Annotated in this window: 106 protein-coding genes, 1 tRNA gene, 1 other RNA gene and 3 pseudogenes (2 of these 111 running past the window's edge); 35 read left to right on the plus strand and 76 right to left on the minus strand. The window is 67.6% G+C overall.

Annotation, left to right across the window (positions count from 1 at the left end):
* From OJF58_RS01760 to OJF58_RS01790, 7 genes are all read right to left on the minus strand, one after another.
* Window positions 1-14, minus strand: partial view of a hypothetical protein gene (locus OJF58_RS01760; protein ID WP_300781358.1) — the beginning only. The gene continues 541 nt to the left of window position 1, outside the view; the window shows 14 of its 555 coding nt (coding positions 1-14); the start codon lies at window positions 12-14; its stop codon lies beyond the left edge, outside the window.
* Window positions 11-946: a 16S rRNA (cytosine(1402)-N(4))-methyltransferase RsmH gene (gene rsmH, locus OJF58_RS01765; protein WP_366526809.1), complete on the minus strand. Its 936-nt coding sequence runs from the start codon at window positions 944-946 to the stop codon at window positions 11-13. Before rsmH ends, OJF58_RS01760 begins: the two co-directional genes overlap by 4 nt.
* Window positions 943-1,422, minus strand: coding sequence for a hypothetical protein (locus tag OJF58_RS01770; protein ID WP_300781359.1), 480 nt, complete (start codon window positions 1,420-1,422; stop codon window positions 943-945). Before OJF58_RS01770 ends, rsmH begins: the two co-directional genes overlap by 4 nt.
* Before the next feature lie 272 nt (window positions 1,423-1,694).
* An RNA gene (gene rnpB / locus OJF58_RS01775) (RNase P RNA component class A) lies at window positions 1,695-2,093 on the minus strand.
* A gap of 12 nt (window positions 2,094-2,105) precedes the next feature.
* The gene (locus OJF58_RS01780; RefSeq protein ID WP_300781360.1) at window positions 2,106-2,792 is read right to left on the minus strand and encodes an N-acetylmuramoyl-L-alanine amidase; all 687 of its coding nucleotides are present in this window, start codon (window positions 2,790-2,792) and stop codon (window positions 2,106-2,108) included.
* Window positions 2,793-2,879: 87 nt separating this feature from the next.
* Window positions 2,880-3,653 (minus strand): TerB family tellurite resistance protein, encoded by a 774-nt coding sequence (locus OJF58_RS01785; protein ID WP_300781361.1) that lies wholly within the window; start codon window positions 3,651-3,653, stop codon window positions 2,880-2,882.
* Between the two features lie 24 nt (window positions 3,654-3,677).
* Complete coding sequence (locus OJF58_RS01790) at window positions 3,678-4,409, minus strand: sulfite exporter TauE/SafE family protein (protein WP_300781362.1); 732 nt, start codon at window positions 4,407-4,409, stop codon at window positions 3,678-3,680.
* Window positions 4,410-4,441: 32 nt separating this feature from the next.
* On the opposite strand from OJF58_RS01790, the gene uvrB reads away from it, so the two are divergent.
* Together uvrB and OJF58_RS01800 are read left to right on the plus strand one after the other, a co-directional pair.
* Window positions 4,442-6,730 (plus strand): excinuclease ABC subunit UvrB, encoded by a 2,289-nt coding sequence (gene uvrB, locus OJF58_RS01795; protein WP_300785132.1) that lies wholly within the window; start codon window positions 4,442-4,444, stop codon window positions 6,728-6,730.
* 178 nt (window positions 6,731-6,908) lie between these two features.
* A complete protein-coding gene (locus OJF58_RS01800) occupies window positions 6,909-7,775 on the plus strand; it encodes a CocE/NonD family hydrolase (RefSeq protein WP_300781363.1) in 867 nt (288 codons plus the stop codon).
* A 36-nt stretch (window positions 7,776-7,811) separates the two neighbouring features.
* Here the strand turns inward: OJF58_RS01800 and OJF58_RS01805 are convergent, their stop codons facing one another.
* The gene (locus OJF58_RS01805; protein WP_300781364.1) at window positions 7,812-8,204 is read right to left on the minus strand and encodes a hypothetical protein; all 393 of its coding nucleotides are present in this window, start codon (window positions 8,202-8,204) and stop codon (window positions 7,812-7,814) included.
* A 186-nt stretch (window positions 8,205-8,390) separates the two neighbouring features.
* Between OJF58_RS01805 and OJF58_RS01810 the strand changes: the two genes are divergently transcribed.
* Window positions 8,391-8,960, plus strand: a complete 570-nt coding sequence (locus tag OJF58_RS01810; protein WP_300781365.1) for a hypothetical protein — start codon at window positions 8,391-8,393, stop codon at window positions 8,958-8,960.
* A gap of 16 nt (window positions 8,961-8,976) precedes the next feature.
* Here the strand turns inward: OJF58_RS01810 and OJF58_RS01815 are convergent, their stop codons facing one another.
* The gene (locus tag OJF58_RS01815) at window positions 8,977-9,753 is read right to left on the minus strand and encodes an ABC transporter permease (protein ID WP_300781366.1); all 777 of its coding nucleotides are present in this window, start codon (window positions 9,751-9,753) and stop codon (window positions 8,977-8,979) included.
* Window positions 9,754-9,818: 65 nt separating this feature from the next.
* Between OJF58_RS01815 and OJF58_RS01820 the strand changes: the two genes are divergently transcribed.
* Together OJF58_RS01820 and OJF58_RS01825 are read left to right on the plus strand one after the other, a co-directional pair.
* On the plus strand, window positions 9,819-10,109 hold the full coding sequence (locus OJF58_RS01820) for a type II toxin-antitoxin system RelE/ParE family toxin (protein WP_300781367.1): 291 nt from the start codon (window positions 9,819-9,821) through the stop codon (window positions 10,107-10,109).
* 3 nt (window positions 10,110-10,112) lie between these two features.
* A complete protein-coding gene (locus tag OJF58_RS01825; RefSeq protein ID WP_300781368.1) occupies window positions 10,113-10,412 on the plus strand; it encodes an addiction module antidote protein in 300 nt (99 codons plus the stop codon).
* A gap of 26 nt (window positions 10,413-10,438) precedes the next feature.
* On the opposite strand, the gene OJF58_RS01830 is transcribed toward OJF58_RS01825, so the two are convergent.
* The gene (locus OJF58_RS01830; RefSeq protein ID WP_300781369.1) at window positions 10,439-11,212 is read right to left on the minus strand and encodes an ABC transporter ATP-binding protein; all 774 of its coding nucleotides are present in this window, start codon (window positions 11,210-11,212) and stop codon (window positions 10,439-10,441) included.
* A gap of 150 nt (window positions 11,213-11,362) precedes the next feature.
* On the opposite strand from OJF58_RS01830, the gene OJF58_RS01835 reads away from it, so the two are divergent.
* Complete coding sequence (locus tag OJF58_RS01835; protein WP_300781370.1) at window positions 11,363-12,706, plus strand: nodulation protein NfeD; 1,344 nt, start codon at window positions 11,363-11,365, stop codon at window positions 12,704-12,706.
* An 8-nt stretch (window positions 12,707-12,714) separates the two neighbouring features.
* On the plus strand, window positions 12,715-13,542 hold the full coding sequence (locus OJF58_RS01840) for a slipin family protein (protein WP_300781371.1): 828 nt from the start codon (window positions 12,715-12,717) through the stop codon (window positions 13,540-13,542).
* A 38-nt stretch (window positions 13,543-13,580) separates the two neighbouring features.
* On the opposite strand, the gene OJF58_RS01845 is transcribed toward OJF58_RS01840, so the two are convergent.
* Together OJF58_RS01845 and OJF58_RS01850 are read right to left on the minus strand one after the other, a co-directional pair.
* The gene (locus OJF58_RS01845; RefSeq protein WP_300781372.1) at window positions 13,581-14,450 is read right to left on the minus strand and encodes a dioxygenase; all 870 of its coding nucleotides are present in this window, start codon (window positions 14,448-14,450) and stop codon (window positions 13,581-13,583) included.
* Window position 14,451: 1 nt separating this feature from the next.
* Window positions 14,452-15,021, minus strand: coding sequence for a GNAT family protein (locus OJF58_RS01850; RefSeq protein WP_300785133.1), 570 nt, complete (start codon window positions 15,019-15,021; stop codon window positions 14,452-14,454).
* A 203-nt stretch (window positions 15,022-15,224) separates the two neighbouring features.
* On the opposite strand from OJF58_RS01850, the gene OJF58_RS01855 reads away from it, so the two are divergent.
* Window positions 15,225-16,064 carry an aspartyl/asparaginyl beta-hydroxylase domain-containing protein gene (locus OJF58_RS01855; protein ID WP_300781373.1) on the plus strand — a complete coding sequence of 280 codons (840 nt, stop codon included), beginning with the start codon at window positions 15,225-15,227 and terminating at the stop codon, window positions 16,062-16,064.
* A 208-nt stretch (window positions 16,065-16,272) separates the two neighbouring features.
* Window positions 16,273-16,755, plus strand: a complete 483-nt coding sequence (locus tag OJF58_RS01860; RefSeq protein ID WP_300781374.1) for a transposase — start codon at window positions 16,273-16,275, stop codon at window positions 16,753-16,755.
* A 154-nt stretch (window positions 16,756-16,909) separates the two neighbouring features.
* On the opposite strand, the gene OJF58_RS01865 is transcribed toward OJF58_RS01860, so the two are convergent.
* The 15 genes from OJF58_RS01865 to OJF58_RS01935 all read right to left on the minus strand — a co-directional run bounded on the left by OJF58_RS01865 (window position 16,910) and on the right by OJF58_RS01935 (window position 30,889).
* On the minus strand, window positions 16,910-18,178 hold the full coding sequence (locus OJF58_RS01865) for a pitrilysin family protein (RefSeq protein WP_300781375.1): 1,269 nt from the start codon (window positions 18,176-18,178) through the stop codon (window positions 16,910-16,912).
* The gene (thrC, locus tag OJF58_RS01870; protein ID WP_300781376.1) at window positions 18,175-19,650 is read right to left on the minus strand and encodes a threonine synthase; all 1,476 of its coding nucleotides are present in this window, start codon (window positions 19,648-19,650) and stop codon (window positions 18,175-18,177) included. The genes OJF58_RS01865 and thrC overlap by 4 nt, the downstream gene beginning before the upstream one ends.
* 145 nt (window positions 19,651-19,795) lie before the next feature.
* Window positions 19,796-20,047, minus strand: a complete 252-nt coding sequence (locus OJF58_RS01875; protein ID WP_300781377.1) for a DUF1272 domain-containing protein — start codon at window positions 20,045-20,047, stop codon at window positions 19,796-19,798.
* A 63-nt stretch (window positions 20,048-20,110) separates the two neighbouring features.
* A complete protein-coding gene (locus tag OJF58_RS01880) occupies window positions 20,111-20,563 on the minus strand; it encodes a type II toxin-antitoxin system VapC family toxin (RefSeq protein WP_300781378.1) in 453 nt (150 codons plus the stop codon).
* Entirely contained in the window at window positions 20,560-20,799 is a 240-nt protein-coding gene (locus OJF58_RS01885) for a hypothetical protein (RefSeq protein WP_300781379.1), read from the minus strand. Before OJF58_RS01885 ends, OJF58_RS01880 begins: the two co-directional genes overlap by 4 nt.
* 127 nt (window positions 20,800-20,926) lie before the next feature.
* Window positions 20,927-22,429 (minus strand): carboxypeptidase M32, encoded by a 1,503-nt coding sequence (locus OJF58_RS01890; protein WP_300781380.1) that lies wholly within the window; start codon window positions 22,427-22,429, stop codon window positions 20,927-20,929.
* Entirely contained in the window at window positions 22,426-23,184 is a 759-nt protein-coding gene (locus tag OJF58_RS01895; RefSeq protein WP_300781381.1) for an SURF1 family protein, read from the minus strand. Before OJF58_RS01895 ends, OJF58_RS01890 begins: the two co-directional genes overlap by 4 nt.
* 11 nt (window positions 23,185-23,195) lie before the next feature.
* Window positions 23,196-23,558 carry a DUF983 domain-containing protein gene (locus OJF58_RS01900; protein WP_300781382.1) on the minus strand — a complete coding sequence of 121 codons (363 nt, stop codon included), beginning with the start codon at window positions 23,556-23,558 and terminating at the stop codon, window positions 23,196-23,198.
* Between the two features lie 67 nt (window positions 23,559-23,625).
* Complete coding sequence (locus OJF58_RS01905; RefSeq protein WP_300785134.1) at window positions 23,626-24,498, minus strand: cytochrome c oxidase subunit 3; 873 nt, start codon at window positions 24,496-24,498, stop codon at window positions 23,626-23,628.
* Between the two features lie 2 nt (window positions 24,499-24,500).
* A complete protein-coding gene (locus tag OJF58_RS01910; RefSeq protein ID WP_300781383.1) occupies window positions 24,501-25,091 on the minus strand; it encodes a cytochrome c oxidase assembly protein in 591 nt (196 codons plus the stop codon).
* Complete coding sequence (locus OJF58_RS01915; protein WP_300781384.1) at window positions 25,088-25,243, minus strand: hypothetical protein; 156 nt, start codon at window positions 25,241-25,243, stop codon at window positions 25,088-25,090. Before OJF58_RS01915 ends, OJF58_RS01910 begins: the two co-directional genes overlap by 4 nt.
* The gene (locus OJF58_RS01920; RefSeq protein WP_300781386.1) at window positions 25,240-26,175 is read right to left on the minus strand and encodes a heme o synthase; all 936 of its coding nucleotides are present in this window, start codon (window positions 26,173-26,175) and stop codon (window positions 25,240-25,242) included. Before OJF58_RS01920 ends, OJF58_RS01915 begins: the two co-directional genes overlap by 4 nt.
* Before the next feature lie 61 nt (window positions 26,176-26,236).
* A complete protein-coding gene (gene ctaD / locus OJF58_RS01925; protein WP_300781387.1) occupies window positions 26,237-27,856 on the minus strand; it encodes a cytochrome c oxidase subunit I in 1,620 nt (539 codons plus the stop codon).
* A gap of 25 nt (window positions 27,857-27,881) precedes the next feature.
* Window positions 27,882-28,745 carry a cytochrome c oxidase subunit II gene (coxB, locus tag OJF58_RS01930; RefSeq protein WP_300781388.1) on the minus strand — a complete coding sequence of 288 codons (864 nt, stop codon included), beginning with the start codon at window positions 28,743-28,745 and terminating at the stop codon, window positions 27,882-27,884.
* 251 nt (window positions 28,746-28,996) lie between these two features.
* Window positions 28,997-30,889, minus strand: a complete 1,893-nt coding sequence (locus OJF58_RS01935; protein ID WP_300781389.1) for an ATPase, T2SS/T4P/T4SS family — start codon at window positions 30,887-30,889, stop codon at window positions 28,997-28,999.
* 265 nt (window positions 30,890-31,154) lie between these two features.
* Here OJF58_RS01935 and OJF58_RS01940 point away from each other — a divergent pair, with 265 nt between their 5' ends.
* Together OJF58_RS01940 and OJF58_RS01945 are read left to right on the plus strand one after the other, a co-directional pair.
* Window positions 31,155-31,700, plus strand: coding sequence for a peptidylprolyl isomerase (locus OJF58_RS01940; RefSeq protein ID WP_300781390.1), 546 nt, complete (start codon window positions 31,155-31,157; stop codon window positions 31,698-31,700).
* A gap of 36 nt (window positions 31,701-31,736) precedes the next feature.
* A complete protein-coding gene (locus OJF58_RS01945) occupies window positions 31,737-32,210 on the plus strand; it encodes a peptidylprolyl isomerase (RefSeq protein ID WP_300781391.1) in 474 nt (157 codons plus the stop codon).
* A gap of 256 nt (window positions 32,211-32,466) precedes the next feature.
* On the opposite strand, the gene OJF58_RS01950 is transcribed toward OJF58_RS01945, so the two are convergent.
* From OJF58_RS01950 to OJF58_RS01975, 6 genes are all read right to left on the minus strand, one after another.
* A complete protein-coding gene (locus tag OJF58_RS01950) occupies window positions 32,467-33,171 on the minus strand; it encodes an ABC transporter ATP-binding protein (RefSeq protein WP_300785135.1) in 705 nt (234 codons plus the stop codon).
* Window positions 33,171-33,899, minus strand: a complete 729-nt coding sequence (locus tag OJF58_RS01955; RefSeq protein ID WP_300781392.1) for an ATP-binding cassette domain-containing protein — start codon at window positions 33,897-33,899, stop codon at window positions 33,171-33,173. Before OJF58_RS01955 ends, OJF58_RS01950 begins: the two co-directional genes overlap by 1 nt.
* Complete coding sequence (locus OJF58_RS01960; protein ID WP_300785137.1) at window positions 33,896-34,954, minus strand: branched-chain amino acid ABC transporter permease; 1,059 nt, start codon at window positions 34,952-34,954, stop codon at window positions 33,896-33,898. The genes OJF58_RS01955 and OJF58_RS01960 overlap by 4 nt, the downstream gene beginning before the upstream one ends.
* 74 nt (window positions 34,955-35,028) lie before the next feature.
* Window positions 35,029-35,895, minus strand: coding sequence for a branched-chain amino acid ABC transporter permease (locus OJF58_RS01965; protein ID WP_300781393.1), 867 nt, complete (start codon window positions 35,893-35,895; stop codon window positions 35,029-35,031).
* 108 nt (window positions 35,896-36,003) lie between these two features.
* The gene (locus OJF58_RS01970) at window positions 36,004-37,239 is read right to left on the minus strand and encodes a transporter substrate-binding protein (RefSeq protein ID WP_300781394.1); all 1,236 of its coding nucleotides are present in this window, start codon (window positions 37,237-37,239) and stop codon (window positions 36,004-36,006) included.
* Window positions 37,240-37,328: 89 nt separating this feature from the next.
* Window positions 37,329-38,492: a substrate-binding domain-containing protein gene (locus OJF58_RS01975; protein ID WP_300781395.1), complete on the minus strand. Its 1,164-nt coding sequence runs from the start codon at window positions 38,490-38,492 to the stop codon at window positions 37,329-37,331.
* A gap of 160 nt (window positions 38,493-38,652) precedes the next feature.
* Between OJF58_RS01975 and OJF58_RS01980 the strand changes: the two genes are divergently transcribed.
* Entirely contained in the window at window positions 38,653-39,084 is a 432-nt protein-coding gene (locus OJF58_RS01980; protein ID WP_300781396.1) for a MarR family transcriptional regulator, read from the plus strand.
* Window positions 39,085-39,292: 208 nt separating this feature from the next.
* Here the strand turns inward: OJF58_RS01980 and OJF58_RS01985 are convergent, their stop codons facing one another.
* Window positions 39,293-40,825 (minus strand): amidase, encoded by a 1,533-nt coding sequence (locus OJF58_RS01985; protein WP_300781397.1) that lies wholly within the window; start codon window positions 40,823-40,825, stop codon window positions 39,293-39,295.
* A gap of 111 nt (window positions 40,826-40,936) precedes the next feature.
* Here OJF58_RS01985 and OJF58_RS01990 point away from each other — a divergent pair, with 111 nt between their 5' ends.
* Window positions 40,937-42,451 (plus strand): amidase, encoded by a 1,515-nt coding sequence (locus OJF58_RS01990; protein WP_300781398.1) that lies wholly within the window; start codon window positions 40,937-40,939, stop codon window positions 42,449-42,451.
* A gap of 84 nt (window positions 42,452-42,535) precedes the next feature.
* On the opposite strand, the gene OJF58_RS01995 is transcribed toward OJF58_RS01990, so the two are convergent.
* Both OJF58_RS01995 and OJF58_RS02000 read right to left on the minus strand, forming a co-directional pair.
* Complete coding sequence (locus OJF58_RS01995) at window positions 42,536-42,913, minus strand: nuclear transport factor 2 family protein (RefSeq protein ID WP_300781399.1); 378 nt, start codon at window positions 42,911-42,913, stop codon at window positions 42,536-42,538.
* 21 nt (window positions 42,914-42,934) lie between these two features.
* Window positions 42,935-43,924: a zinc-dependent alcohol dehydrogenase family protein gene (locus OJF58_RS02000; RefSeq protein WP_300781400.1), complete on the minus strand. Its 990-nt coding sequence runs from the start codon at window positions 43,922-43,924 to the stop codon at window positions 42,935-42,937.
* A gap of 177 nt (window positions 43,925-44,101) precedes the next feature.
* Here OJF58_RS02000 and OJF58_RS02005 point away from each other — a divergent pair, with 177 nt between their 5' ends.
* Window positions 44,102-44,650: a hypothetical protein gene (locus OJF58_RS02005; RefSeq protein WP_300781401.1), complete on the plus strand. Its 549-nt coding sequence runs from the start codon at window positions 44,102-44,104 to the stop codon at window positions 44,648-44,650.
* Window positions 44,651-44,753: 103 nt separating this feature from the next.
* Here the strand turns inward: OJF58_RS02005 and OJF58_RS02010 are convergent, their stop codons facing one another.
* The 15 genes and pseudogenes from OJF58_RS02010 to OJF58_RS02080 all read right to left on the minus strand — a co-directional run bounded on the left by OJF58_RS02010 (window position 44,754) and on the right by OJF58_RS02080 (window position 62,361).
* Window positions 44,754-46,763 carry an N-6 DNA methylase gene (locus OJF58_RS02010; protein ID WP_300781402.1) on the minus strand — a complete coding sequence of 670 codons (2,010 nt, stop codon included), beginning with the start codon at window positions 46,761-46,763 and terminating at the stop codon, window positions 44,754-44,756.
* Between the two features lie 200 nt (window positions 46,764-46,963).
* The gene (locus tag OJF58_RS02015) at window positions 46,964-47,350 is read right to left on the minus strand and encodes a type I restriction enzyme HsdR N-terminal domain-containing protein (protein ID WP_300781403.1); all 387 of its coding nucleotides are present in this window, start codon (window positions 47,348-47,350) and stop codon (window positions 46,964-46,966) included.
* Window positions 47,351-47,467: 117 nt separating this feature from the next.
* A complete protein-coding gene (locus tag OJF58_RS02020; RefSeq protein ID WP_300781404.1) occupies window positions 47,468-48,130 on the minus strand; it encodes a recombinase family protein in 663 nt (220 codons plus the stop codon).
* A gap of 91 nt (window positions 48,131-48,221) precedes the next feature.
* Entirely contained in the window at window positions 48,222-49,313 is a 1,092-nt protein-coding gene (locus OJF58_RS02025; RefSeq protein WP_300781405.1) for a site-specific integrase, read from the minus strand.
* Entirely contained in the window at window positions 49,294-49,743 is a 450-nt protein-coding gene (locus tag OJF58_RS02030; protein WP_300781406.1) for a helix-turn-helix domain-containing protein, read from the minus strand. Before OJF58_RS02030 ends, OJF58_RS02025 begins: the two co-directional genes overlap by 20 nt.
* A gap of 85 nt (window positions 49,744-49,828) precedes the next feature.
* Window positions 49,829-51,028 (minus strand): annotated as a pseudogene (locus tag OJF58_RS02035) (IS256 family transposase).
* Window positions 51,029-51,236: 208 nt separating this feature from the next.
* On the minus strand, window positions 51,237-51,449 hold the full coding sequence (locus tag OJF58_RS02040) for an AlpA family phage regulatory protein (protein ID WP_300781408.1): 213 nt from the start codon (window positions 51,447-51,449) through the stop codon (window positions 51,237-51,239).
* A gap of 102 nt (window positions 51,450-51,551) precedes the next feature.
* Complete coding sequence (locus OJF58_RS02045; protein ID WP_300781409.1) at window positions 51,552-52,580, minus strand: hypothetical protein; 1,029 nt, start codon at window positions 52,578-52,580, stop codon at window positions 51,552-51,554.
* A 159-nt stretch (window positions 52,581-52,739) separates the two neighbouring features.
* Window positions 52,740-53,951, minus strand: a complete 1,212-nt coding sequence (locus OJF58_RS02050) for an integrase arm-type DNA-binding domain-containing protein (RefSeq protein ID WP_300781410.1) — start codon at window positions 53,949-53,951, stop codon at window positions 52,740-52,742.
* A 162-nt stretch (window positions 53,952-54,113) separates the two neighbouring features.
* Window positions 54,114-54,209, minus strand: a tRNA-Sec gene (locus tag OJF58_RS02055).
* Between the two features lie 197 nt (window positions 54,210-54,406).
* Window positions 54,407-56,320: a selenocysteine-specific translation elongation factor gene (selB, locus tag OJF58_RS02060; RefSeq protein ID WP_300781411.1), complete on the minus strand. Its 1,914-nt coding sequence runs from the start codon at window positions 56,318-56,320 to the stop codon at window positions 54,407-54,409.
* On the minus strand, window positions 56,317-57,762 hold the full coding sequence (selA, locus tag OJF58_RS02065; protein ID WP_300781412.1) for an L-seryl-tRNA(Sec) selenium transferase: 1,446 nt from the start codon (window positions 57,760-57,762) through the stop codon (window positions 56,317-56,319). Before selA ends, selB begins: the two co-directional genes overlap by 4 nt.
* Before the next feature lie 192 nt (window positions 57,763-57,954).
* Window positions 57,955-59,199, minus strand: a complete 1,245-nt coding sequence (locus OJF58_RS02070; protein ID WP_300781413.1) for a hypothetical protein — start codon at window positions 59,197-59,199, stop codon at window positions 57,955-57,957.
* 152 nt (window positions 59,200-59,351) lie between these two features.
* Window positions 59,352-61,649, minus strand: a complete 2,298-nt coding sequence (locus OJF58_RS02075; protein WP_300781415.1) for a xanthine dehydrogenase family protein molybdopterin-binding subunit — start codon at window positions 61,647-61,649, stop codon at window positions 59,352-59,354.
* A 118-nt stretch (window positions 61,650-61,767) separates the two neighbouring features.
* Window positions 61,768-62,361 (minus strand): TetR/AcrR family transcriptional regulator, encoded by a 594-nt coding sequence (locus tag OJF58_RS02080; protein ID WP_300781416.1) that lies wholly within the window; start codon window positions 62,359-62,361, stop codon window positions 61,768-61,770.
* Window positions 62,362-62,432: 71 nt separating this feature from the next.
* Between OJF58_RS02080 and OJF58_RS02085 the strand changes: the two genes are divergently transcribed.
* Both OJF58_RS02085 and OJF58_RS02090 read left to right on the plus strand, forming a co-directional pair.
* On the plus strand, window positions 62,433-63,242 hold the full coding sequence (locus tag OJF58_RS02085) for a crotonase/enoyl-CoA hydratase family protein (RefSeq protein WP_300781417.1): 810 nt from the start codon (window positions 62,433-62,435) through the stop codon (window positions 63,240-63,242).
* Window positions 63,243-63,275: 33 nt separating this feature from the next.
* Window positions 63,276-63,698 (plus strand): PaaI family thioesterase, encoded by a 423-nt coding sequence (locus OJF58_RS02090; protein ID WP_300781418.1) that lies wholly within the window; start codon window positions 63,276-63,278, stop codon window positions 63,696-63,698.
* 49 nt (window positions 63,699-63,747) lie between these two features.
* Here OJF58_RS02090 and OJF58_RS02095 read toward each other — a convergent pair whose 3' ends face one another.
* Both OJF58_RS02095 and OJF58_RS02100 read right to left on the minus strand, forming a co-directional pair.
* Entirely contained in the window at window positions 63,748-64,923 is a 1,176-nt protein-coding gene (locus OJF58_RS02095) for an amidohydrolase family protein (protein WP_300781419.1), read from the minus strand.
* A gap of 360 nt (window positions 64,924-65,283) precedes the next feature.
* Window positions 65,284-66,075 (minus strand): 5-oxoprolinase subunit PxpA, encoded by a 792-nt coding sequence (locus OJF58_RS02100; protein WP_300781420.1) that lies wholly within the window; start codon window positions 66,073-66,075, stop codon window positions 65,284-65,286.
* A 38-nt stretch (window positions 66,076-66,113) separates the two neighbouring features.
* Between OJF58_RS02100 and pxpB the strand changes: the two genes are divergently transcribed.
* A complete protein-coding gene (pxpB, locus tag OJF58_RS02105) occupies window positions 66,114-66,848 on the plus strand; it encodes a 5-oxoprolinase subunit PxpB (RefSeq protein ID WP_300781421.1) in 735 nt (244 codons plus the stop codon).
* Window positions 66,845-67,903 carry a biotin-dependent carboxyltransferase family protein gene (locus OJF58_RS02110; RefSeq protein ID WP_300781422.1) on the plus strand — a complete coding sequence of 353 codons (1,059 nt, stop codon included), beginning with the start codon at window positions 66,845-66,847 and terminating at the stop codon, window positions 67,901-67,903. Before pxpB ends, OJF58_RS02110 begins: the two co-directional genes overlap by 4 nt.
* Before the next feature lie 198 nt (window positions 67,904-68,101).
* On the opposite strand, the gene OJF58_RS02115 is transcribed toward OJF58_RS02110, so the two are convergent.
* Window positions 68,102-68,563 carry a hypothetical protein gene (locus OJF58_RS02115; protein WP_300781423.1) on the minus strand — a complete coding sequence of 154 codons (462 nt, stop codon included), beginning with the start codon at window positions 68,561-68,563 and terminating at the stop codon, window positions 68,102-68,104.
* A 26-nt stretch (window positions 68,564-68,589) separates the two neighbouring features.
* Window positions 68,590-69,423, minus strand: a complete 834-nt coding sequence (locus OJF58_RS02120; RefSeq protein ID WP_300781424.1) for a pirin family protein — start codon at window positions 69,421-69,423, stop codon at window positions 68,590-68,592.
* 165 nt (window positions 69,424-69,588) lie between these two features.
* Here OJF58_RS02120 and OJF58_RS02125 point away from each other — a divergent pair, with 165 nt between their 5' ends.
* Complete coding sequence (locus OJF58_RS02125) at window positions 69,589-71,139, plus strand: carboxyl transferase domain-containing protein (protein WP_300781425.1); 1,551 nt, start codon at window positions 69,589-69,591, stop codon at window positions 71,137-71,139.
* A gap of 3 nt (window positions 71,140-71,142) precedes the next feature.
* On the opposite strand, the gene OJF58_RS02130 is transcribed toward OJF58_RS02125, so the two are convergent.
* Both OJF58_RS02130 and OJF58_RS02135 read right to left on the minus strand, forming a co-directional pair.
* A complete protein-coding gene (locus OJF58_RS02130; protein WP_300781426.1) occupies window positions 71,143-72,507 on the minus strand; it encodes a hypothetical protein in 1,365 nt (454 codons plus the stop codon).
* Between the two features lie 48 nt (window positions 72,508-72,555).
* The gene (locus tag OJF58_RS02135; protein WP_300781427.1) at window positions 72,556-73,905 is read right to left on the minus strand and encodes a hypothetical protein; all 1,350 of its coding nucleotides are present in this window, start codon (window positions 73,903-73,905) and stop codon (window positions 72,556-72,558) included.
* A gap of 109 nt (window positions 73,906-74,014) precedes the next feature.
* Between OJF58_RS02135 and OJF58_RS02140 the strand changes: the two genes are divergently transcribed.
* Complete coding sequence (locus OJF58_RS02140) at window positions 74,015-74,824, plus strand: class I SAM-dependent methyltransferase (protein ID WP_300781428.1); 810 nt, start codon at window positions 74,015-74,017, stop codon at window positions 74,822-74,824.
* Between the two features lie 165 nt (window positions 74,825-74,989).
* Here the strand turns inward: OJF58_RS02140 and denD are convergent, their stop codons facing one another.
* Window positions 74,990-75,988 (minus strand): D-erythronate dehydrogenase, encoded by a 999-nt coding sequence (gene denD, locus OJF58_RS02145; RefSeq protein ID WP_300781429.1) that lies wholly within the window; start codon window positions 75,986-75,988, stop codon window positions 74,990-74,992.
* 75 nt (window positions 75,989-76,063) lie between these two features.
* Between denD and OJF58_RS02150 the strand changes: the two genes are divergently transcribed.
* Window positions 76,064-77,866: a cation:proton antiporter gene (locus OJF58_RS02150; protein WP_300781430.1), complete on the plus strand. Its 1,803-nt coding sequence runs from the start codon at window positions 76,064-76,066 to the stop codon at window positions 77,864-77,866.
* Window positions 77,867-77,873: 7 nt separating this feature from the next.
* Complete coding sequence (locus OJF58_RS02155) at window positions 77,874-78,551, plus strand: endonuclease/exonuclease/phosphatase family protein (protein WP_300781431.1); 678 nt, start codon at window positions 77,874-77,876, stop codon at window positions 78,549-78,551.
* A gap of 35 nt (window positions 78,552-78,586) precedes the next feature.
* Here OJF58_RS02155 and OJF58_RS02160 read toward each other — a convergent pair whose 3' ends face one another.
* From OJF58_RS02160 to OJF58_RS02180, 5 genes are all read right to left on the minus strand, one after another.
* Window positions 78,587-79,999 (minus strand): phospholipase D-like domain-containing protein, encoded by a 1,413-nt coding sequence (locus OJF58_RS02160; protein WP_300781432.1) that lies wholly within the window; start codon window positions 79,997-79,999, stop codon window positions 78,587-78,589.
* A gap of 19 nt (window positions 80,000-80,018) precedes the next feature.
* The gene (locus OJF58_RS02165) at window positions 80,019-81,347 is read right to left on the minus strand and encodes an aspartate aminotransferase family protein (RefSeq protein WP_300781433.1); all 1,329 of its coding nucleotides are present in this window, start codon (window positions 81,345-81,347) and stop codon (window positions 80,019-80,021) included.
* 106 nt (window positions 81,348-81,453) lie between these two features.
* Window positions 81,454-81,918, minus strand: coding sequence for an AAC(3)-I family aminoglycoside N-acetyltransferase (locus OJF58_RS02170; RefSeq protein ID WP_300781434.1), 465 nt, complete (start codon window positions 81,916-81,918; stop codon window positions 81,454-81,456).
* 13 nt (window positions 81,919-81,931) lie between these two features.
* Entirely contained in the window at window positions 81,932-82,924 is a 993-nt protein-coding gene (locus OJF58_RS02175) for an MDR family oxidoreductase (protein ID WP_300781435.1), read from the minus strand.
* A gap of 46 nt (window positions 82,925-82,970) precedes the next feature.
* Window positions 82,971-83,726 carry an IclR family transcriptional regulator C-terminal domain-containing protein gene (locus OJF58_RS02180; protein WP_300781436.1) on the minus strand — a complete coding sequence of 252 codons (756 nt, stop codon included), beginning with the start codon at window positions 83,724-83,726 and terminating at the stop codon, window positions 82,971-82,973.
* Between the two features lie 137 nt (window positions 83,727-83,863).
* Between OJF58_RS02180 and OJF58_RS02185 the strand changes: the two genes are divergently transcribed.
* The 7 genes from OJF58_RS02185 to OJF58_RS02215 all read left to right on the plus strand — a co-directional run bounded on the left by OJF58_RS02185 (window position 83,864) and on the right by OJF58_RS02215 (window position 91,055).
* Window positions 83,864-84,697, plus strand: coding sequence for a TauD/TfdA family dioxygenase (locus OJF58_RS02185; RefSeq protein ID WP_300781437.1), 834 nt, complete (start codon window positions 83,864-83,866; stop codon window positions 84,695-84,697).
* 59 nt (window positions 84,698-84,756) lie between these two features.
* Window positions 84,757-86,283, plus strand: coding sequence for an ABC transporter substrate-binding protein (locus OJF58_RS02190; protein WP_300781438.1), 1,527 nt, complete (start codon window positions 84,757-84,759; stop codon window positions 86,281-86,283).
* A gap of 24 nt (window positions 86,284-86,307) precedes the next feature.
* Window positions 86,308-87,357 (plus strand): oligopeptide/dipeptide ABC transporter ATP-binding protein, encoded by a 1,050-nt coding sequence (locus OJF58_RS02195; protein WP_300781439.1) that lies wholly within the window; start codon window positions 86,308-86,310, stop codon window positions 87,355-87,357.
* Window positions 87,354-88,304 carry an ABC transporter permease gene (locus tag OJF58_RS02200; RefSeq protein ID WP_300781440.1) on the plus strand — a complete coding sequence of 317 codons (951 nt, stop codon included), beginning with the start codon at window positions 87,354-87,356 and terminating at the stop codon, window positions 88,302-88,304. The genes OJF58_RS02195 and OJF58_RS02200 overlap by 4 nt, the downstream gene beginning before the upstream one ends.
* A complete protein-coding gene (locus tag OJF58_RS02205) occupies window positions 88,294-89,142 on the plus strand; it encodes an ABC transporter permease (protein ID WP_300781441.1) in 849 nt (282 codons plus the stop codon). Before OJF58_RS02200 ends, OJF58_RS02205 begins: the two co-directional genes overlap by 11 nt.
* Complete coding sequence (locus OJF58_RS02210) at window positions 89,135-90,145, plus strand: ABC transporter ATP-binding protein (protein WP_300781442.1); 1,011 nt, start codon at window positions 89,135-89,137, stop codon at window positions 90,143-90,145. Before OJF58_RS02205 ends, OJF58_RS02210 begins: the two co-directional genes overlap by 8 nt.
* Window positions 90,146-90,218: 73 nt before the next feature.
* Complete coding sequence (locus OJF58_RS02215) at window positions 90,219-91,055, plus strand: TauD/TfdA family dioxygenase (RefSeq protein ID WP_300781443.1); 837 nt, start codon at window positions 90,219-90,221, stop codon at window positions 91,053-91,055.
* Between the two features lie 57 nt (window positions 91,056-91,112).
* Here the strand turns inward: OJF58_RS02215 and OJF58_RS02220 are convergent, their stop codons facing one another.
* From OJF58_RS02220 to OJF58_RS02230, 3 genes are all read right to left on the minus strand, one after another.
* Complete coding sequence (locus tag OJF58_RS02220) at window positions 91,113-91,388, minus strand: hypothetical protein (RefSeq protein ID WP_300781444.1); 276 nt, start codon at window positions 91,386-91,388, stop codon at window positions 91,113-91,115.
* 2 nt (window positions 91,389-91,390) lie between these two features.
* The gene (locus OJF58_RS02225; RefSeq protein ID WP_300781445.1) at window positions 91,391-92,263 is read right to left on the minus strand and encodes a Ku protein; all 873 of its coding nucleotides are present in this window, start codon (window positions 92,261-92,263) and stop codon (window positions 91,391-91,393) included.
* A gap of 188 nt (window positions 92,264-92,451) precedes the next feature.
* A complete protein-coding gene (locus tag OJF58_RS02230; protein ID WP_300781446.1) occupies window positions 92,452-93,462 on the minus strand; it encodes a hypothetical protein in 1,011 nt (336 codons plus the stop codon).
* 77 nt (window positions 93,463-93,539) lie between these two features.
* On the opposite strand from OJF58_RS02230, the gene OJF58_RS02235 reads away from it, so the two are divergent.
* Window positions 93,540-94,850 (plus strand): chloride channel protein, encoded by a 1,311-nt coding sequence (locus tag OJF58_RS02235; RefSeq protein ID WP_300785139.1) that lies wholly within the window; start codon window positions 93,540-93,542, stop codon window positions 94,848-94,850.
* A 2-nt stretch (window positions 94,851-94,852) separates the two neighbouring features.
* Here OJF58_RS02235 and OJF58_RS02240 read toward each other — a convergent pair whose 3' ends face one another.
* The 4 genes from OJF58_RS02240 to OJF58_RS02255 form a co-directional block, all read right to left on the minus strand.
* Entirely contained in the window at window positions 94,853-95,290 is a 438-nt protein-coding gene (locus OJF58_RS02240) for a VOC family protein (protein ID WP_300781447.1), read from the minus strand.
* Between the two features lie 77 nt (window positions 95,291-95,367).
* Window positions 95,368-97,068 (minus strand): peptidoglycan-binding protein, encoded by a 1,701-nt coding sequence (locus OJF58_RS02245; RefSeq protein WP_300781448.1) that lies wholly within the window; start codon window positions 97,066-97,068, stop codon window positions 95,368-95,370.
* A gap of 403 nt (window positions 97,069-97,471) precedes the next feature.
* Window positions 97,472-98,773: a hypothetical protein gene (locus tag OJF58_RS02250; protein ID WP_300781449.1), complete on the minus strand. Its 1,302-nt coding sequence runs from the start codon at window positions 98,771-98,773 to the stop codon at window positions 97,472-97,474.
* Entirely contained in the window at window positions 98,770-99,795 is a 1,026-nt protein-coding gene (locus tag OJF58_RS02255; RefSeq protein ID WP_300781450.1) for an FkbM family methyltransferase, read from the minus strand. The genes OJF58_RS02250 and OJF58_RS02255 overlap by 4 nt, the downstream gene beginning before the upstream one ends.
* A 95-nt stretch (window positions 99,796-99,890) precedes the next feature.
* Between OJF58_RS02255 and OJF58_RS02260 the strand changes: the two genes are divergently transcribed.
* A complete protein-coding gene (locus OJF58_RS02260) occupies window positions 99,891-101,330 on the plus strand; it encodes a hypothetical protein (RefSeq protein ID WP_300781451.1) in 1,440 nt (479 codons plus the stop codon).
* 288 nt (window positions 101,331-101,618) lie between these two features.
* Here the strand turns inward: OJF58_RS02260 and OJF58_RS02265 are convergent.
* The 4 genes and pseudogenes from OJF58_RS02265 to OJF58_RS02285 all read right to left on the minus strand — a co-directional run bounded on the left by OJF58_RS02265 (window position 101,619) and on the right by OJF58_RS02285 (window position 105,626).
* A pseudogene (locus OJF58_RS02265) lies at window positions 101,619-102,460 on the minus strand (IS5 family transposase).
* A gap of 82 nt (window positions 102,461-102,542) precedes the next feature.
* Complete coding sequence (locus tag OJF58_RS02275; RefSeq protein WP_300781452.1) at window positions 102,543-103,826, minus strand: hypothetical protein; 1,284 nt, start codon at window positions 103,824-103,826, stop codon at window positions 102,543-102,545.
* Between the two features lie 52 nt (window positions 103,827-103,878).
* Window positions 103,879-104,598, minus strand: coding sequence for a hypothetical protein (locus OJF58_RS02280; protein ID WP_300781453.1), 720 nt, complete (start codon window positions 104,596-104,598; stop codon window positions 103,879-103,881).
* A 92-nt stretch (window positions 104,599-104,690) separates the two neighbouring features.
* The gene (locus OJF58_RS02285; protein ID WP_300781454.1) at window positions 104,691-105,626 is read right to left on the minus strand and encodes a LysR family transcriptional regulator; all 936 of its coding nucleotides are present in this window, start codon (window positions 105,624-105,626) and stop codon (window positions 104,691-104,693) included.
* A 98-nt stretch (window positions 105,627-105,724) separates the two neighbouring features.
* Between OJF58_RS02285 and ilvD the strand changes: the two genes are divergently transcribed.
* The 4 genes from ilvD to OJF58_RS02305 all read left to right on the plus strand — a co-directional run bounded on the left by ilvD (window position 105,725) and on the right by OJF58_RS02305 (window position 109,956).
* Entirely contained in the window at window positions 105,725-107,587 is a 1,863-nt protein-coding gene (gene ilvD / locus OJF58_RS02290; protein WP_300781455.1) for a dihydroxy-acid dehydratase, read from the plus strand.
* Window positions 107,588-107,634: 47 nt separating this feature from the next.
* Entirely contained in the window at window positions 107,635-107,934 is a 300-nt protein-coding gene (locus tag OJF58_RS02295) for a hypothetical protein (RefSeq protein ID WP_300785143.1), read from the plus strand.
* Window positions 107,934-108,368, plus strand: a complete 435-nt coding sequence (locus tag OJF58_RS02300) for a type II toxin-antitoxin system VapC family toxin (RefSeq protein WP_300781456.1) — start codon at window positions 107,934-107,936, stop codon at window positions 108,366-108,368. Before OJF58_RS02295 ends, OJF58_RS02300 begins: the two co-directional genes overlap by 1 nt.
* A gap of 103 nt (window positions 108,369-108,471) precedes the next feature.
* Window positions 108,472-109,956: an MFS transporter gene (locus OJF58_RS02305; RefSeq protein ID WP_300781457.1), complete on the plus strand. Its 1,485-nt coding sequence runs from the start codon at window positions 108,472-108,474 to the stop codon at window positions 109,954-109,956.
* Here OJF58_RS02305 and OJF58_RS02310 read toward each other — a convergent pair.
* Window positions 109,957-111,188: pseudogene (locus OJF58_RS02310) on the minus strand (flavin-dependent oxidoreductase).
* On the minus strand, window positions 111,185-111,723 hold the 3' end of the coding sequence (locus OJF58_RS02315) for a DJ-1/PfpI family protein (RefSeq protein WP_300781458.1). It continues 628 nt past the right edge of the window; only the last 539 of its 1,167 coding nucleotides appear in the window; its start codon lies beyond the right edge, outside the window; it ends in the stop codon at window positions 111,185-111,187. Before OJF58_RS02315 ends, OJF58_RS02310 begins: the two are co-directional and overlap by 4 nt.

A 111,723-nucleotide genomic window follows, 5' to 3' on the forward strand; every position in this document is an offset into this window, starting at 1 on the left:
CCGCGATGGATCATGCGCGGTCCCCGAGCTTCTCGGCGACGCGCAACCGGGCGGAGCGCGCGCGCGGGTTGGCGGCGATCTCGGCCGCGCCCGGCGTCACCGGCCGGCGCGTGAGGTCGCGCAGCGTCGCGCCGCGCGTCGTGGCCGCGGGCGGCGCATGGCGCGACGGGCCGGGTGTCCGCCCCGCCCGCGCCCGCACGAAATCCTTGACCGCGCGGTCCTCGAGCGAATGGAACGACACGACCGCCAGCCGGCCGCCCGGCGCCAGCACCGACTCGGCCGCGACGAGGCCGCGCTCGAGCTCGCCCAGCTCGTCGTTCACCGCGATGCGCAGCGCCTGGAAGGTGCGCGTCGCGGGATCGCTCTCGTCCTTCGCCGAGGGCCCCACCGCGCGGCGCACGATCTCGGCCAGCTCGCCGGTCGTCTCGATCCGCTTCTGCCGGCGGCGCTCGACGATGGCGCGCGCGACGCGGCGGCTGCGCCGCTCCTCGCCGTAACGCCAGAGGATGTCGGCCAGCTCCGCCTCGTCCGCCTCGTTCACGAGGTCGGCCGCCGAACGGCCGCGCTTTTCCATGCGCATGTCGAGCGGCCCGGAGGCGCGGAACGAGAAGCCGCGCTCGGCGCGATCGAACTGCATCGACGACACGCCAAGATCGAGCGCCACGCCGTCGACTTCGGCGACGCCTTCGGCCGACAGAAGATCCGCCATGTCGCCGAAGCGGCCCTCGATCAGGCGCAGCCGCGGCGTGTAGCGCTCGACCAGCGCCCGACCCGCCGCCAGCGCGTCGGGATCGCGGTCGATCGCGATCACCTGGCAGTCGGCGCGGTCGAGGATTCCCCTGGCATAGCCGCCGCCGCCGAACGTGCCGTCGACGTAGCGGCGGCCATCGCGCGGCGCGAGCGCCTCGACCACCTCCTGAACAAGCACGGGAACGTGGCCGGTCATGCCTCGCCTCCCGTCAGGCCGCGCACGAACGCGGCCATCCGTTCGCGATCGGCGTCGCGCCGTGCCTGCCAGCGCTTGGGATTCCAGAGCTGGAACTTGTCGCCCTTGCCAACCAGCATCACGCCGCCTTCGACCTCGAGCACCTCGGCGAACTCGGCCGGCAGCGTGAACCGTCCGTCGGGCTCCATCGGAACGTTGCGCGCGGTCGAGGAGAGAAAGCCCGCCGGATCGAAGGCCTCGTCGTCGAGCGCGACCTTGAGCGCGCCCTTCGGCCCCAGCGCCTCGGCGCGCAGGCGCTCGAGCATCGCATCGAAGCCGGCATGGCTGTTGCCGTTCACGACACCGGGCACGTTGGGCGAGTGATAGAGGATGAAGGCGCCGCGGTCCTCGGCCGGCAGCTCGTCGCGAAAGGCGGCGGGCATCAGAACCCGTCCCTTCTTATCGAGCTTCAACAGGATCTCGGACCGGAATGCCAACGGCCCTCTCCCCCTGGTTCCCGCGCCGCCGGTGCCCCACGCCCCTGCGTCGTCTGATACACGGGATACATTGGGATAACATGGGAAATCCCGGGACGCAACGTCAAAAAGCGATTCGACAAGGAATCCGAAGGGCTTAGATGCTACATCTATTGTCGGTATGACGGAAACAATCGCAACATTTTGTGGTGGCGCATTCCCGTCCCACAAGCCGTGTCACCGCCGAAGATCCCTCGGCTTCGTCTCGGAATGACACAGCACGGAAGAAATGAAGGGTCAGACGGCCTGTAAGCCGGGTTCTGTCCCTGCCCTGCGGCAGGGGATGGCCATTCCTCTGGGACGCCCGTCACCGAGCGCCTCGCGCGACCGACCCGGGCGGCGGCGCGGAAACCCGCTTGCCGGTCGCCCGGCGTGCCGCCCCTATTTGGTCTTGCTCCCGGTGGGGTTTGCCGTGCCGCTTCCGTTGCCGGTCGCGCGGTGGGCTCTTACCCCACCGTTTCACCCTTGCCGTCCCGATGCGCCCAGGGGGCGAACCGGGTTGGCGGTTTGTTTTCTGTGGCACTTTCCCTGGGGTCGCCCCCGCCGGCCGTTAGCCGGCACCGTGTCTCCGTGGAGCCCGGACTTTCCTCACCCGACGGTTGCCCGCCAGGCGCGGCCATCCGGCCGTCTGACCCGGCGCTTAGCTAGGCCCGCGCCCCCACCTGGTCAAGCAGGCCGCCGAGCAGCGCGCGCGTTTCCTGGTCGGCGACGCCATCCACGCGCGCCGGCCGGAAGCGGCGCTGGAACGCCTTGACGATCTCCTCCGGCGCGAGCGCGCCCGCCGGCGCGTAGCCGAAGCGCTGCAGCGCCGCCTGGATATCGCCCTCGACCGGCGCCGCATCCGGCTTTGGCCAGAGACCGATGCCCGCCTCGGCCAACGCCTTCCAGGGAAAGCGCAGGCCGGGATCGATCTTGCGCCTGGGCGCGATGTCGGAATGGCCGACGACGTTCTGCGGCACGATCGCCGGATGGCGTGCCAGGATTCCACGGCAGAGCTCAATCAGCGCAGCGATCTGCGGTCGCGGATAGTCGTGCCGGTCGCCATGCAGGTTCACGATCTCGATGCCGATCGAGCTCGCGTTCAGCGCCTCGCGGCCGCGCCAGTGCGACTGGCCGGCGTGCCAGGCGGCGCGCTCCTCCGGCACGAGGCGATAGACCGTGCCGTCCTCGGCGAGCACGTAGTGCGCGCTGACGCGGGCCGCACGCACGGGATCGGACAGGATGTCCAGCGATTCCGCGAGCGGCAGCTCGGTATAGTGCAGCACCAGTAGATCGATCGCCGCGCCGTCGGGCCGCGCCGCGTGATTGGGCGACGGCCGGTCAATCGTCATCGGAGCGCGCGCATCCTGCGCGCCTGCCCCGAGGTCATCCGAAGGGCTCATGTGCGGGCCGGAAGCCCGCGGTCCATATGAACACGATCACGCCGCCTCGAGCCCGCGCTGGCGGCGCAGGCGATCGTAGGCGTCGTTGATCAGCGCGAGCTTGCGGTTGGCGACGGCGATCGCTTCCTCGGGCAGGCCCTCGGCGATCAGGCGATCGGGATGATGGGCGCGCACCTGGCGCAGCCATGCTTCGCGGATCTGCTCGTCGGTGGCCAGCGGATCGATGCCCAGGATCACGCACGGCTCGCACTCGATCACGCCCAGCGCCGCCGCCCGCGCGCGCTCGAAGCGTTCGGCGCTGAGACCGAAGATGCTCGCCACCCGGGCCAGGTATTCGGCCTCCTCGGCAGTCACCGGACCATCGGCCCTGGCGATGTCGAACAGGCCTTCGAGCACGTTCTCGAGAATCTCGGGCGCATCGGGAAAGAGCGCCGCCACCTGGCGCGCATAGGGCTCGAAGCCCGCGGCGTCGCGCTTGGCGAGATCGAAGAAGCGCTCGACATTGCGCTCCTCGCTTGCCGGCACCTGGAAGAACGAGCGGAAGGCCTCGACCTCGGCGCGCGTCACCTCGCCGTCCACCTTGGCCATCTTGGCGCCGAGCGCAATCACGCCGATGGTGAAGGCGATCTGGCGCAGGCCGGGATGTTCCTCGGAATCGCCGCGCACCGCCGGCGCGGTCTCGTCGCTCGCCCGCTCCTCCAGCACGTAGTGGTCGACCGCGTGGCCCGCCATCACGCCGAGCAGCGCCGCGATCGGGCCGCCCAGCGCGAAGCCCGCCGTACCTCCCACGATCTTGCCCCAGATCTTCATGCCGCAATCGCTACGTGTTCCCGCTCACAGGATCAAGGCACCGATCGCCACGGCAACCAGCAGGCCGAGTGCAAGTCGGCGATAGAATCCTTCGCTGGCGAGGGGGAATAGCCGCTCGCCCAGCAGACCGCCTGCAAGCACCGCCGGCGCGAGACAGAGCCCCTCGAGTCCGGTTTCCCACCGCACCAGATCGCGCGCCACGAACGCCGACAGCGCGGCCGCGTCTACGAACACGAAATAGGTCGTGAGATTGGCGCGCACGCGCTCGACGCTGTCCTTGCCGGCCAGGTAGTAGAAGGCGATCGGCGGTCCGGCCATGCCGGAGAGGCCGTTGAGGAAGCCGCTGATCCCGCCCGCCACCAGCGTCGCCGCCGGCCGCGGCTTGCCGTGATAGCGCCAGCCGCTCGCCAGCAGCGCCACCGCCGCGAGCACGATGCCCGAGATCGCCCAGCGCATCGGCTCCGGCGCGATCCGCGTCAGGGTGACGTTGCCGACTGGCACGCCCGCCGCCGCGGCGACCAGCAGCAGCCCGATGCGGCGCCAGTCGACATGCGCCACCGCGCGCGGCAGCAGCGGCAGGGCGACGATCACCTCCAGCATCAGGCAGAGCGCCACGCCGATCCCGGGCCCGTAGAGCGCCGAGAAGACCGGCGTCATAAGCATCGCCGCCCCGAAGCCCGCGAACCCGCGCACCATGCCGGCAACGACGGCGACGGCCGCAGCGATCAGGAAGGGAAGAGAAAGAAGGTCGGGCATTCAGGGAAGGTGCTTTTGGGACCGCGCGCATCCTGCGCGCTCATGAGCGGGCTGGAAGCCCGCGGTCCATTCCGAGGGCCGCCTCCTCTAGCATTGCGGCCCCCCGAACCCCTCATCATATAATGCAGGCCATGCCCTCAAAGAATCTCGCGGTCGCGCCCCTGCCGCTCCTGATGCCGTACGTCCAGCGACGTCCGGCCAATGTCGGCGGCAAGCCCTTCAAGCTCGTGTCGGACTACACGCCGGCCGGCGACCAGCCGGAGGCGATACGGCAGCTCGTCGAGGGCGTGAACGCGGGCGAGAGAGACCAGGTGCTGCTGGGCGTCACCGGCTCGGGCAAGACCTTCACCATGGCAAACGTCATCGCCTCGCAGCTGCGGCCGGCGCTGGTGCTGGCGCCCAACAAGACGCTGGCGGCGCAGCTCTACGGCGAGATGAAGGGCTTCTTCCCGGAGAACGCGGTCGAGTACTTCGTCTCCTACTACGACTACTACCAGCCCGAAGCCTACGTGCCTCGCACCGACACCTACATCGAGAAGGATTCGTCGATCAACGAGCAGATCGACCGCATGCGCCACTCGGCGACACGCGCGCTGATGGAACGCGACGACGTGGTGATCGTGGCCTCGGTCTCCTGCATCTACGGCATCGGCCCCCTGGAGAACTACCAGGCGATGACCTTCCGCCTGCACAAGGGCCAGAAGATCGACCGCGCGAGCCTGCTGCGCCGCTTCGTCGAGCAGCAGTACAAGCGCAACGACAACGCTTTCCAGCGCGGCACCTTCCGCGTGCGCGGCGACACGATCGACCTCTTCCCCGCCCACTACGAGGACAAGGCCTGGCGCATCGAGCTGTTCGGCGACGAGATCGATTCGATCACCGAGTTCGACCCGCTGACCGGCGAAAGGTCGGCCTCGCTGTCCGACATCGTGGTCTACGCCAACAGTCACTACGTGACGCCGCGGCCGACGATGCAGCACGCCATCCAGCAGATCAAGACCGACCTGCGGCAGCGGCTGGACGAGTTCAACCGCGCCGGCCGGCTGCTGGAGGCGCAGCGGCTGGAGCAGCGCACGCTGTTCGACATCGAGATGCTGGAGACGACCGGCGCCTGCGCCGGCATCGAGAACTACTCGCGCTATCTCACCGGCCGCAAGCCGGGCGAGCCGCCGCCGACCCTGTTCGAGTACTTCCCGGAGAACTCGCTGCTGATCGTCGACGAGAGCCACGTCACGGTGCCGCAGATCGGCGGCATGTTCCGCGGCGACTTCAACCGCAAGAGCGTGCTGGCCGAGTTCGGCTTCCGCCTGCCCTCGGCGATCGACAACCGGCCGCTGAAGTTCGAGGAGTGGGAGACGCTCAGGCCGCAGACCACGTTCGTGAGCGCCACGCCCGGCCCGTGGGAGATGGAGCGCACGCAGGGCATCTTCATCGAGCAGGTGATCCGGCCGACCGGCCTGATCGATCCCACCGTCATCATCCGCCCCGTGGAGAAGCAGGTCGACGACCTGATCGCCGAGTGCAAGGACTGCGCGAAGAAGGGCCAGCGCGTGCTGGTCACCGTGCTCACCAAGCGCATGGCCGAGGACCTCGTCGAATACCTGCACGAGGCCGGCATCCGCTGCCGCTATCTTCATTCCGACATCGACACGCTGGAGCGCATCGAGATCATCCGCGACCTGAGGCTGGGCGCGTTCGACGTGCTGGTCGGCATCAACCTCCTGCGCGAGGGCCTCGACATCCCCGAGTGCGCGCTGGTCGCCATCCTCGACGCCGACAAGGAGGGCTTCCTGCGCTCGCCCACCTCGCTGGTGCAGACGATCGGCCGTGCCGCGCGCAACGTCGAGGGCCGCGTCATCCTCTACGCCGACAAGCAGACCGACTCGATCAAGTACGCGATGGCCGAGACCGAGCGCCGCCGCGCCAAGCAGATCGCCTACAACCAGGAGCACGGCATCACCCCGGCCTCGGTGAAGAAGAACATCGCCGAGATCCTGCAGTCGGTGGCCGAGCGCGACCACTACACGGTCGACACCGGCGTGTCGGGCGACGTGCACCTGATCGGGCACAACCTCAGGAGCCATATCGCCGAGCTCGAGAAGCGCATGCGCGACGCCGCCGCCAACCTCGAGTTCGAGGAGGCGGCCCGCATCCGCGACGAGATCCGGCGACTCGAGGCCAACGAGCTCGAATTGCCCGGCCAGGCGGTCGCCGCCACCGCCACCGTCAATCTCGGCAAGATGCAGAACAGCCGCGTCTTCCGCGGTGTGCGCACCGGCTCCGGCTCGCGCGGCCGCCCGGCACGGCGCAGCGGGCGGTAGCCCCGTCTTCCGGACCGCGCGCATCCTGCGCGCCTGCCCTGAGGTCATCCGAAGGGCTCATGAGGGAGCCGGCGGGTCGTGGTCCAAACGACTGCTCCCCCTCGAGCGCGCTTTCGTTTCAGAGCAGGCGGTAGTTGCCTCCTTCTCTCGTCTGCTACAACGGGCAGGCGAGGAGACCATGCGCGATTTTTCCAAGCTTCTGGTTGCCGCCGTTCTGTGCTGTGCAGCGGTTCCCGCGGTCGCGCAGTCGGCCGGTCCCCAGGGTCCTGAAGGCCAGACGATGCGCGAGCAGGAATGGCGCATTCCGGCGGCCGGCGCATCGAGGCTGATGGACGCCACGCTCTTTCGGCCACCGGGCAATGCCAGGGCGCCTCTGGTCGTCATGAACCACGGATCGCCCGCCGGTGCATCCGAGCGATCGAGCATGAAGCGTCCGCGATACACGGCCATCTCCTCGTTCTTCGTCGCGCGCGGCCATGTCGTGGTGCTGCCGCTCCGCCGCGGCTACGGGGCGACCGGCGGATACTGGGCCGAAGGCTATGGCCGCTGCGGCAATCCCGACTATGTCGATGCCGGGCTCCAGACCGCGGCCGACATCCGGGCGGCCATCGACTATATGCGTGCACAGCCCTTCGTCCTGCCGGAGCATACCATCGTGGTCGGCCAGTCGGCCGGCGGTTGGGGAGCGCTTGCCCTGTCGAGCCTCAACCCGCCCGGCGTGTCCGCGCTGGTCGATTTCGCCGGCGGACGCGGCGGCCATCAACCCGGCGTGGGCAACTGCGCGCCGGACGCGCTGGTGAAAGCGGCAGCCCGGTACGGCGCCACGGCGCGCCAGCCCCTCCTCTGGATCAATGCCGCCAACGACAGCTTCTTCGGACCCAGGCTCGTGGAAGAAATGGTCGAGGCCTATCGGAAGGCGGGCGGCCGCGTCACCCATCGCGCCGTCGGCCCATTCGGCAAGGACGGTCATCATCTCGCCAGCAGCAACAGCGGCGCCGCCATCTGGCAGCCGCTGGTCGCCGACTTCCTGAGCCACGTCGACTGACTCGCTTCGGCTGCACCTGCCCTCCCGCGATGGCGACTACGCCTTCGCGCTGAAGACACGCCGACACACGGATGTGGCGAAATCGCTGGATATGCCGCCTGCACCGCCCGACAGCCTGGCCGCGCCGATCAGCCCGCCGCCGGCAGTGATCTCCTGGACATAATATTCCCCGGCGACGTCCCGGGTGGCGGGATCGACCATCTTGACGTTGGCCGAGATCTCGTGCTGATCCCCGATCAGGAGCACCGCCGCATAGTTGGCGAGCTTGTAGTTGTCGACCGAGACTTGCATCTCGTACCTGGTCGGCCCCTTCGCGCATTCGGCCAGCCGCTTCTCCAGCGCCGATTTCAGGATGCCGAGATTTTGTTCGGTTGCGTTGGTCGAACGATTGACGATCGTCACTGTGCCGATCGATGCGGCTGCCGCCATCTGCGGACTCCAGGCGTGGATCGGTTTGACCGGATCGGCACAAGCCGCAAGCATGCCGGCCGAAAGGACCAGCAGCAACACTCTACACAACATACTCTTCCCCCAAATTTGTCTCCGCCCCTTGGGCGGACAACTGATACGCGTATGCCCCGAACAGACTGTATTGAAAGTTGAAGGACAGTTGCAATGCAATCCGCGGGGCGCACATTTGTTTGGCTCGTGTTCTTTTTGTTGCCGGCGTGCGCCGCGTCCGACGTTCATGCCCCCTTCACGGCTGCGGCGACGAGCGCCGGCGACAAATCCAATGCCATTCAGATCGTCGCCATAGATCGGCTCCACCAGACGGTTCCTGTCGTCTCGACGTACTGTGAGGCCACGAAGTACGAAACCGATCGAAGAGCGGCGGCTTCGGCGGCGATAAACCGCTCCCTGAAAGATGCAGCCTCGCGCCTGGCTGGTGGTTTGCGCTTCGAGATCCGATCCCTGGAAGGGCGCATGCGATGCCACGCCGACGGCTTCGCAGGCGTCAAAAGCTTCTGTGCTTCGGACGCCGCGATAGCAGTCCACGTGTCCGGCAGAGATCGCCTTGGACGGGAGATCAGCCTGCAAAGTTCCAGGGAAGCGACGGAAAAGGTGGAAGCCTTGAGCTGCTACACCGGAATGGCGGCCATCACGAAGTCGGTGGATCGAGCCCTGCAGATGGTCCTGGACGACGTCAGGCGCCGGGCTGTCGACGTCCAGGGTCGGACCGACTGACGGTCGGCCTTGTCGCCTACTCTCGCGCCGCCAGAGCCGACTCGTGCCAGCGGCGCAGCAGCAGGTGCGAGAGCAGCGTGAGGGCGAGGAAGATCGCGATACCGGTGGCCGAGATCAGCGCCAGGGCGGCGAACATGCGCGGGACCTTGAGCTGGTAGCCCGCTTCCAGGATGCGCCAGGCGAGGCCCGAGGCGCTGCCGCCGGTGCCGGCCACGAACTCGGCCACCACCGCGCCGATCAAGGCCAGCCCGCCCGAGATGCGCAGCCCGCCCAGGAAGTACGGCAGCGCCGCCGGCAGGCGCAGATGGACGAGCGTGCGCCAGCGACCGGCGCCGTGCAGCTCGAACAGGTCGAGCAAGTTGCGATCGACCGAACGCAGGCCGAGGATGGTGTTGGACAGGATCGGAAAGAACGCCACCAGCCAGGCACAGATCAGCAGCGAGAGATCGACGTTGTTGGCCCAGATGATGATGAGCGGCGCGATCGCCACGATCGGCGTCACCTGAAGGATGATGGCATAGGGAAAGAGCGACAGCTCGACCCAGCGCGACAGCGAGAACAGCACCGCGAGCAAACCGCCGACCACGACGGCGGCCGCCAGCGCCTCCAGCGTGATGGCGAGCGTCACCCCGAGCGACGGCGCGAGCAGGCTCCAGTCGGCGACCAGCGTCTTAGCGATCAGCACCGGTCCCGGCAGGATGTAGGACGGGAGGGCGAGCAGCCGCACCGCCCCCTCCCACAGACTGAGGATCAGCACACCCAGCACCAGCGGCGCAACCGCCTTCGCCGTCATGGTTTCCAACCCAACGGCCGAACTGTACACTTTACAATACGTATAAAATAAGAGACAGATCGGCAGTGTACACGATCCTCACCACCGAGGCGTTCGACGACTGGTTCGCCCGACTGCACGATCGGGCAGCACAACGGCGCATTCAGGCTCGAATCGACCGGATGGAGGATGGCAATCTGGGCGACTGGAAAGCGATTGGCGGCGGTGTGGCCGAAGCGCGATTGGCATTTGGACCAGGCTATCGCGCGCGCCGCGGTCTGGAGATCATCGTGCTGCTCTGCGGCGGCGACAAGTCCAGCCAGAGGCACGATATCCGCACCGCTCTCGAGCTGGCGGCAGCGCTGAGGAAGGAGTGAGGCATGGCGAAGAAGATCAAGCTCAGGAAGTGGGACTCGGCCGAGCATTTGAAGACGGACGAGGATTGCAGGGCCTACCTGAAGGCTTGCTTCGAGGAAGCCGGCGACGATGCAGCCTTCATTGCCAAGGCATTGGGCACCATCGCCCGCGCGCGCGGCATGACGCAGCTTGCGCGAGAGACGGGCTTGGGGCGTGAAAGCCTGTACAAGGCTCTCTCCGGCGAAGGGAATCCGAGCTTCGGAACGATCCTGAAAGTGATGCATGCCATGGGCATGGAGCTTTCGCTGCGACCATCCCGTTGACGGTCTCACCATGTTGGCCGTGTGCTTCATGCCGCCTCGGCATCTGCCGCCATCGCCTCGCCGAGCCGCCGCGAGACCTGGCGACAGAGGGCGGCGTAGTCGGCGGAGGTGCGGAACGCCTCGTCGCGCGGATAGGCGACGGGAATTGCCAGCTCCGCCGCGATGCGGCCCGGCCGCGCGCTCATGATCGCGACGCGCTGCGACAGGAACACCGATTCGAACACCGAATGCGTGACGAACACCGCCGTGAAGCGCTCGCGCCGCCACAGCGTCAGGAGGTCGATGTTGAGCTTGTGGCGCGTGATCTCGTCGAGCGCGGCGAACGGCTCGTCCATCAGCAGGAGCCGCGGCCGCGTGACGAGCGCACGGGCGATCGACACGCGCATCTTCATGCCGCCGGACAGCTCGCGCGGATAGCTCTTCTCGAAGCCCGCGAGCCCCACGCCGGCCAGCGCCTCCCTGGCCCGCGCGAGACGGCCGGCCCGCGCCACCCCCGCGAGCCTGAGCGGCAGCGCGACATTGGCGAGCGCCGTCGCCCACGGCATCAGGGTCGGCTCCTGGAAGACGAAGCCGGTCTCGTTGCGGCCGGCCGGCCGCTCGACGCTGCCGCCGTTCGGCTCGGCCAGCCTCGCGATCACGCGCAGCAGGGTGGTCTTGCCGCAGCCCGACGGTCCCAGCACGCTCAGAAACTCGCCCTCGCCCACGTCCAGCGACACGTCGGCCAGCGCCGCCACGCCATTTGCGAAGGCTTTCGAGACGCCGCGGACTCGCACGAGGGGCATGGGGCCGGAGACGGACATCAGTTTTGATCGGTTTCGTCTTTCAACTTTGATGTAGCATAGCGGGACGGACTGGCGAGAAGCGAAAAGGGCGGTCGCAGGAAGCCGTGTCATGACACCGCCTTCCGTGACCGGAAGTTTTGCCAGGTGCGATAGCCGGGGAGGCAGTCCATGCGGTTGGGCCTCGCGAAGACAGCAGCGCTGCTGGCGGCCGCCGTGCTCTCCCTGCTGGCCGCGTCAGCGGGCGCCGACGGCCGCCGCGCGGTGGTGCTGGAGATCGATGGCGCGATCGGGCCTGCCGTCGCCGACTATGTCGTGCGTGGCCTGAAGGCGCTCGATCCCACCGACACCGGTCTCGTCGTGCTGCGCATGGACACGCCGGGCGGCCTCGGCAGCTCGATGCGCGAGATCATCCGCGCCATGCTCGCCTCGTCGGTGCCGGTCGCGGTCTACGTCGCGCCGTCCGGGGCGCGGGCGGCGAGCGCGGGCACCTACATCGCCTACGCCGCCGGCATCGCCGCCATGGCGCCGGGCACCAATCTCGGCGCCGCGACGCCGATCCAGATCGGCGGCCTGTCGCCCTTTCCGGGCGGCAAGCCGAAGGACGACGAAGCCGAGCGCAAGCCGGCGCCTGACGATACCGAATCGCGCAAGATCCTGAACGACGCGGTCGCCTTCATCCGCAGCCTCGCCGACCTGCACGGCCGCAACGCCGACTGGGCGGCCGATGCGGTGCGCAACGCCGTGAGCCTGCCCGCGAACGAGGCGCTGAAGCAGCACGTCGTCGACGTGATCGCCGACGACCTGCCCGACCTCCTGCGCAAGATCGACGGCCGCACCGCGCTCGTCGGAGGCAAGCCCGAGCAGTTGCAGACCGCGGGGCTCGAGATCGTCACCCTGGCGCCGGACTGGCGGGTGCGGCTCCTCTCCGTGATCGCCGACCCCAATGTCGCCTATCTCTTCATGCTGCTGGGCATCTATGGCCTCATCTTCGAGCTCGCCAACCCCGGCGTGATCCTGCCCGGGCTGATCGGCGGCATCAGCCTCCTGATCGCGCTCTTCGCCTTCAACCTGCTGCCCGTCGACTATGCCGGCGCGGGCCTCGTGATCCTGGGCGTGGGCCTGATGGTGGCGGAGGCCTTCATCGGCTCGTTCGGCGCCATCGGCCTCGCCGGAATCGCGGCCTTCGCAGTGGGCTCGATCATCATGTTCCGCGGCGCCGGGCCGACCTTCGGGCTCTCGCTCTCCGTCGTGATCGCCGCCACGATCGTGACCGGCGCTTTCTTCCTGCTGGGGCTCGCCCTGCTGCTGCGCTCGCGCCGCCGCCGCGTCGTCACCGGCAGCGAGGCGATGATCGGCGCCGAGGGCGAGGCGCTGGAGTGGCAGGGCGCGAGCGGCCGCATCCGCGTCCATGGCGAGATCTGGCAGGCCCGCGCCGCCCAGCCGCTCGAGCCCGGCGCCCGCATCCGGGTCACCGGCCGCAAGGACCTCGTTCTCACCGTCGAGCCGATGTGAGGAAGGACATGCTTTTCACCGGTACAATCGTCGTCATCGTCGTCCTGGCGCTGGTCGCCCTGTTCGTCGCGGCCGTGCGCATCCTGTTCGAGTACGAGCGTGGCGTCGTGTTCACGCTCGGCCGCTACACCGGCACCAAGGGGCCGGGCTTCGTGCTGCTGGTGCCGTTCGTGCAGCAGATGGTGCGCGTCGACCTGCGCATCATCGTCGAGGAGGTGCCGAGCCAGGACGTGATCTCGCGCGACAACGTCTCGGTGAAGGTGAGCGCGGTGATCTATTTCCGGGTGGTCGACGCCGAGCGCGCGGTGATCCAGGTCAAGGCCTTCCGCGACGCCACCAGCCAGCTCGCCCAGACGACGCTGCGCTCGATCCTGGGCAAGCACGATCTCGACCAGATGCTGACCGAGCGCGACAAACTCAGCGCCGACATCCAGGACGTGCTCGACACCCAGACCGATGCCTGGGGCATCAAGGTCTCCAATGTCGAGATCAAGCGCATCGACCTCGACGACAGCATGATCCGCGCCATCGCCCGCCAGGCCGAGGCCGAGCGCAGCCGCCGCGCCAAGATCATCAACGCCGAGGGCGAGCAGCAGGCGGCGCAGAAGATGCTGGAGGCGGCGCAGATCCTGGCCCCGGTGCCGCAGGCCATGCAGCTCCGCTATCTCGCGACGCTGTTCGAGATCGCGGGCGAGCGCAGCTCCACCATCGTCTTCCCCTTCCCGCTCGAGATGATCCAGGGCTGGATGGCGTCGCCCCCTCGCCCGACCTCTCCCCCTATCGGGGGAGAGGAGAAAGAAAACGAGAGCACCTCTCATGCTCCTCTCCCCCGATAGGGGGAGAGGTCGGGTGAGGGGGACGCGAAGGCCCGCGCCTAAGCCGCCGGCAGGGTCACGTCGATGGTCGCGGTCCAGACCGGCAGCGGCAGCGACTCGCGGGCGGCGAGGTTGGCTGGCAGCGCCGAACGGTCGGCCGTGCGCTTGAAGGGAAGGACCAGGCCGGCGCGCACGCCGAATACGGCGTCGCGATCGAGATACTTGTCGTCCTCGGGGAAGAACTCGGTGATCAAGGGCTTGCGGCCCGGCGCCTGGACGATCATGTGCAGATGCGCCGGCCGCCACGCTTCGCGGCCGAGCGCGCGCAGCATGTCGCCGGCCGGGCCGTCGTCCGGCACCGTGTAGGAGAGCGGCCGCACGGTCGAGAAGGCGAAGGTGCCGTCGGGCGCCACCTTCAGGCGCGCGTGGTAGTTGGTCGGGTTCTGCCCGGGATCCTGCTGCGCATAGAGGCCGTTGCCGGCGTTCTGCCAGAGCGCCAGCACCGTGCCGGCGGCCGGCGCGCCCTTGTCGTCGACCACTCGGCCGCTCACCACCAGCGGCTCGCCGACCTGCCCCTTCCAGAGATCGCCGCCGTTCGGCAGCTCGGGCGCGTTCTCGATATGGAACGGGCCCAGCACCGAGGACGGCGTGCCCCCGGTCGAGGCGTTGACCATGTCGACCAGCGAGGAGACGCCCAGCAGGTCGGAGAACAGGATGTACTCGTTGCGCTTGTCGTCGGTGAACGCGACGGCGCGTGTCAGGGCCGCGATGGCGGCGCCCCACTCCGCTTCGGTCACCTTGTTGTCGCGCACGAAGCGGTGCAGGTGGCCGGCGAGGCTCACCAGCAGCTCGCGCGTGCGGGCCGAGGGCGCGCCCTTCGCATAGTCGGCGAACGCCTGCGTGATGGTGTCCGGGGTGAGGTTGCGCATGTCAGCGCTCCGCCCGCAGCAACGAATCGTAGTCGGCGCGCAGCAGGGCGAACAGGAGATGGTCGGCCCAGTGGCCGTTGATCCTGAGGTACTGCCGCGCCAGCCCCTCCTCATGGAAGCCGACCTTGGCCAGCACCGCCTTGGAGGGCTCGTTGTGCGGCAGGCAGGCCGCTTCCAGCCGGTGCAGCCTGAGATCGTCGAACACGAATGGCAGCACCGCGCGCAGCGCATCGGTCATCAGCCCCTGCCCGGCATAGGGCTGGCCCATCCAGTAGCCGACCGAGGCGGTCTGGGCGACGCCGCGGCGGACATTGCTGAGATTGATGCCGCCCACCAGCTTGCGGCCCTCGGACAGGAAGACGAACAGCCCGTAGGCCTCCCCCGCCCGCCATTCGCGCACCTGCTGGCGCAGGCGGCGGCGATAGTGGTCCCGGCCCAGCGAATCGTCGGGCCAGGTCGGCTCCCACGGGGTGAGGAAGGCCCGGCTGCGGGCCCTGAGCTCGGCCCATTCCGGCCAGTCCTCCATGCTCGGGGCGCGCAGATAGACGCGCCTTCCCGTGATCCGGGTCATTCCCGACAGCGACAGGGGAACGTCGGCGAAGCGGAACATTTGCCTGTCATAGTAGGCCGGCCCGGTGAATTGTTCCATGATTTCCGGGGTTTGCCGCACGAGCCCGGCCGTCCGGTTGTTCACGTCCGCGTCAATTCAATATCTTGAAAAAGCGCGCGGGCAGGATGAAGTTGCGTCCAAACAAGGAGACCGGACCCCCCGCCATGGAAACCGACGAGCATTCCAAGGTCGGCCAGAAAGGCCGCTTCTATCTGACCAAGCACATCTGGGTGCCGCAGGAGCCGATCGAGAACTTCAATCTCAAGATGTCGGACATGATCCTGCGCCGCATGCCCAAGCTGCCGCTGGGCGGCGAGGATGCGATCAAGGTCTTCCCGGTGCTGGCCGAGCTCAAGAAGAGCCACGACAAGATCAAGGCCGACCTGCAGTACCTGCTGAGCCACCACGACGAGATCCCGGCGCTGCACGAGGTTCATCCGCGCGACCTCTATGTCGCCGGCCGCGCCTGGCGCACCTTCCTGCTGAAGATCTGGGGCCACGAGGTGAAGGAGAACACCGCCGCGGTGCCCGACACCTATGAGGCCATCTCGCGCATCCCGGGCGTGCATACCGCCCTCTTCAGCATCCTGGCCGGCGGCGCGGAGATCGTTCCCCATCGCGGCTCGGCGGCGGGCGTGATCCGCTTCCACTATCCGCTGATCGTGCCCAAGGAGCCGGAGAAGTGCTGGATCGAGATCGGCGGTCACCACTTCTTCTGGCAGGAGGGCGTGCCGCTTGTGTTCGACGACACGCGCGAGCACTGGGTCAAGAACCAGACCGAGGAAACGCGCGTGGTGCTGATCATCGACTTCAACGCCAACATGCCGTTCCCGGTCAACCTCTACACCGCGCTGCGCTACAACCTCATCCGACATTCGAGCGAGGTGAAGGCCGTCCACGACCGTGCCGCCATCGGCGTCCCGCCGCGCAACAAGCCGGCAGTCGCGACCGACGGCCTGATCAGCGGCGCCCGCAGCACGACGGTCCCCGCCGAGCGGCGATAGCTCGGAGGGGCGCGCCACTCCAGTGGCGCAATCTTCTTTGCTTCGATACGCCATGAGCGCGATCGGAGTCGCGCGCTCCTATGATTAAGAAGGCGACTCATGGGAGCGCGCCACTCCAGTGGCGCTCATGAATCATAAGGGCTGGCACTCGCGCGGGTATCTGCCGCACTTCGATTCGGCCGAGACGATCCAATTCCTGACCTTCCGATTGGCCGACAGTCTGCCTGCCGAGGCGATAGAGAAAATGAAGCTCATGACGGCGCCGCTTCCCGACGCCGATCGCGATGCTCTTCTCGACGCGGGCCACGGCGACTGCTTGCTCAAGGAGCCGGCGATTGCCCGCATCGTCGAGAATGCCCTGCTCCACTTCGATGGCATGCGTTATCGGCTATTCGCCTGGACGATCATGCCGAACCATGTTCATGTCCTGGTCGAGCCCAGGCCCGACCGGACGGTGGGAAGCATCGTGAGTTCCTGGAAGCGGTTTTCGGCGCGGGCAGCCAATCGCCTTCTGCAACGCTTCGGCCCGTTCTGGCAAGACGACTACTGGGACACCTACATCCGCAACGAGCGGCACTTCGAATCGACCGTCAGCTACATCGAGAACAACGCCGTGAAGGCTGGTCTCATGGACAAAGCGGCACACTGGCCCTGGTGCCACGCGCGCTTCCGCTTTGATAAACCGTCATAGGAGCGCGGCCACTCCAGTGGCACAATCTTCCCTGTCCCGACACCCCATGAGCGCAACTGGAGTTGCGCGCTCCCATGAGCGCTCGGGGGAGCGCGCCACTCCAGTGGCGCAATCTTGCTGTTTCGACATCGCGTGAGTGACGCGCTCTGATGACTCAGGCCGCGAGGCGGGCGGCGATCCTGTCCAGGGGCTCGAGCGGGGCGATGGGGCCGAGGGCGGCCAGCGTGAGGCTGCCTTGCAGGAAGCGGCGGGCGACGCGGCGCACCGCTTCCTGGTCGACCGCCTCGATGCGGGCCACGATCTCGGCGTAGGGAATCGACCGGTCGTGGATAAGCAGATGCCGCGCCGCCTGCTCGCAGCGCGCGCCGCTCGACTCGAGCGCCATCAGCGTGCCGGCCTTGATCTGGGCGCGGGCGCGCGCGAGCTCCGCCTCGGTGACCGTGTCGGCGACACCCGCGAACTCCTCGCACACCGCCGGCACCAGCTCGGCGAGATCGTCCTCGCCGGTGCCGGCATAGATGCCGAACAGCCCGCCGTCGGCATAGGCCGAGTTGAAGCAGTGGATGCCGTAGACCAGCCCGCGCTCCTCGCGGATGCGCTGGAACAGGCGCGAGGACATGCCGCCGCCGAACAATGTCGAGTAGACGACGCTGGCGTAATAGTCGGGATCGCGGTAGCCGATGCCCTCGCAACCCAGCACCAGATGCGCCTGCTCGAGCGGCCGCGGCTCGCGGTTCTCGCCGCCGACATAGGCGAGCGGCTGCAGCGGCGGCGCGTTGGCGGCCGTGCGCGGCACCGTGCCGAAGTGCTTCTCCGCCAGCTCGACGATCCGCCCGTGCTCGACCCGCCCCGCCGCCGCCAGCACCATGTTCGACGCGGTGTAGTGGCGCGCGAGGAAGGCGAAGAGATGGTCGCGGCCGATCGCCTCGACCGAATCGGCCGTGCCCAGCACCGGCCGGCCGAGCGGCTGGTCGGGCAGCGCGATCTCCTGGAACTGGTCGAAGATCAGGTCGTCGGGCGTGTCGAGCGCCTGGCCGATCTCCTGCAGGATGACGCCGCGCTCGCGCTGCAGCTCGTCGGGATCGAACACCGAGTTGCGCAGGATGTCGGCCACCAGCTCGACGCCGAGCGCCACGTCCTCCTTCAGCACCGAGGCGTGGTAGGCGGTGATCTCGCGGCCGGTGTAGGCGTTGAGGCTGCCGCCGACGGTCTCGATCTCCTCGGCGATCGCGCGGGCGCTGCGCGTTTTCGTGCCCTTGAACGCCATGTGCTCCAGCATGTGCGCCATGCCGTTGAGTTCCGCGCTCTCGTGGCGTGTGCCGCAGGCGACCCAGACGCCGAGCGAGGCCGATTCGACCTCGGGCATGGCGTCGGTCGCCACGCGCAGCCCGTTGGCGAGCGTCGTGACCTCGACCTCGCTCATGTCCGCACCTTCGGCCGCGCGGCGCGCGAGGTTCGTCCCTTCTGCTCCCGGGCCGACATGCGCTCGTCGATCAGCGCCTTCAGCGCCTCGGCGTCGTTCGGCAGCCGGTCGGCGCGCTCGGTGCGGTCCATGAGATCGTCGATGCGTGACGGCAGCGGCGGACGCACGCCGGTCGCCTTCTGCACGGCGTCAGGGAACTTGGCGGGATGGGCGGTCGCGAGCACGATCATCGGCACCTTCGGATCACGGCGATGCTGTTGCGCCACGGCATAGCCGATGGCGGTATGGGGATCGAGCGTCTCGCCGAAGCGGCGGCTGGCGTCGGCGATCGCCTGCAGCGTGCCCGGGTCGTCGAGGCGGCCGGCGTCGAACAGCGCCCGCACGCCGCCCAAGGCGTTGGCGCCGACGGCCAGCGTGCCGGTCCTGCGGAACGCCGCCATGGCCTCGGCCAGCACCTTGCCGTCGCGGCCGTAGAGGTCGAACAGCAGGCGCTCGAAGTTGCTCGAGATCTGGATGTCCATCGAGGGGCTGAGCGTGGGCACCACGCCGGCCAGAGTCATCGCCCCCTGCTCGAAGAAGCGCGGCAGGATGTCGTTGGCGTTGGCGGCGACCACGAAGTGCGACACCGGCAGGCCCATCTGGCGCGCGGCGTAGCCGGCATAGACGTTGCCGAAATTGCCGGTCGGCACGGCGAAGGCGACCGGCCGCTCGGGCGCGCCAAGCTTCAGCGCCGCCCAGAAGTAATAGACGATCTGCGCCATCACGCGCGCGAAGTTGATCGAGTTCACCGCCGTCAGTGCATGGCGGTCGCGGAAGGCGAGATCGTTGAAGCAGGCCTTGGCGAGATCCTGGCAGTCGTCGAACGTGCCCTGGACCGCGATGTTGTGCACGTTGGGCGCCAGCACCGTGGTCATCTGGCGGCGCTGCACCTCGCTCACCCGTCCGCGCGGATGGAGCATGAAGATGTCGATGGTCCGGCGGTCGCGCACCGCCTCGATCGCGGCCGAGCCGGTGTCGCCCGAGGTCGCGCCGACGATGGTGGCGTGCTGGCCGTGGTTCTGCAGCGTGTGGTCGAGCAGGCGGCCGAGGAGCTGCAGCGCCACGTCCTTGAAGGCGAGCGTGGGGCCGTGGAACAGCTCGAGCAGGTGCAGCCCGGCGTCCGTCCGGGTGGGCCGGCCCAGCGGCCTGAGCGGCGCGACGTCGGGCGTGTCGAAGGTCGCATAGGCCTCGCCGATCAGGCGGCGGAAGGTCGGTTCGCCGAAGGAGTCGCCGACGAACGGCTCCATGACCCGGAACGCCACCTCGGCATAGGGCTTGTCGCGCAGCGCCGCGATCTCGGCCTTCGAGAACTGCGGCCAGCTCTCGGGCAGATAGAGCCCGCCGTCGCGCGCCAGCCCCGCCAGCATGACGTCTTGGAACGACAGCGGCGCGGGATTGCCCTGCAAGCCATGGCGGGTGCTGATGTAACGCATGCGACTCGTCACTCTGGTTCAGGCGCCGCGAAGGATCCCTCGCCTCCGGCCCGGGATGACACGGTCAAAAGCAGTATGATCCCAGGCTCGAAGGCGATGTCATCCCGAGCGCCGCGAGGGATCTTTACTACCCTGCGCAGCGAGTTCACGCCACCTGGCGGCAGGGCGCGTGGTCCTTGCGCACGCGTTCGGTCGAGGGCGGATACTTGGCCAGCATCCGCTCCGGCCGCGTCGGCCGCTTCACGAGGTCGCCGCCGCAGTTGGGACAGACCCCGCCCAGCCGGGTGCGCGCGCAGTCGGCGCAGAAGGTGCATTCGAAGGTGCAGATCAGCGCATCCGGCGCGCCGTTCGGCAGGTCCTTGTCGCAGCATTCGCAGTTGGGGCGCAGGTCGAGCATGGCCCCTCTTACGCCGGGGGACCGGAAACGTCAAAAGCCGGGGAGTGGTGAAATTCTTCGAGGTCAAGGCGGCAGCCGGCCGACAAGCCCGGCCGCCTTTGTCAACGATATCGCCCTTCCGCGGAGGAGCCGCGGCCTGCGCTGATCGAGCTTGCGCAGGAGTCGCTCGTCGGCGGTAACGAATGGGCAGCCGTTCTCGGCCGCCAGGGTTAAATAGAGGCAGTCATAAGCTGGATGATCGAGCCCGATCGCGATGCGCGTTGCCGCTTCCAGCAGCGAGCGCGTGGGCAACAGTTCGACGTCTGCTGCCTGCAGAAGCCGGGCCGCGAGAAGGGCTTCGTCGTTGGAAAGCTCGTTTCGCCGGACCTTCTTCCAAAGAATGTTCGCGCACTCGGCGACCAGGAGTTCGGGTGCGATCAGCTTCGCTCGGCCGCGAAGTGCCAGGGCCTGTGGCGTCCCCTCCTCCTCGATCACCCATTTGACGACGATGCTGGCGTCGACGACGAGCGTGATCACCGCTCGTTGCGCCCTTCACGGAGCAGAATCTCCGAGGGGGTCTGCTTGCGCCGCCTCGTCAGCTTGCGCAACTCGGCCGCCAGCTTGTCGAAGGAAGGCTCGTCCTCGCCGGCAAGAGCCTGTCGCAGGATTTCCCGATGCTCGGCCTCGGCCGAGCGGCCGTGCCGGGCGGCGCGCCGTTTCAGCCTGGCGATCAACTCGTCGTCAAGATTGCGCACATGCAAATTGCCGGCCATCGGGCGTCGCCGCTTTGGGATCATTGATCTCAATGGTCTCAAATTGGGCGATGCCGGTCAAACAACGATTTCGGCGCGATGGCACGTTTTGCCGAAACACCGCATGGGCGCAACTGGAGTGGCGCAATCACGGCGCCAGATAGCGGCTCTCCAGATGCGCCTTGAAGGCGGCGGTGCCGAGCGGCGCGCCGGTGGCTTCTGTGAGCAGCGTGTCGGTGTCGGCGAGCGAGCCCTTGCTGTGGACGTTGGCGCGCAGCCAAGCCAGCAGCGGCGCGAAGTCGCCCTGCCCGATCGCCTCCAGCAGGCCGGGATTGGCCTTGCGGGCGGCGGCGAAGAGCTGGGCGGCGGCGAGCGCGCCGAGCGTATAGGTCGGGAAATAGCCCCAGGCGCCGTCGGGCCAGTGGATGTCCTGCAGGCAGCCCACCGCGTCGTCCGGCGGCACGATGCCGAGCAGCTCCTTCATGCCCGCGTTCCAGGCCGAAGGCAGATCTGCCAGCGCGAGGTCGCCGCCCAGGATCGCGCGCTCCAGCCGGTAGCGCAGCAAGATGTGCAGCGGATAGGTGACCTCGTCGGCATCGACGCGGATGAAGCCGGGCGCCACGCGCGTGTAGAGGCGATGGATGTTGGCCGCCTCCCAGGCCCGGCCGCTTCGGCCGAAGGCCGCGCGCATCAGGGGCGCGGCGAAGGCGATGAAGGCGTCGCTGCGGCAGGCCTGCATCTCCATCAGCAGCGACTGGCTCTCGTGCAGCACCATGCCGCGCGCATTGCCGACCGGCTGGCGCCGCCAGTCGCGCGGCAGGCCGAGCTCGTAGAGCGCGTGGCCGCACTCGTGCAGCACGCCCATCAGCGCACGGGCGAAATCGGCCTCGTCGTAGCGCGTGGTGATGCGCACGTCGTCGGGCGTGCCGCCGGTGAAGGGATGGGCCGAGACGTCGAGCCGGCCGTGCGTGAAGTCGAAGCCGATGGTGCGGATCAGCTTCTCGCCCAGCGCACGCTGGGCCTCGACCGGGAAGGGCCCCTCGAGCGGCAGCGGTTGGCCCATCCGCTTCTGCCGCTCCGTGACCTCGCCCAGCAGGCCCGGCACGAAGGTTTCGAGCTCGCCGAACAGCGTGTCGATGCGGGCGGCGCGACCGCCGGGCTCGTACTCGTCGAGCAGCGCATCGTAGAACGGCAGCCCGAGCGCGGCCGCCTTGGCCTCGCCGACGCGGCGCGTCAGCGTCACCACCTCGCCGAGGGTCGGCAGCAGGCGGGTGAAGTCGGCCGCCTTCCGCGCCTCGCGCCAGACCATCTCGCAGGCCGAGGTCGCGCGTGTGCGCGCCTCGACGAGGTCGGCCGGCAGGGCGTTGGCGTGCGTCCAGGCGTGCCGCATCTCGCGCAGGTTGGCGGCCTGCCAGGCACCGAGCGCGCCCCTCCCCTCCTCCGCCCGCGAAAGCAGCTCGGCCATGTCGGGCGCCACCATGATCTCGTGCCCGAGCACGCTGAGCGTCGCGAGCTGGTCGGCGCGATCGGCGCTCGCGCCCTCCGGCATCATGGTCGAGCGATCCCAGTTCAGGATCGCAGCCGAACGGCCGATCGCGCTCAGCCGGGCGAAGCGGCGCTCCAGCTCGGCGTAGGGGTCGTTGGCGATCATGCGGGATCCCCGCCCTTCGCCTTGGTGCGGCCGTTCACGGCGAGCCGGCCGTTCTCCCAGTGATAGGCGAGATAGACGCCGATCAGGGCGAGCCCGATCAGGAACCAGGTGATGGCGTACTGCAGATGGTCGTTGGGAATGTCGAGATGGGTCTGGCCGCCGATCGGCAGGCCGCCGGGATTGGGCGTGGCGTCGGCGTCGAGGAAGAAGCTGTCGAGCCTGGGATCGGGCGCGCCGCCTGCGATCCTGCGCATCGCCGGCACGTCGACGGTGAACCAGAAGTTATTCTCCGGATGGTTGTCGGGCGTGAAGTAGTGCTGCACCTGGGTCCGCCGCACGACGCCCACGAGGTCGACATGGCCCGCGATCTCGCCCGCCGCGCGCGTGGCCGGATCCTTCTTCGCCGACGGGATCCAGCCACGGTCGAACAGCACGATCCGCCCTTCGTCGGTGCGCACCGGCGTGATCACGTGCATGCCGACCTGGTCCTTGAGCGAGCGGGCGGCGAGATAGAACTCGTGGTCGTTCAGGAACGTGCCGGAGATCTTGACCCGGCCGTATTCATGGGCGAGCGGATCGCCCGCCAGCAGCTCGTCGAGCGTGATCGGCGCCGCCGCCTGATTGGCGGCGATGCGGTCGAGGATGCCCCACTTCCACTCCCGCCGCTCGAGCTGCCACACCGCGAGCGCCATGCAGAGGATGAAGATGGGCACCGAGATCACGGTGGGCCAGAACGCCGGCCTCAGCTTGAACATCGCGTTACCCTCTACTCCTCGAGCGCGGTCGAGCGGTGCGTGTATTGCTGGGCGACCAGCCACGCCTTCAGGAGCCGCAGCATCCATACCGCGGCAAAGAAGGTGAGCGGCACCCAGAGCAGCACGTGCACCCACCACGGCGGCTCGAAGCGGAACTCGACCCAGAACACCAGCAGCATCACGATGGCGCCGAGGCCCAGGATCACCAGCACGGCCGGCCCGTCGCCCGCGTCGTGGCCCCTGAGATCGAGGCCGCATTCGGCGCAGCGATCGGCGATGCCGAGCAGGCCGCGGAACATCCGGCCCTGTCCGCAGCGCGGGCAGCGGCCCCGCAGCACGATGTCGACTGTCGAAGGGCGCGGCCATTGGCTCATGGGCGATCTCCAAAGACAAACCGCCGGGGACGGCCCGGCGGTTCCGATCATAGACGCTCGCCGCGCCTCAGTGGTGCGCGACCGGGGCGTGGCCGGAGCCCCACCAGTAGATGCAGAAGAACAGGAACAGCCAGACCACGTCGACGAAATGCCAGTACCAGGCGGCGGCCTCGAAGCCGAAATGCTGGTTGGGCTTGAACTGGCCCTTCATGGCGCGGATCAGGCAGACGAACAGGAAGGTCGTGCCGACCATCACGTGGAAGCCGTGGAAGCCGGTCGCCATGTAGAAGGTCGACGAGTAGATGTTGTCGCGGAAGGCGAACGGCGCGTGCATGTACTCGTAGGCCTGGATGCCGGTGAAGCAGAGGCCGAGGATCACCGTCAGCAGCAGCCCGCGCACGGCGTCGCGCTTGTTGTTCTCGAGGATGGCGTGATGCGCCCAGGTCACCGTCGTTCCCGAGAGCAGCAGGATCAGGGTGTTCATGAACGGCAGATCGAACGGCGCGATCACCGTCACGCCCTTGGGCGGCCACATGGCGCCCAGCGCCTCGGTGCGGCCCGGCACCTCGGGCGAGTTGGGGTAGAGCGAGGAATCGAAGAACGCCCAGAAGAAGGCGGCGAAGAACAGCACCTCCGAGGCGATGAACAGGATCATGCCGTAGCGCAGGCCGATCTGGACGACGGCGGTGTGGAACGTGCGCGACTCGACGACCACGTCGCTCCACCACCAGTACATCGTGGCGAGGACGATCAGCAGGCCGGGCGCCAGGACCCACCAGTTGACGACCTTCATGACGCTCTCGACGCCGGGGCCCAGCAGGCCGGGGTGCATGCCGAGCGTGAAGCCGAACATCAGGATGAACGCCCCCAGCGCGCCGAGCGCCGGCCACGGGCTCGGATCGACGAGATGGTATGGGTGCTTAGGCGCGCCGTCGGACATAGTCATCCACCCTTTCCGGTATGCTCCGCCTTCAGGCTGCCGAGCAAGGTCTTCGCCCGCTCCGTCTTGGACTCGTAGAAGGTGTACGAGAGCGTGACGGTATGGACGTCATCGTAGCGCCGATCCTTGTCCATGTCGGGATCGACGAAGAACAGCACCGGCATGTCGACCGTCTGGCCGGGCTTCAGGAGCTGCTCGGTGAAGCAGAAGCACTGGATCTTGTTGAACCACTTGGCCGAGGCTTCCGGCGTGATGTTGTAGGTCGCCGTGCCGACGATCGGCCGGTCTGACAGGTTGGTGGCGCGGAAGTAGACGAGCTTCTGCTCGCCGAGATGGACCGTCACCTTGCGCTGGTCGGGCTCGAAGCGCCACGGCAGACCGGGATCGGTGTTGCTGTCGAAGCGCACCACCATCGTGCGCGCGATCACCGGATGGTCGTCCGACTGCGCGACCAGCGGCGTGCCGCCGAAGCCGGTGGCCCTGCAGAACGCCTCGTAGAGCGGCACCGCGGCATAGGAGAGGCCGAGCATCCCGCCCACGATCAGCACCATGGTCCAGGCCAGCCGCGTGTTGCGGTCGATCGGCTTCTTCACAGCTTGCCCCCCATGCGCACCATAGTGAGGATGAAGAAGAGCACGACCACCGCCAGCAGCACGGCCAGCATGAACAGGTTCTTGCCCCGCTGGCGGCGATGCATGTCGCTGTCGCCGGGGCGGCGATCGTCGTCGGCCATGGCGATCGTCATCCGGCCAGCATCCGGCCCGCCACCAGGTCGAGCGGCAGCGCCGCGAACAGGATGGCCAGGTAGAGCAGCGAGAAGTGGAACATGCGGCGCGCCGGCCGATGGCCGGTCTCGTCGTCGGGCGCGCGCCACACGCGGACGGCGTGGCCGACGAAGGCGAGGCTCATCGCGGCCGCGACCGCGCCGTAAAGCCAGCCGACGGCGCCCAGCAGCGTCGGCGCCAGCGCCACCGGCACGAGCAGCAGGGTATAGACCAGCATCTGGCGCTTGGTCTCGCGCGCGCCCGCCACCACCGGCAGCATCGGCACGCCGGCGCGGCGATAGTCGTCGCTGCGGTAGAGCGCCAGCGCCCAGAAGTGCGGCGGCGTCCACAGGAAGATCAGCAGGAAGAGCGCGATGCCGACGGCGGACACGTCGCCCGTCACGGCGGCCCAGCCGATCATCGGCGGGAAGGCGCCGGCGGCGCCGCCGATCACGATGTTCTGCGGCGTGCGCCGCTTCAGCCAGATCGTGTAGATGAAGACGTAGAACAGGATCGCCGCCGCAAGCAGCGCCGCGGCCGCGTAGTTGGCGGCAAGCGACATCAGCAGCAGCGAGAAGATCGCGAGCAGCACGCCGAGGCCGAGCGCATCGTCCGGCTCGACGCGACCCTGGGGCAGCGGCCGGTTGCGCGTGCGGGCCATCAGCGCGTCGAGATCACGCTCGTACCACATGTTGATGGCGCCGGCCGCGCCGGAGCCCAGCGCGATCGCCAGCACCGCCAGCGCCGCCGCGAACGGATGCAGGCGGCCGGGCGCGATCACGATGCCGATCAGGCCGGTGAAGACGACGAGCGACATCACGCGCGGCTTCAGGAGCTCGATATAGTCGCGCACGCGGACGGACTTCGCCTGCTCGCCCGTGCCCGTCAGAAAACCGTGTGTCGTGTCGCTCATGTCCTAATGGCGAGGGCGCCGCCCGTGCGAAGGCTGCGGCGGCGTCCCCGCTCCTCGTCCCTCAGTGATGCGCCGCGGGAGAGATGTGCGGCAGCTCCTCGAAGGTGTGGAACGGCGGCGGCGAGGCCACCGTCCATTCCAGGGTCGTCGCGCCCTCGCCCCAGTAGTTGGCGCCCACGCGGCGGCCGGCCAGGAAGGTGCCGAACACCACGAAGATCAGCCAGAAGATGGTCGAGGCGAAGGAGATGAAGGCGCCGATCGAGGAGATGAAGTTCCAGTCCCACATCGCATCGGGATAGTCGATGTAGTGGCGCGGCATGCCGGCGAGCCCGAGGAAGTGCATCGGGAAGAAGGTCAGGTTCACGCCGATGAAGAAGGTCCAGAAGTGCACCTGGGCCGCCCACTCCGGATACTGCCGGCCGGTCATCTTCCCGAACCAGTAGTAGAAGCCGGCGAAGATGCCGAACACCGCGCCGAGCGACAGCACATAGTGGAAGTGCGCGATCACGTAGTAGGTATTGTGCATCGAGTAGTCGACGCCGGCATTGGCCAGGACGACGCCGGTGACGCCGCCGATGGTGAACAGGAAGATGAAGCCGATCGCCCACAGCATCGGCACCTCGAGGCGGATCGAGCCGCCCCACATCGTGGCGATCCAGGAGAAGATCTTCACGCCCGTCGGCACCGCGATCACCATGGTCGCGGCCACGAAGTAGGCGCGCGTGTCGACGTCCATGCCGACCGTGAACATGTGGTGCGCCCACACGACGAAGCCCACGACGCCGATCGCCACCATCGCATAGGCCATGCCGAGGTAGCCGAAGATCGGCTTCTTCGAGAAGGTCGAGACGATGTGGCTCACCATGCCGAAGGCCGGCAGGATCATGATGTACACCTCGGGATGGCCGAAGAACCAGAAGAGGTGCAGGAACAGCATCGGATCGCCGCCGCCGGCCGGGTCGAAGAAGTGCGTGCCGAAGTTGCGGTCGGTCAGCAGCATGGTGATGGCGCCCGCCAGCACCGGCAGGGCGAGCAGCAGCAGGAACGCCGTCACCAGGATCGACCAGGCGAACAGCGGCATGCGGTGCAGGGTCATGCCGGGCGCGCGCATGTTGAAGATCGTGGTGATGAAGTTGATGGCGCCCAGGATCGAGGATGCACCGGCGAGGTGCAGCATGAAGATCACCATGTCCATGCCCGGGCCCTGCTGCACGGTGAGCGGCGGGTAGATCGTCCAGCCGGTGCCCACGCCGCCGCCGATGATCGGGGACAGCAGCAGCAGCAGGAAGGCCGGCGGCAGCAGCCAGAAGCTGATGTTGTTCATGCGCGGGAAGGCCATGTCGGGGGCGCCGATCATGAGCGGCACGAACCAGTTGCCGAACCCGCCGATCAGCGCCGGCATGACCACGAAGAACACCATGGTGAGGCCATGCGCCGTGACGATGGTCTGGAACAGGTGACCTTCGGGCGTGCCGTCGGCGGCCTTGAAGAACTGGACGCCGGGCTCCAGCAGCTCGAGCCGGATCGCGATCGAGAAGGCCGCACCGATGAACGCGGCGACGGCCGCGAACACCAGGTACATCGTGCCGATGTCCTTGTGGTTCGTGCTGAACAGCCACCGCTTGATGCCGGTGGGATGATGGTCGTCGTGATGGGCGGCGGCGCCGTGCGCGATGGACATTTACGATCTCCTGCGGAGGAGCACTCTAGCGGTTGACGGGAATGGTGGCGGCGGCGAGGCCGGTCGGCCGGGTCAGGCCGGCGGCCTTCTTCTGTTGCGCGACCCATTTGTCGAACTCGGGCTTGGAGACCACGCGCACGGCGATCGGCATGTACGTGTGGTTCTCGCCGCAGATCTGCGAGCACTCGCCGAAATAGTAGCCCTCGTGCTCGACGTTGATCCAGCCCTCGTTGAGCCGGCCGGGGATCACCGTCTTCTTGATGCCGAAGCCCGGCACCGTCCAGGCGTGCATGACGTCGGCGCCGGTGCCGATGATGCGGATGGTCGTGTTCACCGGAATCACCATCTCGTTGTCGACCGCCAGCAGCCGCGGGACCTGCGGCTTCTCCTTGATGCGGTCCGCTTCGGCAAGAATGCGGCTGTCGATCGAGAAGTTGCCCTGGTCGGGATACTCGTACTGCCAGTACCACTGGTGCCCGGTGACCTTGACCGTCATGGCCGCATCCGGCGCCTTGTCGCTGTAGTAGAGCAGCCGGAACGACGGGATGGCGATCACCACCAGGATCAGGATCGGGACGATCGTCCAGGCGATCTCCAGCACCGTGTTGTGGGTCACCGTGCTGGGCGTCGGGTTGCGCGAGACGTGGAAGCGGAACACCACGTAGATCAGGAGCGCCAGCACGAACAGCGAGATCAGCGTGATGATGACCAGGAGGAGGTTGTGCAGGGACTCCACCTTGTCCATGACCGTGGTGTAGGACGGCGGAAAGGACATCTGCCATTCGTGCGGGATGCCGACGATTTCCTGCGCCCGGGCGCTGCCCGCGAGGCTTATGCCTGCGACTGCCGATAGAACCCCGAGAAAGCCCAACACGCGCTTGCCGACCATGCGACCGTCCCTTCAGCAGACCGTCCCCCGACGAGGTTCCGGCCCGCAAAATCCCCCGCAATTCAAAGCGGTTAGTACCAGATATAGGAGAAGGTCGTAACGGGTTTTCGATGATGGCCGGTATGTGGCGGCCAGTCGCAGTCCTATCGCAGCAACGTGGTTATCCAGCGTGATTCGTTGGACCGCGCGCATCTTGCGCGCTCTCAGGCGGGCTGGCTCTTCGACAAGCTCCGAGCCGGCGCCTGCGGTTTCTACCGCAAGAGCGTCGCCAGATGCTCGGCGAAGCCGGCGGCCTGGATCTTCGGCGCGAAGGCCGGATGGCGGGCGCGGCAGACGAAACGGCCGTCCTCATGGACGAAGACGGCCGCACCCGCCGCGTCTTCCATCGAAACGGCGCGATAGAGGCCGTCGCGGCCGCGGGCGAGCCGGACGAGGAGATCGATGGAGCGCGTGAGGTCGGTAGCGGCGACGCCGGGCTCGCAGGCCGCGACAACGCCGCGCGGATTGCGCGAGGCGAGCAGGCCGAGCGCCTCGGTCTCCGAGCGCTGCAGCGAGTCGAGCATCAGGATCTCGGGGCGCAGCCGCTCGGCCGCGGCCAGCAGCACCGGATAGGGAGTCTCCGGCGAGGCAACGAGCTCGACCTTGGTCGCGACCGGCCAGCGGAACTGGCGATGGCGCGCCACGGTGACGAGCCGCATCGCGGCCTCGAGATCGCGGCCCATCGCCGCCAGCATCGCCGTCTTGCCGGCGCCGGCCGGACCCAGGATCAGGATATTGAGTCGCGCCCGCACCGCCACGCGCAGCAGCGCGGCCGTCCTCTGGTCGAGCATCTCCGACGCGATCAGCCGCGCGAAGGTGGCGGTGCCAGGTTCGGCGCGTCGCAGCGTCAGCACCGGCCCCTCGGGCGCGGCCGGCGGGAAGATCACCGTCGCGGTCGCGCCATCGCGAAGCTGCACGTCGGCCACCGCACTGGCCGGCTTCTCGGCCAGGCGATTGACGAGCTCGAGGAGATGCTCGTGATCGCGGAAGGTCTCGGCGGCCGGCGTCAGATTGCCGTCCTCGCGTTCGACGAAGACGGCGTGCGGACCGTTGACGAAGACGGCGCGAACGGTGTGGTCGGCCCACAGGCGATCGACGAGGCCGAGCCCCGAGACCTCGCTCAGCGCCACCAGCACCAGATGCTGGCGGACCTCCGGCGCCAGCGGCGGCAGGCGCTCGGTGCGGACGACCTCGTCGAGCGCCGCGTCGATGGCGCGCAGCGCCTCGTCGCGGCCGATGCGGCCGCCCGCCGGCATGGCCAGCCGCGGCTTGACGAGCTCCAGCGTGCGCGACAGCAGCCGCTCCACGCCCAGCGCTTCGCGATCGGCCACCGTCACCAGGGGAGAGGTCGGCGGCTCGAAGGCACGTTCAGGGACAGGCGGAATGGCAGGTTCGGGCGGCGGCGGCTCGTCGTCGCTCCACGGCGTCGGCTGCGGTGCTGCCGTGCCGGGAAAGGTGACGAGACCCTCGGATCCGGAGTCCCGGGACGGGGGCTCGCGCCTTTCGGCAACGGGCGCGCGCGGCGGCTCGGGAGGCGTCGGCTCTTCTTCGGAGGGGGTTTCAAACGGGGGAGGTGCCGGCTCGGGCGGGCGCTCGGACTCCGGCGCTTCCGGCGCCGGGGCGGCAGCCGCCGGCGGCTCGGCTGGCGGCTCTTCGGGCGACGGCACGGGCTCCTCGTCGGTCGGCGGCGGTTCGGGCTCGGCGGCCGGCGCGGCTTGGGGCGCCGCCGGTGCGGGCGGCGGCACGCGGCTCGCCGGCTCCAGCAGCTCGGCCACCAGCCGGCGCAGCTCGTGGCTGGTGAGGGTGATGCCGCGCGGCCGGAAGTAGGTGTGGACCAGCTCGCCCAGCTGATAGGCGATCTCCGGCGGCGTGCGGCCGCTGGCGAGCGCCGCGCGCACCATGTCGTAGCGCTCGAGGCAGAAGGCGTGCCACGTCGCCTGCATGTCGCGGGCTCGCGCGGGATCGCCGCGCTCGGGCAGGATCTCGTCGAGTGTCCGCGGCTCGGCGCTCGACCCGTTGCCGGCGGCGCCCGCGCGCTCTCGCAATGATCGCAGGGGTGACCGCTCCTCCTCCGGAGGCCGATCTCCACCGCTTGCGGCGGTCATCGATCAATCCACAAAATAAGTTCCCACACCGCGCGACCAGACCGGCATCGCTGCCGGCTCCCAACCGATCGCTCCATCTTTTTGCCATCGTGACCGGCGGCGCGCCACGGCAAAAGATGTGTAGCGCCCGGGCGATTACTGTGGCCGGCGCGGGCCAAACCTGTGACCGGTCGCAGGCGCACTTGGCCTTGTCTTTCGATCGCCGGCCGGTATGGTCGCGCCGCCGTCCCGCACGAGGGCGGAGCCGAGCCCGGGAGTACCACCAATGCGTCTGGTTTCGATCGCGGCGTGCGCCGCCCTCGTCCTGCTTTCGGCCGTCTCGACCCGGGCGGCGGACCTCGAGAACACCCTCTATATCGACCTCAAGGACGGTCGCGTCGTGATCGAGATGTATCCCGAGCTGGCGCCCCGGCACGTGGCGCGCATCAAGGAGCTGGCCCGCGCCCACAAGTACGACGGCATCGTCTTCCATCGCGTGATCGCGGGCTTCATGGCCCAGACCGGCGATCCGACCGGCACCGGGTCGGGCGGCATGGGCGATCCGCTGCCGGCCGAGTTCAACGACCAGCCGCATACCCGCGGCGCCGTCTCGATGGCGCGCACCCAGGACCCCAACAGCGCACGCAGCCAGTTCTTCATCGTGCTCAAGGACTCGCGCTACCTCGACCACCAGTACACGGTGTGGGGCCGCGTCGTGTCGGGCATGGAGTTCGTCGACAAGATCAAGAAGGGCGACCCGCAGTCGGGCCTCGTGCCGCCGCCTCAGGACAGGATGCTCAAGGTGCGCGTCGCCGCCGACGAGAAGCCCTGACCCCTTCCCTCCAACCATTTTCTGAAGGAGCCGCCTATGGACAAGGAGAATACCCTCTACATCGACCTCAAGGACGGCCGCGTCGTGATCGAGATGCGCCCCGACCTTGCGCCCAGGCACGTGGCGCAGATCAAGAAGCTCGCGCGCGAGGGCAAGTACGACGGCGTGGTCTTCCATCGCGTGATCGATGGCTTCATGGCGCAGACCGGCGATCCGACGGGCACCGGCACGGGCGGCATGGGCGAGACGCTCGCCGCCGAGTTCAGCAAGGAACCGCACACCCGCGGCGCCGTCTCGATGGCACGCACCAGCGATCCCAACAGCGCGCGCAGCCAGTTCTTCATCGTCTTCAAGGACTCGAATTTCCTCGACGGCCAGTACACGGTGTGGGGCCGCGTCACCTCCGGCATGGAGTTCGTCGACAGGATCAAGAAAGGCGCCGGCCAGTCCGGCAGCGTTTCCGCGCCGGACAGGATGGTCAAGGTCCAGGTGGCCGCCGACGCGGGCTAGGAACTAAAGATCCCTCGGCGTCGCCTCGGGATGACGCGGCTCTTTGTTCGCAGACCGTGTCATCCCGAGCGGAGCGAGGGATCTTTGGTTGGCGCCGATCAAGGATCCTCGCTTGCGCTCGGGATGACACCCGCCTTGCGGCAGGCAGCGCAGTTTCACTCCCGAGGGTCCGCACCTGGCTGGTGACGAACTCCCGTGGCGCTCATGACTGCGCCACTGGAGTGGCGCGCTCCTTTGAACTTTGAACAAGCCGGCGCTACCGCTCGACGCCGACGAACTCGCCGATCAGGTCGGGGTCCTGCAGGTGGCCGGGCGACACCTCGCGGGTGATGCGGCCCTTCTGGATCAGGAGGATGCGGTCGGACAGCGCCGCGATGAAGTCGAGGTTCTGCTCGACCAGCACCACGGTCAGCCGGCGGCTGCGCCGCAGCCGCGTCAGAAGCTCGATGATCTCGTCGATGATCGAGGGCTGGATGCCCTCGGTCGGCTCGTCCAGCAGGAGCAGCGCCGGCTTGCCGCAGAGACAGCGGGCGATGGCCAGAAGCTGCTGCTCACCGCCCGACAGCGCGCCGCCCAGCCGGTCGAGCAGCCGCCTGAGCCGCGGGAAATCGGCCAGCACCGAGTCTATCACCGGCCGGTCGCTGCCGGCTTCCTTGGCGCAACCCATGCGCAGATTGTCGAGCACCGACAGGTTGGGAAAGATGTCCCTGCCCTGCGGCACGTAGCCGATGCCGGCCCGCGCCCGCCGGTAGGGCGGCCAGTCGGTGATGTCGGCCTGGTCGAGCACCACCGCGCCGCCGGTCAGCGGCAGGAACCCCATGAGCGCCCGCAGGAGGCTCGTCTTGCCCATGCCGTTGTGGCCGAGCACGCCGACCGACTGGCCTTCGGCCACGGCGAAGGTGACGCCGTGCAGGATCGGGATGCGCCCGTAGGCGGCGTGCAGGTCGCGCACCTCGAGCATCACGCGGCGACCCGCTTGCCGAGATAGACGTCGCGCACCGTGGGATGGCGCAGGATGTTCTCCATCGAATCCTCGACCAGCACCCGCCCGCGGTCGAGCACCGTCACCTTCGACGCGATCATGCGGATGAACTGCATGTCGTGCTCGACCACGATCAGCGATCGGGTCCGGTTGATCTCGCGGATCAGCTCGGCGGTGCGCGCCACCTCCTCGTGCGTCATGCCTGCCGCGGGCTCGTCGAGCAGGATGAGCTCGGGCTCGGCGGCCAGCACGATCCCGAGCTCGAGCCACTGCCGCTGGCCGTGCGCGAGCTGGCCGACCGGGCGGCCGGCCACGCCCGTCAGCGCGATCCGCGCCAGGATCTCGTCCACCATCGCGTTGGCGCGCCGCGTGGGCCGGCCGCGACTGGCCGCGATCCACAGGTTCTCGCGCACCGAGAGCCCGTCGAACACGCTCGGCACCTGGGTCTTGATGCCGATGCCGAGCCGCGCGATCTCGTGCGTCTCGGCGCCGGCGATGTCGCGGCCGCGATAGAGCACCTTGCCACTGGTCGGCGGCAACTGTCCGGTGAGCAGCTTGAAGAACGTGCTCTTGCCGGCGCCGTTGGGGCCGATCAGGCAACGCAGCTCGCCCTCGGTCAGGCGGAAGTCGACGCCGCTCACCGCCTCGACGCCGCCGAAGCGCCGGCCGAGACCGATCGTCTCGAGCAGGACGGCGGGCTCCTTCATGTCGTGCCCTCCGCCTTGTCCGGCATCAGCTCGGTCGCTGGCGGCCGGCGACGGCCGACGGTGGCGCGGGCGAGGTCGAGCAGCGTCGGCATCACGCCCTTCGGCACCAGCAGCACGAAGGCCAGCAGGACGGCGCCGAGCACCAGGTTCGTGTTGCTGAAGTCGGCGATGCCGAAGACGGAGGAGAGCGCCTTCGCAATGGTCGGACCGAGGACGTGCTCGAGCGACGCCTTCGAGAGCTGGGCACTGCCGAGGAAGGCGGTCAGCCACTGGATGGCGATGCAGCCCACCACCGGCCCGATCAGCGTGCCGCGCCCGCCGACGATCACCCAGATGATGATCTGCGCCGACTGGCCGAGGCCGAAGATGGTCGGGCTGACGAAGGCGCCCCAGTTCGCGAACAGGCAGCCGGCGAGGCCCGCGAGCGCGCCGCCCAGCGTGAAGGTCCCGAGCTTGTAGAGCCGCGCGTCGTAGCCCAGGAAGCCCGCGCGCTGCTCGTTCTCGCGGATCGCCACCATGACGCGGCCGAAGCGGCTCACCAGCAGCCCGCGCAACCCGAAATAGACCGCGAGCAGCAGCACGATCGAGACGTAGAAGAGATCCTCCAGATCGAGCGCGCTGTCGGGAAAGCCCGGCCAGTTGAGCGGCGGGATCGAGGGGATGCCGTTGAAGCCGCCGAGCCGGGCCTCGCCGATATGATATTCGGGGCCGGCGGTCGAGTTCACGGCGTTGAACAGGATCAGCGTCACGGTGAGCGTGATCACCCCCAGATAGACGTCGCTGATGCGGCCGTAGAACATGAAATAGCCGAGCAGCGCCGCGAACGCCGCCGGCAGCGCGATCGCCAGCACGAACGGGATCGTGCTCTCGCCGATGTTGAACATCGCGATGGCGTAGGCGTAGGCGCCGAGGCCGAAGAAGGCCGACTGCCCGAAGCAGAGGATGCCGCCGTAGCCCCAGACCAGCGCGAGGCTCAGCGCCAGGATGGCGAGGATCAGGTAGACCGTGACGTCGAGCAGGGCGCTGAGCTCGAGCAGCAGCGGCAGGCCGATCATGGCGCCGAGGCCGACCACGCCGACCGCGATCAGGCCGGCGATATTCCAGCCTCGTGCATCCGGCGCGCCTGCGGTCACAGCCACCTCTTGAGGAAGCGGCCGGTGATGCCCTGCGGCAGGAGGCGGATCAGCACGATCGCCGCGGCGAGCGTGATCACGACGCCGAACACCGGCGTCGTGAAGTAGGTCGCCACTTCCTGGATGGCGCCGAACAGCGCCGCGGCGGTGACGGTGCCGCTCAGGATCGCCGCTCCGCCCCCGATCACGGTGATGAAGGCCTTGGCGATGTAGGCGATGCCGATGGTCGGGAAGACGCCCGAGATCGGCGCGATCAGCGCGCCCGCCAGGCCCGACAGCGCCGCCCCGACGCCGAACGTCACGGCATAGACCCGGGGCGGGCTGAGCCCCAGCGCCGCCGCCATGTTCGGGTTCTGCATGGTGCCGCGCGCGAACAGGCCGAGCCGCGTATGGCGCAGCACGAGGTAGATCGCGACCAGCAGCACCACCGTGATCGCGATCACCACCAGGCCGTAGATGCTGGTGCGGTAGTTGCCGATCGCCATGCCGCCCAAGGGCGCGGAGATGCCGACCGTGGTGTTGCCGAAGATGCCGGTGACGAGCCCGATCAGGAACAGGCTCAGCCCCCAGGTGGCGAGCATGGTGTCGATCATCCGGCCGTAGAGGAAGCGGATCAGCGTGCGCTCGACCAGCACGCCGATCGCGCCCACCACGATCGGCGCCACCACCAGCATCGCGATCCAGAGATTGACGCCGTGCTGGTTGGCGACGATGGCGCTGTAGCCGCCCAGCATCAGGAACTCGCCGTGCGCGAGGTTGATCACCCGCATCATGCCGAAAATGACGGCGAGCCCGACGCTGATCAGCGCAAGGCTCGCCATGGCAAACAGCACCTGGATGACCAGGACGAGGACCAGATCCACCTGCCTACCCTCGATCAGCGCCGTGTCATCCCGAGCGCAGCAAGGGATCTTTCCGCGGCATTCGAACCAAGGATCCCTCGCTGCGCGCGGGACGACACGGGCAAGGCCTCACGCCTTGATGACGTACTGCTTCTTGTCGTTCGGGTTCTTCTTGAGATTGCACACCGCGGCCGTGTCGGCCGGCGGCTGCTGGCTGAAATCCTCCAGCACGTTCAGCTTCTTGTCCCGCACCTCGGCGATATGGACGTCGAGAATGCAGTGATGGGTCTGCGGATCGATCGTGACCTTGCCGCTCGGAGCGTCGATGCCGATCGGCGTCTCCAGTGCCTCGATCACCTTCATGCGGTCGATGCTGCCCGCCTTCTTCACCGCCTCGGCCCACAGCTGGAAGCCCTGCCAGGTGCCCATGGCGAGCTCGGTGATGTTGGGATAGTCGGCGCCGAAGCGCTTGTGGAAGCGCTCGACGAACGCCGTGTTCTGCGGGTTCTTGAGGTCCTGGAAATAGTTGTAGCAGATCAGCATGCCGTTGCACTCGTCGGGCGACAGCACGATGTGCTCGTTGCCGACGGCGAAGGTCGTCGAGGCCATCGGGATCTTCTTGTTCATGCCGGCGGCGGCCCACTGACGGTAGAACGAGATGTGCGCGCCGCCGACCAGCGCCGACCACACGAAATCCGGGCCGGCCGCCTGGATCTTGGCGATCGAGGGCCCGAAGTTGGTGACATCGAGCGGGAAGAACTCGGTCGCCAGCGTCTCGCCGCCGTTCTCCTTCACGTACTTCTTCACCCACTCCGAGGTGATCTGGCCGTAGTTGTAGTCGGCGGCGACGATATAGACCTTCTTGCCCCACTTCTTCATCGAGTAGGGAACGAGCTTCTGGACCGTCTGCGCCGGCGTCACGCCGGTGTCGAACTGGTTGCGGTCGCACACGCCGCCTTCGTACTGCGTGTTGTAGAAGTAGAGCGTCTTGAAGCGGTCGAGCACCGGCCGGATCACCTCGCGCGACGCCGATGTGATGCCGCCATGGACCACCGCGACCTTTTCCTTGAGCGCGGCGTCCTGGGCATACTGCGTATAGAGCTGCATGTTCGACTGCGGATCGTAGCTGATGAGCTTGATCTGCCGACCGATCAGGCCGCCCGCGGCATTGGTCTCCTCGACCGCGAGCGTCAGGGCATCGACCATCGGCTTGCCGTAGATGTCGAGCCCGCCCGAGAGATCGTGGATGCTCGCGACCTTGATCGGATCGGCGGCCCGGCCGCGCGAGCTCAGAACGGCGCTGGCGGAAAAGGCGGCGGCCGTCGCGGCCGATGTCTGCAGCAGCTTCCTGCGGGCTATCTTCATGCTTGGCTCCCTGCCCGTCCCGTGACGGCGCGGCATTAGACGGCAAGTTATTTTACTTTTCAAGCAACACCCCGGGCAACCCCGGGCGATCAGGCGGGAAAGTGCTGGACGACGCGGAACTCGAGACCGTCCGCCTGGGCGAGATAGATGTCGGTGTGCAAATGGCGCGCCAGCATGTGCGACCGGCCGCGCGCGCCGACGTAGCAGAAATCCTGGGACGCCCGGCCGAGCGTCTCGACATCGAGCGCCCTGGCGCGGCGCGCGAGCTCGGCGTAGAAGCGCACGCCCTCGTAGCACGACTCGCCGATCGTGTTGGGCACCGGCGCCTCGCGGCCGAAGGCGCCGTGATAGCGATCGAGGAAGGCGAGATTGGCGTCGGTCTCGAGACCGGCGAGATAGCCGGCGGCGAAGAACAGGTTGATCGCGTTCTCCGCGCCGATGCCGAGCAGCGTGTTCTCCTCGCTGGCCGCCGACAGGCGCAGGATGTGCCGGTCGAGGCCGGCATCGGCGAAGGCGCGGTTGAAGGTGACGCAATCGCTGCCCACCATCGAAACCAGGACGGCGTCGGGCCGCGCCTTGCGGATGCGGTCGAGGCAGGCCTCGTAGGCCTCGCAGCCGAAGGGCACGTAGCTCTCGCCCACCACCTCGCCGCCGTTCGCGGCCACATAGCGCCGCGCGGCGCGATGGGAGACGCGCGGCCAGACATAGTCGTTGCCCATCAGGTACCAGCGGCGCGCCCCATGCCGCGTGGCCAGCCATCCGATCGAGGGCCTCACCTGCAGGGCCGGCGTCTCGCCGACCATGAACACGCCGGGCGCCTTCTCGCCGCCCTCGTAGACCGGCGTGTAGACATAGGGCACGCGGCCCCTGAGCGCGCGCACCAGGGCCTGGCGCACGGCGCTGATATGCATGCCGATCACCGCCTCGGCGCCGCCCTCGACGATCAGGTCGAGCGTCTCGTCGGTCACCGTCTCGGGGTCGCGCCCGGCATCGATGAAGGTGAGGTCGAGCTCGCGCCCCAGCAGGCCGCCGCTTTCATTGACCTCGTGCGCCGCCAGCAGGGCGCTGGTCTGGCACGACGGTCCCCACAGACCGGCCGGCCCGCTGAACGGGGCGAGCAACGCGATGCAGAGGCGATCGCGCCGGCGGCGCGAACGGCAGGGCACCGCATCGGCGATCGCCTCGCCGAGCAGGACCGCTCCCGCTGAGGGCGCGCGCGCCGCGATCGGCGATGCGGAGGCTGCAGCGACCATGTCGTGTCGTCCCCATCCCGGAACGGCCGCGGCCCGTTGCGACCGATTCAGCCGATCGCTGTTCCCCTGCCACGGTCCCTTCCGATCTTGCCAACCGACCGTAGCACCCGTATCAATCCTTGAAAAGTCAAACTCTTCCGCATTCGCGCAGACTCGGGAAATGGCCAATACACGTCCGATCAACGAATATCTTTCCTACCTGCTGGCCCAGGCCGAGCGGCAGCTCAACCGCCAGCTCGACCAGGAGTTCCGCGCCGAGGGCGTGCCGGTCGAGCAGTGGCGCATCCTGAAGCTGCTGGCCGAGAAGAACGGCCGCTCGATGGGCGACCTCGCCGAGGCCGCCCTGCTCAACCATCCGACGCTCACCAAGACCGTCGACCGCATGGTCTCGGCCGCGCTGGTCTATCGCCGCGCCGACAAGGCCGACGGCCGCCGCGTCCTGATCTTCATCGCCGAACGCGGCCGCGCCGTGATCCAGCGCCTCAACAAGCTGGCCAACTCGCACCAGGCCGAGATCGTCGAAAGCTACGGCAACCGCCAGGCCGAGGCGCTCAAACGCCTGATCGAGGGTCTGATCCAGCGCACGGCCTAGTCCTATCGCTCGCCCCGCATGAGCGCCACCGGAGTTCGCCACCGGCCGTGCGACCCTCGGGAGTAAACTGTGCTGCCTGCCGCAAAGTGGGTGACACGACACTGGTTGGCGCCTGATCTTGCTTCTTGTTGGCGGCGCGCTCCGATGAGCGCTCAAGGGAGCGCGCCACTCCAGTGGCGCTCATGGGATGCCGCCCACGGCGGCGGTCTCAATATTCCCGCCAATCGCCCAGCCGCTCGAAGGCATGGCCCGCGCGGATCAGGGTCGCCTCGTCGAAGTGCTTGCCGACCAGCATCAGGCCGATCGGCAGGCCGCCCACCTTGCCGCAGGGCACCGTGAAGGCGGGATGGCCGCTGGCGTCGAACGGGCAGGTGTTCTGCTGCATGTCGAGCGCGCGCTCGACATACTCCTCGCGGCTGCAGCCCGGCTCGGGAAGCCGCGTCGCCGGGAACGGCAGCGTCGGCATGGCGATGGCGTCGTAGCGCGCCAGCACCTCGTCGTAGGCGCGGCGCAGCACGACGCGCAGGTTCTGCGCCTTGGCGTGGTAGCGGTTGTGATAGTTGCGGTGCATGTACTCGCCCAGCAGCAGCACGAGCTTCACCGTCTCCGATACGTCGTCCGGCCGCGACCGCCAGCCGCGCGCGAAAGCCTCCTGCAGCGAGGTCGTGTAGTAGCCCGGCCAGTTGTTCCCCATGGCATAGCCCTTGATCATCATCTCGGCTGCGCCCTCGAGGATGATGCCGGCCCAGATGTGCGGGCCGTCGAGATGCATGGGGATCGACACCTCCTCGACGATGGCGCCGGCGTCCTCGAGCCTGCCGAGCGCGAGCCGCACCTTCTTGCTGGTGTCCGGCGTCAGAGGATTGCCGGTCTCGTGGCCGAAGCCCTCCTTCAGCGCGGCAATGCGCAGGCCCTTCGCCGGCTGGCCGAGCGCGCCCGGATAGTCGCCCACTCGCGCGTTGGCGGTACGCGGATCGTGCGGATCGGGGCCGGCGATGACGGCGAGCAGCCGCGCCACGTTCTCGACGCTGTCGCAGATCGGCCCGCAGTGGTCGACCGAATAGGAGATCGGCATGCCGCCGGTCATCGGCACGAGGCCCCAGGTGGGCTTCAGCCCGCAGACGCCGCACCAGCCCGAGGGCGTGCGGATCGAGCCGCCCTGGTCGCCGCCCAGCGCCATCTCCACCTCGCCCGCCGCCACCAGCGCCGCGCTGCCGCCCGACGAGCCGCCGGCGGAACGAAGCGGATCGTGCGGATTGCGGATCGGGCCGGTGGCGCAGGTATGGCTGCCGGCGGAGAAGCAGAGATCCTCGCACGCCGCCTTGCCCACGATCGTGCCGCCGGCATCGAGGATGCGCGCGACCACCGTCGCATCGACGTCGGGCACATAGCCTTCGAGCACGCGCGAGCCGTTCATCATGGGCACGCCGGCGACGCAGATATTGTCCTTCACCGCGACCCGCTTGCCCGCCAGCGGCCCCGTCGCGGCGCCACGGACCTCGCACTTCCAGTACCAGGCGTTCAGCGGGTTGTCCCGCGGCTCCGGCCGATAGCCGGGTGTACGCGGATAGCGCACCGCGAGCTTGGGCTCGGCGAGCTCGTCGAGGCGCGCGTAGGAGGCCATCGATCCCGCCATAAGCCCCCGGAAAGAGTGCGCATCGGCTTCGCTCAGCGTCATGCCGAAGCCCCGCGCGAGCTCCAGGATCTCGGCCGCGGTCGGCAGCCTGGGCGCCGTGGTCATTCGATTGCTCCTCCCGTTTGGTGGACGCAGTCTAGGGCGGCGTTATTTTACTTTTCAAGCAAACTTTGGCCGTCGCATACTCCGTGCCGCGACCGAAGCAAGGAGGAGCCCATGACCGTGAAGCGCGCCACGCTGGCCGAGCTCAAGGCGATCGCCGACGACCTCGCGATCCCCCTCACCGACGAGCGGGCGGCGGAGTTCCTGGCGCTGATGCAGGGGAACTTCGACGCCTACGATCTCCTGGAGGCGATGCCCGACTACAAGCCGGCGGTGAAGTATCCGCGCACGCCGGGCTATCGGCCCGAAGGCGAGGAGAACAAATACAATGCCTGGTATGTGAAGACGACCGTCAAGGGCGCCTCGTCGGGCAAGCTCGCCGGCAAGACGGCGGCGCTCAAGGACAATGTCTGCCTCGCCGGCGTGCCGATGATGAACGGCGCCTCGACGCTCGAGGGCTATGTGCCGGACATCGACGCCACCATCGTCACCCGCATGCTGGATGCCGGCGCCACGATCATGGGCAAGGCGCATTGCGAGTTCTTCTGTCTCTCGGGCGGCAGCCACACCAATGCGCTGGGCCCGGTGCACAATCCGCACAAGCCGGGCTACTCGGCCGGCGGCTCGTCGTCGGGCAGCGGCGCCTTGGTGGCGGCGGGCGAGGTCGACATGGCGATCGGCGGCGACCAGGGCGGCTCGATCCGCATCCCCGGCTCGTTCTGCGGCATCTACGGCATGAAAGCAACGCACGGGCTGGTGCCCTACACCGGCGTGATGCCGATCGAATCGACCATCGACCATGCCGGCCCGATGACCGCGACGGTGAGCGACAACGCGCTGCTGCTCGAGGTGCTGGCCGGCGCCGACGGCCTCGATCCGCGCCAGTATGCGCCGCGGACCGCCCGCTATACCGAGGCGCTGGGCCAGTCGGCCAGGGGCCTGCGCATCGCCGTCGTCAGGGAAGGCTTCGGCCATGCCAACTCCGAGAAGGACGTGGACGAGTGCGTGCGCGCGGGCGCCGAGCGCTTCGCGCGCATGGGCGCGACGGTGGACGAGGTCAGCATCCCCCTGCACCTCATGGGGCCGGTGATCTGGACGCCGATCGCGCTCGAAGGCCTGCAGGCGCAGATGATGCGCGGCAACGGCATGGGCTTCAACTGGAAGGGCCTCTATACGCTCGGCCTGCTCGACGCCCATGCCGGCTGGCGCGCCCGGGCCAACGAGCTCTCCGACAGCCTCAAGATCTCGATGTTCGTCGGCGAGTACTTCCTCAAGCACTATCGCGGCCGCTACTACGCCAAGGCCCAGAACCTCGCCCGCAAGCTCGAGGCTGCCTACGATTCGGTGCTGGGCAAGTACGACATGCTGCTGATGCCGACCCTGCCGATGAAGGCCACGCCCATCCCGCCGCCGAACGCGCCGCTGCCGCTCTATATCCAGCGTGCCTTCGAGATGGTGGGCAACACCGCGCCGTTCGATGTCACCGGCCATCCGGCGATGACGCTGCCCTGCGGCATGCGCGACGGGCTGCCGGTCGGGCTCATGCTGATCGGCAAGGACTACGACGAGGCCACCCTCTACCGCGCCGCCCACGCCTTCGAGCAGGACGGCGACTGGAGGAAGATGTAGAGGGAAACAAAGATCCCTGGCCGACGCTCGGGATGACACAAATGCCGGTGTCATCCCGAAGCGAAGCCGAGGGATCCTTCCAGCTTACTCCTTCGTCACCACATGGAAGGCCTTGGAGATCACCTGCCAGCGGCCATCGGCCTTCAGGAGCGTGAGGTAGTCGGTGAAATAGCGTGGCGGGAGCTGGCACTCGACCTTGGCGAAGGCGGTGGCCGGGCCGGAGAAGTCGATCGACACGATGCGGTCGCGCCGCTCGCTGCCCCTGGCCTTGCCCGAGGGCCGGCTCTCCACGCTCTTGAACCAGTCGGCGCGCGGCAGGTCGGCCGCCTTGCCGTCGGCGCCGGCGCTGTAGAGATGCGCGGCGGGATGGAAGGCCTGGCCGAGCTTCCTGGTGTCTCCCTCGTACAGGCCGTCGAAATAGACCTGCAGCACCTTCTCGATTTCGGCGACGTCGGAACTCATTTCGCTTTCCTCCTCGGGTTGTCAGATCGCCCCGCCGGGGCTGACCAGGATCTTGCCGTTGCGCCCGCCCTTGTCGGCATGCGCCAGCGCCTCCCTGATCTTGTCGATCGGATAGACGGTGTCCACCGGCGCGGAGAGCTTGCCCTCGAGGACCTGCTGCGCAAGCCCCGCATAGATCTCGCGGATCTTCTCCGGCCTGCGGCGGGCGAGGAAGCGGCCGAGCATGAAGCCGGTGAGCCGCACGCCGCGATAGATGAAGTTGGAGCGGTCGACGTCGGGATTCTCGCCGCTCATCGAGCCGTAGTGGACCAGCGTGCCGTCGCTGGCGAGGCAGTCGGCGATGCGGCCCGTCGCCTTGCCGCCGATCGCCTCCAGCCCCAGCCGGATCGAAGCGCCGCCGGTCTCGCGCGCGACGCGCTCGGCGAGATCGTCGCCATCGACCAGCACCAGGTCGGCGCCGAGCGGTTTCAACTCCGCCGCAAGCTCGGCTCGGCGCACGACGTTCACCGTGCGCAGGCCGCGCTCGTGCGCCAGCACGATGGCCAGCCGCCCGACCGCCGAGTTGGCGACGTTCTGGATCACCCATTCGCCGCCCCCGAGGTCGACGAAGTCCGACAGCATCAGCTCGGCGGTCGGCGGGTTGATGCGCACCATCGCCGCCTGTTTCAGGTCGATGCCGGCCGGCAGCGGGATCGCATCCTCGCCCTTGACCTTGCGCTTCTCGGCCCAGTTCTCGCGCTGCAGGTTGATGACGAGGTCGCCCGGCTTCACGTGCCTCACGTTCGCGCCGACGGCGGTGACGCGACCGACGCACTCGGCGCCCGGCGTCGCCGGCAGCGGCGGCTTGAGGCGATAGCTGCCGCGGCAGAACCACATGTCGGCGGGATTGATCGGGAAGGCGAGCACGTCGAACACCACCTCGTCGGCCGCCGGCGCGCCGACGTCCGGCACCTCGGCGCAGCGCGCCACTTCCCACGGCGTGCCGTAGCGCTCGATCAGCACCTGCTTCATGGCGTTCCCCTCTGGCCGCCTATATAGAGCGTCCTCGCAGGAGCGCGCCACCAACAAGAAACGGGCCTCACCCCGAGGAGCATCGCGCAGCGATGCGTCTCGAAGGACGGCAACGAGCACCCTGCCGCCTCATCCGCGACGCGATCGAGCGCACCTGTCCACGACTTCAACAAGCGCATGTTCCGGCCCGGCGGCGTCCACCGGCCGCAGGCCGCGCGCGAGCGCAAGTGGCACACCGAGACCGGCAAGGCGAACTTCATCGTGCCCGAGGGGCTGTCGGCCGATCCGGACGTCGAGCGCGACGACCCGCAGGTGCTGCGCCCCTTCACCCTGCGCAGCAACGGCCAGTTCAACACCACCGTCTACAGCCACGACGACCGCTTCCGCGGCATCTACGGCACGCGGCGGTTGATCCTGCTCAATCGCGACGACATGCAGCGCCTGGGCCTGGCCGAAGGCGACAGGGTGACCGCGACCTGCGCCGCCGCGCGCGACGGCGAGGCGCCGCGCCGGGTGCCGGGGCTGCGCGTCACGCCCTACGACGTGCCCATGGGCGCCTGCGCCGGCTACTATCCGGAGTGCAATCCCCTGGTGCCGCTGTGGCACCACGCCAAGGGAAGCAAGGTGCCCGCCGTCAAATCGATCCCTGTGCGGCTGAGAAGGAAGAATGACGGTGGTGGAACTGGCGGAGAGAGTGGAAGGCACATTTGCCAGCGAAATAATTGATAAACCTGTGTTCTCGAAATCTGAAGTCCGCACTTACCCCTAAAGTTACCCCTGCCGGCTTATTGTGAGGCCGGCAGCTACCCGGTCTACGTCTATGGCTTCGTCATCCCTCGACCGCCCCTGAGTCTTCACCTGTCAAGCTAGTTAAAAGGCTCTTCGTTTCTGCCATCAGACTCGAAAAGGACTTCTCGAACGTTTCCCGGGCTTTAACTGCAGCCCGTGTAGCTTCGACAATGCCACTCACGCCGGCCCAATCGGGCGGAACTGGAATCAAAATCCCTGCGATGTGCTTAGGTTCAAGATGTTGTTGAACAGAGCCGTATTCGTTTCGCAGCATCTGATTGTAGCCAGCATAAGACTGCAAGTAAGCATACACGTAGAACCGAATCGTCTCGTCCTTGATCCTGACCCGGATCATGTCGTCCGAGACGATGGCCCCAACTAACCGCGGCGTGACATATGCGACCCGCCCGATCGTGCCGGATCTAGTGACCAGAAGGTCACCCTCTTGGACCCGAAGTATTTTGATGGTGTGCAGTTGCCTTTTCGAAGCCTTCCCAAGGTCGGGAAGCTTCGCACTCTCCGCCTTCTCTTGAAGCACGGCCATTGGAGGAAAGTATCGTTCCACGCTCGCGCCGAGTTCGTCTACGATGAGATTCTCGGTCTTAATCCGGGGGCCCTTAAAGATGCCGATATCCTTTGAAAGCTGACCCACCGCCGACACTGTCCAGCCATTCTTGCCATCCAGCTTTTCAATGTCCTTGATCGTCTTGTTCAGGTTCGGCAAGTAAAATTGGGGATTGATGCAGAGCGGCTCTGCGATTTCGGATCGCTTTACAATGAAGCGATACTCCGAACTCGTAAGGCTGTTGTTCTGGGCGGCCCGATAGTCGTCCAATATCTCATCCAGATCGTGATCAACCTCTTCGGTCGGCTGGTTTCGGTCATCACGCTTAAAGATAGGAATGCCTTCGCTGTCCTGACCAACCTTCCGGGACACAGCCATGAAAATGTCGTAGTCCTCCGGGATTACCTCGCCAATCTTCGGACGATAGACAAACACTAGACAGGTTCGCACTCCAGTGTGCGGCTGAAAGGTGTTCTTGTGGCAGTTAACAACAGCCAAGAGCACGTAGTCGGACATCAACTGGCGACGGACCGCATAGTAAGTTTGCGTGTCCAAAAAACTCTTTGGCATAACGATGCCGATTTTCCCACCGGGCGCGATCCAGCTTAGACATCTCTCAAAGAACAACATCTCGGGCGGTACGCCCTCGTCGTTAACTTCGTTCGTCTTTTCGTACTTGCCGTCGCGCTCAGTCCATTTCATGCCGCAGGCGTAGTTATCCAGGATACGCCTATCCGTGATTTTTCCTTCGCCTACCCCTCCAAAGGGCGGATTAGTCAGGATGACAGTTGGCTTACCCTCTCCGGCACGGCTCTTCACGTGATCATCGAGGGCGTCATATGAAGCCAAGCTATCGCCCCGTGTCATGCCAGCGTGACCGTCGCCATTCAAAATCATCGCAGTCTTGGCGATTTTGACGAGTCGCTTGCTCTGCTCGACCATGAACAAATTTGTGCGATGCCGGTCGAGCTGTCTCTCCTTGGAGATAGTCGTTCCACCGCCGGCAAGGATCTTGCGGCGTATGAACCGCATTGCGCCGGTGAGGAATCCACCTGAACCTCCTGCGGGGTCCAAGATGATGTCCTGGTAGGAGGGATCAATCATGGCTACCATCAGGTCCACAACTAGGCGGTTCGTAAAGAATTGGCCCTGCTGCCGCTTCAGATAGGTGGCCGTGTACTGCTCGTAGGCATGCCCCATCACGTCCCAATCATGCGATTCATGCAGATTGCTTAGCATTCGGTATGGCTGAAGCTCATTGACCACATCACAAACAGCCCGGGCTCCTACTGTTATCTTCTCCTCTGCCGCAAAGACGGTGGGATTCTGAGCGACCACTTCCCTGAATAAGGACTGAACGCGCTGCGCGACAACCTTTTGGCCCTCGGCAGATCGATACTCCTCCGGGGTGCAATAAAACTCAGGCAAAGGCGGCGTCTTCTCCTCATCGATGGCCTTTGCAAGAATGAGGCGCACCATATCCATAGTGAGGTCCTCTTCCTCGCCATCGATACCTCGGCCATGCAGCTTGTTGTGACAGCGCCGTAGTAGTCCTTTGATATCTCTAGGCCGGACGAGGTCCTCTTTCTTTCGACGCCCTAAAGCGTCCCATGCTTCTCCACGACGAGGTATTCCGGTCCAATCAATGAGTTGGTTGGAAGGACTGCTAAGGCGACGGAAGTACCTTACGTTGCCGTTAAACCATACTGCACCGTCAGCACTGGTGTTGAAGACGTAAGAGACGAGCTGATTGTACCGTCTGTTTCGGTCGGTGCCTTGCACTCGACTATCAGATCGATCTTGCCCTGGTCGCGCTGCGCGCATGCAACCGGATTGGAGTAGACAACGATATCTGCTCGGACTGGTCTGCCCTCTCGGTCCACCATGGCTTTTCGGCCGTAATAGATCGGCACTTCCCGCGCCAGCACGGTCTTTGGATACTGGTACTCGAAGTGAAGGGTCCTCAAATACCGCTGTCGCACGAATTCTTCGGGGGTGGGCTCTAAGCGGTCGTCGCTCAAGAAGTCGCCTATTTTGCCGTCTTCTCCGACTTCAATTTCAAACTGATCCATTGTTACCAGACGCTTCCTCGTTGTCCTCGAACTTTACACCATGTGCTGCTCGTAGCGACAACGTAGCTATGTGCAATCCTCCTAGAACAAGCCAGCCCTACGCTGCAACCCGCGGCGTTAGGCTGCCAGCAGTCGCGACACTTGAACGGGCTGCCATTGGCTGTGCCCTGCAGGGGTTCTTACGCCTCTGGCCTCAAGAGTGCGCGCGATACCAGCCAAAGAGGTAACACCACTTTTTTGCACGTCTCGGATCACAGCCACGGTGGTGGCGTTGGCCTTTGCCGCGTAGGCGGAGCGGGCAGCCCGGGCCTTGGCAACTGTCTCAGCGGCGATCGGGCTGCCGAGCTTCCGCCCCCGCGCCTTGGCAGCCTGTAGTGCCGCCTTGGTCCGCTCGCTAATTCGGCGCGCTTCATCCTCTGCAACAGCCGCCAGAATGTGGAGAGTTAGGCGCGATGCGAAGGGCTGATCGCAGGCCAGGAACTCAACGTCAGCGTCCATCAGGTTGGCGATGAACGCTACGTTACGCGCCAAGCGGTCCAGCTTGGCAATAAGGAGAGTCGCCTTCGCCTTCCGAGCCGCGCACAGTGCCTTGGCCAGCTCGGGACGATCCGCCCGCTTCCCCGTCTCGACCTCGACAAAAGATGCGACGATGGTCGCTCCATGCTGCCGGGCGAACGCCTCGACCGCCGCCCGCTGGGCTTGCAGCCCAAGGCCGCTCTCCCCCTGCCGGACGGTGCTGACTCGAAGGTAGGCAACAAAGGCGGTCGGCTTCTTGGTCATGGCTGGACTTTACATTGTGAAACGGACGTTTCAGAATGTAAAGGGCCAAGATTGGACTGTCAACCAGTGCTTGTGACCTAGGGCAGCCGGGCTAATCGACCCGCCGCAGGTCTTCCATGGCACCCGCCAAGAGGTTCAACACCTCCTCCCTGCTCTTCCTAGGTCGGCCCAGCCCGCGAATGATCTCCGCTTGCCTCCCCTGTGTCAGATCACCGTAGCTGGTGAAAGTCGTCAGCACGTCGCTGTGCCCCAGATTCTGGCTCCAAGCCTTGAACTGCTCTGGTGACTGGCACAGGCGTTGTCCCAACAGAACGATCGTGTCCCGCAGCCGATGGGGCGGAAAGTACGACAGGCCGGCGGTGGTAAAGGCGCGTCGGAAAATCTGACGGATAGGATCGGCCGAAGACCAGTGCCGGCGCTCCAGCCCAACCGCCCGGAAGGTCCGGTCCATACCGCCCTCAACCAGTGTCGCCGGGAAAAGTGGATCGTCCGGCCCCCAAAGCAATTCCACCGTCAGATATTCGGCCCATTCCTCAACAATTCTCTGAACATCGGCGCCAACCGGGAAGAAGCTGGTGGTGAACGTCTTTCCAAACTTGGTCGCCACCTCGCGCGCATCCTGGACGACGCACCCGAGCGCCAGATTCAAATGCTTGAGCTTGAGCGACGCCACCGCGCCATCTCGCGCGCCTGTCAGCAGAATAAAGGCCACCAAAGCGCGGTCCCTCCGCTGGATCGCATCGTTCGTGGGCATGGTCCCAATTACGTGACGCACCTGCTCCAGTGACGGTGCCGGTTTGTCTCGTCGCGTCCGGGCTATGCGTGCATCGCGGTCCGATAGGTTGAAGTAGTCAGCATCGGAGTATGACAGCCGCGATCGGTAACTTGGCTGCCCAGCCAGCCAGACAAAGAATGCCTTGAGCGCCGCGAGCGTCGAGTGGATTGTCGCCTTGGCAAGTGGCTTGCCAGTGCGGGCGTTGGTTTGCTCGGCAAGATGGCGCTTGAACGCGACTGCTTGCTCCGGATGGAACGTCTTGAAGGAGCGGAAGCGCGTATCCAACTCGAAACTGCTGAGCGCCTTGGCGGCGGCATCCACCGATGGCTCGCCCCGGCGTTTCGCCTCCTTCAAGTAGGCGAAGTATTGGCGTTTGATCCGCTCGTTTTCAGGATTGTGCGTCGGCATGGGCAAAGGATCGGGTTGCGGAGTCATCGTTTAGGGAGGGTTCGTTGCGCTGCCTTAGGCGCGAGTCCACCTCCCTGATCGTCACGTCGAGACCGTCGCAGACAACCTCCAGCGTGGAGCGGTTGACGCGCCGGTAAAGAAGCGTGTCGCAGTCTGGGCAGATGCCTTGCAGGTCGCCGCTGGTGGCTGTGCGCGGCAGGTAATCGGCGATGTCGCCGGCCGGTCGGCGCGGCTCGCGACAGCGCAGGCAATAGATCATGCCGGATGGGGTCGGTCGCTTCCGTTTGGCACTGCGCTCACCGAGAAAGCGGCGCAGTTCGCTACCGAGAATCAGGGTCGGCCGGGCGCCGTCGATGGTCTTCAATCCGGCCCGCAGCCAAGCCCGCACCGTATTGCGGTGGGTACCGAAGAGCCGCGCGGCCTCCTCCACCGAATAGTTCCGATGGATCGTGCCCCGAGACGTGGTGTAGCTGGCGCTGAGTCAGCACAGCGATCTTCGGCGTGAGCCGGATCGATCAGGCAGCCACAGCAGGCAGCCCGACGAGAGGATCATCGCTTACGGGGGCGATGCTTTCCAGCGTGATGTAGCGGGAGCGCTGGACGGCCCACTCGTCGTTCTGCTCGAGCAGGATGGCCCCGACGAGTCGAACGATGGCCGCTTCATTGGGGAAGATGCCGACGACCTCGGTGCGGCGCTTGATCTCGCCGTTGAGGCGCTCCAGGGGGTTGATCGAGTGCAGCTTGACCCGGTGCTGTGCCGGGAAGCTCATGTAGGCGAGCACATCGGGCTCTGCCTCGTCCATCAGGGTAGCCAGCTTGGGGACCTTGGGTCGGAGCTGATCGGCGACACGCCGCCACTGCGCACGCGCCTGCTCGGCATCGTCCTGGGCGAAGGCGGTGGCGATGAAGGCCGAGACCACGCGGCGTCCGCTTCGGCCGGCATGCGCCAAGGCGTTGCGCATGAAGTGGACGCGGCAGCGCTGCCAGGTGGCGGTGAGGATCTTGGAGATCGCTGCCTTGATACCTTCATGGGCGTCGGAGATGACCAGCTTGACGCCGCGCAAGCCGCGGCGCGTCAGCTTCCTGAGGAACGCCGTCCAGAAGGTCTCGGCTTCGGACGGGCCGATATCCATGCCCAGCACCTCGCGCCGGCCGTCGGCGTTGACGCCGACGGCGACGATGACGGCGACCGAGACGATGCGGCCGGCCTGGCGCACCTTCACGTAGGTGGCGTCGATCCACAGATAGGGTCAGTCGCCCTCGATCGGCCGGTCGAGGAAGGCCTTCACCCGCTGGTCGATCTCCTCGCACAGCCGGCTGACCTGGCTCTTGGAGATGCCGCTCATGCCCAAGGCCTTGACCAGGTCGTCGACCGATCGGGTGGAGACGCCTTGGATGTAGGCCTCCTGGATCACCGCGGTCAGGGCCTTCTCGGCCATGCGGCGCGGCTCGAGGAAGCTGGGGAAGTAGCTGCCGCGGCGCAGCTTGGGGATGCGCAGCTCCACCGTGCCGGCCCGCGTCTCCCAATCCCGGTCGCGATAGCCGTTGCGCTGGGCCAGTCGCGTGGCGCTCTTCTCGCCATGGGCGGCGCCGGTCAGCGCACCGACCTCGATCTCCATCAGGCGCTCGGCAGCAAAGGCGATCATCTCGCGCAGAACGTCAGCGTCAGGGGCCTTCTCGACAAGCGAACGCAGGTCCATCATCTCTTCGGTCATCGGTGGTTCCTCGCGTGCAGGTTGGAGCTCGCAACCAAACCCTAACCGGAAATCGCCGGTGACCCCCGCAAGGCCGCTCCCTCGCTACGGCGCCATCAAACAGCGCGCTCGCTCGCGGCCTTGCTCTCCCCAGCTACACCACCATCCGGGACACGACCTTCCGATGGACCTTGGCCCGGCGCGGATCGATGCGCCGGCGCTTCACGGCCTAACCGTTCAGGCGCTCGATCAGGGCGCGGATGTCCTCGGCGCGCCAAGCCGTGGTACGTGGCCCCAGCTTCACCGGCTTGGGGAAGCGGCCGGACTTCACGCCGGCCCACCAGGTCGAGCGGCCGACGGGGATCGGGCCAATGGGAGCGAGAATTGCCGGAAGCCGGACGAAACCGGTCGCTGGTAGCGAGTATTGGTTGGCTTGCTTCATGCCAAGATGATGCAGGACGCTACCGATGGACGGCGAGCAGAGACGGGACAGAAATGCGGGCGTTCCGGTCAGATATGCACGGCTACAAATGTCAGAAAATGGCTACAGTGCATTTTCCGACTGTCGCAGGAAGGCGGAATAGTAGGGCTGGATCTTGAGGAGAAGAGTGCTTCTGCCGACCGGCCGCTTCCAAACGCGCGCGCACCAACTTTGCATATCTGCAATCAGGGCTTCCTGCTTCTGTGGCAGACTTCCTGCCTTCACGCGCTTCGCCATTTCTATATGGAAGGCGTCCCAGTCGAGTGACGGTCGGCCTCTCTTCCCAGGCCGTGCGGCACTTGATTCATCATCAAGTCGGTAGCAATCACCAATCCTGACAGCCTGTCCCGCGGGCTCCAGCGTGGGTGGGAAAGCTGCCATCAACTGCTCCGTGGAAACCATGACCAACGTATAGGACGCGTGTCGCCCACTGGCTTTACAGCCAACCCAGTCGATTTCGCCGGACAGCCAATTGCCGGACGGTATCTGTTGCCAGGGTTCCGCTACCCAACGATCCCATTCATCGCCTTCCAATCGCTCCGGAAATGACTTGTCAGCACGTGCAGGGATGCGCTTGCCGGCACTGAGGATTTTGCCCTCACGTAATGCAATGAACAGACGACACTTTGGCAGCTCCAAGAACTCTTCAAATCGCTGATCCCATGCATCTACCGCCTCATAATGCTGTCGTGAGGCCTCAAGATCAGCTAAGAGCCTTGCCCGGTCGGGTGGCTCCAAATCCAATCGGAGAAGCCTTTCGATGTCCTCGGGCCGCGAGTGGTAGTCACCCTCGATGAACGCGGCATACTCGGGGTTAGGTGGAAGACCAATCCTTTGACACTCTTCGTCGCTGATCGGTTCAAATTCCAACCGCGGTTCCGCGTTGTCCATGTCGTCGGTGCTAATCCGCCGATCTATTCCGTCATCCCACGGAACCGCCATCGGGATTCTCTGCAGCGCGACCCACAGCAACGCTTCGAAAAGATAGCAGTAAGCTGCGGCGGGCGTTGGTACCAACACGACTAGCTCGCGGTCTGACTCAGGAAAATCAAAGCAAAGGTCGGTCTTCGGACCCTTTGGCTCGGCAATCAACTACGCCTCCGCACTGGCCGACGAGCCCGACCCGTGTGACTAAGTGCCAGAGGCTTGCGGCTTCACAATCGGTCGCGCTCTTGTCCCACATAGGATTGCACGGAACGACCGTGGACAACCAAGTCTTGATACCTTGGATACAATTCCAGTTGAGGCGATTCACGGGCGAGCGCGCTTGAAGGCGACCACTTTGGTTTCGCTGTCCTTTTGGGTATCCAAGAAGTCTGCCCACGCTTGCATCATTGCCGTCCGCTCTTCGAGATACTGGCTCCGATGGTAGGCGGCCCGCACTGCGTTCTTTTCGATGTGCGCCAACTGCCGCTCGATCACGTCCGGCCGGAAGCCCAGTTCATTAAGCGCCGTTGACGCCAGCGCGCGGAAGCCGTGGCCGGTCATGCGGGAGTGATAGCCAAGGCGGTACAAGGCGAACAAAACGGTATTCTTGCTCATCGGCTTGCTAGGCGCGCGGCCGGGAAACACCCACGGCCACTTGCCGCTAAGTTCCCGAAGCTGGCGGAAGGCCACGACCGCCTGCCGCGACAGCGGAACGTGATGCGGCGCCCCGGTCTTCATCCGCTCCGCCGGGATCGTCCACTCCGCCTTGTCGAGGTCAATTTCCGGCCAAGTTGCGCTGCGCAGTTCGTTCGTCCGCACGAAGGTCAGCGCCAACAATCGCAACGCTAGCTTGGTTTGCAACTCGCCGTCGTACTGGTCGATCTTGTGCAGGAAGTCTGGCAGCTCGGACGCCGGAAGGGCCGCCATATGCTTCGGCTTGGGGCGGGCCTTGAGCGCGCCTCTCAGGTCGGCCGCCGGATTGCGCTCGCAGCGACCGGTGGCAATGCCATACCGGAACACCTGCCCGCAGGCCCGCGCCACTTTGTGCGCCGTCTCCACGGTGCCCCGCTTCTCAATCTTGCGCAGCACTGCCAAAAGTTCCGGTGCGGTCACGGCCGCGATGGGAGTCCGGCCAATGTCGGGGAAGACGTAACTTTCAAAGCGCGCGGTGGTGTCGTGGTGGTAGATGGCGGCCCATTTCGGCTTCACGTTGTCCAGCCATTCGCGCGCCACGGTGGTGAAAGTGTTGGCGGCAGCCTCCTGCGTCGCTCGCTTTTCCTCCCGGCGCACGGCGGAAGGATCAATCCCCTTTGCCACCAGCTTGCGGGCATCGTCCCGCGCGTCCCGCGCAGCTTTCAACGACACATCCGGATAGGTGCCGAGCGACAGGAGTTTTTCCTTGCCGGCGAAGTTGTAGCGAAACCGCCACCAGCGCCCGCCTGAAGGCGCGAGCAATAGGAATAGGCCACGCCCATCCATCATCTTCGTTGGCTTCGCAGGCTTCTTGGTTTTCCGGATCAGCGTGTCAGTGAGCACTGGGGTAACTCTCGCGGGGCTGAAAAAGTTACCCCGAAACTTACCCCGCAAAGTGGGGTAACTTCCAGTGGACAGCCATGGACGACGCGGGAACACACACAACAGAAAATCTCAGAGAATACGGGCTTTCTCGGCTTTCTTTAGACGGTATCGGATGAGAATTGGCGGAAGAGAGTGGGAGTCGAACCCACTAAGAGCCGTCTGGCGACCCTCTCTGGCTTTGAAGGCCAGCCGCCCCACCGGGAGCGCTTCCCCTCCGTCGCGGATATTTGCGCAAGGGCGGGGTGTTTGGAAGAGGGACAAGAAAGGTTGCTTCGGCACGCGGCATGAGGCGCGCCACGGCACGGGCCAAGTAGTGCACGCTTTCAGCCGAATCGAATGGGGAAAGATCCCTCGCTTGCGCTCGGGATGACACGGGGTTGTCCTGCGCGTCGCCCCTCTCCCGCCTCTCCCCCTCACGGGGGCGAGGAGCCTGACGAAGGCGGCGGGCCGTATTGCTGGAGCTTCTGCGGGACGGTGCGGCGCAGGTCGCCGCGGCGCAGCGTGATGCCGTGGCGGTCGAAGAATTCGAGGATCTGGATCGCGACCTTGCGGCCGTTGTCGAGGCGGTCGCGGAACTGCGCGGCGGTGAAGTCGGGGCCGAGCGCATGGGCGATCGCGATCATCTCGGCCACGACGGGCCGCAGGAAGAACTGGTCGGGCGCCACCTCGACCACGCGGCCGAGCCGGGCCATCTGGCGCAGCAGCTTGCGCACCTGGGGCTCGGCCTCGCCGTAGGCCTGCGCGAAGTCGCGCACGCGCGGCGGCCGGAAGCGCTCGCGCTCGAGCTCGGCCGCGATCTTCCTCCACAGCGCCTCCTCGCGCGGCGCGAGGGTCAGCGCATGGCCCGGCAGGTGCGCGAAGCCGCCGGCGATCGCCACCGTCTTGGCCGCCACCTCGCGCTCCAGCAGGGCGCGGAACACCGGCGCCGGCCAGCGCTGTCCGAGCGCCACGCGCAGCCGCTCGGGCTGCAGGCCGGGCGCGTCGGCATTGCTCCTGTGGAAGGCGGCGAGCGTGTCGGCGATGTCGCGCCGCGCGGCGTCGAGCGTCGCCTGCAGGAAGCCATGGCCCTGCACGCGCACGCCGCCCGCCTCCTCCAGCCGCCGCTCGATCTCGGCCGGCCGCAGGTTGTGCGCGAGGCCGAGCCGCGCGAGATCGACATGGCCGCCGTCGAGCGCCAGCAGCTTCGCGAGGAAGGCGCCATCGGGCGTGGAAAGCGCGCCGAGCTCGGCCAGCCGGCGCGCCGTGCGGCGATGGCGCGGCGGGCCGAAGGGGTCGATCACGAGGGCGCCCGCCATAGTGCGCGTGGCCGAGGGATCGCGCAGGACCGCGCGATCGCCCGCGACCGCCCCCACTTTCTCCTGCAGCACGAGCTGCGCCAGCGCCGTCTCGCCGGGCACCAGTCGATCGCCCTGCAGCAGCGCCACGCGGCCCATCACGTGCGCGGCGCCGAGATGCACATGGACCGGCGACCAGTGCTTCAGCATCTGCGGCTCCGAGCCGAGCAGCTTCAGCCGCACGTCGAGCCGGTCGGTCGGCGCATGCAGCTCGGGGCTCACCACCCAGTCGCCGCGCCGCACCGATTCGCGGGAAAGCTTCGGCCCGCTGAGATTGAGGGCGCAGCGCTCGCCGGCGCGCCCCACCTCGGCCGGCCGGTTCTGCGCATGCAGGGAGCGCACGCGCGCCTCCAGCCCCGATGGCGTGAGCAGCAGCCGGTCGTCGACCCGGATCTCGCCCGCATGGACCGTGCCGGTGACGACCACGCCCGCGCCCGCCAGCACGAAGCAGCGATCGACCGCGAGCCGCGCGAAGCCGGTCGTGCCCCTGGCGCTTTCGCCCAACGCCAGCAGCCTGGCCTTGAGCTCGTCGACGCCCCGGCCGGTGAGCGCGGAGACCGGCACGATCTCCGATCCCGCCAGCGCGGTCGTCGCCAGCAGGGCCTCGATCTCGGCCATGCGTTCGAGGAGCTGGTCGTCGTCGGCGAGATCGGCCTTGGTGAGCGCGACCAGGCCGCGGTCGAGCCCGAGCAGATCGACGATCTGCAGATGCTCCACGGTCTGCGGCTTGACGCCCTCGGCGGCCGAGACGACCAGCAGCGCGGCGTCGATGCCGGTGGCGCCGGCCAGCATGTTGTGCACGAAGCGCTCGTGGCCCGGCACGTCGACGAAGCCGAGCTGGCGGCCGTCGCCGAGGTCGGAGTAGGCATAGCCGAGATCGATCGTGATGCCGCGCGCCTTCTCCTCCTTCAGGCGGTCGGCGTCGATGCCGGTCAGCGCCTTCACCAGCGCCGTCTTGCCGTGATCGATATGGCCCGCCGTGCCGACGATCATGGCTGGGGACCGCGCGCATCCTGCGCGCTTACGAGCGAGCCGGAGGCTCGCGGTCCCGAAAGCGCCAGCTCCGAAAGCTGCGCCAGGAACGCCGCCTCGTCGTCGAGCGTGCGCAGGTCGAACAGCAGCGTGTCGTCCTCGATGCGGCCGATCACGGGAATCGGCAGGCGGCGGAAGGCGGCGGCAAGGCGATCGAGACCGCGGCCGGTGACGGCGAGCGCGACCGACGGCAGGAGATCGACCGGCAGCGCGCCCGAGCCGATCTGGCCGCGCACTTGCCCGAGACCAGCCTTCCAGCCGCCGCCCAGCGCCGCGGCGAAGGCGGGCAGGATGCGCTCGGCCTGCGCCTGGATCTCGGTCGCGGAACGCGCGAGCGCGCGGATGGTCGGCAGGCGCCGCACCAGCCGCTCGGGATCGGCATAGAGGCGCAGCGTCGCCTCGAGCGCGGCCAGCCGCACCTTGTCGAGCCGCAGCGCGCGCTTCATCGGGTTCTTCGCGATGCGCTCGATCAGGCCGCGGCGTCCCACGATCAGGCCGGCCTGCGGGCCGCCCAGAAGCTTGTCGCCGGAAAAGGTGACGACATCGATGCCGGCCGCGATCGCCTCGCGCGCGGTCGGCTCGTGCGGCAGGCCCCAGGTCTCGAGATCGACCAGCGTGCCGCTGCCCAGGTCCTCGATCACCGGCAGGCCCTTCTCGCGCGCGAGCGGCACCAGCTCGGCGGCGCCGACCGACTTCGTGAAGCCCTGCACCGCGTAGTTCGAGGGATGGACCTTCATGATCGCGGCCGTGTCCGGCCCGATGGCGGCCTGGTAGTCGCGCAGATGGGTGCGGTTGGTGGTGCCGACCTCGACCAGCCGGCAGCCCGCGCGCGCCATGATGTCGGGGATGCGGAAGGCGCCGCCGATCTCGATCAGCTCGCCGCGCGAGACGATGACCTCGTGGCCGGCCGCCAGAGCGTTCAGCGTCAGCAGCACCGCGCCGGCATTGTTGTTGGCCGCGGTCGCCGCCTCCGCGCCGGTCAGGCGGCAGAGCCAGGGGGCGATGTGATGGTCGCGCTCGCCGCGGCCGGCCCCGTCGAGATCGTATTCCAGCGTCGTGGGCGAGCGCATGGCCGCGACCGCGGCCTCGATCGCCTCTTCCGCCAGGAGCGCGCGGCCGAGATTGGTGTGCAGCACCGTGCCGGTGAGATTGAAGACCCGCCGCTGCGAGGGCTGCGCGAGAGGCGCCAGCCTCGCTTCGCACCAGCGCGCGCACGCGTCGGAATCGCCGACGTCGGGCTCGCCGCGCCTCGCCTCGGCCCAGGCGCGCAACGCTTCGACCACCAGCGGCCGGCCGACGCGCGCGACGAGTGGCGCCAACGCCGGCCAGTTGGCCATGCGGTCGATCGACGGCGGATGGGGGGCAGCGGCGGCGCCTCGGGCGCGGGGGTCGGCACGCGACACGGGTTCGGTCCCTTTTTCTGGAGGCCGGAGCCTGCCCGATTTCCCGTCCGCGCGCTACTGCGGCACGAGCGAGCGTTCGCCGTGCGCTGCACAAAGTAAAGCGGTGTCATCCCGAGGCGAAGCCGAGGGATCCTTGATCGCGAGCTGCGAAGGATCCCTCGCTACGCTCGGGATGACACCTATTTTTTGCAATCAGGGCCTGCGCTTCAGTCCCCAGGCCCGGGCAAGATCCTGGGCCACGCGCTCGGCCATGATCGTGTAGCCCGGGCTTTCGGCCTTCGGGCCGGGGTCGCGCCAGCAATGGATGCGATCGGCGTAGATGCGGCCCTTCTCGTCCTTGAAGACGTCGCCGAGGTCGAACACCGCCATGCCGCGCTGGCGCAGGTCCAGCATGCCGGCGACGATGCGCCGGTAGCGGTCGACGAGATCGAAGTCGGCGGTCCGCTTCTCGTCCTCCGTCAGCGCCTTGCCGTATCCGGGGATGGGCTGCAGGAAATAGGCGGTCCTGACGCCGTTGTCCTTCGCCACCGCCTCGATCGCGCGCTCGTATTTCTGATAGAGCGCGAGCTGGGTCTGGAACAGCTTCTCCGGGTCGTTGGCGATGTCGGGCGGCAGGGTGAACAGGCCGTTGAGCGTCGTGCGCTTGCCCGAGCCCGCGGTGTCCCGGCTTTTGGCCAGCGCCTCGATGCCGCGCACCAGCATGTAGGCGGCATGGCTGTGATCGAGCAGCGGGATGCGCGTCAGCACGCCGGCGACGCGGCCGATCACCCAGCCGATCGCGGCGTCGCCGAAATTCTCGTCGGCGACGAACGGGTTGACGTCGAGGAAGTTGCTGAGGGGCCGCTCCAGGCGCTCCTTCGTGCCGGGATAGAAGAAGTACTGCTCGTTGAAGCCGTCGAGGGTCACCACCGCGTCGACCGAGGTCGCGTAGAGCGAGAACAGGATGAAGGGCTGCGGCTCCTTCCACGCGCCGTCGCCGCCGTTCAGCACCAGGAACGGCTTGCCGTTGGGGCTCACGTAATGCCGGTTCAACTCCTCCTCGAGATAGCGCTCGGCCGGCGGCGCGCGCTCCTGCGCGAGCTGCGAGGCGACCGAGCCGCCGGTCAGCAGGATGGTGTAGCGGTCGGCGCGCTTCTCGGTCGGGAAGTCGGGGCCGAACAGGCCGACATTGTTGACCCACGGCTTGCCGCAGGGCGGGTTGGCGTGGTGGACGAAGCCGACATAGGGGTGCGGGAAGAGCGTGTCGACGTAGCGGCAGTCGGTGTGCCTCGTCATGTCGCGCACGTAGCTGTTCTGCGTGCGGTCGAAGAGCTCCGACGCGGGCGTGTAATGTCCGTCCTCGACCGTGAGCCAGAGCGTGGCCGCGACCTCGATCAGCGCAAACGCCAGCACGATCCCGATCAGAGTCGAAATCACCCCGAAGATGCGCCGCTTCATCGCCGTTGCACGAGCCTTCGCTGCCCCCTCTCCTGGCCTCTCCCCCTAGCGGGGGCGAGGAACATGAACGCGCTCCTTCTTCAAGCTCCTCTCCCCCGATCGGGGGAGAGGTCGGGTGAGGGGGTTGCGCACATCGCTTCGTTCGCCGCCTGTCACTTGCGCGCCTCCTGGATCGCGCGCCAGACGCGCTGCGGCGTCGCCGGCATCTGCAGGCGGCGCACGCCCAGCGGCCAGAGCGCGTCCATGATCGCGTTCATCACCGTCGGCGTCGAGCCCACCGTGCCCGATTCGCCCACGCCCTTGACGCCGAGCGGATTGCCTTTCGCCGGCACCGAATCGTCGAGCGTGTTGGAGAAGGTCGGGAAGGTGTCGGCGCGCGGCATGGCGTAATCCATGAACGAGCCGGTGAGGAGCTGGCCCGACTCGCGGTCGTAGACATTCTCCTCGAGCAGCGCCTGGCCGATGCCCTGCGCGCAGCCGCCGTGGATCTGGCCGAACACGATCGGCCGGTGCAACGGCCGGCCCACGTCGTCGACCGTGGTGTAGCGCCTGAGCTCGACGCGTCCGGTCTCGGGATCGATCTCGACCTCGCCGACATGCGCGCCGTTCGGCCAGGCGATGCCGTCCACCGTGTTCACGTTCTCGATGAAGATGCGCTTGTCGGGCTGGCGCGCCGCCAGCTCGCCGAGGCCGATGCCGCGGTCGGTGCCGGCGATGGTGAAGCGGCCGGCCGCATAGGCGATGTCGGCGGCGCTCGCCTCGAGCGCATCGGCGGCGAGGTCCTTGCCCTTTTCGATCAGCTTCTCGCTGCCCGACAGGACCGCCGAGCCGCCGATATAGGCCGAGCGCGAGCCCATCGAGCCCACGCCGCCCACCCGGTCGGAATCGCCCATGGCGATCTCGATCTTCGACGGGTCGATGCCGAGAAGCTCGGAGGCGAGCTGGGTGAAGCTCGTCTGCAGCCCCTGCCCCATGCCCTGCGTGCCCATCCAGATCGTGACCGTGCCGTCGGCCTTCACCTCGTAGTGCGCCATCTCGTTGAGCACATTGGCGCCGGTCCATTCGACGTAGGAGGCGAGCCCGCGGCCGTAGAGCTTGCCGCGCTTCTCGGCCTCCGCCTTGCGTGCGGCGAAGCCCTTCCAGTCCGAGATCTCGAGCGTCTTGGTGAGGAAGCGGTCGAAGTCGCCGGAGTCGTACTTCTCGCCCATCGCGGTGGTGTAAGGCATCTGCGCCGGCTTCACGAAGTTGCGGCGCCTGAGCTCCGCCGGATCCATCCCGATCTGGCGCGCCGCCGTGTCCATCACCCGCTCGATGTCGAGGATGCATTCCGGCCGGCCGGCGCCGCGATAGGCGCCGATGGTGGCGGAGTTGGTGAGCACGCAGTTGAGCCTGAGATCGACCACCGGGATGTCGTAGGTGCCGGTCATCACCTTGGGGCCCACGAACAGCGGGATCACCACGCCGGCGCGCGAGGGATAGGCACCGATATTGGCGAACGCTTCCATGCGCAGGGCCAGGATCCTTCCGTCCTTGTCGAGCGCGAGCGAGGCCTTGTGGAGCTGGTCGCGACCGGCCGTCGTCGCCTGGAACTCCTCGCTGCGCTCGGCCCGCCATTTCACCGGCCGCTTCAGCATCTTCGCCGCCCATACCGCGACCGACTCGTCGGGCTGGATGCCGACCTTCATGCCGAAGCCGCCGCCGATGTCGCGCACCAGCACGCGCACCTTGTCCTTCGGCATCCTGAGGATCACGTCGCAGAGCGTGTCGCGGGTGACCGAGGGGTTCTGGCTGCCGATATGGACCACCATGCGGTCGCCGTCCCATTCGGCCATGATGGCGCGCGGCTCCATCGCATTCACGATCAGGCGCTGGTGCACGATGTCGAGCGACACGACATGGACCGCCTTCCCGAACGCGGCATCGGCCTTGGCCTGGTCGCCGAAGCGGTTGAAGCCCGCGAGGTTGCCGGGCGCACCCGGCCAGACGAGCGGCGCGCCGGGCTTCAGCGCATCCTCGATCGCCGTGACCGAAGGCAGCGGCTCGTACTCGACCCCGACCAGATCGACCGCATCGATCGCCTGCTCGCGGGTCTCGGCGACCACGGCCGCGACCGCCTCGCCGACATGCCGCACCGTCTCGTGCGCCAGCGAGCGGCGCGGCGTCATCTCGGGCTTGCTGCCGTCGGCGTTGGGGAACATCGCGGGAAAGCCGAAATCGCCCACGCCGTCCTTCGCCATGTCGGCCCAGGTGTAGATCGCGACCACGCCCGGCGCCTTCTTCGCAGCCGACGTGTCGATTCCCGTGATCCTCGCGTGGGCATGCGGCGAGCGCGCCAGCGCCATGTGAACCTGGTTGGGCCGCGACAGATTGTCGGTGAAGCCGCCGGTGCCCGTCAGCAGCCGGTTGTCCTCGACACGCTTGATGTACTGCGCCTTACCAAACACCGCCATACGCTGCTCCTTCCGACTGGACCCGACTTGGGACCGGCGCGGACTATAGCCGCCAACGACTGCCGCACAAGGCGACGCTGCCCATCCTGCGGCAGGCCTGATCGTGCGCGCGCTGCCGTCAGTGTCCGGCCGCGCGCGTCCCGCTGTCGACGATCGCGCGGTAGGTTCGCGCGATCAGCTCGTCGACCAGCGCCGGCGGCGGCTCGCGGCGTTCGAGATGGCCCTTCACGGCGGCGACGGGGACCTCGGCGAGCACGAAGGTGGCGCGCCGCAGTTGCGCCGGCCCTGCGCGGCCGAAGGCATCCCGGGCGAACCGCGCCAGGCAGGCCTCGAACCGCTGCGCCTGATCGCGCACGCCCCGCCTCAGCGCCGCCGGCCAGTCGCCCTGCACGAAGTCGTGGCGGCTGTGGAGCAGCAGCAGGCGCGCATCGTCGGGATGCAGGCGCGACCAGGCCGGCGTATGCAGCGCCGCGGCAAGTCCGTCCCCCGCCTCGATCGCCGCCACGAACCCCTGCTGGTAGGCGAGCACGGTGGTCAGCCAAAGCTCCCCCAGCAGCACATCGCGCGAGGCAAAGCGGTGATAGAACGAGCCCTTCGGCGCCCCGAGCCTTTGTGCAACCAGATCGACGGTGACGGCGCCCGGACCGCGTTCGCAAGCCAGCGCGCGCGCCGCATCGACGAAATCCGCATTGCTGAATTGTGGCCGCCCCATGGATTTAGACTATATCGTCTAGACTCTTTGGTCAACAAGCGATATTGACTCCCGATGAGAGGAGACGTGCCATGGAAGATCGCATCCGCCTCACGATCGCCGACGGCATTGCCGATGTCCGGCTCGATCGGCCAGCGAAGATGAACGCCCTCGATCCCGCCATGTTCAGGGCGATCGCGGCGGCCGGCGCGCGGCTGAGGGACGATCGAAGCGTGCGTGCCGTCGTGCTTTCCGGCGAGGGCCGCGCCTTTTGTGCCGGCCTCGATGTCGAGAGGCTGGTCGCCGTCGCCGGCGGCGAAAGCCTCCTGCCCTTGGCCGACCTCACCAGGCGCACGCACGGCATCGCCAACTGGGCGCAGCACATCGTCTGGCTGTGGCGCGAGCTGCCGGTGCCGGTGATCGCCGCCGTGCACGGCATCGCCTTCGGCGGCGGCTTCCAGCTCGCGCTCGGCGCCGACCTGCGTTACCTGGCGCCCGATACGCGACTGGCGATCAGCGAGGCCAAATGGGGCCTGGTGCCCGACATGGCCGGCACGCAGATCATGCGCCATCTCGCCGGCGACGACGTGGTGCGCGAGCTCACCTACACCGCGCGGACCTTCTCCGCCGCAGAAGCGCTGGCCTATGGCTTCGCGACCCGGGTGGTCGAGAATCCGCGCCTCGCGGCGCTGGCGACCGCCCGCGAGATCGCCGCGCGCAGCCCCGACGCGATCCGCGCCGCCAAGCGCCTGCTCAACCAGGCGGTGACCTGCGACGTGCGCGCCGGCCTTCTCGCCGAGACGGCCGCGCAGGAGGGCCTGATCGGCGGACCGAACCAGATCGAGGCGGTCAGGGCCGGCCTCGAGAACCGGCCGCCCCGCTTCGCCGATGCCGCCGCATAGGCTCGATACGGTTTCGACTCTCCGGAGGTAATCATGTCTCGTGATTCGGTGCTGGATTTTCGCCGCCTTGTCGCGGCCAACGCCTCGGCGGCGTTCAACCGTCTCGCCGGATTCCAGGTGATCTCGGCCCAAGGCGGGACCGCGGAGATCCGCATGGAGTGGAGCGACGAGCTTACCCAATACGCCGGACATCTGCATGCCGGGGTCATCGCAGCGCTGCTCGATACCGTGTGTGGCTTCGCGGCGAGCACCGTCGCGGGACGGGTCACCGCCTCGCATTTCTCGATGAACTGCCTGAAGCCGGCGGTCGGTCGCCGCTTCATCGCCAAAGGTGTCACGTTGCGGGCAGGCCGTCGGCAGATCTTCAGCTCGGCCGAGCTCTTCGCCGAAGACGAGAACGACGAGAGGACGCTGGTCGCAACCGGCGAAACGCTGCTCGTTTCCCTGGAGGGCTGACTATGTGAGGTCTGACCCTGTGGCTGGCGACAACCAGCCGTTACACTGTTCATCCAGCCAGGTTGAAGGCTTGCCGCACGTTGCCGCCCAGCAGGCCGGCGCGCGCCGGTGCCGGAACCGATTCCACCATCTCCTCCAGCGCCTGCAGGTAGTCGCCGGTATGGTCGGGATGCGGATAGTCGGATGCCCAGAAGAAGCGATCGGCACCGTAGGTTGCCATCATCGCGGGTAGCGTCCGCTCGTCGGGATCGCCCGAGATCCAGACCTGACGCCGGAAGTAGTCGCTGGGCTTCATCTCGAGCGGCGCCCGTGCGCCGAGATAGGTCGACGTCGCCACGCCGTCGAGCCGGTCGAGCCAGTAGCCGATCCAGCCCGCGCCCGACTCGAGCAGCACGAGCTTGAGCCTCGGGAAGCGGTCGAAGGTCGCGAAGTCGAGGAAGGTGGTGAAGGCCTGCCGCACGCCGTCGCCTGCCCGCACCGAGGCGAGCATCGAGAGCCGATGTCCGTTCTCGAAACGCGGTGAGCGCAACTCGAACGGCTCGAAGGCCGGATGGATGGCAATCGGCACGTCGAGTTCGACCGCCTTGGCATAGACCGGATCGTGCACCGGATCGCCGTGCGCCTTGTGCGTCCAGGTGAAGGGCACGACGAAGGCGCCGCGGCAGCCGTCCTTGACCGCGCGCTCCAGCTCGGTTGCCGCCGCTTGCGGATCGCCGAGCGAGAGATGGGCGATGGGCACGAGCCGGCCCTTCGAGCCGCGGCAGAAATCGGCGACCCAGCGATTGTAGGCGCGGCAGTAGGCCTGGCTCAGCTCGGCATCGTCGAGCTCGGCCTCCCACAGGATGCCGAGCGTCGGATAGAGGACGGCGGCATCGAGCCCCTCGGCGTCGAGGAGCTTCAGCCGCTCGTCGGCGTCGCAGGCGCCGAACGGCATGTTGGCGGCATAGGTCTTGTCGGGATGCGGCGTGAAGGCCTCGAGATCCTTCTGGCCCATGCGGCCGAGCGTGGCCGGATAGCCCTTGCGCGTGAGCTTGCTCGGCCGGCCCGCGATCTCGAGATATTCGAGCCCGTCGGCGTCGCGCTTCATGCGCAGCGCCCGGTCGCGGTACTTCGCCTCGATATAGCGCTCCCACAGCCCCGCATCCTCGAGCAGGTGACCGTCGGCATCGACGGCGCCGCGGAACTTCAGGTGATGAACGGATTTGGGATCGAACACCGGACGCATGCCTGCTCCTCCGCCTGTTCCGAACAACGCCGGAAACTATGGAACAGGTGCGCCACCACCACAAAGGCCGTCGCTCACGAAGCGAAACTCGGGGCTGGGCATGAGCGCAACCGGGGTGGCGCGCTCCGACGACGACTCAGGGAGGCACGCCACCAACAAGAAACAAGGGCAGACGCCCAGTATCGTGTCATCCCGAGCGAATGCGAGGGATCCTTTATCGGCGCCAGTCAAAGATCCCTTGCTTCGCTCGGGATGACACAACCTCTCGGGATGACACAACCTGTTGCGATTTAAGGCACCCGTTTCATTTCCGAGGATCGACGCTGCCGGCGCCCGTGGCGCATCTGCGACTGATCGTGCCTAATTCAGGTTCGGCATCTCCGGCAGGGTGACGATCCGGATGCCGGCTGCTTCGAGGCCCTCGCGCACCGCCTTGGAGACCGGGATCGCGGTCGGGCCGTCGCCGTGCACGCAGATCGAATCGACGCGGCAGGGGATGCGCTTGCCCGAGGTCGAGTAGATCGCCTGCTCGTCGACCATGCGCCGCACATGCGCCACCGCCTGCGCCGGATCCTTGATCATCGAATTGGGCTCCTTGCGCGGCGTGAGGTGCCCCGTGTCGGTGTAGGTGCGGTCGGCGAACACCTCCTCGGCCGCGCGCAGGCCGAGCTTGCGCGCCGCCTTGCCCTGCTCGGTGTTGGCCTGGCAGAGGAAGATGAGGTCGCGATCGACGGCCTTCGCCGCGCGCGCGATCGCCTCGGACATCTCCTGGCTCTCGGCCGACATGTTGCCCATCATGCCGTGCGGCTTGATGTGCGTGACCTTGGCGCCGTGCAGCGCCGCGATCGCCTGCAGCGCGCCGAGCTGATAGGCGATGTTGCCTTCCAGCTCCTTCACCGTGAGGTTGATGGCGCGCCGGCCGAAGCCCTGCAGGTCGGCGAAGCCCGGATGCGCGCCGATCGACACGCCGTTCTGCGTGCAGAGCTTCACCGTGTCCATCATGACCACGGGATCGCTGGCGTGGAAGCCGCAGGCGACGTTGGCCGATTTCACGATCTTCAGCACCTCGGCATCGTTGCCCATCACCCACGGGCCGAAGCTCTCTCCGAGATCGGAGTTGATGTTGACCTGTCCGATGTTGCTGGCTGCCATGCGAGACTCCCTCGATCCGGGCCGCTATCCTAGCAGACGTGAGCGTACGGTACCTCTCCTGCGGCGACACGGCCTTCACGGTCGAATTCGGCAACCAGATTTCGCCCCGGATCAACGGGCAGGTCATGGCGCTGCATGCCGCGATCGGCGCCGCCCGGAAAAGCGGCGCCCTCGCGGGCGTGGTCGAGACCGTGCCGACCATGCGTTCGCTGATGGTCACCTATGATCCCATGGCGACCTCGCGCGCGGCACTGCAGCCCGAGATCGACGCCCTGATCGCGCGCGGCCTGCCGGCCGAGACCCGGACCCGCCGCGTCACCATCCCCTGCTGCTATGACGATCCCGAGTTCGCGCCCGACCTCGCGGAGGTCGCCGAGCGCACGAAGAGAACGCCGGAGCAAGTGATCGAGGGCCATCTGAAATCCGCCTTCACGGTCTATGTGCTGGGCTTCATGCCCGGCCTCGCCTATATCGCGGGTCTCGACCCCGCCCTCTTCCTGCCGCGTCGGGCCGAGCCGCGCGTGCGCGTGCCGCGCTCCTCAGTCGCCATCGCTATGGACATGACGACGATCTATCCGTTCGAGACCCCCGGCGGCTGGCACCTGATCGGCCGCACGCCGCTCTGGATGTTCGACCAGCGCCGCGAGCAGCCGGTGTTCCTGGCGCCGGGCGATCGTCTTTCCTTCGAGCGCATCGACCGCAAGGCCTTCGACCGCATCGCCGCCGACGTCGAGGCCGGCTCGCTCGACTGGGCCACGCTGGTGGCGGTATGAGCGCCGTCCTGAAAGTCGTCCGTGCCGGTCTGTTCGACACGCTGCAGGACAAAGGCCGCATCGGCTATCTCGCGCTCGGCATGCCCAGCGCCGGCGCGATGGACCGCATCGGGCTGGCGCTGGCCAATGCGCTGGCCGGCAATCCGGCCGGCATCGCAGGGCTCGAGATCGGCGTCATGGGACCCGACCTTCTGGTCGAGGCGGAGTCGGTGCGTTTCGCCCTCGCCGGCCCACTCTCGCCGTCGCTGATCGAAGGGCCGGATGCACCGCCCAGGCCCCTCGAGTCCAACCGCTCGCATCTTCTGAAGCGCGGGCAGATCCTGCGCGTGGGCATGGTCGAAGGGTCGAGCACCGCCTATCTCGCCGTGGCCGGCGGCTTCGCCCTGCCGGCCGTCATGGGCAGCCTTTCGACTTATACCCGTGCCGCCATCGGCGGCCTGGAAGGTCGCAAGCTGCAGGCGGGCGACAGCCTGCCGCTCGGGCTCGAGCAGGCACCGGCGCGCGTGGAGCTGAAGCTCGCGGCGCCCTTTGACTATGGCAGCGGCCCGGTCCGCATCGTCTGGGGCCCGCAGGACGACTATTTCAGCGAGCGCGGCCGCGCGACCTTCGTCGGCTCCGACTATCGCGTCTCCAGGGAAGCCGATCGCATGGGCATCCGCTTCGAAGGCCCCACGATCGAGCATGCGGTGGCAGTCGACAAAGGCGGCGCCGACATCATCTCCGACGGCATCGGGCCGGGCGCGATCCAGGTGCCGGGCGCGGGCCTGCCGATCGTGCTGCTGGCCGACCGCCAGACCGTGGGCGGCTATCCCAAGATCGCCACGGTCGCCTCGGCCGACCTGCCGCGCCTCGGCCGCCTGCTGCCCGGCCAGACCGTGCGCTTCGCCGCCGTCACCGTGGAGGAAGCCGAGAAGCTGCGCCGCGACCAGGAAGCGCGTCTCGCCCGCGCCATCGCCGACCTGCAGCCCGCCCGCCCCGCCGGCGGCATCGACCTCTCGCGCCTCTACGAGGAGAACCTGATCGACGGCGTGGTCTACGCGCGGCCGCCGGCGTAACGCGCACCAGACCGCGCCGCCAAGAAGAAACAAGATCGGTATCCGACCACTTCCGTGTCATCCCGAGCCGAAGGCGAGGGATCTTTCGCAACGCCGACCAAGGATCCCTCGCTCCGCTCGGGATGACACAGCTTTGTCGTGCTCGTGCATTTCCGAGGGTCGGCTTCCGGTCGCGAAGTCCAGTGGCGCTCTGTTCGTTCAGACGAACAGCTTCTGCTTCAGCTCCATCGGGAAGTTCGGCTCCTTGGCGATGCGTGCGTGCCGGTCGACGCCGAAGGTGAAGCCGAAATTCACGTTGAGGCCGATGATCGTGTAGACGTGGTGGTGCCGTGGCCCGAGCACCTGTCCGGGCGGAAGCGGCTCGACGCGCCCGTCGGTGAAGCCGCCGCGCGCCGGCTGCTCCCAGTACCATCGCTGGAAGGCCTCGATGGCGCCGATCGTGATGCTGCCGCAAATGCCGTCGATCGCCGGCGCCGCGCCGGGCCCACCGAACTTCTTGTTGGCCTTGTCGGTCAGCTTGTTCCACAGCGCGTTCAGGAAGAACTGGACCAGCAGGACATCGTCCCTGCGGTTCAGGCTGCCGCGCCCGACGGCCGCATCGACCAGATAGACCGCCCGGATGCCGGTGCCCGGGTCTTCGCGAAGCTTCACATGCGCCATGGCCCCCCTTTCCTCCCTGATGCGTGTCAGAACGGCACGCCGTCGAGCCGGCCCATCTTGCCGGAGGAATAGTCCCGCCTGGCCTGCGTCAGATGCTCGGGCGTATCCATCACGAACGGGCCGGAGAACAGGATCGGCGTCTCTGCCGGCTGCCCGCCAATCAGAGCGACCGTGGCGGCGCTGCCATCCGCCGTAACCGCGAGCGACGGCCCGGCGCCCAGCACGGCGAGCGTGCCCGGACCGAGCGCCGGTCCGTCCGGCGTTTTCACGCTGCCTTCGAGGACATAGAGCCCGAGCTCGGCCGCGGCATCGATCGCAAGCCGTGCCGTCGCTCCGGAATCGAGACGCGCGACGGCGAAGACGGTCGGCGTCGTCATCTTCATCGGCCCCTCCGCCTCGCCGACGCGGCCGGCAATGACACGGAGGTCGACGCCCGGCGACTGCACCCTGGGAATATCGGCGGCGCGATACGACGCATAGGCCGGCTCCGCGAACTTCTGCGCCGGCGGCAGGCTGGTCCAGAGCTGCAGTCCATGGCGGCCGCCCTCGGGCTGCTCGGCATGGAGGATGCCGCGCCCGGCGCGGATCCATTGCGCGTCGCCCGGCCCCAGCCGGTCGCGGAAGCCCATGCTGTCGCGATGCTCCACCCCGCCTTCGAGCAGGTAGCTCAGCACCTCGATGCCGGCATGCGGGTGCGGCTTGTCGCCGATGCCCCGCCGGCTCCTGTGACGATAGTGATCGACGAACACGAACGGCCCGACGGAGATCCGGTCCGGCGCCGGCAGGGCGCGCCACAACAGCATGTCGCCGTCGTCGATCAGGCGCTGGCCGGGAAAAATCGAGTCGATCTTGCGGTCCATGGCATTTCCCTTCGCGCGACGGCAGCAGGCTGGCGCTACCGGCCGTTTCGTCCATCGGCCCCGGCTCCCCCATGCCGTACTTTCAATGTAGCTCGCCGCGGGCCGCGTTGGTACGAAACAAGGCCAGAAACGACTTTTTGACACGGGCATTCGAGGACGATCGCGATGGGCTGGCAACCGGAGATGGACGAGCTGCGCCGCCGCCAGGAGATGACGGCGCGCATGGGCGGCGCCGACAAGGTGAAGCGCCAGCACGCGGGCGGCCGGCTCACGGTGCGCGAGCGCATCGACCGGCTGGTCGACCAGGGCTCGTTCCGCGAGATCGGCAGCATCGCCGGCAAGGCCGAGTACGACGGCAGGAACGACCTCGTGGACCTCATGCCGTCCAACTCGGTGATGGGCCGCGCCCGGATCGACGGCCGGCCCGTCGCCGTCACGGGCGACGACTTCACCGTGCGCGGCGGCTCGGCCGACGCCACCATCAAGGCGAAGGCGATCTTCATCGAGCGCTACGCCAACCAGTACCGCGTGCCCGTCATCCGCCTGATCGAGGGCTCCGGCGGCGGCGGCTCGGTCAAGACCATCGAGACCACGGGCCGCGCCAACGTACCGGGCGTCAGCGGCTGGGAATGGACGGTGCAGAACATGGGCACCGTACCGACGGTCGGGCTGGGGCTGGGCTCGGTGGCCGGGCTCGGCGCGGCGCGGCTTGCCGCCACGCACTACTCGGTGATGGTAAAGGAGATCTCGGCGATGTTCGTCGCCGGCCCGCCCGTGGTGAACCGGCTGGGACCGAAGCAGTTCGACAAGCAGGATCTCGGCGGCTGGGAGATCCAGCTTCGCGCCGGCGCCATCGACGAGGCGGCCGACAGCGAGGACGAGGCCTTCGCGCTCGCCCGTCGCTTCCTCTCCTATCTCCCCTCCTCGGTCTACGACGTGCCAGCGCGCGGGCCGCAGACCGACGATCCCGGTCGCCGCGAGGAGTCGCTGTTCGAGGCGATTCCGCGCGACATCCGCAAGGTCTATCGCATCCGCCCGATCGTCGAGAAGATCGTCGACAAGGGCAGCTTCTTCGAGATGGGCAGGCTCTACGGCCGCTCGGTCGCGACCGGCTTCGCGCGCATCGACGGCTGGCCGGTCGCGGTGATGGCCAGCGATCCCATGTTCTATGGCGGCGGCTGGACGGCCGACGCCTGCCAAAAGGTGGCGCGCTTCGTCGACCTCGCCGAGACGTTCCATCTGCCGGTGGTCTATTTCTGCGATTGCCCCGGCTTCCTGATCGGGCTCGAGGCGGAGAAAAGCGGCGTCATCCGCCAGGGCGTGCGCGCCATGTCGGCGATGTTCCAGACCACCGTGCCGTGGTGCACCTTCATCATCCGCAACGCCTTCGGCGTGGCGGGCGCGGCGCACCAGAACGGCGCGCGGCTCAACTGGCGCTATGCCTGGCCGTCGGGCCGCTGGGGCTCGCTGCCGCTCGAGGGCGGCATCGAGGCGGCCTACCGCGCCGACATCGACGCCGCCGACGATCCCAAGGCCAAGATGGCCGAGATCGAGGAACGGCTGAACAAGCTGCGCTCACCCTTTCGCAGCGCCGAGACCTTCTGGATCGAGGAGATCATCGATCCGCGCGACACGCGGCGGATCCTGTGCGAGTTCGTCGAGCTCGCCGCCCCGGTTCGAGGCATCGGGCCCAGCAGCCACTGCATGCGGCCTTAGCGATCACCGCCAGGCGAAGCCGTCGAGCCTGGGCAGCGTCCCGCACGCCGGATCGAAGGGCGGGTTGGAGCGGTAGTCCTTGTCGAGCAGGACGATGCCCTGCCCCGGCGCCGAGTGCAGCAATGCGCTCAGCGCCGGATAGGTCCAGCTTTGCGCGAACAGGCGATAGGGCCATTCGTCCATCGGCAGCTCGTTGGCACGCACGAAGCCTGCGTGGCTGGTCACCAGGCCGCGGAAATAGCCGAGATAGCCGACCCACAGACGGCTCAGCGCCAGATCGGGCACGGCGGCGGCGAGCAGCACGACAGTGAAAGCAGCCACCAGCCGCCGGCCGACCTCGGGCTGCGCCAGCTCGACCAGCAGGCGCGGTTTTCGCCGATGCCAGCCGACATGAAGCCACATCGCGACGAGCATCGCCGCCAGCAGCCAGCCCGCCGCCGTGCGCGCGACATAGTGGCTGGGTGGAAACAGCATCGCCTGCGGATGGATCCAGCGCAGGAAAGGCGTGGCCGCCAGCAGTGCCGCCACGAACGCCAGCAGCACGACCGGCCCCCGGCCGCGCAGCCAGGCCGGCCGGGCGAGCGAGACGATCGCGAGGACCGCAAGTCCCGTGAGCGGCACGACGAACTGCAGGTTCTGCCAGAAGTCGAAGGACGCCGCGCGCACCCGCATGAAATAGGCATGATCCCAGTATTCGACGATGGCCACCGTCGCCACGAACGCCGCGGCGAGGAAGGCAAGCGCCGCCAGGAGCGCGAGAAGCTGCGCGATATCGTCCGCGGCTCCTTCCTGCTGCGCCTGCCGCCGCGCCCACAGGATGGCGGCCGCCAGCAGCGGGCCGAGATAGATCATCGCCTCGTAGGAGGCGATCGACAGCGCGCCGAGCGCGCACAGCGCGACGCCGTCGCGGCGGCGCGTCAGGCCGGTCAGCGCCACCGCCATGGTCGCCACCGCGGCCGCATAGGCGATGTTGTACTCGCCGATGATGAAGAAGGAGGTCGGGAGGTACACCGCGGCGAGGACGGCCATGACGGCGGCCAGGAGAATCGGGCGATGGCGCACGCGCGCAAGCGCGAAGTGATAGAGAATCGCCGGCCAGGCGAACAGCGAGGCCGAATAGACGATCGCGATCAGCCTCGAGTCGCGCAGTCCGAGCTCGACCAGCAGCACTGCCGGCGCCTGGGTGAGCCACGCCACATGCTCGCGCTCGCGATAGAAGTCGTGGAAGGTCCGGAAATTCAGCATGTTGGCGAGGAACGAGGCGCCGTCCCAGAACAGCCCTCGCGCGATCGCGCTGTTCAGCACCACGAGCGCCCACAGCAATAACACTGCAGCGCGATAGGGACCGCGCGCGTCCTGCGCGCTCATCGACACGAACCGGCCAAGAGCCCACGACCCCCCGCGACTCCGGTGTGCTCAATCATGCCAGACGTAGGGTCCGAGATCGGGCGGCTTGTCGGGAGGAAACGGCACCCAGGCGGTGAAGTCGCGCGGCGGGAGCACGATGGCGTCGCCGGGCTTGCCGCGCAGGATCAGGCTCTGGGTGGGCAACGTCCAGTTCTCGACCAGCAGCAGATCCGGGCGGCGGGCAAGGGGCGTGTCCTCGTAGGCGACGAGGCCTGTATGTGTCGTGACGACCTGGCGGAAGGACTGGAGGTAGGCTCGCCAGGTGAACGACAGGAAGATGTCCGACGGCAGCATGGCGACCAGCACGAGGAAGGCGAAGCCGAGCACCCGTCGGCGCACCGCCTTGTCCCGCAGCGCAATGCGCACGCGCCAGGCTTCGAGCCGTTCCGCCGCATAGCACCAGAGGAAGATCACCATCGCCGCAATGATGACGCCGCACACGGTGCGCGCCACGTACTGCGACTTCGCCAGCGGGCGCACCAGGGTCTCGCTGAGCGCCAGCAGCGGCGAGAGCGCCAGCAGCGCGGCGAAGATCCCTGCCCAGAGGTAGGGCCGCATCGTCTCGAGCTGCTGCGGCCGCACGAGAGCCCAGACCGCCACGATCGCGACGGCCACGAAGGCAAGGTCGAACTGCAGGTTCTGCCAGAAGTCCAGCGCCATGTCGTAGGTCTCGGCGAGGTGCTCCGCCGAATAGGGATGGATCACCGAGTCGATCGCCACCGCCATGCCGGCGAGGAAGCATCCGCCCGCGGCGAGGTGCAGCAGCACGGGCACGACGGGGCGCCGCGGCATGCGCCAGACCTGCCACAGCGTCATGGCGGCAAGCAGCGGCCCCAGATAGATGAACACCTCGTAGGTGCGGATCGCGAGCACCGATGCCGCCAGCAGGACCAGGCTGTCGCCGATTGCGAGCCGCTCTGCCGTGACGAGCCGCACGGCAATGAAGACGACCAGCGCATAGGCCGTGTTGTATTCGCCGACGATGAAGAACGAGGTCGTCATGAAGACGACCGCGATGGCCGCGATCACGACCGCGAGCAGCACGGGATCGTGCCGCGCGCGGACGAGCGCCAGCGTGTAGAAAATGGTCGGCAGCACGAACAGGCCGAGCGAGAGCAGCCGGCCCAGAAGATGCAGATCGGTGACCCCCAGCTTGAGTCCGGCCACGATCGGCACCTGTGCGAGAACCATGGCATAGAGCCGCGGCTGGTAGAAATCGAAGAACGATCCGTTCCGCACGATGTTCATCAGGAACGCCGAGCCGTCGACGAAGAGGCCGCGGCTGATGCAGCTGTGCCACAGCGCAAGCGCCCAGATCAGGCCGATCGTTGCTCGATATGCGAGGGTCGTGGAGGGCATCGGCAGGCGTTTTCCGGCGTCTACCCGAGGGCCGGGGGCGGCGCAAGCCATGACGACTTGCAGCGTCGATAGGGCGCTGTTAGCAAGTGGCCCGCATAAAGGAGCAGGGATGCCGAGCTGGGAGCAAATCGACGCCGTGCCGGGCTGGTTCTCGTTCCAGTCTTTCTGCGTGTGGCGCGCGTTTCTCGACGAGCAGGCCGGCGTCACGGGCGATCTGTTCGAGATCGGCGTATGGAAGGGCCGCTCGGCCTCCATGCTGGCAAGCTACCGCAAGGGCGACGAGAAGCTCTTCCTGTGCGACCGCCGGCTGGACGAATCGGTGATCCGGAACTCGATCCGCACCGTCGGGGCCGAGCCCAAGAACGTCGAGTTCGTCGAAGCCTTCTCGATCGAGCTGCCGGGGCGGCTCGACCTCAAGGCCATGCACCATACGGTGCGCTGGTGCCATATCGACGGCGAGCATACAGGCACGGCGGTCTATCGCGAGCTCGAGCTCGCCAACCGGATCGTGGCCCCGCCTGGCATCCTGGTGATCGACGACTTCTTTTCGCCGCGCTACCCCGCCAACACGACCGAGGTGGTGCGCTATCTCGAGAAGAATCCGCACCACTTCCGCCTGCTCGCGGTCGGCTTCAACAAGGCCTATCTGTGCCGGCCCGAGAGCCTGCCGCGCTACATGGATTTCCTGGCGACCGGCATGGCGCGCTCCATGAAGAAGTACGGCTGGAAGGCCACGATCTACAAGACCACCGGACCGTGGGACATGGATGCCGTCGGCATGGACGAGTTCATCGACGCCGCAGGGTTCCAAGTCGGCCCCGACGACGACCCGCATCACTGGCACATGATCCGCTCCCGCCACGTCTGGTCGCCCTGGCGCCACGTTCGCGAGTTCGTGAAGCGCACGCTGGGCGGCTGACCGAAGGCGCCGACAGGAAGATTGCGCCACTGGAGTTCGTCACCGGCCAAGTCGGCGCCGCGAAAGATCCCTCGCTCCGCTCGGGATGACACGATACTGGTCGGGCGCCTGCTCCTGTTTCTTGACAGGGACGCGTTCCCTTGAGCAACCAGGAAGCGCGTGCGCCTACTGCTTCACAAGCTTCATCTGCTCGTCGAGGTCGTCGGCGATGAAGTGGCGGACGATCTCGTCGAGATCGCGGTCGACCTCGAAGCCGAGGCGGCGCGCACGGTCGGAGTCGATGCCCTGGGGCCAGCCGTCGCAGATCTTCTGGATCGCCGGATCGTGCCGCCACACCACCTTGCCGACCGTTCGGTTGCCGGCATGCCTGGCCACCGCCTGCTCGAGCTCCTTCGCCGTCACCCTGATGCCGTTCAGCAGAAGCGTGCGGCCGGGTCCGAAGGCATCGGCCGGCGTGTCGTGCAGGCGCAGGAACGCGTCGACTGTCCTGCGCGGGCTCAGCACCACCATCACGGTCTCGGGATCCACCGGGCAGACGACATCGATGCCGGTAAGCGGCTCGCGCACCACCGAGCTCGCCCAGGTCGAGGCGGCCTTGTTGGGCAGGCCGGTGCGCACGCAGATCGTGGGCAGCCGCACCGCCGTGCCGCGCAGAAAGCCCTTGCGGGCATAGTCGCGCACCAGGAACTCGCCGATCGATTTCTGCGCGCCGTAGGAGGTCTGCGGCGTGAGCGGCGTGTCGTCGTTCACCGCCGGCGGCAGATCGCCGCCGTAGGCCGCGAGCGAGCTGGTGAAGACCACGCGCGGATTGGTGCCGAGCGCGCGGCACGCTTCCAGCACGTTGCGCGTGCCGTCGAGATTGACATGATAACCGAGGTCGAAGTCGGCCTCGGCGCCCGCGCTCACGACTGCGGCGAAATGGAACACCGTCGAGGCGCCCTGGGCGATCGACTGCACCGTCGCGGAGTTGGCGATGTCGCCGGCGACCGTCCGTACCCGTGGATCGTCGAGGCCGGGGCCGCTCGCCTTGCCGACGTCGAACAGCAACAGCTCGTTGATCGTCTGCGGCCTGCCGTCGGCGTCCTTCAGCGTGCCCTGCTGCAGGATGCGGCGGGCGAGCTTCTTGCCGAGGAAGCCGGCGCCGCCGGTGATCACCACCTTCATGTCGTTTCCGTCCGTGAAATCCGCTGTCGACGAAAGTGTGCACAGAACGGCCGGTGCCGTCTATGTTGGGCCGCGATGGCCGGCCTGGACCAAATCTACACATTCAAGGATGCGCTGATCGTGCTCGGCACGGCGGCTGTCGTGGCGCCCATCATGCCGCGCCTGAAGGTGAGCCCGGTGCTGGGCTATCTCGCCGTGGGCGTGCTGCTGGGACCCTATGGCCTCGGACGCCTGGCCGAGCGCTCCCGTCTGCTGGACTGGCTCACCGTCACGGGCGAACGGCAGATCGACTTCATCGGCGATCTCGGCGTCGTCTTCCTGCTGTTCTTCATCGGGCTCGAGCTGTCGCTGCGCCGGCTCGTCACCATGCGTCGCCTCGTGTTCGGCCTGGGCGGCCTGCAGATCGTCCTCACCACGGCGGCGGCGAGCCTGATCGCGCTGTGGCTCGGCCAGCCGCCGGCCGCCGCTCTGGTGATCGGCGCCTGCCTCGCCCTCTCCTCGACCGCCATCGTCATGGAGTTGCTGTCGGGCCAGCGCCGCATGATGTCGGGCACCGGCCGCACCAGCTTCGCCATCCTGCTGGCGCAGGATCTCGCCGTGGTGCCGCTGTTGCTGCTGATCGGCGCACTGGGTGGTCAGGAGCAGGATGGCTCGGTGTGGAAAGGCATCGGGCTGGCGCTGGGCGAAGCCGCGCTCGCGGTGGTGGCGATCGCCGTCGTCGGCCGGCTGGTGCTGCGGCCGCTGTTTCGCCTCGCCGCCGGCAGCGAGAATCCGGAATTCTTCATGGCGGCGACGCTGCTCGTGGCGGTGAGCGCGGGCGTGGTCGCCGGCGCCGCCGGCCTGTCGATGGCGCTGGGCGCCTTCATCGCGGGCCTGCTGCTGGCGGAGACGGAATATCGCCGCGCCGTCGAGGCGACGATCGACCCGTTCCGCGGTCTGCTGCTCGGCGTGTTCTTCTTCTCGGTCGGCATGCATATCGACCTCGGTGTCATCTGGCACCAGCCGCTCCTGGTGGTCGCCGGCGTCCTCGGCATGCTGCTGCTGAAGGGCGTGATCATCGCGCCGCTGTGCCGGCTGTTCGGCCTGCCCTGGGCCGCCGGTGCGGAGATCGGCTTGTTGCTGGGGCCCGGCGGCGAGTTCGCCTTCATCGGCATCGGCCTCGCGGTCGTCTACCGGCTCGTGGAGACCGACATCGCCGGCGGCACGCTGGCCGTGGTTTCCCTCACCATGGCCCTGCTGCCCCTGATCGGCATCGTCGGCCGCAGCCTTTCACGGCGGCTCGAGGCCAAGGCCAAGGGCATGGCGGACGCCGTCCTGCCGCCGGAAGACCATGTACGGCGCGTGATCGTGGTGGGCCACGGCCGGGTCGGGCAGCTCGTCTGCGGCCTGCTCGAGGAGCATGCCGTCCCCTATCTCGCGACCGACCGCGACGCCGCGCTGGTCGAGCGCTGGCGCGCGCGCGGCCGGCCGATCTACTACGGCGACGCCGGCGACTCGCACTATCTGCGGCGCTGCGGCATCGACGAGGCGGCGGGCGTCATCGTCACCCTCGACACGGCGGTGGTCGACGATGTCGTGCGGGCGGTGCGGGCACGCCGGCCCGACGTGATGATCGTGGCGCGCGCGCACGATGCCCAGCATGCCCGCCATCTCTATACGCTCAAGGTCACCGACGCGGTGCCCGAGACGATCGAGGCGAGTCTGCTGCTGGCCGAATCGGCGCTGATCGGGCTGGGCGTGCCGATGGGCGCCGTCATCGCCTCGATCCACGAGCGGCGCGAGCAGATCCGCAACGAGCTGCAGGCCGCCGCCGGAGGGCCCGCCTCGTTGCGGGCGCGGGTGCGCCGCGCACGGCGCGAACGGTCGCAGCGGACATGAGGAAGCGGTGAGGATCATCAGCTGGAACCTGCTGCGGCTCGAAGGGGCGGCGGTGCACGATGTCGCGGCGCTTCTCGAGCGCGAGCGGCCCGACCTCCTTCTGATGCAGGAGGTGACCCCGCACCTCGACGCGCTGCCCTCGCTGGTGCAGGGCCACTATCACCGCCTGCCCTGGCCCGGCCGCATCCACGGTCTCGCCGCCTGGAGCCGACACAATTTCGCGACGCCGCACGTACTCGCCCTGCCGGCCTCGCCGCTGCCCGGCCGCCTGCCGCGGCGACGCACCCAGATCGTGAAGGTGGGCGACATCACCTTCGCCAACGTCCATCTTTCGCACGGCCAGCTCCTGAACCGCCGCCAGCTGCTGCGCATCGCCGCGGCCCTGCGCGGCGGGCCGTCGGCCATCGTCGGCGACTACAACGCGGTGGGACCGACGCCGATTCCCGGCTTCAACGACGTCGGCCCACGCGAGCCGACCCATTTCGGCGGCGACGTGCTGCCCTTCCGGCTCGACCGCTGCCTGATCCACGGTCTCACCTGCACCTTCACGACGACGCTCGACTTCGGCCCGTCCGACCACAAGCCGATCGTGCTCGACCTGCAGGTCGCCCAGGCCCGCCTTCGCCGCCGCCCCATCCACCGCATGCGCCGCCGCCTCGTGAAGATCCGCGCGGCGCTGCGGTGACGGTGGCGAGCCGGAGGCTCGCGGTCCAGAAGAGATCACAGATACGGCTGCAGCAGCCTTGCGGCGCTGTTGCGCAGGCGGAGCAGCAGGGGATCGGCGTCGAGGGCGGCAAGATCGAGGCGGGCGCCGGTGTGCGTCGCTTGCGCGAGGCGCTGAGCGAACTCGGGATCCTGGATCTCGACATTGAGCTCGAAGTTCAGCCGGAAGCTGCGCGTGTCCCAGTTGGCGCTGCCGATCAGCGACCAGGTATCGTCGATCGTCATCAGCTTTGAATGGTCGAACGGCGGCGGCAGCAGCCAGATGCGGCAGCCCGCCTCGAGCAGGTTGCGCATCGGCACGCGCCGCGCCCAGTCGAGCACGATGTGATTGGACTGCTCCGGCACCACGATATCGACCGTGATGCCGCGCATGGCGGCAAGCCCCAGCGCCGTCGTCAGCACCTCGGGCGGCAGGAAATAGGGCGTGACCACACGTATAGAATGGCGGGCGCAGGAGATCGCGTGCAGCGCCACGAACTCGATCTGCTCGAGATCCTCGTCCGGCCCAGACGTGATGGCGCGCGCGACCACCTTGCCGGCCGCCTCGAGGTCGGGGAACCAGTCTTCGTTCAGGAGCTTCTCGCCGGTCGTGAACAGCCAGTCGTCGGCGAACGCCTCGGCAAGCTGCTCCACGACCGGCCCTTCGATACGAAAGTGCGTGTCGCGCACCGGATGCGGCGGCTTCGACGCCAGCAGGTTCTCGCGGCCGATATTGATGCCGCCGACGAAGGCGGAGCGGCCGTCGACCACCATGAGCTTGCGGTGGTTGCGCAGGTTCAGGAACGGCATCCGCCAGGGGAAGTAAGAGTGGAGGAAGCGCGCCACCGGCACGCCGGAGGTGCGCAGTCGCTCGTAGGCGGCGTTGTAAAAATAGCCGCTGCCGATGCCGTCCAGCAGCACGCGCACCTGCACGCCGCGATCCTTGGCGCGCGCCAGGGCATCGATGAAGGGCCGGCCGGCGAGATCGTCCCGGAAGATATAGCTGGCGAGCCCGATGCTGCGCCGCGCGCCCTCGATCGCCTGCAGCATCGCCGGATAGGTCTCGTCGCCGTTGCGCAACAGCTCGGCGCTGTTGCCCGATTCGGCGGAGAGGCCGGTGAGTCGGCCGATCGCGTATTCGAGCGGCGTCAGCGGATCGGCCGCCGGATCGCCGGGCGCGGTCTGATCGATCACGAAGAGACGCGAGCGCTCGCGCCGGAGCCGCCGGGCGCGCCGTTTCACGCGGTTCACGCCCATGGCGAAATAGAGCAGGCCGCCGATGAAGGGCGAGAGCCAGGCGATCCCCATCCAGGAGATCGCCGCGCCGACGTTGCGCTTGTAGAGCAGGACGTGGACCGTCACCCAGGCCGCGATGACGACGTGCGCCAGCGCGGCCGCTTCGGTGATGAGCCAGACCAGGTGGGCGGTCACACGTCCACCGCGAGAGAGCTCAGGCGGTCGCCTTGATGGCCTTGCCGGTGATCTCGATGATCTCGTCGATCTGGTTCTTCTCGACGATCAGCGGCGGCGACATGGCGATGCAGTCGCCGGTCTGGCGCACCATGAGGCCGAGCTCGAACGCCTTGACGAACGTGTCGTAACCCCGCGCGGCCGGCGCATCCTTGCGCGGCTCGAGGTCGATGCCGGCGGCGAGGCCGAGATTGCGGATGTCGGTGATGCCGGGCCCCTTCAGCGAATGCACGCCGTCCTCCCAGTATTTGGAGAGGTCGGCGGCGCGCTGGAACAGGCCGTCGTTCTTGTAGATGTCGAGCACCGCAGAGGCCGCCGCGCAGGCCAGCGGATGGGCCGAGTAGGTATAGCCGTGGAACAGCTCGACCGCGTTCTCCGGTCCGTTCATCAACCCGTCGTAGACGTGCTTGCGGACGAACACGCCGCCCATCGGCACGGTCGCGTTGGAGATGCCCTTGGCGACCGTCATCAGATCGGGGATGACGCCGAAATACTCGGCGGCGAAGCCGGTGCCGAGGCGTCCGAAGCCGGTGATGACCTCGTCGAAGATCAGCAGGATGCCGTGCCTGTCGCAGATCTCGCGCAGGCGCTTGAGGTAGCCCCTGGGCGGCGGCAGGTAGCCGGTCGAGCCGGCGCAGGGCTCGACGATGACGGCGGCTATGTTGGAGGCATCGTGCAGCGCCACGATGCGCTCGAGCTCGTCGGCAAGCTCGACGCCGTGCTCGGGCTCGCCGCGCGAGAAGGCGTTGCGCTTGAGATCGTGCGTATGCGGCAGGTGGTCGACCCCCGGCAGCATGGCGCCGAACCATTTGCGGTTGTTGACCATGCCGCCCACCGAGATGCCGCCGAAGCCGACCCCGTGATAGCCGCGCTCGCGGCCGATGAAGCGGGTGCGCGTGCCCTGGCCGCGCGCGCGCTGGAAGGCGAGCGCGATCTTGAGCGCGGAGTCCACGGCCTCGGAGCCGGAGTTGCAGTAGAAGGCGTGGTTCAGGTCGCCCGGCAGCATCGCGGCATGCCGCGCCGCGAGCTCGAACGACTTCGGATGCCCCATCTGGAACGAGGGCGCGTAGTCCATCTCGTCGAGCTGCTTCACGATCGCGGCCTTGATCTCCTCGCGGCCGTGGCCGGCATTGACGCACCAGAGGCCGGCCGTGCCGTCGATCACCTTGCGGCCGTCCGGCGTCCAGTAGTGCACGCCCTTGGCCTTCGCCAGAAGCCGCGGGTTCTTCTTGAACTGCCGGTTCGCGGTGAACGGCATGAAGAAGGCATCGAGGTTGTTGGCGGTGGGCTTGGTGCTGGGCGAGGGCATGATGAAACCTTTGCAGAGGATCGACCTGAATTAATCTATCACCTGTCCACGCCGGCGGCCACGCGCCGCCTTCATTCTCCTTTGAGAATTTCTGGGGCCTTGCGCGTCAATCGCGAAACGGCGGGATGTCGAAGTGCAGCACCTGCTCGCGTACGCCGAGCTTCTCGTACAAGGCCACCGCCGGATCGTCGCCATAGTCGGCCTGCACGAAGACGACCCAAGCCTGGCGCATGGTCGCGATGGTCCGCAGGCGCTCGATCAGAGCGGTGGCTATGCCGCGTCTGCGATGCGGCTCCGAAACCGCCAGGTCGTAAATGTAGATCTCGCGTCGGGCTCTTTCGAACTTGTCGAGTTCATAGGCGACCAAACCGCCCACCACCGCTCCGTCGGCCAGCGCAACAAGGGCGATGACGTGATCCTTGCCCAGCAGGTCCCGCAGGTAGGTCTCGCCCGGCGGCGCGCTGCCGTAGGTCTCCGGGTCACCGAAGGCCTCGCCGAACAAGGCGTTGAGCTCGCGAAGGCGCGGCGCTTCCGATGGCGTCAGACGGCAGATCTCGACGGGCTCGCGCATGCGTCGCATGCCCTCACTTGTCGACATCGATCACCACGCGGCCCCTCACCTCGCCTTTCAGGATCTTCGGCGCCAGCCTCATCAGGTCGGAAAGGCCGGCCTCGCTCACCGTGCTGTCGAGCTTGTCGAGCGGCAGGTCGCCCGCGAGCCTGCGCCATGCCTCCTCGCGCGGCGCCTTGGGCAGCATCACCGAGTCGATGCCGTAGACGGTCACGCCGCGCAGGATGAAGGGCAGGATCGAGCCCGGAAAGGCCGCGCCGCCGGCCAGGCCGCACACTGCCGCCGCACCGCCATACTTCAGTTGCGAAAGCGCGCGCGCGAACATCACGCCCGATACCGTGTCGACGATACCGGCATAGCGCTCGGACAGCAGCGGCCGGTCAGGAGCGTCGGTCAGCTCCTTGCGGTCGATGATGGTCGCGGCTCCCAGCGACTGCAGATAGGCCGCCTCCTGCGGCCGGCCGGTGGCGGCCACCACCTGGTAGCCGAGCCGCGCTAGGATCGCGACCGCGATAGAGCCCACGCCGCCCGCAGCGCCCGTCACCAGCACCTCGCCCGATTCCGGGCGCACGCCGTGCTTCTGCAGGGCCATCACGCAGAGCATCGAGGTATAGCCCGCCGTGCCGATCGCCATCGCGCGCTTGGTGGAAAGAGCAGATGGCAGCTTCACCAGCCAGTCGCCCTTGACCCGCGCCTTCGTGGCATAGCCGCCCCAATGCAGCTCGCCGACGCGCCAGCCGTTCAGCACCACCTTGTCGCCGGGCTTGAAGCCGGGATTGCCGGATGCCTCTACGGTGCCGGCGAAATCGATGCCGCCGACATGCGGCCATATCTTCACCAGCCCGCCGCCGGTGGTCAGCACCAGCCCGTCCTTGTAGTTCAGTGTCGAATATTCGACCGCGACGGTGACGTCGCCCGCGGGCAGCCGGCTGTCCTCCAAGGTCTCGATGGCCCCGCTCACCTTGCGGTCGGCTCCCTGGCTCAGAACAAGCGCGCGAAACGACATGCGGAACTCCTTCGATAACGCCCGAGCGGCTTCTGCCGGTGTTGTATCAGCCCGGCAGACGGCGGGCGACATCGCTTGCGATGACGCGCGCAAGGGCCTGAAGCCGCTTCCCGAAACGCTGCCTGACTTCCTCCTCCGTCATCGCCGACCGCGGAAAGCGGATCGAGAGACTGCCAAGTACGCGCTCGCCGCGGCGGATGGGGACGGCCATGCCGTGCAGGCGGGTCGGTCGCGGCGGCTGGGTGAAAGCGACGCCGTCGCGCCGCACCCGCGCCAGCACCTCGTCGAGCGCCGCCTCCTGGCGCCGCGTCAGGCCGCCCATGTCGCGCAGGATGGTGCGGCGCTCCTCGTCCGGGCAGAAGGCCAGCCAGACGCGGCCCAGCGCGCTGATCAGCATCGGCCGGCGCGTGTTGAGCGCCGCACCCTCGAACGACATCGGGCTTTCCGGCGCGGTCGAGTGACGGATCACGATGGCGCCGAAGCTCAGCGTCGCGAGATAGAGCGGCCAGCCGTGTTCGGCCGTGAACCGGCTCATGTGCGGAATGGCGGCGTCGACCAGATGATCGACGAAGCGGATCGATTCGGAGAGCCCGAGCACACGGTCGGTGAGCCGATAGCCCTGCTGGCGCGACAGCCGACTGGCATAGCCGAGCGCGATCAAGGTCTGCAGCAGACGCACGACCGTCGGCCGCGGCAGGCCGGTTTCGCGCATCAACACGCCGACCGTCGAGCTACGCCGTCGGCTCAACGCCTCCAGCACCGCGAAACTGCGGCGGACAGGTTCGATGATGGCCGCAGGCATAGGCGTTCCAGCAAGCTTCCCGTGCCGGATGGTCGCAACCATCTTGGTACGATAGTCCGTAATACGGACTTCGTCGACTTTGTGCGCACCGGCCGGCGCCATCGGCGTACGCTCGACGCAAACGGAGGAAGCGAACGATGGCCCATCGATCGATCGAGGTGCGCAAGCTCACACCCGCCATCGGCGCGGAGATCTTCGGCGTCGACCTCGGCGGCGATATCAGCAACAGCCAGTTCGAGGCGATCCACGACGCGTTGCTGCAACATGTGGTCATTTTCTTTCGCGATCAGAAGATGACCCCGGAGCAGCACAAGGGCTTCGGCCGCCGCTTCGGCAAGCTGCACATCCATCCGGCCTCGCCGAGCGTGGTGGAAGGGCATCCCGAAATCCTGGTCATCAAGGCCGACGCGAATTCCAAGCGGGTCGCGGGCGAGGTCTGGCACTCGGACGTATCCTGTGACGCCGAGCCGCCGATGGGCTCGATCCTCTACATGCACCAGCCGCCGGAGAATGGCGGCGGCGATACGATGTTCGCCAACATGTACCTCGCCTACGAGACGCTGTCGGAGCCAATGAAGCGCTTCCTTGACGGATTGACCGCCGTGCATGACGGCGAGCATGTCTATCGCGGCCGTTACGGCGTCAACGACGCCAAGAAGGCGTTTCCTCGGTCCGAGCACCCGGTCGTGCGCACGCATCCCGAGACCGACCGCAAGGCACTGTTCGTCAACCGCGGCTTCACGACGCGCATCAAGGAGCTGAACCGCAACGAGAGCGACGCCCTGCTGACGATGCTCTACGATCATGCGGAGACGCCGGAGTATCAGTGCCGCTTCAAGTGGCAGGCGGGATCGGTGGCGTTCTGGGACAATCGCGCGGCAATGCATCACGCGATGTGGGACTACTTCCCGCAGAGCCGGCTTGCCCATCGTGTGACGATCTGCGGCGACAAGCCGTTCCATCGCGCCTGAGCGGCGCGCAAGAGTTGGGCCCGGCACGACATCGCCGGGCCAGGATCAGGGAGGATGACATGGGCCCTCGCCACATCGGTTGGGCATCGCTCGCGATTGTCGTCGCCGCGCTTTGCGGCAGCCCGACGAGCGCCGCGGAGCCGACCCCGACGCCGGGCGGAGAAGCGGTATTCGGTCTCGAGGCCGATTGGCATCCGATGGACCCGCTGCGGGCCGACGCCGTCGACGACGCCGACGTCGACTACGCGATCTACAGCACCTTGCTCAAGGTGACGCCGAAGGGCGAGATCACGCCGGGCCTCGCGAGCGGCTACACCGTCTCCGCCGACGGGCTGACCTACGAGCTCACGCTGAGACCCGATCTCAAGTTCCAGGATGGAACGCCGCTCGATGCCGCAGCGGTGAAGTTCAACCTCGACCGCGAGCTCGATCCCAAGAACGACTGCTGGTGCCGCGCCTTCATCTCCTCGATCGCCTCGGTGGAAGCGAAGGACGCGCTGCATGTCGTGCTGCATCTCGGCAAGCCCTACGCGCCTCTGCCCTACGCGCTCGCCGGCATCTTCGGCGGCCTCGTCGCCTCGCCGACGGCGATCCAGAAATACGGCAAGGACTACGGCAACAATCCGGTCGGCGCTGGCCCCTTCCGCTTCGTCAGCCAGCAGGCCGGCAACTACGTGACGGTGGAGCGCTGGGACGGCTACTGGGAAAAGGGGCTTCCCTATCTCCAGAAAGTGACGTTCCGGGCCATCCCGGATGCCCAGGCGCGCTACAGCAGCCTGCTGTCGGGCTCCATCCAGAGCGTCGAGAACGCGGCGTTCCGGCAGGTCGTTGCCGCCAAGGCCAATCGCGCGGTCGTGGTGCAGTCGATTCCGGCGCTGGGAACGATCTTCGTCATGTTCGACGTCAAGAAGCCGCCGTTCGACAAGGTGGAGGCCCGGCGCGCGGTCGGCTACGCGACCAACTTCGCGGTGCTGAACAAGGGCCTCTACCACAACCTCTACACGCCCGTGCAGTCGCCGTTCCCGCCGGCGTCGTGGGCGCATCAGCCGTCCGTGCCCGGCTATCCGGCCTACGACCCGGCGAAGGCGCGCGAGCTCCTGGACAAGATGGGCGGGCTGTCGTTCGTGCTGTCCGTCCAGAATTCGCCCGAAACCCTGCAGCTTGCCGAAGCCTTGCAGAGCGAGTGGAAGGAAGTCGGGCTCAAGGTGAAGATCAAGCAGGTGGATCAGGTCACGCTGATCAACGACGCCCACAACTTCGGCTACCAGGCGGCGATCTATCGCTATCGCGGCGCCTTCGATCCGGCCCTGAGCGTCTCGCCGTTCTTCGGCTGCAACGCGAGCTTCAATCACGTCGGCCTGTGCGATGAAGAGCTCGACAAGCTGATGCACGCGGGCGTCGCCGAGCAGGACAAGGCGAAACGGCTGGCAATTTACCGCAAGGTCGACGCCCGGCTGGCCGAGCTGTTTCCCTATGATTTCCTCTACGCGGCCGATTGGTGGCGCCTGCATACGCCGAAGCTGCACGACGTGCCGCCCATGCCCGACAATACCCTGGACCTGACCCGCGCATGGTTGGAGAAATGAGGTATCGTCGCATCATGGGATCTCATGCAGGCTGACACAGGCACCGTAGATCCACTGCTCGACGTGCGGGCGGTCACGCAGGTGTTCCGCCTGCCCGCGACTCTGCCGTTCCGCAAGCCGCGCATCGTTCATGCCGTCTCGGCCGTCTCCTTCACACTCGCGGCAGGCGAATGTCTCGGGCTGGTGGGCGAGACCGGCTGCGGCAAGTCCACGCTCGCCCGCACCATCATGCAGACGCCGCCTCCCGCAGAAGGCGACATCCTGTTCAAGGGCGAAAGCCTCGTCACGGCGAGTCCAGACAAGCGTCGCTCCCTGCGGCGCGATATGCAGTACGTCTTCCAGGATCCGTTCGCTTCGCTCGATCCGACCTGGCGGGTCGCCAACCTGGTGGCCGAGCCCTTGCGCATCGCGGGGTGGGATCGGCCACGAATCGGCGCGCGCGTCGGAGAGGTGCTGCAGGCTGTCGGGATTGATCCGGCGCGCTACGGCGGTCGCCGGCCGCGCGAGCTGTCCGGCGGCCAGTGTCAGCGCGTCGCGGTGGCCCGCGCGCTGGCGCTCTCGCCACGCTTGCTGATCTGCGACGAGGTCGTCTCCGGCCTCGACGTGTCGATCCAGGCGCAGCTCCTCAACCTCTTCGTCGAACTGCGCCGCACGTTCGGCCTCGCCTATCTCTTCATTTCGCACGACCTCGGCGTGGTGCGGCACCTCAGCGACCGGGTCGCGGTGATGTATCTCGGAAAGATCGTCGAGATCGGCCCCTCCGACTGCGTCTATCGCCAGCCGCGGCATCCCTATACGGCCGCCCTGCTGGGCGCCGTGCCGAGCGTGTCACACAAAGCCAGTCGTCCGCGCATGAATCTGGCAGGCGAGTTGCCGTCGCCGCTTGCGCCGCCGAGCGGCTGCCGGTTTCGCACTCGTTGCCCTCGCGCCGCGCCACGCTGCGCCGTCGAGGAGCCGCCCCTGCTCTCCAATGCCGCCGGCCACGCTGTCTCCTGCCATTTCCCCCTTACAGGGGACGGGGCGGCGGCATCTCAGCCCGAATCCGTGCTTTCCCTGAGCCCTGCCCGGCCATGATCGCCTTCGTCCTGCGCCGGATCGTTCAGCTCGTCCCCGTGCTTCTTGGCGTCACGCTGCTTGCCTTCCTGCTCGTGAACCTGCTTCCAGGCAACATGGCGCTGGCCATCCTCGGCCCGGATGCCAGCAAGGAAGCCATCGCTCACCTGCAGGAGCAGCTCGGCCTCAACCAGCCCATCCTCCTGCGCTACCTGCATTGGCTCGCGCATGCGCTCACGGGGGACTTCGGCTGGTCGGAAATCCAGTCCCAGCCGGTCCTGCCGACCATCCTCCAGCGCTTTCCGGTGACGGTCGAGATCATCCTGCTGGGCCAGCTCATCGGCGTCGTGCTGGCCATGCCTTGCGCCGTGGCGGTCGCCTTGCGGCCGCAGGGGTGGCTCGACCGGCTGCTCGGGCTGCTGGCCTATGGCGCCATCGCGACGCCGCGCTTCCTGCTGGGATTGCTGTTGATCCTCGGCTTCTCGGTCTACTGGCAACTCTTTCCCTCGACCGGCTTCGTGTCGCTGTTCGCCGACGCCGCCGGCAATCTCCACTCCGTGGCGCTGCCGGCGATCACCATTGGCGTTCTCGAATTCGCTGTCTATTTCCGCGTGCTGCGCGGCGAGATGCTGCGCAATCTGGCAGAAGATTTCGTCCTGGCGGCGCGTGCCAAGGGGATTTCGCCGCTGCGCGCGGTGCTGCGCCACGTGCTGCGCAACTCCGCGGTGGCCCTGGTCACCGTCATCGGCATCGGCTTCGGCCCGCTGGTGAGCGGCGCAGTGATCGTCGAGAGCCTGTTCTCGCTGCCGGGCGCCGGCGACCTCCTCGTCAACTCGATATACCAGCGCGACGCCGTCATGGTGCAGGGCGTGGTCGTGATCGTGGCCGTGACGGTCGTGCTGGTGAATCTCGTCGTCGATATCGCCCATATGCTGCTCGATCCGAGGATCCACCTCCATGACGGCTAGACAGGCGTTGGGAGCGCTCCCCCGTCTCGCGTTCCGTCTCCGGGGCGAGGCCGAGACCTGGATATGGGGAACGGTGCTCGTCCTGATCGCCGCCGGCTGCTATCTCGGCCCCTTCGTCCTGCCGCTGCCCAACCCGGAGGCGACCGATTTCGCCAACGCCCTCGCGCCGATCGGCACGCCCGGACATTGGCTGGGCACCGACGCGCTGGGGCGAGACCTGCTGGCGCGCTGCCTCCATGGCGGTCGCGTGTCCTTGACCGTCAGCGTCGCCGCAGTGGCGCTGGGCCTCGTCGCCGGCGGCACGCTCGGCATTGTCGCGGGCTATCGCGGCGGCACGGTCGACGCCGTCATCTCGCGCTGTCTCGACGTGCTGTTCGCGTTTCCGGGCCTCGTGCTGGCGCTGACCGTCGCAAGCTATCTCGGCCCGAGCGTGCGCAATGTCACGCTGGCGATCGCCTTCTACACCGTGCCGGCCTATGCGCGCATGGCGCGGGCCGGTGCGCTGCGCGTACGCGAGCAGAACTTCGTTCGCGCCGCGCAGATGTTCGGCGGCGGCGGCTGGTACGTGGGTACGCGCCATATCCTGCCGAACGTGCTGTTCCTGATCCTCACCTACGCCTTCGTGCTGATCGGCATCGCCATGGTGATCGAGGCGGGCCTCTCGTTCCTCGGCCTCGGCGTGCCGCCGCCACAGCCGAGCTGGGGGCAGCTCATCGCCATGGGCAAGCAGGATATCTCCGATGCGCCGCATATCGCCCTGGTGCCCGGCGCCTTCCTGTTCGTGACCATCGCGGCGTTCAACCGTCTCGGCGACATCCTGCAGGCGCGGCATGCCTGACGGCCAGCCGTTTCGGCCTCTGCTCGCGGTCCGCAACCTGCGTGTCGAAGCCCGGCTCGCCGGCCGCGATCTGGTGGCGGTCGACGGCGTGTCGTTCACGCTGTCGCACGGCCGCACCCTCGGGATCGTGGGCGAATCGGGATCGGGCAAGTCGCTGACGGCGCGCGCGATCATGGGCCTGCTGCCCGCCAATACGCGCATCGCCGGCGGCGAGGTTTGCTTCGAGGGCGTCGATCTCCGCCCGCTCTCGGACCGCGAGATGCGGCGGCGGCGCGGCGCCGGCCTCGCGATGATCTTCCAGGACCCTCTGCGCTCGCTCGACCCCACGATGCGGGTCGGCGAGCAGATCGTCGAGGCGATCACGGCCCACCATCGGGTGGGCCGCGCCGAGTCGCGTAACACGGCCCTCGCCCTGCTCGACGCCGTGCGGATCCCGGCGGCGGCGAAGCGGCTCGACGACTATCCCCATCACCTTTCCGGCGGCATGCGCCAGCGGGTGATGATCGCCATTGCGCTCGCCGGCCGGCCGCGGCTGCTGATCGCCGACGAGCCCACGACCGCGCTCGACGTCACCACCCAGGCCGAGATCCTCGATCTGCTGCGTCAGCTCCAGCAGGAGCTGGACATGGCAATGGTGCTGATCACGCACGACATGGGTGTAGCCTCCGAATGCACCGACCGGATTGCGGTCATGTATGCCGGCCGGCTGGTCGAGGAAGGACCGACGAACGACGTTTTCGCGCGGCCGCGCATGCCCTATACGCGCGGCCTCCTCGACAGCGTCGTCGATGTCGATACGCCGCCGCACGCATTGCTGCACGCGGTCGGCGGGCGCCCGCCCTCCCTGGCGGAGATGCCCTCGGGCTGCCGCTTCCACCCGCGCTGCACGCGGGCGACCGCCCAATGTGCGGGGCAGGCGCCGCGGCTCGCGCCCGCCGGACAAGACCATCGCTGGGCCTGCTGGCTTCCGCTGGATGGCGAAGGATGCAACGAGAGTCCGTAATGCGGACTCTTGCAACTTCGGCCGTGCCGGCGGCGGCGGCCGGCGTACGCTCGGCAAACGGAGGAAACGCCCCATGGCCTATCAGTCGATCGAAGTGCGCAAGCTCACGCCCACAATCGGTGCCGAGATTTTCGGGGTCGATCTCGCCAAGCCGCTGGGCAACCAGCAGTTCCAGGAAGTGCACGACGCGCTGATGGAGAACCTGGTCATCTTCTTCCGTGACCAGAAGCTCACCATCGAGCAGCACAAGGACTTCGGCCGGCGCTTCGGGCCGCTGCACGTGCATCCCAACGCGCCCATCACCTTCCCCGAGCATCCCGAGATCCTGGTGATCAAGGCCGACGAGAAGTCCAAGCGCGTGGCCGGCGAGGAATGGCACTCCGACGTCTCGTGCGATCTCGAGCCGCCCATGGGCTCCATCCTCTACATGACCGAGGTGCCGCCCGAGGGCGGCGGCGACACGCTGTTCGCCAACATGTACCGCGCCTACGAAACGCTCTCCGAGCCGATCAAGCAGCTGCTGCAGGGGCTCACGGCGCTGCATGACAGCTCCAAGGCGCACTACTATCGCGTCAAGGCCACCGACCGCGAGGAGATGAAATTTCCCAACGCCGAGCATCCGGTGGTCCGCACCCATCCGGTGACCGGCAAGCAGGGCCTCTACGTCAATCGCGGCTTCACGCTGCGCATCCCGCAGCTCAGGAAGAACGAGAGCGATGCGCTGCTCGAGATGCTCTACCGCCACATCGAGACGCCGGAATTCCACTGCCGCTTCAAGTGGCAGCCGGGCTCGGTGGCGTTCTGGGACAATCGCTGCGCCCAGCACCATGCGATGTTCGACTACTTCCCCCACCGCCGCTACGGCCACCGCGTGACGGTGTGCGGCGACAAGCCGTTCTATCGCGCATAGTCGCCGGCACATACTCGCGCGGCGATCTCGAATCCCTCGACGAGGCCGCCCGAGCGATCACGTCTCCTCGTCGGCCTCGATCGCGTGGGCGAGGGCCTGTTCGCGCTCGAAGGCGGCGTCGTCCAGCAGGTCGTCGACATAGCCTTGCGCCGCGCGCTCGATCTCGCGCGGCGCGAGGCCGTGCTTCTCGGCGAAGCGGTCGAGGACCCGGCGGATCTCCACCTTCGCCTCCTGCTTGTCGCGGGCGAGCGCTTCGAGGCGCTCGCGCGGATCGCCGACATTCATCGGCGAGCGAATGGCCCAGCCGGCCGGCAGGGGAAGCTGCGCGTCCATGATCAGGCCGCCCGCCGGCCGCCGGTCGGCTTCTTGGCCGTGCGGCGGTCCTTGGCCGGCGCCGAGCGTGCGCCGCCGTTGCCGGAGGTGCCGCTGCTGCTCTTGCCCTTGAGGCTGTTGCGCAGCGCCTCCATGAGATCGATCACCTTGTCGTCGTTGGCGGGCCTCGCCGGCCGCACCGGCTTGTGGCCCTTCCTCTTCTCCTCGATCAGGGCGCGCAGCGCGTCCTCGTAGCGGTCGGTGAACCCGGAGGGGTCGAAGTCGCCGGACTGCTGGTCGATGATCTTCTCGGCGATCTCGAGCATGCGCTTGTCGGCGCGCGGCAGCTCGGGCGAGGGGATCTGGTCCATGGCACGGACTTCCTGCGCCGTGCGCAGGGTCGTGAGCACCAGCCCGTTGTCCTCGATCTCGATGGCGCAGATGCGCTCACGCGTACCCATCACGAGGCGGCCGATCGCCACCGTCTTCCTGTGCTCCATCGCCTCGCGGATCACGGCGAAGGCCTCGATGCCGGTCTTGCCCGCCGGCACGAGGTGATAGGGCGTGTCCCAGTAGAGTCGGTCGATCGAGGCGGCCGGCACGAATTTCTCGATGTCGATGGTGCGCGTGCTCTCGAGCTTCACGCTCTCGAAGTCGTCCTTGTCGAGCAGAACGTACTCGCCCTTGGCGATCTCGAAGCCCTTCACGAGATCGCCGCGCGAGAGTTCCTCGCCGGTGACCGCGTCGACCGTCTTCATCTTCACGCGGTTGTTGGTCTCGGGATTGATCAGGTTGAAGCGGATCGTCTCCGCCTCGGTCGTCGCCGCAAAGAGCGCGACCGGGCAGGTCACCAGCGAAAGGCGCAGATGGCCTTCCCACGATGGCCGTACAGCCATGGCAAACCCCTCGTTAGTCCCCTCGATCCACAGACTGTACATAAGTAAAATGCTGCAGATACAGCACTTTGGCGACTGTCAACCTATGGGGGCCCGTTCCCGTTTCGACCTCGCAAGGTCTGGTGATGCCGGAACCGCCCCCACCGGAGGTACATGGCGCAGCGATTGCGGATCCACCGGGAAAGGCGCTAGTCGCGGGCGACCTCGCGAAGGATGAAATCGGCGATGCGTTCGTAGGCGCGCGCGTTCGGGTGCCACTCGACGCCGGGATCGATCACGTAGTCGGGCCAGACCTCGGCGAAGCGCGGGATGACCTTCGCCATCGACTGCACGTCGAGACCGGCGGCCGTCATGCCATGCTCGGCCCTCGCCATGATCCCGGCCGGAAAGGTGGGATCGGTGTTCCACACCAGCACATGGACTCGAAGGCCGGGATACCGGCGGCCGAGCTCGGTCGCACCCGCCACGACGAGCGCGGCGGCGAGATCGGCCTCCTCCATGCCGGGCACGGCATCGAGGCCGATCAGCGCGCGCCAGCCCCGCCAACCGCTGCCGTCGAAGTTGCCGGCGCGAACCGGCCGCCCGTCCGGTCCGAGCCGGAAGCGCGGGCCGTGCTTGTCCCACTGGCCCTGTCCCACCACGCGCCCGATCTGCGCCGGGATGATCAGATAGAAGGCATCGGTCGGCGCGCAGCCGATAGCGCGCTGGAAGCGGCCCGACAGAAGACCGGCCAGGAACTGGTGCGGCCCCCAGCCGCCGATGCCGAAGTTGCGGGCGGCCACGCGCCCCCTGCTCCTCGCCACGATCTGCGCCGCCGAGGTTTCGCCGTCGCTGACGCCTTCGCCGAAGGTGAAGGAGTCGCCGAACAGCAGCACGCAGCGGTCGGGCTTCCCGGCGGCCGGCACCACACGGAAGTGATCGGCGCCGGTCGTGTAGACGGCATCGTAGATCACGCGCGCTCCCATCACCTCGCGCGCCGTGACATGCATGTTGGCCCGGGCGATGAAGCCGACATCGTCGACGCCCTGCTCGTAGAAGCCCGCCGTGATCGAGCCTTCGATGTGGGTCGGCCGCGTCGCCCCTTGCGCCGGATCGAGCCGCTTCCAGGCGCCGAACGCCACGACGGCGACCACGACCGCGCCGAGGTTCACCGCCGTCGCGAGCAGCCATCGGCCGGACCGTTTCTCCCGCCCCGTCATTGGCGGGGCATACTCCCGCCGCACCGTCTTTTCCATATCGGACGCATGCTGTGCTAGGAGCGTTCGCCATGAAGTGGATGACATTGACCCGGCCGGACCGCTATCCACGGCTCCTGAAGGTGACGTGGGCGCGCTGGCAGCGGCAGATCGTCTTCCTGCTGGGCGGCGTCACGGTGGGCGCGTCGGCCGTCGCGCTCGCGCTCTTGGCCGACCAGGTGCAGGCCGCTTTCGCTCTGCTCGTGGGCAAATGGCGCTATGCGTCGCTCGTGGTGACGCCGGCGGGCTTCGTCCTCGCCGTCTTCCTCACCAACCGCTACTTCCAGAACTCGCAGGGCAGCGGCATCCCGCAGGCGATCGCCGCGCGCGAGCTCGACGACCAGGCGGCGCGCGGCCGGCTGGTCTCGATCCGCATCGCCATCGGCAAGATCCTGCTGACCCTGCTCGGCCTGCTGTGTGGCGCGTCGGCCGGCCGCGAAGGGCCGACGGTGCAGGTCGGCGCCTCGATCATGTTCGCGATCGGCCGCCTCTCGCCCAGGCGCCAGCCCGGCCTCATCCTGGCCGGCGCGGCGGCGGGCGTCGCCGCCGCCTTCAACACGCCGCTCGCCGGCATCGTGTTCGCGATCGAGGAGATGAGCCGCGCGTTCGAGGTCCGCACCAGCGGGCTGGTCATCGCCTCGGTGATCGCGGCCGGCCTCACCTCGCTCGCCCTGGTCGGCAACTACGCCTATTTCGGCACCAGCCCGACCATGCTGCGCACCGGCGCCGACTGGCTGGCGGTGCCGGTCTGCGGCGTCGTGGGCGGGCTGGCCGGCGGCCTGTTCAGCCGCATCGTCGTCGTCGTGGCGCGCGGCCTTCCCGGCCTGCTGGGTGCGGCGATCAAGCAGCATCGATTGCCCTTCGCCGCCGCCTGCGGCTTCGCGGTGGCGCTCTGCGGCATCGCCTCGGGCGACACGATCTACGGCACCGGCTACACGCATGTGAAGGCGGCGCTGGAGGGCGGCGTGCCGCTGCCCTGGCATTTCGGCCTCCTGAAGTTCGCCGCCACCACCCTGTCCACCATCAGCGGCATTCCGGGCGGCATCTTCTCGCCCTCGCTGGCCGTCGGGGCCGGGATCGGCGCCAACCTCGCGCACCTGTTCGCGGGCGCGCCGGTCGATGCCATCATCCTGCTCGGCATGGTGGCCTACTTCGCCGGCGTCGTGCAGGCGCCCATCACCGCCTTCGTCATCGTCACCGAGATGACCGAGAACCACGCGATGGTGATTCCGCTGATGGCGGCGGCGCTGATCGCCTGGCTCGCCTCGCGCCTGGTCTGTCCTGAAGGCATCTATCACGCCCTGGCCAAGGGCTTCCTGCGGCAGGAGCCCGACACGGCGGCGGCCCACTGACGTTATTGCTTCCACTCGGCCAATTCGACGACGATGCCTTCGGGCCCCTCCAGGAAGACCAGCTTGCGATCGTGGAAGACCATCGGCTCGTTGCGCAGGCGCACGCCCGCCTCGGTCAGCCGCGCGATCATGCCGTCGATGTCGGAGGTCGCGAAGCACATGTGGTTGTAGCCCAGCCGGTCGAGGCGGTCGGCGTTGGGATCGGGCCGCGCCTCGGGCCGGCGATAGTGCAGGATCTGCACCTCGCAGCGCGGCGCGGCGTCCTTCAGGACCAGCGTGACGTGATCGGCCTCGATGTCCTTCACGCCCATGTAGCGATCCATGACCGGGCCGCTGATCACCACCGCCTTGTCCTCCTCGAACCCCAGCAGGGCGAAGAAGCGGCGCGCGGCCGCGAGGTCGGACACCGCCACCGTGACGTGATCGATATGCTTCAGCATGTGATCGCCCTCCCCGATCTCTCCCCGGGCGAAATCCTCCGCCCTTTGCGGCGCCGGATCAACGGGAAGGCGGGGTCCTACCGCGCCGCCTGCCGCTCCCTCGCCTGCGCGGTGAGCGCCGCGAGCTGCGGCCGGTCGAGGAAGCCGGTCTCCGGCAGCCCCTGCGTCTTCTGCCAGGCCGCGATTATCTTGCGCGTGATCGGACCGAAATAGCCTGTCGCCGGAACCTCGTGCCCCAGCGCCGTCAACGCCGCCTGCACCCGCTTGCGATCCTGCTCGGACAGATTCAGGGCAGACTCGGCCTGCTGCGCGTCGTGCTTGGCCTGCTCGGCCGGGTCCGGCGCCGGCGTCGCCTGCGCGGTGAGCGCCGCGAGCTGGGACAGATCGAGGAAGCCCGTTTCCGGCAGCCCCTGCGTCTTCTGCCAGGCCGCGATCATCTTGCGCGTGATCGGACCGAAATAGCCCGTCGCCGGCACCTCGTGCCCGAGCGCCGTCAGCGCCGCCTGCACCCGCTTGCGATCCCGGTCGGACAAGTTCAGCGCCGCCTCGGCCTTTTCGGCCTGCCGCGCGTCGGCAACCGGCTTCGGCGCGCGGTCGGCCGCCACCGCGGCTGGCGGCGCTTGCACCGGTTCGGGCGCCGCCTCGGCAAGCTCGCGTTGCGCCGCTTCCTGCGCGGCCGCACGCCCCTGGGCCTCGGCCATCTGCCGCGCCGTCTCGATCGCGGCCTGCTGCTCCTGCTCCTGCCGCGCCTTGCGCGCCTCCTCGTCGCGTCGCGTTGCCTCGGCGGCGAGCTTCTCCTCGGCGGCGAGCTTTTCCTCCGCGGCTTTCCGCGCCGCTTCCGCAACCGCGGCATCCGTCGCTACGGCGGCGGGCGCCACCGCTTCCCGCGGCGCAGCCGACTGCTGCGGCTTCATCATGGTGGAATCATGCGCCGCAGCGGGCGACGCCGTCGAAGGAACCGCCAGCCTCCATACGCCGCCGGACACCGCGAGCATCACGACGGCTGCCGCCGCCACGGACGGCGCCCACTTCGGCTGCCATGCAAACGCGCCGGCCGTAGCAGAAGGGTCGCGCTGCTGCGGCATGGTCGGAATGGCTGCTGCCGTCCTTGCAGACTCGCTGGATGCACCGCGTCTCAACTCCACGATCTCGCGGGCGATCTTTTCCGCACGACGACGGCGTTGCTCGATTTCCTCCGCCGTCTCCGCCCGGCGCGGAACAGGGGCGGCCTCTCGGCGCCCCGAGGGCCGGCTCTTCTTCTCCGCTGCGCGGGACGGATGGTCCTCGATGATTCGCGCGAACACCTCCTCCGGATCGACCTGTCCCTTCAGCAGTTCCAGGACCTGCAGGAATTCGGCCTGGGCCTCGAAACCGTGCGACCCGAGCTTCCGGTACAACGCGTTCAACACCGGATCCCCGAAGGGGTTGAGGCGCTTGCGGCCTTCGGCCACGAGGGCGGCTGCGATCTCCTCGATGCGACCCGGGTCCGCCACGGCTTCCTGCCTGAACCGTTCCCTGAGGTCGTCCGGCAACGTGCTCAGGCGGGCCTCGGCGGCGCGGGCCTTGTCGGAATATTTGAGCAGCAATGCGTACTTGTCGGCGACGAACGGGCCGATATGAAGCGCCGCGCCCTCGGCGGCCGGCTGACCCGATGCGAACCCGCCCGATGCGAACCCGATCGGGCGCGCCGGCGCCGGGAGATCGGGGCCGAACTTCTTCAACTCGAAAGTGCCGCGTGACTCACGCAGCGCGACAGCCATCTCTGCCTTGGTGCGCATTGGTCCACCCATCATCGCCAATCGTGCAGCGCCGCCGCACGATCGGCGTCCCATGTCTTCCGCGCGCCGAACCCCTCTGGCGCACAAGGAGACCATAGGCCGGTTGACCGTAAGTTGTGTTTCAATGGCTTTTTCTATTTTGTATGAACTGTATCGGCCGGCGATTTGCCGCCTGGCGCGGCGACGGGCGCCGCATTGGACGAAACCCACGAAACCAAAAGGCGCCGGCGGCGAAATCGTCGCGAATGGAGCCCGGCGTACAAGGAAACTGCCGCACCGGAGACTGCGGCTTTGTAGCGGTCCACCCTCTTCTCCCCTGTGGACCGTGAGCGTTGAAGCCTCTCGATACCTCGAGCCCGTCCAGCCTGATCCGCTCGGCGGGCTCTTCTTTGCGCGCGGCGGCCTACTGTCCGAGGGCGCGCGGTGTCGGCGGCGTTCCTTCCCGCATCTTCGTCAGCTCGGCCGCGACACGCCGGGCGACGATCTCGGTGCCGAGGTCGGTCCAGTGGCCGTCGGTCACGCGATAGGTGCCGGGCACGCCCTGCAGATCCTGCGCAAGGTCGATCGGGTGCAGGCCGCGCCGGGCCAGCTCGGCGAGGAGCGCGCGCCGCGACGCCTCGCGGCGGCGGTTCTGGCTGTAGAAGCGCGGCCAGGGCTTCCAGTACTCGGCGTAGCGCGGATCGACCGAGGCCATCGGCGCGATCGCCAGCAGGAACTTGATGCCCTTCGCTGCCGCAAGCTTCTCGGCACCCAGCAGCCACGAGGCGGTGGCGTCGATCTCCGCCGGATCGACCATGCGCTCGGCCTCGGCGTCGCTCATGGGCGCAGGCCAGTCGGGATGAATCAGCTCCCAGTCGATGACGATGGCCGGCAGCCAGCCCATCAGATATTCGCGCTTGTCGTCGGTGCGCTCGAACGGCGCCCAGAAGGCCGCCCCGCCGCGCCCCAGCACCTCCTCGAGCGCCGCCTTGCTGACATTGGGGTAGTAGTACTTCTTGTAGTGGTCGGCGAGCAGGCCGGCGCGCTCGGCGAGCGGCTTCCTGGCGATGGCGTTCAGCGTGTCGAACTCGTCGGGGACGGACTTGTTGTGGCGGCCGAACTCGGAAAGGCCGAGCCGGTTCACGATCAGCCAGTCGAGATGCGGCGCCACCGCGCCCAGCAACGACGGCTCCGGCCGCTCGGCGACCAGCGGCGGGATCGACCAGGCGGAAAGCCTGTCCGGGACGAAGTCGTTGCCGGAGTAGAACAGCTCCAGCATCGCGTCGGGCTCGAGCTTCAGCGCGACCGACTTGATGCGGTAGTAGTATTGCGGCGGACCGGTGGCCGAGATGCCGAGATTGATGGCCTCGCTGTCGCGGATGCCGTGCTCGGCCCAGTTGTTGGCCACCATCTCGCTGAGAGGGGTGAGCGAGAACGGCGCCTCCAGGAAACTGTCGCCGACGAACACGGAGCGGAATTTGACGCCGGGTGGGCGCTCGATCGAGCGCTCCTGATCCTTGAGGCCCCAACTGTTGTAGTAGGGGATCAGCTTCGGCTTGTCGGCGAGCGTCTTGATCTGCCTCATGTTGGAGGCGGACGCCACGATCGGCCGCAGCTCGTAGGCGGGCCAGGGCGGCGTCAGGAACGAGGCCAGGAGTTCCGCGCCGCCGATGGTGACGGCGAGGAGCAGCAGTCCATAGATGGACCAGAAGAGAGCCTTCTTCATCTTTCCCCCGGGGGGAGCGCGACGATGTTGTCCGACAGCGGCGTGCCCGGGGTCCAGGGCCCCGTCATGCCGCTCTCGTCGAACGCATGGATCCGATAGTCGAGCGACCGCAGCAGATCCACCACCGCGGCAGCACTCGCGCCCTGTTGCCGAAGCGCCGCCTCGTTGGCCTCGATCAGCAGGACCGGACGCTGCCGCGACAGGAGACCTCGGCCGCCCGACAGCAGCTTGAGCTCGGCGCCCTCGACGTCGATCTTCACCACGTCGACGCGCCCGAGATCGAGGCGCGCGGCAAGCGCGTCGAGCGTCTCGACGGCGACCTTCTCGCGGGCGACGACGACATCGCCCTCGTAGATGAACTGGCCGAGCGTGTTGTGGCCGCCATGCCGCTTGGGCGCGATCTTGAGCTCGGCGCTGCCGGGCGCGTCGGCCAGCGCCCGCGGCACGACCGTGACGTTGCCCAGCCGGTTGCGCGCGAGGTTCGCCTCGAGCAGGGCGCGTTCGCGCGAGCTCGGCTCGATCGCGACGACGCGGCCGGCATGGCCCACGCGGCGCGCCGCGAACAGGGTGTAGAGGCCTTCGTTGGCGCCGACATCGACGAAGGTCATGCCCGGGCGCAGGACACGGTCGAGAAAGGCGAACTCGTTGGGCTCGAACGAGCTGCCGACATAGAGGCAGAGGCTCATGTCGTTGCCCAGCGTCAGGCCGATGCGGGTGCCGTCGAGCCACCGCACGACGACCGGCACCTCGAGCCCGTGATCGTGCGCACACTGCCACAGCACGGCGCGGCGCATCGCCCACCACGGGCGCGTGACGGAGTATTCGATCGCGAACCGCCAGCCCGGCACGACCCCGAGCCGCGGCGCGCGGCCGCGCAAGGCACGGGCATAGAGCCGGCCGAGCGGCGGCGCCCTGAGCAGCAGGCGCGGCCCCAGCCGATCCAGACGGTGGGCGAGACGATCGGCGAATCTATTCCTGAGCCAAGACGGTCGGTCGCCGCTCATGGCGGCGGTGTTTGGCATGAAAACGGACGAGCTCCAAGAGCGACGCTATCGCTTGTCGTCGAGCCGGGCGTCGTAGTAATCCTCCCTCCTCTTGCGGATTCAGCGGCCGTGCAGTGACCAAGACAATCGAAGCGATCATCCTCGGCCGCAACGACGACTACGAGCCGGGCTGGGCGGATCGGCTGCAGGCTGTCCTTGCCTACAACCGCGAGCGGCTGGCCGGCACGGCGTTCGAGTATCGCGCCGCTTTCGTCGAATGGAATCCGCCGCCCGACCGGCCGCTGCTTTCGCCCGGCCTGGTCGCCCGCTTCCCCTTCCTGCGCGCCATCGTGATCGAGGCGGCCGTGCACAGGAGCCTGTCGCGCGCCCGCCAGCCGATGATGATGAACTTCCCGGTCAATGCCGCGGTGCGCACCAGCACCGCCGATTTCCTGGTGATCACCGGCGGCGACATCCTGTTGGGCGAGGCGCTTTGTCGGCGGCTGGCCGATGGAGGCCTGCGTCCGAACCGTCTCTACCGCGCCGAGCGCGTGAACATCCGCCCCGACCTCGACTTCGCCTGTCTGACGCCGCGAACGGTCGAGGATCCGGCGAACGTCGTGTCGGTGGACACCTGCCGCGAGCCGCCGTTCGACAGGCCGCCCTACACCAACGCCAGCGGCGACTTCATCATGATGGACCGCGCTTCCCTGGTCGGCCTGCGCGGCATGGACGAAGGCATCGACTTCGCGCGCCTGCATCTCGATTCGCGCATGGCGACGAATGCGCTGCAGGCCGGCCTCGACTGCGAGCTCCTGGGACAGATCTTCCATATCAGCCATCTGCGCTCGTTCTCACGCGAGCCATCGACCTACCCCGATCATCAATACCTCTGGGACTGCGGTTTGCCCTATCTGAACGGCGAGAACTGGGGGCTGGCGGACCGCCTGTGGCGTCCGCTGTCGGATCGACTGTGGCAGGTGTCGAACGAGACGGCAGGCGCATGGCCGACCCTGCCGCAGGCGGGCGCTCCCGATCTCGACCGGCGAGGCGCCGAGCTGCGCGCCGTGCTGCAACGGGCCCGCGACGATCAGCGGACCGGGATGCCGGCCGGCACCGTCTATGAGCTGGCGCGCGTGCCGGCGCGGCACGGCTATGCCTTTCCCGACGTCGAGCTCGGCCGCGACGGCCGGCTGACGGCGCCGGCCAACCGGCATGGCCTGCTCGCCGCGTTCACGCCGCGACGCGTCGCGGCGCCGCCGGCCAAGGGCGAGCGCCGCTGGGCCGGGCTCGAGCTCGAGATCGAGGCGGGCGAGCTGGTCGTCAATCTCTCCGGCCATCCGCTCGGCAAGCAAGCCGCCGTCGGCGCCGGCCAGGGCCGCCGCATCGTCTGGTTCGAATGGACCCTCGACCTCAAGGCGATCGACCTGCGCCGCTTCCGCACCGACGATGTGGCGCCGCGCGCCCGGATCCTGGGCACGATCACCGCCGCGAGCTTCGAGGGCGACGAGGACCGCTTCCTGCGCGGCCCCGCCAGCCGCACCCGCTACCGCCTGCGCCGTCTGATGCGGTGAGGAGCACTGATTGCGCCACTGGAGTTCGTCACCAGCCAGGTGCGGGCCCTCGGGAGTGAAACTGCGCTGCCTGCCGCAAAGCGGGTGTCATCCCGAGCGCAAGCGAGGGATCCTTGATCGGCGCCGGCCAAAGATCCCTCGCTACGCTCGGGATGACACGGAAGTGGCTGGAGCGCCCGCTCTTGTTTCTTGTTAGTGGCCGCTCCTCCGAGCGCTCATCGGAGCGCGCAACTCCAGTTGCGCTCATGCGAAATGAATTGTCTTAGAGCCGATCCGAGAAGTTGTGATTCAGGAACAATGTATTGGCCTGGTCAAGCGCCTGAGCATGAGTCGGATCATGGCAAGGCGAATGAAGGCGACGACGGTGCAGGCGTAGCGTTCGAAGTCACGAGCGAGCCTGCGGTTGCGAGAGATCCAGGCGAAGGTTCGCTCGACGATCCATCGCTTGGGCAGAACGCTGAAGTTGTGCGCCTCGGTGCGCTTGACGATTTCGATCTGCCAGGAGCCGATATCGGCAACGACTTGGGCGACGCGTGGCCCTTGATAACCGGCATCAGCGAAGAGTTTGAGGATCGAGGGAAAGCGGCGTCTTGCGTTGCGCAGCAGCCGGCGGACGCCGTCGCGATCCTGCACATTGGCGCGATGGACGACGACGTTCAGCAACAGGCCGAGCGTATCGACGACGATATGTCGCTTGCGACCGGTCACCTTCTTGCCCGCGTCGTAGCCTTGCGGATCGATCGAGGCCCCCCTTTTTGCGCCGCTTTGGCGCTCTGACTGTCGAGGATTGCTACTGTCGGCTCGGGCTTGCGTCCCGCCGCCTCGCGCACCTGGACATACAGGGCCTGATGCAGGCGCAGCAGAGTCCGATCCGAGCGCCAGAGCGCAAAATAGTCGTACACCGTGCTCTTGGGCGGCAGGTCTTTGGGCAAGGCGTCCCACTGGCAACCGGTCGACAGCAGATAGAACACGGCGTTCAGCACTTCCCGCATATTGACGTCGCGCGGCCGCCCGCCACGGCGGGCGGGGGGAATCAGCGGCGCCACCAGTGCCCATTCCGCATCCGTCAAATCGCTGGGGTAGCGCAGCGCCTTGCGCTCATGAGCCCGACGATGCTCTGTCGTCCACATCTGGCACCTGTCTCAAACCACAGAGTGCCGAACAATGAATCACAACAGATTCTTCCGACTCAAGTTCTTTCCGGATAGGCTCTTACTTCGCCCTTGCGGCTTTTCGCGTCCGCGCCTCGGCCAATTCGTCGGCGATGCGCTTGGCGACGATCTCCGTGCCGCGTTGGGTCCAATGGCCGTCGGTCAGACGATAGGTGCCACTGACGCCCTTCAGATCCTCCTCCAGATCGATCGGCTGCAGGCCCTTCCTGCGCAACTCGGCGAGCAGCCGGCGGCGGGCGGCGTCGCGCGCCAGGTTGATGCTGTAGAAGCGCGGCCACGGCTGCCAGAATGCCGCGAAGCGCGGATCGACCGACCCCATCGGCGCGACCGCGAGCAGGAACCGGACACCGTTCGCTGTCGCGAGGCGGTCGGCCGCCAGCAGCCACGACGAGGTCGAGTCGACCTCCGACATGTCCACCATGCGATCGGCCTCGGCGCTGTCGTGCGGCACCGGCCAGGTGCCGGTTTCCCAGTCGATCATGCTCGCGAGAAGCCAGCCTTGCAGGAACTCCGGATCCTGCTTTCGGTGCTCGAAAGCAGCCCAGAACGCATCGCCGCCGCGGCCCAGGATCTCGCGCATCGTTTCCCGGCTCTTGCCCGGAAAGTAATTCTTCCCGAGATAGTCCGCGAGCAGGCCGGCGCGCTGGTCGCGCGGCTTCTGCAGCACGTCGTTCAGGATGTCGAACTCGTCCGGGATCGGCTTGTTGCCGCGGCCGAACTCCGACAGGCCGAGGCGATTGACGATCAGCCAGTCGAGATGCGGCGCCACGGCGCCCAGAAGCGACGGCTCCGGCCGCTCGGCCACGAGCGGCGGAATCGACCAGGGCGAGAACCTGTCCCGCACGAAGTCGTTGCCCGGATAGACCAGCTCCAGGATCGCATCGGGCTCGAGCTTCAGCGCAACGGTCTCGATGCGATAGTAGTACTGCACCGGGCCGGTGGCGGAGACGCCGAGATTGATCGCCTCGCCGTCGCGCATGCCGCGCGCCCGCCAATCCTGCTCGACGAGCTGGGCGAGCGGCGCGCGCAGGAAGGCGCCTTCCAGGAAGCTGTCGCCCACCAGGACGGAGCGGAAGCGCACGTCCGCCGGCCGGGAGAACGACCTTTCCCTGTCCCGCAGTCCCCAACTGTTGTAGCGCGGGATCAGGTCGGGCATGCCGGCCAGCGCCTTGATCTGGCCGATCGGCGCAGCGGCGGCATCGATCGGGCGCAGGTCGTAGGCCGGCCAGGGCGGCGTGAGGAACGACGCGACGAATTCCAGGCCGCCGATCGTGATCGCGGCCAGCAGCAATCCGTAGACGGTCCAGAAGAAAGTCCTTTTCATCCGGCCTCGGCGCGACGCAACGGCCTTGTCAGGCCGAAGCCGGCGCCACGTCTCATTGATAGGCAACGCATCCCATCAGGTCGAGCGCCACGGCGAGTTGGAAGATCGAGGCGGCGAAGCGCGGATCGTCGGCAAGCACCGCAAGATCGCCATCCGCCGCGCCGCCATCAAACAGGTTGGCGAGCCCGCTGCCTGTCGCAGAATCGATCGGCACAACCGCACCGCAGGTGACGGCGAACAGATCGACTGGCGCCACCCGCATGGCAAAGACCTCGCCGGGACGGGCGGATCGCTCGAGGCCTTCGTCCATCAGCCAGATCTCGCCGCCCCGCATCAGGTCGTCCAGAACAAGGCCGGCGATCTCCGATCTTCCGATCACGCGAAACACGGAAAATCGCGCGGCACGCAGCCCGGCGAGCACGACCGCCTCGTCGGCGCCGGAGGATGCCTCATGCCGCCGGGCATAACGATCGATCGCCCGGGTCTGCCCCGCCTTTGCCGTATAGACGGCCAGGTCGCAGACGAGAGTCAGTTCGGCATCGTCGTCCGTGAAGAGATGCTTGCCGTCGCCCAGTCCGATCTTCTTGGCGTGCGCGAGAAAACGCGACGGCGACACATGTGTGAGGGTCGCGTTCTGAATGTTCTTGCGCAGCTTCGAGTAGCGCCGATAGCGGGCGAGGGCCTCGTTGCGGTCGAGGACATGCGGCGCACCGTGGCAGGACGAGCGCTCAGCAGAGCACATCGGGGTGGCAATCGTCTGCGGCTTGGGCATTCGGTCCTCCAAGTCCGATATAGACCAGGCACGCGCCTCGCGAAGCTGCGTTCGCGACGGTTCAGAGGCGATTTTTCCACAGCGGTCCGTGTTCACCGTCGCCGAGGCGGTCCCGACGGTCCAATGCGGACCTCCTCGTGCGCGATTGCGAGGAACTGCCGAAGCGTGGGCGTGGCGTCGCCGCGCCGCCACGCGACGCCCGTCTCGAGCACGGGCGCCTCGCCCGCGAGATCGACGTAGCGGACCCCGGTGCGCGCCAGGTTGCGCAGCGACGCCGGCACCAGCGCGATGCCCATCCCGGCCGACACGAGGCTGATGATCGTCTGCATCTGGACGGCCTCCTGCACGATCCGCGCCTGTCCGCCGTGCTTCACATAGTAGCTGGTCACGAGATCGTGGAAGGCGGGCGCCGACCGCCGCGGGAAGAGGATCAGCGGCGCCGCGACCGCCACCCGGGACGGCAGGCGGCCACGCGCCAGCGACAGCCGTCGCTTCCTGATCCAGCTCGCCGGCACGGCCGCGATCAAGGGCTCGGCGAGAAGCGGACGATAGTCCAGAGACTCCGCCAGCCGTCCACCCGGCGGCGGAATGACGATGCCGGCATGGCCTTTCCCCTCCAGCAGCGCCGCGATCTGCACGTCGCTGGTCGCCTCCGTGAGCGCGATCTCGACATCGGGAAACAGCGCGGCGTAGCGGCGGACCAGGGCCGGCAGAATGCTGTAGTCGGCAGTGCTGACGAAGGAAAGCGCGAGCTCCCCGGCGACGCCTTCCCGCAGCCGCTTCGCGACGGCCGGCAAGGCGTTCAGCGACCCCAGCGCCGTCCTGACGTGAGGCAGCCAGGAAGCGCCGAACGGCGTCAGGGCGACGCTCCGCTTGGTTCGGGCGAACAACGGCGATCCGAGCTCCTGCTCCAGCGCCAGGATCGACTGGCTGAGCGGCGGCTGCGTCATGCCGAGCATCGCGGCGGCGCGTCCGAAGTGGAGCGTCTCGGCGACGGCGGCGAAGTGCCTGAACTGGCGCACGTCCATGCTCGATATCTTCTATGACTTTATTATCCGATAATAATATATTTCCGCAAAGATCGGCAGAGCGCTACCAGAATCTCCTTTTCGTCCGGAGGTCCGCCATGCCGCCCTATCGCTCCCGAACCACCACCCACGGCCGCAACATGGCGGGCGCGCGCGGCCTGTGGCGCGCCACCGGCATGAAGGACGAGGATTTCGGCAAGCCGATCGTCGCCGTCGCCAACAGCTTCACGCAGTTCGTGCCCGGCCACGTCCATCTGAAGGGGCTGGGCCAGCTCGTCGCGCGCGAGATCGAGGCGGCGGGCGGCGTCGCCAAGGAGTTCAACACCATCGCGGTCGACGACGGCATCGCGATGGGCCATGGCGGCATGCTCTATTCCATGCCGAGCCGGGAGCTGATCGCCGATTCCGTCGAATACATGGTCAATGCGCATTGCGCCGACGCACTCGTCTGCATCTCCAATTGCGACAAGATCACGCCCGGCATGCTGATGGCGGCACTGCGGCTCGACATTCCCACGGTTTTTGTCTCCGGCGGTCCGATGGAGGCCGGCAAGGTCATGGCCAAGGGCAAGGAGATGGCGCTCGACCTGATCGACGCGATGGTCGTCGCCGCCGACGATCGCTATTCCGACGAGGAAGTGAAGGCGATCGAGCGCTCGGCCTGCCCGACCTGCGGCAGCTGCTCGGGCATGTTCACCGCCAATTCGATGAACTGCCTCACCGAGGCGCTCGGCCTTGCGCTCCCCGGCAACGGCTCGGTGCTGGCAACGCACGCCGATCGCGAGGCCCTGTTCCGCGAGGCCGGGCACCTGATCGTGGACCTCGCGCGGCGCTGGTACGAGGAGGACGATCGGTCGGCCCTGCCGCGCGGCATCGCCACCTTCGCCGCCTTCGAGAACGCGATGAGCCTCGACATCGCCATGGGCGGATCGACCAACACCGTGCTGCATCTGCTCGCGGCGGCGCGCGAGGCCGAGGTCGATTTCACGCTGGCCGACATCGACCGCCTGTCGCGCCGCGTGCCCTGCCTCTGCAAGGTCGCGCCGGCCAAGAACGATGTGCACATGGAGGACGTGCACCGCGCCGGCGGCATCATGGCCATCCTGGGCGAGCTCGATCGCGCCGGCCTGATCGACACCTCGCTGCCCACCGTGCATTCGCGCACGCTCGCCGATGCGCTCGCCCATTGGGACGTCGCGCGGACGGAGAGCGAGGCGGTGCGCCGCTTCTTCCGCGCCGCGCCGGGTGGCGTGCCGACGCAGGTCGCGTTCAGCCAGGACAGGCGCTGGACCGATCTCGACATCGACCGCAAAGCAGGCGTGATCCGCTCGGCCGAGCATCCCTTCTCGCGCGACGGCGGCCTCGCCGTCCTCACGGGGAACCTCGCGCCGGAGGGCTGCATCGTGAAGACCGCCGGCGTCGACGAATCGATCCTCGTCTTCCGCGGCACGGCGCGTGTCTACGAGAGCCAGGAGGACGCCGTCTCCGGCATCCTTTGCAACGAGGTGAAGGCGGGCGAAGTTGTCGTCATCCGCTACGAAGGGCCCAAAGGCGGGCCGGGCATGCAGGAGATGCTCTATCCGACCAGCTACCTGAAATCGAAGGGCCTCGGCAAAGCCTGCGCGCTGGTGACGGACGGCCGCTTCTCGGGCGGGAGCTCCGGCCTCTCCATCGGCCACCTTTCGCCCGAGGCGGCAGAAGGCGGACCGATCGCGCTGGTGGAGACCGGCGACACGATCCTGATCGACATCCCCGGCCGCACCATTCGTCTGGACGTCGACCAGTCGGTGCTGGCCCGCCGGCGGGCGGCAATGGAAGCGAGGCGGAACGGAGCCTGGCAGCCCGCGAACCGCAGCCGGATCGTCTCTCCCGCCCTGCAGGCCTACGCCGCGCTCACCTCCAACGCCTCGCGCGGCGCGGTGCGCGACGTATCGCAGCTTCGGCGTCGTTTCGCGCCTTGAACGCGCCCGCTCTCCGGCTATATTACTGGAAATAACCGGAGAGCATGGTGGGTATCTCGCAAAAGCGCGCTATCCGGAATTACCGATCTCGTCTCGGCAAGCGCGGCTTGGCCCGCTTCGAAGTGTTGGGCCGCGACGCAGATCGGGATCTCATCCGATCGATCGCGCGCCGCCTCGCCGAGGACGGCCCTGAAGCCTCGCGGCTGCGGGCGGCCGTCCGTCAATCCATGACGGGCGAACCACCCGAGAAGGGAGGCATATTGGCTGCGCTCCGCCGCTCGCCTCTGGTTGGCGCCGACCTCGACCTGACGCGTCCCCGACTGGGGGGCCGCAAGGTCGGCATTTGATGCGATACCTTCTCGACACCGACATCATCAGCAACGTCGTCAAGCCATCGCCTCCAGAAATCCTTCTCGCCTGGCTCGCGGAGCAGAACGACGAGGACTTGTTCATCGCGTCCCTGACCATCGCCGAGATTCGCCGCGGCGTGCTCGAAAAGCCTGCCGGGAAACGGCGCGACCAGCTCGAGACCTGGTTCTCCGGACCGGACGGACCGCAGGCATTGTTTGCCGGCCGTATCCTGCCGTTCGATGAACGCGCTGGCCTCGTTTGGGCGCGTCTGATGGCCGAGGGCAAGTCCAAAGGCCGACCGCGGAGTGCGCTCGACACGATCATTGCGGCCGTCGCCGAGGCTCACGATTGCATAGTCGTAACCGACAACGAGAAGGACTTCGACGGAATCGAAGTTCTCAATCCGCTACGGGGAGCGATCGGACGATAGGAAATGGCTCGCGTCAGGCTGGCCCGCTCACCGATCGGCGATATCTTCGGGCACCGTTGATGCTCCCGGGCGTTTTCCTCGAAGCGATCTGAGAAGAGACGAGATGCCGGACAGCGAGATCGACAACCAAGATGCCACGGGCGGCGAGGCGTCGGCGGACGACGCCGAAGAGCAGCGCACGCTGCGCCTGATCCTGTACGATGCCATCGCCAGCGAGGCGATGGGGACGCTGACCACGGGCGTCTTCCTGGCGGGATTCGCGGTCGCGCTCGGCGCCGACAACCTCGCCATCGGCGTGCTGGCGGCGGTGCCGTTCTTCGTGCAGCTCCTGCAGATTCCCGCCACGCTGCTGGTCGAGCGCCTGCGCGTCCGCAGGGACATCTGCGTGTGGGCCGCCGGCACGGGCCGCGCCTTCCTGCTGGCCGCGGCCGTGGCGCCGCTGCTGCCCACCACCGCGGGCGTCGTGACCCTGATCGTGTCGCTCGCGATCTACCAGGGCATGGCCGCGATCGGCGGCTGCGCCTGGAACTCGTGGATGCGCGATCTCGTGCCGGCATCGCAGTTCGGCCGCTTCTTCGGCCGGCGCACCATGGCGACCACCGCCGTCTCCATCGTGCTGGCGCTCGTCGGCAGCGTCCTGCTCGACACCTGGAAGAAACATGTCCCGGACAATGCCGCGGCGGGCTACACGATCCTGTTCGCGCTCAGCGCCCTGATCGGCTTCCTCGGTGTCTATCTGCTGCGCATCACGCCGGACCGGCCGATGGCGCCGGTCGAGAAAGTGGCCCATCCGATCGCGCTGCTCCTGGCGCCGCTGCGCGATGCTAACTTCCGGCGCCTGCTCGTCTTCCTGTCGTCGTGGAATTTCGCCGTCAACCTCGCCGCGCCCTTCTTCGCCATCTACATGCTGAAGACGCTCGACTATTCCCTGACATCGATCCTCGGCCTCACGATCGCGAGCCAGCTCAGCAACATCCTGGCGCTCGGGGTATGGGGCACGCTGATCGACCGCTTCAGCAACAAGGCGGTGCTGGGGATCGCGTCACCGCTGTTCCTGGTCTGCATCCTGGCCTGGACCTTCACCGGCCTCGGCTGGATACAGCCGGCGCTGTTCTATTTCCTGATCGGCGTCCATATCCTGATGGGCGTGTCGACGGCGGGCGTCGGGCTCACCTCCGGCAATATCGCGATGAAGCTGTCGCCGGCCGGACAGGCGACCGCCTACCTCGCCGCCAACAGCGTGATCACGGCGGGCTGCACGGCGGTGGCGCCGATCCTGGGTGGCCTGTTCGCGGACTATTTCGCCTCGCATCAGCTCACGCTCGCCTTCACCTGGAAAGGCGGCGGCGAGGACGTCACGCTGCAGGTGCTCGATTTCCACTCCTGGACCTTCTTCTTCGGCATCGCCTGCGTCGCCGGCCTCTATTCCCTCCACCGGCTGTCCTTCGTCGAGGAGCCGGCCGGCACGACGGACCGACTGCTGCTGCGCCATCTGTTCCTCGAGGCGCGGCGGTCGGTGCACAGCCTGTCGAGCGCAGCGGGCCTTCTGCGCGTCGTCCGGCTGCCGCAATGGCTGGCGCGCACCTGATCAGGAGGAGCTCGGCCGGGCAAATCCCGCCAGCGAGGCGTAGCCGCGCACCACGCGCCTGCGCTCCTCGTGCGAAGCAATCGCGTCGATATCGTCGAATCCATCGGGGGCGCGGGCCTCGACCATATCGATGACCGCCTCCGGACCGCCGCGGCGATTGGACAGCACGATCTCCGACGTCGCGGGCCGGCGCTCGCGATCGTAGGCCGACAGCGCGGCCTCGACCGACCGCTCCGCCCGCAGATGCCTCGCGAGGCACCTGGCGTCGAGAATGGCCTGGCTCGCCCCGTTCGATCCCACCGGATACATCGGATGGGCCGCGTCGCCCAGCAGCGTGACCCGTCCGGAAGACCAGCACGGCAACGGGTCGCGATCGCAGTTGGGATACTCGTAGAAGCGGTCGGTCGCGCGGATGAGCGCGACCGGATCGACGAAGTGCAGGCGAAACCGGTCGCGCACGAACGGCAGCACCTCCTCCAGAACCCCTTGCCGGCTCCAGTCCCCGGCGCGCAACGGCGATGCGCCGCAGTCGCCGGTCCTGGCCATCACGGCCCAATTGGTGAGCGGCATCTCCGGCTGCCCGGCATCGGCCTGGATCGGGTAGTAGACGAACTTCGCGAAATTGCCGCCGGCGATCGCCATCGTGCGGCCGTCGCGCCATGTCGGCCACGGCGTGGCGCCGCGCCACAGCATGATGCCGCTCCAGACCGGCGGCCCTTCGTGAGGGTAGAGAACGGCCCGGACGGCCGAATGCAGCCCGTCCGCGCCGATCAGCAGATCCCCCTCCGCACGGTAGGCCGATCCGTCATGGCCGACGAGGCAGACCGAGACGCCCTCCGGCGTCTGCTCGAAGCCCGTCACCCGGCAGCCCGTCCGGATCGCGGTGTTGCCGAGCCGGCGGATCGCCGCCTTGTGGATCAGGCCCAGCAACTTGCCGCGATGGATGCTGATCTGCGGTACGTCGTATCCGGCATCGATGCCGCGCAGCTCCTGCCACACCGTCTGGCCGAAGCGGTTGGCATAGATCAGCGCGCGCGTGCGGATACCCGCTGCGTCGAGATCCGGCATCAGGCCGAGCGCTCCCTGACCGCATGGGGCAGCATGTTGATGCCGACGCCGAGCTCGCGCACCGCGTCGGCGCGCTCGAACACCTCGACGTCGATCCCCGCCTCGCGCAGGAACAGGGCCGTGGCCAGGCCGCCGATGCCGGCACCCGCGATCAGCGCCTTCATCGTTCGCGGTCCTTTGTCCTGTATTCGAGCTGCGTGGCGACGAGGTCGGCGGTGGACCTGCCGTAGCGGCGACCTATGGCATCGAGAGTCTGGTCCAGCGCGTGCGCCGGCGGCCGATCCAGGAACGCCGGAACGCGCTGTGCTGCAGGCCAGTCCGCCGCGACGCGATCCGGCCGGATGCGCAGGCCGTTGCGGCTCCGTCGCGGATCGGCGGAGCCGGCAAAGGTCACGGCGCGCGAGCGGTAGGTCCGCGACCAGGCGTCCGCCGCGAGCGCGAGCGACACCTCGTCGACGCCGGGCTCGAGCTCGAGTCCGAGCTGCTCATGGTTCCAGAAGGTGAGCGTGTTGCGGATGACGGCGAGAGCGAAGGGCCGCGTGAACCGGAACGCATCGCTGTCGTGGCGCGCGTCCCATTGTTCCAGGCCGAGATTCCGTGCGGTGTCCTCGGCCCTCTCGCGCCCGGCGATCGCCGCGATCAGGGTGAGCGCCATCGGCATCGACGCCGAGATGCCCGTCGTCGTCGCGACGCCGCGGT

This window comes from Enhydrobacter sp. (genome assembly GCF_030246845.1).
Taxonomy (GTDB): Bacteria; Pseudomonadota; Alphaproteobacteria; order Reyranellales; family Reyranellaceae; genus Reyranella.

What these genes read in the sequence shown, in the direction of transcription:
- rsmH (WP_366526809.1), bottom strand. Translation starts at nt 946, where the DNA reads ATGACCGGCCACGTTCCCGTGCTTGTTCAGGAGGTGGTCGAGGCGCTC.
- OJF58_RS01780 (WP_300781360.1), bottom strand. Translation starts at nt 2,792, where the DNA reads ATGACGATTGACCGGCCGTCGCCCAATCACGCGGCGCGGCCCGACGGC.
- OJF58_RS01785 (WP_300781361.1), bottom strand. Translation starts at nt 3,653, where the DNA reads ATGAAGATCTGGGGCAAGATCGTGGGAGGTACGGCGGGCTTCGCGCTG.
- OJF58_RS01790 (WP_300781362.1), bottom strand. Translation starts at nt 4,409, where the DNA reads ATGCCCGACCTTCTTTCTCTTCCCTTCCTGATCGCTGCGGCCGTCGCC.
- OJF58_RS01800 (WP_300781363.1), top strand. Translation starts at nt 6,909, where the DNA reads ATGCGCGATTTTTCCAAGCTTCTGGTTGCCGCCGTTCTGTGCTGTGCA.
- OJF58_RS01805 (WP_300781364.1), bottom strand. Translation starts at nt 8,204, where the DNA reads ATGGCGGCAGCCGCATCGATCGGCACAGTGACGATCGTCAATCGTTCG.
- OJF58_RS01810 (WP_300781365.1), top strand. Translation starts at nt 8,391, where the DNA reads ATGCAATCCGCGGGGCGCACATTTGTTTGGCTCGTGTTCTTTTTGTTG.
- OJF58_RS01815 (WP_300781366.1), bottom strand. Translation starts at nt 9,753, where the DNA reads ATGACGGCGAAGGCGGTTGCGCCGCTGGTGCTGGGTGTGCTGATCCTC.
- OJF58_RS01825 (WP_300781368.1), top strand. Translation starts at nt 10,113, where the DNA reads ATGGCGAAGAAGATCAAGCTCAGGAAGTGGGACTCGGCCGAGCATTTG.
- OJF58_RS01830 (WP_300781369.1), bottom strand. Translation starts at nt 11,212, where the DNA reads ATGTCCGTCTCCGGCCCCATGCCCCTCGTGCGAGTCCGCGGCGTCTCG.
- OJF58_RS01835 (WP_300781370.1), top strand. Translation starts at nt 11,363, where the DNA reads ATGCGGTTGGGCCTCGCGAAGACAGCAGCGCTGCTGGCGGCCGCCGTG.
- OJF58_RS01840 (WP_300781371.1), top strand. Translation starts at nt 12,715, where the DNA reads ATGCTTTTCACCGGTACAATCGTCGTCATCGTCGTCCTGGCGCTGGTC.
- OJF58_RS01845 (WP_300781372.1), bottom strand. Translation starts at nt 14,450, where the DNA reads ATGCGCAACCTCACCCCGGACACCATCACGCAGGCGTTCGCCGACTAT.
- OJF58_RS01850 (WP_300785133.1), bottom strand. Translation starts at nt 15,021, where the DNA reads ATGACCCGGATCACGGGAAGGCGCGTCTATCTGCGCGCCCCGAGCATG.
- OJF58_RS01855 (WP_300781373.1), top strand. Translation starts at nt 15,225, where the DNA reads ATGGAAACCGACGAGCATTCCAAGGTCGGCCAGAAAGGCCGCTTCTAT.
- OJF58_RS01865 (WP_300781375.1), bottom strand. Translation starts at nt 18,178, where the DNA reads ATGAGCGAGGTCGAGGTCACGACGCTCGCCAACGGGCTGCGCGTGGCG.
- thrC (WP_300781376.1), bottom strand. Translation starts at nt 19,650, where the DNA reads ATGCGTTACATCAGCACCCGCCATGGCTTGCAGGGCAATCCCGCGCCG.
- OJF58_RS01875 (WP_300781377.1), bottom strand. Translation starts at nt 20,047, where the DNA reads ATGCTCGACCTGCGCCCCAACTGCGAATGCTGCGACAAGGACCTGCCG.
- OJF58_RS01885 (WP_300781379.1), bottom strand. Translation starts at nt 20,799, where the DNA reads ATGGCCGGCAATTTGCATGTGCGCAATCTTGACGACGAGTTGATCGCC.
- OJF58_RS01890 (WP_300781380.1), bottom strand. Translation starts at nt 22,429, where the DNA reads ATGATCGCCAACGACCCCTACGCCGAGCTGGAGCGCCGCTTCGCCCGG.
- OJF58_RS01895 (WP_300781381.1), bottom strand. Translation starts at nt 23,184, where the DNA reads ATGTTCAAGCTGAGGCCGGCGTTCTGGCCCACCGTGATCTCGGTGCCC.
- OJF58_RS01900 (WP_300781382.1), bottom strand. Translation starts at nt 23,558, where the DNA reads ATGAGCCAATGGCCGCGCCCTTCGACAGTCGACATCGTGCTGCGGGGC.
- OJF58_RS01905 (WP_300785134.1), bottom strand. Translation starts at nt 24,498, where the DNA reads ATGTCCGACGGCGCGCCTAAGCACCCATACCATCTCGTCGATCCGAGC.
- OJF58_RS01915 (WP_300781384.1), bottom strand. Translation starts at nt 25,243, where the DNA reads ATGACGATCGCCATGGCCGACGACGATCGCCGCCCCGGCGACAGCGAC.
- OJF58_RS01920 (WP_300781386.1), bottom strand. Translation starts at nt 26,175, where the DNA reads ATGAGCGACACGACACACGGTTTTCTGACGGGCACGGGCGAGCAGGCG.
- ctaD (WP_300781387.1), bottom strand. Translation starts at nt 27,856, where the DNA reads ATGTCCATCGCGCACGGCGCCGCCGCCCATCACGACGACCATCATCCC.
- coxB (WP_300781388.1), bottom strand. Translation starts at nt 28,745, where the DNA reads ATGGTCGGCAAGCGCGTGTTGGGCTTTCTCGGGGTTCTATCGGCAGTC.
- OJF58_RS01935 (WP_300781389.1), bottom strand. Translation starts at nt 30,889, where the DNA reads ATGACCGCCGCAAGCGGTGGAGATCGGCCTCCGGAGGAGGAGCGGTCA.
- OJF58_RS01940 (WP_300781390.1), top strand. Translation starts at nt 31,155, where the DNA reads ATGCGTCTGGTTTCGATCGCGGCGTGCGCCGCCCTCGTCCTGCTTTCG.
- OJF58_RS01945 (WP_300781391.1), top strand. Translation starts at nt 31,737, where the DNA reads ATGGACAAGGAGAATACCCTCTACATCGACCTCAAGGACGGCCGCGTC.
- OJF58_RS01950 (WP_300785135.1), bottom strand. Translation starts at nt 33,171, where the DNA reads ATGCTCGAGGTGCGCGACCTGCACGCCGCCTACGGGCGCATCCCGATC.
- OJF58_RS01955 (WP_300781392.1), bottom strand. Translation starts at nt 33,899, where the DNA reads ATGAAGGAGCCCGCCGTCCTGCTCGAGACGATCGGTCTCGGCCGGCGC.
- OJF58_RS01960 (WP_300785137.1), bottom strand. Translation starts at nt 34,954, where the DNA reads ATGATCGGCCTGCCGCTGCTGCTCGAGCTCAGCGCCCTGCTCGACGTC.
- OJF58_RS01970 (WP_300781394.1), bottom strand. Translation starts at nt 37,239, where the DNA reads ATGAAGATAGCCCGCAGGAAGCTGCTGCAGACATCGGCCGCGACGGCC.
- OJF58_RS01975 (WP_300781395.1), bottom strand. Translation starts at nt 38,492, where the DNA reads ATGGTCGCTGCAGCCTCCGCATCGCCGATCGCGGCGCGCGCGCCCTCA.
- OJF58_RS01980 (WP_300781396.1), top strand. Translation starts at nt 38,653, where the DNA reads ATGGCCAATACACGTCCGATCAACGAATATCTTTCCTACCTGCTGGCC.
- OJF58_RS01985 (WP_300781397.1), bottom strand. Translation starts at nt 40,825, where the DNA reads ATGACCACGGCGCCCAGGCTGCCGACCGCGGCCGAGATCCTGGAGCTC.
- OJF58_RS01990 (WP_300781398.1), top strand. Translation starts at nt 40,937, where the DNA reads ATGACCGTGAAGCGCGCCACGCTGGCCGAGCTCAAGGCGATCGCCGAC.
- OJF58_RS01995 (WP_300781399.1), bottom strand. Translation starts at nt 42,913, where the DNA reads ATGAGTTCCGACGTCGCCGAAATCGAGAAGGTGCTGCAGGTCTATTTC.
- OJF58_RS02000 (WP_300781400.1), bottom strand. Translation starts at nt 43,924, where the DNA reads ATGAAGCAGGTGCTGATCGAGCGCTACGGCACGCCGTGGGAAGTGGCG.
- OJF58_RS02005 (WP_300781401.1), top strand. Translation starts at nt 44,102, where the DNA reads ATGTTCCGGCCCGGCGGCGTCCACCGGCCGCAGGCCGCGCGCGAGCGC.
- OJF58_RS02010 (WP_300781402.1), bottom strand. Translation starts at nt 46,763, where the DNA reads ATGGATATGGTGCGCCTCATTCTTGCAAAGGCCATCGATGAGGAGAAG.
- OJF58_RS02015 (WP_300781403.1), bottom strand. Translation starts at nt 47,350, where the DNA reads ATGGATCAGTTTGAAATTGAAGTCGGAGAAGACGGCAAAATAGGCGAC.
- OJF58_RS02020 (WP_300781404.1), bottom strand. Translation starts at nt 48,130, where the DNA reads ATGACCAAGAAGCCGACCGCCTTTGTTGCCTACCTTCGAGTCAGCACC.
- OJF58_RS02025 (WP_300781405.1), bottom strand. Translation starts at nt 49,313, where the DNA reads ATGCCGACGCACAATCCTGAAAACGAGCGGATCAAACGCCAATACTTC.
- OJF58_RS02040 (WP_300781408.1), bottom strand. Translation starts at nt 51,449, where the DNA reads ATGAAGCAAGCCAACCAATACTCGCTACCAGCGACCGGTTTCGTCCGG.
- selB (WP_300781411.1), bottom strand. Translation starts at nt 56,320, where the DNA reads ATGATCGTCGGCACGGCGGGCCATATCGATCACGGCAAGACGGCGCTG.
- OJF58_RS02070 (WP_300781413.1), bottom strand. Translation starts at nt 59,199, where the DNA reads ATGAAGCGGCGCATCTTCGGGGTGATTTCGACTCTGATCGGGATCGTG.
- OJF58_RS02075 (WP_300781415.1), bottom strand. Translation starts at nt 61,649, where the DNA reads ATGGCGGTGTTTGGTAAGGCGCAGTACATCAAGCGTGTCGAGGACAAC.
- OJF58_RS02080 (WP_300781416.1), bottom strand. Translation starts at nt 62,361, where the DNA reads ATGGGGCGGCCACAATTCAGCAATGCGGATTTCGTCGATGCGGCGCGC.
- OJF58_RS02085 (WP_300781417.1), top strand. Translation starts at nt 62,433, where the DNA reads ATGGAAGATCGCATCCGCCTCACGATCGCCGACGGCATTGCCGATGTC.
- OJF58_RS02090 (WP_300781418.1), top strand. Translation starts at nt 63,276, where the DNA reads ATGTCTCGTGATTCGGTGCTGGATTTTCGCCGCCTTGTCGCGGCCAAC.
- OJF58_RS02095 (WP_300781419.1), bottom strand. Translation starts at nt 64,923, where the DNA reads ATGCGTCCGGTGTTCGATCCCAAATCCGTTCATCACCTGAAGTTCCGC.
- OJF58_RS02100 (WP_300781420.1), bottom strand. Translation starts at nt 66,075, where the DNA reads ATGGCAGCCAGCAACATCGGACAGGTCAACATCAACTCCGATCTCGGA.
- OJF58_RS02110 (WP_300781422.1), top strand. Translation starts at nt 66,845, where the DNA reads ATGAGCGCCGTCCTGAAAGTCGTCCGTGCCGGTCTGTTCGACACGCTG.
- OJF58_RS02115 (WP_300781423.1), bottom strand. Translation starts at nt 68,563, where the DNA reads ATGGCGCATGTGAAGCTTCGCGAAGACCCGGGCACCGGCATCCGGGCG.
- OJF58_RS02120 (WP_300781424.1), bottom strand. Translation starts at nt 69,423, where the DNA reads ATGGACCGCAAGATCGACTCGATTTTTCCCGGCCAGCGCCTGATCGAC.
- OJF58_RS02125 (WP_300781425.1), top strand. Translation starts at nt 69,589, where the DNA reads ATGGGCTGGCAACCGGAGATGGACGAGCTGCGCCGCCGCCAGGAGATG.
- OJF58_RS02130 (WP_300781426.1), bottom strand. Translation starts at nt 72,507, where the DNA reads ATGAGCGCGCAGGACGCGCGCGGTCCCTATCGCGCTGCAGTGTTATTG.
- OJF58_RS02135 (WP_300781427.1), bottom strand. Translation starts at nt 73,905, where the DNA reads ATGCCCTCCACGACCCTCGCATATCGAGCAACGATCGGCCTGATCTGG.
- OJF58_RS02140 (WP_300781428.1), top strand. Translation starts at nt 74,015, where the DNA reads ATGCCGAGCTGGGAGCAAATCGACGCCGTGCCGGGCTGGTTCTCGTTC.
- denD (WP_300781429.1), bottom strand. Translation starts at nt 75,988, where the DNA reads ATGAAGGTGGTGATCACCGGCGGCGCCGGCTTCCTCGGCAAGAAGCTC.
- OJF58_RS02150 (WP_300781430.1), top strand. Translation starts at nt 76,064, where the DNA reads ATGGCCGGCCTGGACCAAATCTACACATTCAAGGATGCGCTGATCGTG.
- OJF58_RS02165 (WP_300781433.1), bottom strand. Translation starts at nt 81,347, where the DNA reads ATGCCCTCGCCCAGCACCAAGCCCACCGCCAACAACCTCGATGCCTTC.
- OJF58_RS02170 (WP_300781434.1), bottom strand. Translation starts at nt 81,918, where the DNA reads ATGCGCGAGCCCGTCGAGATCTGCCGTCTGACGCCATCGGAAGCGCCG.
- OJF58_RS02175 (WP_300781435.1), bottom strand. Translation starts at nt 82,924, where the DNA reads ATGTCGTTTCGCGCGCTTGTTCTGAGCCAGGGAGCCGACCGCAAGGTG.
- OJF58_RS02180 (WP_300781436.1), bottom strand. Translation starts at nt 83,726, where the DNA reads ATGCCTGCGGCCATCATCGAACCTGTCCGCCGCAGTTTCGCGGTGCTG.
- OJF58_RS02185 (WP_300781437.1), top strand. Translation starts at nt 83,864, where the DNA reads ATGGCCCATCGATCGATCGAGGTGCGCAAGCTCACACCCGCCATCGGC.
- OJF58_RS02190 (WP_300781438.1), top strand. Translation starts at nt 84,757, where the DNA reads ATGGGCCCTCGCCACATCGGTTGGGCATCGCTCGCGATTGTCGTCGCC.
- OJF58_RS02195 (WP_300781439.1), top strand. Translation starts at nt 86,308, where the DNA reads ATGCAGGCTGACACAGGCACCGTAGATCCACTGCTCGACGTGCGGGCG.
- OJF58_RS02200 (WP_300781440.1), top strand. Translation starts at nt 87,354, where the DNA reads ATGATCGCCTTCGTCCTGCGCCGGATCGTTCAGCTCGTCCCCGTGCTT.
- OJF58_RS02205 (WP_300781441.1), top strand. Translation starts at nt 88,294, where the DNA reads ATGACGGCTAGACAGGCGTTGGGAGCGCTCCCCCGTCTCGCGTTCCGT.
- OJF58_RS02210 (WP_300781442.1), top strand. Translation starts at nt 89,135, where the DNA reads ATGCCTGACGGCCAGCCGTTTCGGCCTCTGCTCGCGGTCCGCAACCTG.
- OJF58_RS02215 (WP_300781443.1), top strand. Translation starts at nt 90,219, where the DNA reads ATGGCCTATCAGTCGATCGAAGTGCGCAAGCTCACGCCCACAATCGGT.
- OJF58_RS02220 (WP_300781444.1), bottom strand. Translation starts at nt 91,388, where the DNA reads ATGGACGCGCAGCTTCCCCTGCCGGCCGGCTGGGCCATTCGCTCGCCG.
- OJF58_RS02225 (WP_300781445.1), bottom strand. Translation starts at nt 92,263, where the DNA reads ATGGCTGTACGGCCATCGTGGGAAGGCCATCTGCGCCTTTCGCTGGTG.
- OJF58_RS02230 (WP_300781446.1), bottom strand. Translation starts at nt 93,462, where the DNA reads ATGACGGGGCGGGAGAAACGGTCCGGCCGATGGCTGCTCGCGACGGCG.
- OJF58_RS02235 (WP_300785139.1), top strand. Translation starts at nt 93,540, where the DNA reads ATGACATTGACCCGGCCGGACCGCTATCCACGGCTCCTGAAGGTGACG.
- OJF58_RS02240 (WP_300781447.1), bottom strand. Translation starts at nt 95,290, where the DNA reads ATGCTGAAGCATATCGATCACGTCACGGTGGCGGTGTCCGACCTCGCG.
- OJF58_RS02245 (WP_300781448.1), bottom strand. Translation starts at nt 97,068, where the DNA reads ATGCGCACCAAGGCAGAGATGGCTGTCGCGCTGCGTGAGTCACGCGGC.
- OJF58_RS02250 (WP_300781449.1), bottom strand. Translation starts at nt 98,773, where the DNA reads ATGAAGAAGGCTCTCTTCTGGTCCATCTATGGACTGCTGCTCCTCGCC.
- OJF58_RS02255 (WP_300781450.1), bottom strand. Translation starts at nt 99,795, where the DNA reads ATGCCAAACACCGCCGCCATGAGCGGCGACCGACCGTCTTGGCTCAGG.
- OJF58_RS02275 (WP_300781452.1), bottom strand. Translation starts at nt 103,826, where the DNA reads ATGAAAAGGACTTTCTTCTGGACCGTCTACGGATTGCTGCTGGCCGCG.
- OJF58_RS02280 (WP_300781453.1), bottom strand. Translation starts at nt 104,598, where the DNA reads ATGCCCAAGCCGCAGACGATTGCCACCCCGATGTGCTCTGCTGAGCGC.
- OJF58_RS02285 (WP_300781454.1), bottom strand. Translation starts at nt 105,626, where the DNA reads ATGGACGTGCGCCAGTTCAGGCACTTCGCCGCCGTCGCCGAGACGCTC.
- ilvD (WP_300781455.1), top strand. Translation starts at nt 105,725, where the DNA reads ATGCCGCCCTATCGCTCCCGAACCACCACCCACGGCCGCAACATGGCG.
- OJF58_RS02300 (WP_300781456.1), top strand. Translation starts at nt 107,934, where the DNA reads ATGCGATACCTTCTCGACACCGACATCATCAGCAACGTCGTCAAGCCA.
- OJF58_RS02305 (WP_300781457.1), top strand. Translation starts at nt 108,472, where the DNA reads ATGCCGGACAGCGAGATCGACAACCAAGATGCCACGGGCGGCGAGGCG.